At 43.5% G+C, this 89,237-nt stretch carries 72 protein-coding genes, 1 other RNA gene and 2 pseudogenes; 44 read left to right on the top strand and 31 right to left on the bottom strand.

Features of this window, described 5'->3' with window-relative positions; all coding sequences use genetic code 11:
• Positions 1-241 precede the first annotated feature (241 nt).
• Positions 242-733 carry a DUF1097 domain-containing protein gene (locus AAEZ00_RS03260; RefSeq protein WP_124014346.1) on the bottom strand — a complete coding sequence of 164 codons (492 nt, stop codon included), beginning with the start codon at positions 731-733 and terminating at the stop codon, positions 242-244.
• A 718-nt stretch (positions 734-1,451) separates the two neighbouring features.
• Here AAEZ00_RS03260 and AAEZ00_RS03255 point away from each other — a divergent pair.
• On the top strand, positions 1,452-2,153 hold the full coding sequence (locus AAEZ00_RS03255; protein ID WP_124013490.1) for a CPBP family glutamic-type intramembrane protease: 702 nt from the start codon (positions 1,452-1,454) through the stop codon (positions 2,151-2,153).
• Between the two features lie 369 nt (positions 2,154-2,522).
• On the opposite strand, the gene AAEZ00_RS03250 is transcribed toward AAEZ00_RS03255, so the two are convergent.
• The gene (locus tag AAEZ00_RS03250) at positions 2,523-2,774 is read right to left on the bottom strand and encodes a hypothetical protein (protein ID WP_124013491.1); all 252 of its coding nucleotides are present in this window, start codon (positions 2,772-2,774) and stop codon (positions 2,523-2,525) included.
• A 416-nt stretch (positions 2,775-3,190) separates the two neighbouring features.
• Here AAEZ00_RS03250 and AAEZ00_RS03245 point away from each other — a divergent pair, with 416 nt between their 5' ends.
• On the top strand, positions 3,191-3,847 hold the full coding sequence (locus AAEZ00_RS03245; protein ID WP_164839403.1) for a class I SAM-dependent methyltransferase: 657 nt from the start codon (positions 3,191-3,193) through the stop codon (positions 3,845-3,847).
• Here AAEZ00_RS03245 and AAEZ00_RS03240 read toward each other — a convergent pair.
• Positions 3,806-3,913 (bottom strand): annotated as a pseudogene (locus AAEZ00_RS03240) (DUF1924 domain-containing protein); the annotation flags it as partial. The gene AAEZ00_RS03245 and the pseudogene AAEZ00_RS03240 overlap by 42 nt on opposite strands.
• Positions 3,907-4,089: pseudogene (locus tag AAEZ00_RS03235) on the bottom strand (cytochrome b/b6 domain-containing protein); the annotation flags it as partial. The pseudogenes AAEZ00_RS03240 and AAEZ00_RS03235, both read right to left, overlap by 7 nt.
• A 286-nt stretch (positions 4,090-4,375) precedes the next feature.
• On the opposite strand from AAEZ00_RS03235, the gene AAEZ00_RS03230 reads away from it, so the two are divergent.
• A complete protein-coding gene (locus tag AAEZ00_RS03230; RefSeq protein WP_124013493.1) occupies positions 4,376-6,202 on the top strand; it encodes a thiamine pyrophosphate-binding protein in 1,827 nt (608 codons plus the stop codon).
• 60 nt (positions 6,203-6,262) lie between these two features.
• Here the strand turns inward: AAEZ00_RS03230 and AAEZ00_RS03225 are convergent, their stop codons facing one another.
• On the bottom strand, positions 6,263-6,637 hold the full coding sequence (locus tag AAEZ00_RS03225) for a hypothetical protein (protein WP_101034746.1): 375 nt from the start codon (positions 6,635-6,637) through the stop codon (positions 6,263-6,265).
• A gap of 725 nt (positions 6,638-7,362) precedes the next feature.
• On the opposite strand from AAEZ00_RS03225, the gene AAEZ00_RS03220 reads away from it, so the two are divergent.
• From AAEZ00_RS03220 to dbpA, 3 genes are all read left to right on the top strand, one after another.
• Positions 7,363-8,913 carry a methyl-accepting chemotaxis protein gene (locus tag AAEZ00_RS03220; protein ID WP_124013494.1) on the top strand — a complete coding sequence of 517 codons (1,551 nt, stop codon included), beginning with the start codon at positions 7,363-7,365 and terminating at the stop codon, positions 8,911-8,913.
• 611 nt (positions 8,914-9,524) lie between these two features.
• Positions 9,525-10,391 (top strand): pirin family protein, encoded by an 867-nt coding sequence (locus tag AAEZ00_RS03215; protein WP_351076699.1) that lies wholly within the window; start codon positions 9,525-9,527, stop codon positions 10,389-10,391.
• A 325-nt stretch (positions 10,392-10,716) separates the two neighbouring features.
• Positions 10,717-12,120 carry an ATP-dependent RNA helicase DbpA gene (gene dbpA / locus AAEZ00_RS03210; protein ID WP_351076563.1) on the top strand — a complete coding sequence of 468 codons (1,404 nt, stop codon included), beginning with the start codon at positions 10,717-10,719 and terminating at the stop codon, positions 12,118-12,120.
• A gap of 119 nt (positions 12,121-12,239) precedes the next feature.
• Here dbpA and AAEZ00_RS03205 read toward each other — a convergent pair whose 3' ends face one another.
• Positions 12,240-13,691, bottom strand: coding sequence for a DEAD/DEAH box helicase (locus tag AAEZ00_RS03205; RefSeq protein WP_335688353.1), 1,452 nt, complete (start codon positions 13,689-13,691; stop codon positions 12,240-12,242).
• 532 nt (positions 13,692-14,223) lie between these two features.
• Between AAEZ00_RS03205 and AAEZ00_RS03200 the strand changes: the two genes are divergently transcribed.
• From AAEZ00_RS03200 to nqrF, 9 genes are all read left to right on the top strand, one after another.
• Positions 14,224-15,282 carry a DUF3626 domain-containing protein gene (locus tag AAEZ00_RS03200; RefSeq protein ID WP_101032819.1) on the top strand — a complete coding sequence of 353 codons (1,059 nt, stop codon included), beginning with the start codon at positions 14,224-14,226 and terminating at the stop codon, positions 15,280-15,282.
• A 339-nt stretch (positions 15,283-15,621) separates the two neighbouring features.
• Positions 15,622-17,409: a heme ABC transporter permease/ATP-binding protein CydD gene (gene cydD / locus AAEZ00_RS03195; RefSeq protein WP_101032818.1), complete on the top strand. Its 1,788-nt coding sequence runs from the start codon at positions 15,622-15,624 to the stop codon at positions 17,407-17,409.
• A gap of 35 nt (positions 17,410-17,444) precedes the next feature.
• The gene (gene cydC / locus AAEZ00_RS03190) at positions 17,445-19,142 is read left to right on the top strand and encodes a heme ABC transporter ATP-binding protein/permease CydC (protein WP_351076702.1); all 1,698 of its coding nucleotides are present in this window, start codon (positions 17,445-17,447) and stop codon (positions 19,140-19,142) included.
• 337 nt (positions 19,143-19,479) lie between these two features.
• Positions 19,480-20,859, top strand: coding sequence for a Na(+)-translocating NADH-quinone reductase subunit A (locus tag AAEZ00_RS03185; protein ID WP_351088334.1), 1,380 nt, complete (start codon positions 19,480-19,482; stop codon positions 20,857-20,859).
• Positions 20,859-22,073, top strand: coding sequence for an NADH:ubiquinone reductase (Na(+)-transporting) subunit B (locus AAEZ00_RS03180; RefSeq protein WP_335688346.1), 1,215 nt, complete (start codon positions 20,859-20,861; stop codon positions 22,071-22,073). The genes AAEZ00_RS03185 and AAEZ00_RS03180 overlap by 1 nt, the downstream gene beginning before the upstream one ends.
• The gene (locus tag AAEZ00_RS03175; RefSeq protein WP_101032815.1) at positions 22,063-22,833 is read left to right on the top strand and encodes a Na(+)-translocating NADH-quinone reductase subunit C; all 771 of its coding nucleotides are present in this window, start codon (positions 22,063-22,065) and stop codon (positions 22,831-22,833) included. Before AAEZ00_RS03180 ends, AAEZ00_RS03175 begins: the two co-directional genes overlap by 11 nt.
• The gene (locus AAEZ00_RS03170) at positions 22,834-23,454 is read left to right on the top strand and encodes an NADH:ubiquinone reductase (Na(+)-transporting) subunit D (RefSeq protein ID WP_101032814.1); all 621 of its coding nucleotides are present in this window, start codon (positions 22,834-22,836) and stop codon (positions 23,452-23,454) included.
• A gap of 9 nt (positions 23,455-23,463) precedes the next feature.
• Entirely contained in the window at positions 23,464-24,072 is a 609-nt protein-coding gene (gene nqrE, locus AAEZ00_RS03165; protein WP_101032813.1) for an NADH:ubiquinone reductase (Na(+)-transporting) subunit E, read from the top strand.
• A 24-nt stretch (positions 24,073-24,096) separates the two neighbouring features.
• A complete protein-coding gene (gene nqrF, locus AAEZ00_RS03160; protein ID WP_124013497.1) occupies positions 24,097-25,314 on the top strand; it encodes an NADH:ubiquinone reductase (Na(+)-transporting) subunit F in 1,218 nt (405 codons plus the stop codon).
• Between the two features lie 161 nt (positions 25,315-25,475).
• Here the strand turns inward: nqrF and AAEZ00_RS03155 are convergent, their stop codons facing one another.
• Together AAEZ00_RS03155 and AAEZ00_RS03150 are read right to left on the bottom strand one after the other, a co-directional pair.
• Positions 25,476-25,649 carry a helix-turn-helix domain-containing protein gene (locus AAEZ00_RS03155; protein ID WP_101032811.1) on the bottom strand — a complete coding sequence of 58 codons (174 nt, stop codon included), beginning with the start codon at positions 25,647-25,649 and terminating at the stop codon, positions 25,476-25,478.
• 106 nt (positions 25,650-25,755) lie between these two features.
• A complete protein-coding gene (locus AAEZ00_RS03150; RefSeq protein WP_351088333.1) occupies positions 25,756-26,439 on the bottom strand; it encodes a Rossmann-fold NAD(P)-binding domain-containing protein in 684 nt (227 codons plus the stop codon).
• A gap of 237 nt (positions 26,440-26,676) precedes the next feature.
• On the opposite strand from AAEZ00_RS03150, the gene AAEZ00_RS03145 reads away from it, so the two are divergent.
• Positions 26,677-27,348 (top strand): nitroreductase family protein, encoded by a 672-nt coding sequence (locus tag AAEZ00_RS03145; protein ID WP_124013499.1) that lies wholly within the window; start codon positions 26,677-26,679, stop codon positions 27,346-27,348.
• A gap of 305 nt (positions 27,349-27,653) precedes the next feature.
• On the opposite strand, the gene lpxL is transcribed toward AAEZ00_RS03145, so the two are convergent.
• Positions 27,654-28,580, bottom strand: a complete 927-nt coding sequence (gene lpxL, locus AAEZ00_RS03140; protein WP_351088332.1) for an LpxL/LpxP family Kdo(2)-lipid IV(A) lauroyl/palmitoleoyl acyltransferase — start codon at positions 28,578-28,580, stop codon at positions 27,654-27,656.
• A gap of 103 nt (positions 28,581-28,683) precedes the next feature.
• On the opposite strand from lpxL, the gene hldE reads away from it, so the two are divergent.
• The 3 genes from hldE (at position 28,684) to AAEZ00_RS03125 (ending at position 31,819) form a co-directional block, all read left to right on the top strand.
• A complete protein-coding gene (hldE, locus tag AAEZ00_RS03135; protein WP_351088331.1) occupies positions 28,684-30,114 on the top strand; it encodes a bifunctional D-glycero-beta-D-manno-heptose-7-phosphate kinase/D-glycero-beta-D-manno-heptose 1-phosphate adenylyltransferase HldE in 1,431 nt (476 codons plus the stop codon).
• A 3-nt stretch (positions 30,115-30,117) separates the two neighbouring features.
• Positions 30,118-31,095: a hypothetical protein gene (locus tag AAEZ00_RS03130; protein WP_351088330.1), complete on the top strand. Its 978-nt coding sequence runs from the start codon at positions 30,118-30,120 to the stop codon at positions 31,093-31,095.
• A 235-nt stretch (positions 31,096-31,330) separates the two neighbouring features.
• The gene (locus AAEZ00_RS03125; RefSeq protein ID WP_124013502.1) at positions 31,331-31,819 is read left to right on the top strand and encodes a TetR/AcrR family transcriptional regulator; all 489 of its coding nucleotides are present in this window, start codon (positions 31,331-31,333) and stop codon (positions 31,817-31,819) included.
• A gap of 185 nt (positions 31,820-32,004) precedes the next feature.
• Here AAEZ00_RS03125 and AAEZ00_RS03120 read toward each other — a convergent pair whose 3' ends face one another.
• From AAEZ00_RS03120 to AAEZ00_RS03105, 4 genes are all read right to left on the bottom strand, one after another.
• Entirely contained in the window at positions 32,005-32,703 is a 699-nt protein-coding gene (locus AAEZ00_RS03120; RefSeq protein ID WP_101032805.1) for a DUF3581 domain-containing protein, read from the bottom strand.
• Positions 32,704-33,302: 599 nt separating this feature from the next.
• The gene (locus AAEZ00_RS03115; RefSeq protein ID WP_351088336.1) at positions 33,303-34,328 is read right to left on the bottom strand and encodes a diguanylate cyclase domain-containing protein; all 1,026 of its coding nucleotides are present in this window, start codon (positions 34,326-34,328) and stop codon (positions 33,303-33,305) included.
• Positions 34,329-34,433: 105 nt separating this feature from the next.
• The gene (pntB, locus tag AAEZ00_RS03110; RefSeq protein ID WP_124013504.1) at positions 34,434-35,918 is read right to left on the bottom strand and encodes a Re/Si-specific NAD(P)(+) transhydrogenase subunit beta; all 1,485 of its coding nucleotides are present in this window, start codon (positions 35,916-35,918) and stop codon (positions 34,434-34,436) included.
• 11 nt (positions 35,919-35,929) lie between these two features.
• Complete coding sequence (locus tag AAEZ00_RS03105; protein ID WP_351076593.1) at positions 35,930-37,459, bottom strand: Re/Si-specific NAD(P)(+) transhydrogenase subunit alpha; 1,530 nt, start codon at positions 37,457-37,459, stop codon at positions 35,930-35,932.
• 450 nt (positions 37,460-37,909) lie between these two features.
• Here AAEZ00_RS03105 and AAEZ00_RS03100 point away from each other — a divergent pair, with 450 nt between their 5' ends.
• The 4 genes from AAEZ00_RS03100 (at position 37,910) to AAEZ00_RS03085 (ending at position 44,600) form a co-directional block, all read left to right on the top strand.
• Positions 37,910-39,700, top strand: coding sequence for an assimilatory sulfite reductase (NADPH) flavoprotein subunit (locus AAEZ00_RS03100; protein WP_351088329.1), 1,791 nt, complete (start codon positions 37,910-37,912; stop codon positions 39,698-39,700).
• An 83-nt stretch (positions 39,701-39,783) separates the two neighbouring features.
• A complete protein-coding gene (cysI, locus tag AAEZ00_RS03095) occupies positions 39,784-41,475 on the top strand; it encodes an assimilatory sulfite reductase (NADPH) hemoprotein subunit (protein WP_124013506.1) in 1,692 nt (563 codons plus the stop codon).
• Entirely contained in the window at positions 41,468-42,259 is a 792-nt protein-coding gene (locus tag AAEZ00_RS03090; RefSeq protein ID WP_124013507.1) for a phosphoadenylyl-sulfate reductase, read from the top strand. The genes cysI and AAEZ00_RS03090 overlap by 8 nt, the downstream gene beginning before the upstream one ends.
• Before the next feature lie 616 nt (positions 42,260-42,875).
• A complete protein-coding gene (locus tag AAEZ00_RS03085; RefSeq protein WP_351088328.1) occupies positions 42,876-44,600 on the top strand; it encodes a hypothetical protein in 1,725 nt (574 codons plus the stop codon).
• A gap of 164 nt (positions 44,601-44,764) precedes the next feature.
• Here AAEZ00_RS03085 and AAEZ00_RS03080 read toward each other — a convergent pair whose 3' ends face one another.
• On the bottom strand, positions 44,765-45,655 hold the full coding sequence (locus AAEZ00_RS03080) for a phospholipase A (protein WP_124013509.1): 891 nt from the start codon (positions 45,653-45,655) through the stop codon (positions 44,765-44,767).
• 282 nt (positions 45,656-45,937) lie between these two features.
• Here AAEZ00_RS03080 and cobA point away from each other — a divergent pair, with 282 nt between their 5' ends.
• The 7 genes from cobA to AAEZ00_RS03045 all read left to right on the top strand — a co-directional run bounded on the left by cobA (position 45,938) and on the right by AAEZ00_RS03045 (position 53,405).
• Complete coding sequence (cobA, locus tag AAEZ00_RS03075) at positions 45,938-46,756, top strand: uroporphyrinogen-III C-methyltransferase (RefSeq protein WP_124013510.1); 819 nt, start codon at positions 45,938-45,940, stop codon at positions 46,754-46,756.
• Between the two features lie 53 nt (positions 46,757-46,809).
• Positions 46,810-47,718, top strand: coding sequence for a sulfate adenylyltransferase subunit CysD (gene cysD, locus AAEZ00_RS03070; protein WP_101032795.1), 909 nt, complete (start codon positions 46,810-46,812; stop codon positions 47,716-47,718).
• 60 nt (positions 47,719-47,778) lie between these two features.
• On the top strand, positions 47,779-49,221 hold the full coding sequence (gene cysN / locus AAEZ00_RS03065; protein WP_124013511.1) for a sulfate adenylyltransferase subunit CysN: 1,443 nt from the start codon (positions 47,779-47,781) through the stop codon (positions 49,219-49,221).
• A gap of 3 nt (positions 49,222-49,224) precedes the next feature.
• Complete coding sequence (locus tag AAEZ00_RS03060; RefSeq protein WP_101032793.1) at positions 49,225-50,949, top strand: SLC13 family permease; 1,725 nt, start codon at positions 49,225-49,227, stop codon at positions 50,947-50,949.
• A gap of 45 nt (positions 50,950-50,994) precedes the next feature.
• The gene (gene cysC, locus AAEZ00_RS03055; protein ID WP_351088327.1) at positions 50,995-51,618 is read left to right on the top strand and encodes an adenylyl-sulfate kinase; all 624 of its coding nucleotides are present in this window, start codon (positions 50,995-50,997) and stop codon (positions 51,616-51,618) included.
• A gap of 258 nt (positions 51,619-51,876) precedes the next feature.
• Entirely contained in the window at positions 51,877-52,800 is a 924-nt protein-coding gene (locus tag AAEZ00_RS03050; protein WP_351088326.1) for a hypothetical protein, read from the top strand.
• Entirely contained in the window at positions 52,797-53,405 is a 609-nt protein-coding gene (locus AAEZ00_RS03045; protein WP_351088325.1) for a DUF1240 domain-containing protein, read from the top strand. The genes AAEZ00_RS03050 and AAEZ00_RS03045 overlap by 4 nt, the downstream gene beginning before the upstream one ends.
• A 109-nt stretch (positions 53,406-53,514) precedes the next feature.
• Here the strand turns inward: AAEZ00_RS03045 and AAEZ00_RS03040 are convergent, their stop codons facing one another.
• The 6 genes from AAEZ00_RS03040 to yjjX form a co-directional block, all read right to left on the bottom strand.
• Complete coding sequence (locus AAEZ00_RS03040; protein ID WP_351088324.1) at positions 53,515-54,681, bottom strand: membrane dipeptidase; 1,167 nt, start codon at positions 54,679-54,681, stop codon at positions 53,515-53,517.
• 27 nt (positions 54,682-54,708) lie between these two features.
• Positions 54,709-55,164 carry a SufE family protein gene (locus AAEZ00_RS03035; protein ID WP_351076623.1) on the bottom strand — a complete coding sequence of 152 codons (456 nt, stop codon included), beginning with the start codon at positions 55,162-55,164 and terminating at the stop codon, positions 54,709-54,711.
• A gap of 65 nt (positions 55,165-55,229) precedes the next feature.
• Positions 55,230-56,489: an aminotransferase class V-fold PLP-dependent enzyme gene (locus AAEZ00_RS03030; RefSeq protein ID WP_351076626.1), complete on the bottom strand. Its 1,260-nt coding sequence runs from the start codon at positions 56,487-56,489 to the stop codon at positions 55,230-55,232.
• A 114-nt stretch (positions 56,490-56,603) separates the two neighbouring features.
• Positions 56,604-57,644 carry an NADP(H)-dependent aldo-keto reductase gene (locus AAEZ00_RS03025; protein ID WP_101032789.1) on the bottom strand — a complete coding sequence of 347 codons (1,041 nt, stop codon included), beginning with the start codon at positions 57,642-57,644 and terminating at the stop codon, positions 56,604-56,606.
• A 135-nt stretch (positions 57,645-57,779) separates the two neighbouring features.
• Positions 57,780-58,295, bottom strand: a complete 516-nt coding sequence (locus AAEZ00_RS03020; protein ID WP_124013515.1) for a GNAT family N-acetyltransferase — start codon at positions 58,293-58,295, stop codon at positions 57,780-57,782.
• Entirely contained in the window at positions 58,288-58,860 is a 573-nt protein-coding gene (gene yjjX, locus AAEZ00_RS03015) for an inosine/xanthosine triphosphatase (protein ID WP_124013516.1), read from the bottom strand. Before yjjX ends, AAEZ00_RS03020 begins: the two co-directional genes overlap by 8 nt.
• 279 nt (positions 58,861-59,139) lie before the next feature.
• Here yjjX and AAEZ00_RS03010 point away from each other — a divergent pair, with 279 nt between their 5' ends.
• Both AAEZ00_RS03010 and AAEZ00_RS03005 read left to right on the top strand, forming a co-directional pair.
• A complete protein-coding gene (locus tag AAEZ00_RS03010; protein WP_101032786.1) occupies positions 59,140-59,949 on the top strand; it encodes a DUF4097 family beta strand repeat-containing protein in 810 nt (269 codons plus the stop codon).
• 154 nt (positions 59,950-60,103) lie between these two features.
• Positions 60,104-60,895 carry a ribonuclease H family protein gene (locus AAEZ00_RS03005; protein WP_101032785.1) on the top strand — a complete coding sequence of 264 codons (792 nt, stop codon included), beginning with the start codon at positions 60,104-60,106 and terminating at the stop codon, positions 60,893-60,895.
• 98 nt (positions 60,896-60,993) lie between these two features.
• On the opposite strand, the gene AAEZ00_RS03000 is transcribed toward AAEZ00_RS03005, so the two are convergent.
• Entirely contained in the window at positions 60,994-61,449 is a 456-nt protein-coding gene (locus tag AAEZ00_RS03000) for a GNAT family N-acetyltransferase (RefSeq protein WP_101032784.1), read from the bottom strand.
• Positions 61,450-61,992: 543 nt separating this feature from the next.
• On the opposite strand from AAEZ00_RS03000, the gene mdh reads away from it, so the two are divergent.
• Entirely contained in the window at positions 61,993-62,928 is a 936-nt protein-coding gene (mdh, locus tag AAEZ00_RS02995) for a malate dehydrogenase (protein WP_124013518.1), read from the top strand.
• 130 nt (positions 62,929-63,058) lie between these two features.
• Here the strand turns inward: mdh and AAEZ00_RS02990 are convergent, their stop codons facing one another.
• Positions 63,059-63,874: an SDR family NAD(P)-dependent oxidoreductase gene (locus AAEZ00_RS02990; protein WP_351088323.1), complete on the bottom strand. Its 816-nt coding sequence runs from the start codon at positions 63,872-63,874 to the stop codon at positions 63,059-63,061.
• An 11-nt stretch (positions 63,875-63,885) separates the two neighbouring features.
• The gene (locus AAEZ00_RS02985) at positions 63,886-64,275 is read right to left on the bottom strand and encodes a thiol-disulfide oxidoreductase DCC family protein (RefSeq protein ID WP_101032780.1); all 390 of its coding nucleotides are present in this window, start codon (positions 64,273-64,275) and stop codon (positions 63,886-63,888) included.
• Positions 64,276-64,454: 179 nt separating this feature from the next.
• Here AAEZ00_RS02985 and folX point away from each other — a divergent pair, with 179 nt between their 5' ends.
• From folX to AAEZ00_RS02965, 4 genes are all read left to right on the top strand, one after another.
• Positions 64,455-64,817, top strand: a complete 363-nt coding sequence (gene folX / locus AAEZ00_RS02980; RefSeq protein ID WP_101032779.1) for a dihydroneopterin triphosphate 2'-epimerase — start codon at positions 64,455-64,457, stop codon at positions 64,815-64,817.
• Positions 64,818-64,847: 30 nt separating this feature from the next.
• Positions 64,848-65,513, top strand: a complete 666-nt coding sequence (folE, locus tag AAEZ00_RS02975) for a GTP cyclohydrolase I FolE (protein ID WP_418896013.1) — start codon at positions 64,848-64,850, stop codon at positions 65,511-65,513.
• Between the two features lie 220 nt (positions 65,514-65,733).
• Positions 65,734-66,462 carry a dihydromonapterin reductase gene (gene folM / locus AAEZ00_RS02970; protein WP_351088322.1) on the top strand — a complete coding sequence of 243 codons (729 nt, stop codon included), beginning with the start codon at positions 65,734-65,736 and terminating at the stop codon, positions 66,460-66,462.
• Positions 66,463-66,622: 160 nt separating this feature from the next.
• Positions 66,623-67,915, top strand: coding sequence for an O-acetylhomoserine aminocarboxypropyltransferase/cysteine synthase family protein (locus AAEZ00_RS02965; RefSeq protein WP_351088335.1), 1,293 nt, complete (start codon positions 66,623-66,625; stop codon positions 67,913-67,915).
• Positions 67,916-68,094: 179 nt separating this feature from the next.
• Here the strand turns inward: AAEZ00_RS02965 and AAEZ00_RS02960 are convergent, their stop codons facing one another.
• The 6 genes from AAEZ00_RS02960 to AAEZ00_RS02935 all read right to left on the bottom strand — a co-directional run bounded on the left by AAEZ00_RS02960 (position 68,095) and on the right by AAEZ00_RS02935 (position 75,935).
• On the bottom strand, positions 68,095-68,667 hold the full coding sequence (locus AAEZ00_RS02960) for a 5-formyltetrahydrofolate cyclo-ligase (RefSeq protein WP_232772208.1): 573 nt from the start codon (positions 68,665-68,667) through the stop codon (positions 68,095-68,097).
• A 391-nt stretch (positions 68,668-69,058) separates the two neighbouring features.
• Positions 69,059-70,951 (bottom strand): DnaJ-like cysteine-rich domain-containing protein, encoded by a 1,893-nt coding sequence (locus AAEZ00_RS02955; protein ID WP_351088321.1) that lies wholly within the window; start codon positions 70,949-70,951, stop codon positions 69,059-69,061.
• Between the two features lie 51 nt (positions 70,952-71,002).
• Positions 71,003-73,423, bottom strand: coding sequence for a peptidase associated/transthyretin-like domain-containing protein (locus AAEZ00_RS02950; RefSeq protein ID WP_351088320.1), 2,421 nt, complete (start codon positions 73,421-73,423; stop codon positions 71,003-71,005).
• A gap of 67 nt (positions 73,424-73,490) precedes the next feature.
• Positions 73,491-74,897 (bottom strand): glycerophosphodiester phosphodiesterase, encoded by a 1,407-nt coding sequence (locus AAEZ00_RS02945; RefSeq protein ID WP_233768576.1) that lies wholly within the window; start codon positions 74,895-74,897, stop codon positions 73,491-73,493.
• 504 nt (positions 74,898-75,401) lie between these two features.
• Positions 75,402-75,583, bottom strand: a non-coding RNA gene (ssrS, locus tag AAEZ00_RS02940) — 6S RNA.
• A 52-nt stretch (positions 75,584-75,635) separates the two neighbouring features.
• Positions 75,636-75,935: a cell division protein ZapA gene (locus AAEZ00_RS02935; protein ID WP_101032773.1), complete on the bottom strand. Its 300-nt coding sequence runs from the start codon at positions 75,933-75,935 to the stop codon at positions 75,636-75,638.
• A gap of 433 nt (positions 75,936-76,368) precedes the next feature.
• On the opposite strand from AAEZ00_RS02935, the gene AAEZ00_RS02930 reads away from it, so the two are divergent.
• The 7 genes from AAEZ00_RS02930 to AAEZ00_RS02900 all read left to right on the top strand — a co-directional run bounded on the left by AAEZ00_RS02930 (position 76,369) and on the right by AAEZ00_RS02900 (position 87,449).
• On the top strand, positions 76,369-76,944 hold the full coding sequence (locus AAEZ00_RS02930; RefSeq protein ID WP_101032772.1) for a UPF0149 family protein: 576 nt from the start codon (positions 76,369-76,371) through the stop codon (positions 76,942-76,944).
• A 29-nt stretch (positions 76,945-76,973) separates the two neighbouring features.
• Entirely contained in the window at positions 76,974-78,269 is a 1,296-nt protein-coding gene (gene ubiH / locus AAEZ00_RS02925; protein ID WP_351076647.1) for a 2-octaprenyl-6-methoxyphenyl hydroxylase, read from the top strand.
• 23 nt (positions 78,270-78,292) lie between these two features.
• Positions 78,293-79,510 (top strand): FAD-dependent oxidoreductase, encoded by a 1,218-nt coding sequence (locus AAEZ00_RS02920; protein WP_351076650.1) that lies wholly within the window; start codon positions 78,293-78,295, stop codon positions 79,508-79,510.
• Between the two features lie 225 nt (positions 79,511-79,735).
• Positions 79,736-80,830, top strand: a complete 1,095-nt coding sequence (gene gcvT, locus AAEZ00_RS02915; protein ID WP_335687397.1) for a glycine cleavage system aminomethyltransferase GcvT — start codon at positions 79,736-79,738, stop codon at positions 80,828-80,830.
• 71 nt (positions 80,831-80,901) lie between these two features.
• On the top strand, positions 80,902-81,291 hold the full coding sequence (gene gcvH, locus AAEZ00_RS02910) for a glycine cleavage system protein GcvH (protein ID WP_101032768.1): 390 nt from the start codon (positions 80,902-80,904) through the stop codon (positions 81,289-81,291).
• Between the two features lie 215 nt (positions 81,292-81,506).
• Complete coding sequence (gene gcvP / locus AAEZ00_RS02905) at positions 81,507-84,395, top strand: aminomethyl-transferring glycine dehydrogenase (protein WP_351076654.1); 2,889 nt, start codon at positions 81,507-81,509, stop codon at positions 84,393-84,395.
• Positions 84,396-85,418: 1,023 nt separating this feature from the next.
• Complete coding sequence (locus AAEZ00_RS02900) at positions 85,419-87,449, top strand: S9 family peptidase (protein WP_124013530.1); 2,031 nt, start codon at positions 85,419-85,421, stop codon at positions 87,447-87,449.
• A gap of 46 nt (positions 87,450-87,495) precedes the next feature.
• On the opposite strand, the gene AAEZ00_RS02895 is transcribed toward AAEZ00_RS02900, so the two are convergent.
• Entirely contained in the window at positions 87,496-88,188 is a 693-nt protein-coding gene (locus AAEZ00_RS02895) for a transposase (RefSeq protein WP_351076658.1), read from the bottom strand.
• Positions 88,189-88,237: 49 nt separating this feature from the next.
• Entirely contained in the window at positions 88,238-88,930 is a 693-nt protein-coding gene (locus tag AAEZ00_RS02890; protein WP_351076661.1) for a transposase, read from the bottom strand.
• Positions 88,931-89,237 lie beyond the last annotated feature (307 nt).

The raw sequence follows: 89,237 nt of genomic DNA, 5'->3' as shown, positions 1-89,237 counted from the left end.
AATAGTGCTGAAGGCTATCGCAATCAAAGCTAAAAGCAGTTATGTTAATTCATAATAAAATGGGTGGCTATGTTTTGAAAGCAGTTATGTTAATTCATAATAAAATGGGTGGCTATGTTTTGATATGTTTTGATGTTGCTATGTTTTGATGTTTTATAAAATGGGCGGCATGTTTTGTTCTAAGTCTCTAGTGCCTCGTTCAACGTTTGTGTCAGACTCGATTGAGGCATCGAATCTGTGCTTAGATTTCTTTTACGGTTTCATCTTTCAACGATTCAGCTGTTTTAGCCGTTAACGTTATCAATAAGCCGGTTAGTAGGCTCATGCTATAGCCTAGCGCTGCGCCTATAACTAGAGGTGGAATAATTGCTGCGATATCAGCATTTAACGCGAATGTAATACAACAACCAATAAACGTGCCGGGAATAAAAGCGAAGTTTTTATTACTGGCTTGTAAGCACATCATTGCAGTGACAATACCCGTTAATGCATAGCTTATTATTGGCGAACCCAGTACACCACTCCCCGCAATAATTAACCATCCCCAGAATACACCTGAAAGATTGGTCATCATCGCCATCATCATCCCTTTAGCGCCAGATTCAGTTTGAGCAAAAAAAGTACTGCAACCGAGAAAGCCAACCCATGTCACTAGATGAAACACATCAGCAAGACCAGCCCAAATAGCCGCTAATAAACCCGCAGAAATTGCAATTTGCCAACGATGCGCCATTGTTGCTTCTCAATATATAAATTTAGAACTGTGAGTTCTAAATTTAGCACAATAAACGAAAATTATGCAGTGTAGCCTTGTAAAACGCGATCAAGTTCGCAAATAATCGCAACTGCTAATGAAACCAAACGTTATGGAACTCGATAAGTGAGTGGCTTATTTGGCTATTGATTCATCTACTTCGTATGTCGGTTAGCGGTTAAATCGTCGTGCGCTTGCAAGTAAAAGGATGCCAACACATATAGAGGCACTCTTGTTGCGAATTCTTTTAAAATAAATAATGTTGCCTGACGCTTTCTAATCCTTTCGAATATCAGTGGCACCTCGACTCAATGGATTTAGGATATGGAGCGACCCAGAAGGCCAAATTTGAGACATTTATCGGCTATCCCACACATAATTAGAGCATCATCTAGAGACAAATAATGTAGACAGCCACTATTAACACGTCGCAATAGTCACTTTCGTCAACTTAAAACGTTATCGTCAGAAGAATGGGTGGCATTTTTAAGAAGTCGTGGCATTCTTAGGCGTCCATTCGTTAGACGAATATCGTCAGAAGAATGGGTGGCATTTTTAAGAAGTCGTGGCATTCTTAGGCGTCCATTCGTTAGATGAATGGGTGGCATTCAAGGGAGCCCACATAAGATATTGTGGCGTCAATTGCTAAAGCAGCCCTAAAAAATGCTCTAAAAAAGCATAAAAGGAAATAACAAACATGTCACACCAAGACCAGATCCTTAGCGCCAAAATGGCGGCTCCGTTCTGCATATTATTAATAGTAATATTACTGTTACAGGTGGTTGGTGTGTATGTCAGCAATAATTTTTTAGCGTCGGGAGGCTTTAAAGGTTATTGGGTTTTAAGCCGATTAGTCTTTCCTTTTGTTCTGGTTTTTTTGCTGGCGATACCGTTAAAACAACTGTATTTCTCTAAACCTACAATTAATCGTGAAAACCTGCTGCTTATGGCTGTCTTTTTTGGTCTTCTGCTTTGTTTATTTATTTATCTACAATTTTTTGCCGCAGATTATTTCTCTCACTATCGCCATGGACGTTCTTTAGAGGATCTCAGAGAAGCGGGTAAGTTTCAGCGTTTTCTCATTTTTACCGCATCGACCATCATAGGCTGGGAAGTCCTCCACCGAGGATTTTTATTGGGCGGTGGCCAATATTGTTTAACCAAGCATTACAAACTTAATCCAATGGCGGCAGCGATTATAATGACCATTATCGTGTGCATCTTCGAAGTATTATTCCACATAAAAAAACCTATCTACGAAGCCATCGGCATGATCATCGCCTCGCCTTTATTATCCTATTTAACCATTAAGACTCGCAGTTTATGGCCTGCGTTAACGTTTCATTTATTGATTGAGTTAGCATTTGGCTTTTCCGCGTTCTATTACTCGGTCAATTAATCACTGATTAATCACTCCATAAATAAAATAGCCGTAATAAACATGTCATATATGGACGCTGTCGATGAGTCAGGGCAATCGTCTACTCCTCGAAGGCTGTTGGCCTTAGTTTTCTATTCAATTGCTTCACTTTTATCATTGCTTTTGATGCGACTCATGTCCCCCTAAAAAATGGCTGATGGTGATTATTTGCTTGATTGTGGTGGCATAAAGCAGTGTTTGCCATTATCGGGGGTTAGTATACTCACTGGCGCGGGGATGATGAGCCTTTTGCAACAAGGTGGCCGTTTTTACTCATATTCACATTGAGACCCACACTCGCCATGGATAGATCCGCAGTAGTGTCATTGTTACTGATGATGCTAGGAATTATTTAAACGTGACTTTTCCACCCACCATTTTAAAGGCTGGCGCGCCGCGGACTAAAGTCTCTCGGGCAAATACCTGGCCGCATTCAGGGCAAGTGCAGGGGACTTTGGTGTTGTTTTCGACAATACGCTCCTTGAAGCATTTGATTAAGGCGCCTTTACCTCCCTTGCGATACTTAAACAGCTGGGTTTTACACTTAGCGCAGAAGATGTCGACGGTTCGGGAAGGTCCTTTCTTATTCGGTTTTGCCATATTGTAGTTTACTTTAAGCTGTGTAAGTTCTTATGCCCATCGTAATAAAAACAGCGGGATTAGGCTAAAGTTAGCTATCATTTTTTAATGACAAGATCTGCTATTGGTTTGAACTGTGATCGACTGGATCGGATCTCGGTGTTAAATAAACGGTACCAATCCCCTCAGTTAATAAAGTGCGCGGGAGTTATAATTCCGAACCAGAAGGCCACTACACTGGTTACGGTTAAGGCTGGATTCAAGAAATAAGGGCAATATAGGCATATAGATACATATTGAGCCGAGGGGAAATAGCCGATGAGGTTTACATTGCGCGCTAACCATAATATACATTCGCGCCCTATAGCCGCTGAAGCTCGCGCGGTTTATATTGAACGTTCGACATGTAAATCTCAAATTATAGAGAGGTTTTACCTTTGAGTTTTTATGAAAACAATATTCTTCCACACATTATCAATTGCGCTTGTTCTTCAAGTGTCATAATGGAACTTAGGCAAAAAGTCGTTCCTTTAGCTTATGGCAATGTGTTAGAGGTTGGTATGGGGTCTGCTGTTAACATGACTTTATATAATCCTATGAAAGTAAACATGATATGGGGGCTTGAACCTTCTCTTGGAATGCGTAAAAAAGCGCTAAAAAATCTAGCTAAATCCCCTATTCAGGTTGAGTGGCTAAGTCTCCCCGGTGAACAAATTCCGCTTGATGATCATTGTGTTGACTCAGTCGTGTTAACGTACACGCTTTGCACTATTGCTGATTGGCGTGCCGCAATGAAGCAAATACACAGAGTATTAAAGCCCGATGGTAAAATTCTTTTCTGTGAGCATGGTCAAGCTCCTGATGACTCAATTAAAAAATGGCAAAATCGTTTAAATCGTTTATGGGGTAACGCCTTTGGTGGCTGTAATTTAAATAGGCCTATGATTGAAAATATACAAAGCAGCGGGTTCACTATCGATTGGTTTGAAAGTAATTATATAAAGGGAATGCCGAAGTTTGCATCTTATATTAGCTGTGGCGTAGCGACTAAAGTTACGAGTGAACCATTTTTCTATTTTGGCACTGTCGGTTAAGCGATCGATGGTAATGGACTGTGCCATGGGGTCGATTGCTTTGCGGGTCTTTTGATGCATCCCCATAACAGGCGAAAAACTAATAAGATTAAGATGCTGTAACCCGCGTAGCTGTGAATGGTCATCCACTCATCTTCGCCCTCGGTTAAATAGGCTAGAGTAAAAAAACCAACGTGTGACCAATGGAATATGCGGATCAACACATCCCAGACGTTAATGGTGTGCAAGTTATTTAATGGCATGATGTGACGCGCCTAATTGTGGTTTAGGAGTAGGTTACTTAACCCAAACTTAAACCTCGCTTAAATTTTCAATGGGTCACTTGGTTTGAGCTGCGGTGAAATGAGTTGTTCTAGTGGTGTGGCCGATTGGCCATTGGGAGAGGATTAGCAAAATGGGTTGCTTGGTTATGGGGAGGGCGTTGTGACAACCGCATCTGCAGGGCAATTTTATAAAGCTGATCTCGATCAATACATGATCTAGCACTTGCGCTTAGTCTAAGGCCATTAACGACTATAGGAGCGTAATGTGACCTCATCGATTCAACACAATTTTGGCAAGCAGTACCATGACAGCTTGCCACAACTAGGACATAGCCTTGCCCAGTTATTGCAATTTTTTGGGGCGAAGCGGCTCTATGGTGTGGGTGGCGATTTTGTCGCCAACCTTATTAATGCACTTGAGCCGAGCCTTACTGTGCTGCCCTCAAGTAATGAGATGCACGCAGGCTTTAGCGCATGTGCTCAAGCCGAGGTAGCAGGCCTTGGTGTCTGCCTTACAACATACACAGTCGGCAGCTTACCCTGTATTTCTGCCGCGGCCCTAGCCCGCACCGAAGGCTTACCTGTTATTTTTATATCCGGTGCTCCTGGGGAGAATGAAATCGCCCAGCATTCCTTGCACCATACTGTGCATCCTCATACCGCGTGGAATACGGATCTCAATGCTGCCCTCAATGCGTTTAAAGCCCTAGGTATTCGCGCAGAGCGACTGCAAGGACAGCGTCATACTGGTCAGCCTAATATTGCCGCTGAGCAATGCTTAGCATTAATGACTCATGCTTATTTACATCGCCAACCTGTGTATATCGAGATCCCCAGGGATCTGGTGCAGCAACCGACCCAAGCCTTGTCTTTACCCCCAAGTCTGGATTCTCTCCAAGGACAACACCTTAATTTGAGCGGCGCTGAACTTATCGCCGCGAACATACTCGATAAGCTGAGCAAATCTAAGGCTCCCTTACTGTTTCTTGGGGAAAAGTTGCGCCTTAATCCCGATCTATTGGCAAGATTGGTCAAGCTATGTCATCAGTTGCAACTACCCTATGCCGTCACTTGGTTTGCCAAGGGTATGGTCGATGAAAGTGATCCTCTCTGTCTTGGCTGCTATAACGGCGTATTCAGCCACACCCCAGGTAAAATCTACATTGAAACCATCGCCGATTATGTGTTGGAAATAGGCACAGCTATTTTTCCATCCGACACCAACAATGCCTTTGGCAGCCAGACTCATGCCATAGACAAGCACCAGAATAAGACGATGTTAAAGGGCACTGCTCACCGGGAGCAAGACATCATCGCCGTCGTCACCCTGCTAGAGTTGGGGCTGCAGCACAGGCTAGAAGCCACAACAAAACAACCTCAACTATCACCGCAGGCTGCGCCGCAAGATGCTGTTGCCGTTATGGGAGAAAACATTGAAGCCCAGCAGAGCCTAAGCTATGCCAATTTGGCAAAGGTGATCAATGTAGCTCAAGCCACTTTGCCTCAGCCCTATGTATTTATTCCTGAAATAGGCAATGCCTTCTTCGCCAGCTTCGAGCTTAATACCTTAAGCACTGAACTTGGACGCAGTTTTTTGGCCAATCCTTGGTATGCCGCCATGGGCACAAGCCTTCCCTATGCCAGAGCGGTAGCCGATGAACTCGCTTACATTGGCAGTCAAGTGCCTATTTTGGTTATCACAGGTGATGGCGGGTTTAATTTTCAGGCTAATGAGTTGATTAATTTGCAGAAACAGCATGCCAATGTCACGATACTTTACATGCGAAACAATGTGTTTCATTTAGGCAAAGCAGGCAATGCGCCCATATATCACTGCAATGCAGAAGGTTTTGATCCTAAGTTGTTGATCCAAGCTTACGGCGGGCAGGGCCATTATTGTCAGACTCAGGCACAGCTGATACAGACCCTACAACAAACAGCCACAGGCGGGCTGCATTTGATCGAAATCCCCACATCTGTAGAAACTCAATGCCAGAGTGATATCAGCCGTAAACTGAATAGCTATATTGGTTTTAAAAATGGCGACCCTGTTGCTAGCGCCCAATGGCAGGCGCTTTGCGATCAGGCATAGTGGCAGTAAAATAGCGCCAGATGAGTGGGCGGCAGGGTGACTCTGATTAGGTACAAATAATTACTGTGCCTCTGCCGCTTTAATCGTTAATCGCTCTTGATTAGATAAACGGATTTGAATCCCATCAACGGTGGTAATCCGCTTGGCTTCAATATCTTTTTTACGTACTTTGTAGCTTGTGGTCATCGCTTCAATGGGTGATGTAATCGTCACTTCAACCACGGTGTTTTCGTCATACAGACTCCAACCCCAATAGCCAGTTGAGGCTAACATCGACACTGCAATCATAGCGTAAATAATCACCCGACTAAAAAATGGCGAGCTTTGTTCCTCTGCTATTGCAGCACTGCGACTCGCTTTACTGCCCCGGCCACTGCGTAAATATACAATAGCGCCAACGATTACTAATATCGTGACTAGAATTTGTGTCAGCACTTCGTTTCCCACCAATCATTAATTAACCATGATTATACTGTGTTTTGATTATTTTAACGTTATCCAGCACACATCAAGAGTGATCATGGTGCGATAACTAATTGCTAGAGAATCGTCACAGTATAAACGCTTATTTTTGCTTCAACTCCCGTTCCTTTCTCGCTGTTGGCGATGAGAAAAATGGTGGGTATTAAGCGACTATTATGTAAAAGGCAACCACAAAAGAGCAAGCGATCCATACCTGGAATTAACCTCTTTGAATGAATATGACTTTTCATTTTTATATTAAAACACCGTTGAGATAGAGTCAGCTAGATTAAAATAGTCGATCTAAAATAGCGCCATAAATATGTTTTTCAAATGGTCGTTTGCTGATGGGCAACAAATCAAAGTCTGTCTACCAAGATATTTTTCGCTATGTTATTGGTTAAATAGATGATCGGCCTTATAGCTGACGCTTAATGACCTTATCCGCTGCTATCGTCTGAAGAAAAAAGTCACTAACAAGGTGAACAAATATTAACATTATTTACCGATGCCATCCAAATGAGCGGCTAATGCTTGAGACATCACCTCGATCTTAAAAACCATCAATGTGACTTAACTCGTGTATTTTACAAATGTTAAATATTTGGCGATTAAATTAGCTAATCATCACATCAATGTCGTGCTGACTGATTAATAATCGCCTCACTTATTTAATTGACTGCGTTTAATGTATCACCATGACTGTAAAAGAAATTATTGATGAAGAAATCACGTATCCGTCAGATTATAAAATTCTTTCAACAACAGATCTAGACAGTATCATTACCCATGTTAATGATGACTTTGTTACTGTTTGTGGCTACCAAAAAGAAGAATTAATCAACAAGCCACATAATATTGTCCGCCATCCTGATATGCCTAAAGCCGCATTTGCTGACCTCTGGGATACTATTAAGCAAGGACAAAGCTGGATGGGGCTAGTGAAGAACCGTTGCAAAAATGGCAAATACTATTGGGTTAACGCCTATGTCACCCCCATTAAACGCAACGGTACTATTTGTGAATACCAGTCGGTTAGAACTCAACCTGAAGTTGAGCTCACTGAACGTGCTCAAGCCTGTTATGATGCGGTCAATGCTGGCAAAGCAGCCAAGCCAAAGTTTGGCGCCAGTATTATCACTAAACTGCTATTGGGCTGGTTGTTTTCAGTAGGGTTATTCATGTCCTTACCTTACGCCAGTGCTTTCTTCACTATGTTAACCTTTATTATCGCCATTATATGTTTTTGTCGACCGCTTTATGTTCTTAAACAGCGTTTTGATAACATACTTATTTTGAGTAAAAAAATACATGATAATCCACTCAATCAATTTGTTTACACGGGTTATACCGATGAGCTTTCTCACATAGAATTAAGCCTACGGATGCAAAAAGCAGAAATACTTGCCGTGGTCGGACGTATCAAAGACAGTGGTGAAGAACTCCAGCAAGGTTTAGAAGAGCATCAACAACAAAATCAAGCCAATCAGAGCCAGTTGGTTGAGCAATCACAAAATTTAGAACAAGTCGTTACAGCCATTGGGCAAATGAACGCTTCTGTTACTGACATTGCCCAAAACACCAGTAACTCAACGGCAGAAATCCATCAATTAGTGGAACAAATACAGGCAACTAAGGTGGCATTAGTTAACAGTAAAACCGCCACAACTGAAATTAATAGCTTACTCGAAGAGTCGCGTGTTGCTATTTCTACCCTGAATCAACAATGCCAAAGCGTGAATCAAGCCGTCGATGTGATAGAAAGTATTGCGCAGCAAACAAACTTACTGGCGCTTAATGCGGCCATTGAAGCCGCGCGCGCTGGAGAGACGGGCAGAGGATTTGCAGTGGTCGCCGATGAAGTGCGTAACTTGGCAAGCCGCTCAGCAACGTCTGCTCTTGAAATACACGCTATTATCAATACACTCAGTCACACGACTGCAGAGGCTGTAGCGCAAATGGATCAAAGTCATTTGTTAATAGACAAGAGCATTGACTCCAGTAACATGCTTGAGCAAAGCCTGATTTCTGTCAGTGAAGTGATGAACATTATCGAGGGTAATGGAGAGCAAATTTCAGTTGCTGCTGAAGAACAAGCCACTGTCGTTAATCAAATTTATAATAATGCGATGGCATTACAAGCTGGTATCAATCAATTCGAACAAAATTGCCATAATGCTGCAATACATAGCCAAGAAATTAGTGGTCAAGGTGTTCGCCAAACAGAGTTGGTGTCACAGTTTAATTAGACGTTTTGAGCGTCAATATTAATTCGATATAGATTGAGCATAATAATCCTACCTTATACATGGCCAACGCCGTTGGCTCTGCAATATTCCTTATGTCGTTGCATACCGCCGTGTGGCATTACAATTAGCCACCTAGGTTGAGCGATTTGCAATGACTTGGGGAATGTCGACCTACTTGGCATACATCTTTTTCAAGCTATCGCCGTTTGTTTTTATTGTATCTTTGTTGTTGCTTTGCTCGTTTTTTGAGCCGTAAATCTCATTGGGATTAACTCGCTTTATCGCGACACCGTAAGCGCGTGAACATGCTTTTGCAGTCGATTTCATCGTATAAAAATCACACTATCATACAATATTCATTAACTATATTGCCTGCTATGCTCAAGTGATATTGATATAAATAACCTCTGCTCGGGTTATAGAGATAAAATAAATTATCTATTTATCTGTCATATCAAGCTCATAATTTGTTCTGTTAACGAGGTGCAATGACACGTTAATAACGCGTCAATAGCGTGCTACTGCGAGTCAGTAAAATGCAGTGAACGAGAAAATAGCTGGTTGATAACCGTTTATTATCTTGAGTTGAGGTTAAATAAATGGGGTTTATGATGAAAGTATTGAATCGCTACAGTGCACTGCCTGCAATGGACGGTGATGGTGTTAACATCAATCGTATTGCCGATTTCGATAAGCTTCGTTTTGACCCCTATTTAATGATGGATGAAATAAAGTCTGATAACGAGCAATATTTTATTGGTGGTTTTCCGCCTCATCCTCATCGCGGCATAGAAACTTTTACCTATATCCGTACAGGTGGCTTTGAGCATCGCGATCAAATGGGCAATGTTAAGCATATACGTGCCGGTGACGTGCAGTGGATGAGTACTGGCAGTGGTGTGGTGCATTCTGAAATGCCATTAGCAGATACTAAAGAAGGGCTGCATGGGTTTCAAATTTGGCTCAATATGCCAGCAAAACATAAAATGCGTCCACCTATTTATCAAGATACCAGCAAGCAGGCTAATCCGTGTATAGATAACGAACACGGCGCAAATCTTGTTGCCTTGGCGGGAAGCTGGGGCTTTAATCATGACCCTCATGAGATTAGCTCAAGTATTCAAGGTTTAGCCGGTCATGGTGCTATTGCCGATTTAACCTTAGCTGAGTATGGCCATGGCACACTTAATCTTGCAGAATACCAAACGGTGTGTGCTTATGTGTATCAAGGTGAACTTAACTATGTTGATGCACAAGGTCTGCGAGAAACGGCTAGATCAGGGCAGTTGTTGGTATTAGATCCACATGACGTCAGTCATTTTCAAACTAAATCGACAGGTGCAGGATTATTGTTGCTTGCGGGAAAACCTATTAATGAAGAGATTGTTCATATGGGGCCGTTTGTGATGAATAGTCAAGCTGAGATAGAGCAAGCAGTACACGATTATCAGCAAGGTCGTTTTGAGCAAATTTTCTAGGATTGCGCTCAATATAAGCTGAGTTATCGGTAAATATTTGTCAGCGAACGGGCAATAAAATTGCTACAATAGCTGATATCTGGCTTAGGTTTGTTTTAACACCTTTGCTAACACCAATCTTATTTATTATCTGTTCCTTCTGGCAAGATAAATCGTTCGTAAATAGCGGTAAGCATTTTTCATATAACATCATTGTATATGCTAATTTTGTTCTGCTGTTTAATGATAGTTTTGCGCGTTATTGGCTCATTTATGTAATGGTATTGGTATATTTTTTTGCAGCTTTTGCCTGCTTTTTACCTTTCGATATCAGAGGATATTTGCCTTGAGTCAGTCTACAGAACAAGTCGTTAACACGGCTTTTGCATCACTTAAATTAAAACCTGAATTGCTTGAAAACCTCCAAACTATGGGTTTTGAATCGATGACTCAGATCCAAGCCGAAAGCTTACCGCCTATTTTGGCTGGTGAAGATGTCATTGGCCAAGCGATGACAGGTTCTGGTAAAACCGCAGCCTTTGGTTTAGGGCTACTCAATAAGCTGGATGTAAAACGTTTTCGCATTCAAACTATGGTGTTATGTCCAACGCGCGAATTAGCTGACCAAGTGGCGAAAGACATTCGTACCTTGGCCCGTGGTATTCATAACGTTAAAGTATTAACACTTTGTGGCGGCGTACCTATGGGACCGCAAGTTGGTTCATTAGAGCACGGTGCGCATATTATTGTCGGTACACCGGGTCGTATTGTTGATCATTTAGATCGCAACCGTTTAGATTTAAGTAACATGAACATGCTTATTTTAGATGAAGCAGATCGCATGTTAGAAATGGGCTTCCAACAGCACATTGACCAAATCATTGCTGCCGCACCTCGTGAGCGTCAAACGTTACTGTTTAGCGCCACGTTCCCTGATCAGATCCAAGCGATTGCCGATCAAATTCTGTATAAACCGGTAATGGTTAAAGTGGAAGCTAAGCACGATAACCTAACTATCGATCAACATTTTTATCGTATCGAAGATAACCAGGGCCGTCTTGAAGCATTGCGTTTATTGTTATTAGATAAGCAGCCAGAAAGCGCAGTAGTGTTTTGTAATACCAAGCGTGAAACCCAACAAGTAGCTGACTCATTACATGAATTTGGCTTTAGTGTATTAGCATTACATGGCGATTTAGAGCAGCGCGATCGCGATCAAATGTTATTGCAGTTTGCTAACCGTAGTGCGCGTATTTTAGTGGCCACCGACGTTGCGGCGCGTGGATTGGATATTGATGAGTTAGACGCAGTATTTAATTATCATATTGCTTACGATACTGAAGTGCATATTCACCGTATAGGCCGTACTGGCCGAGCTGGCAGTTCAGGGGCCGCATATACTTTGTTTGGTGAAGAAGACGGTTACAAAATGGCGATGATAGAAGAAGCCATGAATAAAGACGTAGTCAGTGAGCCTTTACCCGCAATGAGCGTACTCAACAAGCAGCCATTAGCGGCTGCGATGATCACCATTCAGATTGAGGGGGGTAAAAAGCAAAAAATCCGTCCAGGTGATATTGTTGGGGCATTAACGGGTGGCAATGGTTTAGATTTTAACGATATTGGTAAAATCAAAGTGACTGATTTTCGCGCTTACGTTGCAGTAAAAAGCAATGTGTCTAAACAAGCGATGAATATCATCAGTAAAGGTAAGTTAAAAGGCCGTAATTACCGCGCTTGGTTTATGTGACCAATTAATGTGTTATCGGTCAATTTATAGCCGATTGATGATGCCTGAATAATAAAAAACCGGTGAACAATGTTCACCGGTTTTTTTTATGCTTTATCGCTAGTGAGCTAGTGAGCTAGTTAGCTTTTTACTTTAGCATTGGCATAAGGATTACTGCTTGTCGATGTTACTGGTGCCGTACCACTTCGACGTGGTGGACGTGAACGTTGTGGTGGTTTATTACCATTGGCTCTAGCTTCTGCCTTAGGATCAGCAGGGTTAGCGTTATTGTCGTGGCCACGTGATTGCTGGCGTGAGTCAAACTTACGCGCTGGCTTATCACCTTGAGCACCATCATTAGCATGTTGCTGAGCATGTTTACTGCGGTTCGGGTTTGGCTTTCTCGCTTGAGTGCTTTTTGAGCTGCCACTTGATTTGAGGTTAGGTTCAGGAATTGTGAACGGTGCTTCAAAACCATCAAGCTGCTTACGCTCAATGACGCGGTTAGTTAAGCGCTCAATATCATGCAGTAATTTAACTTCTTCTAAGCCAACTAATGATACCGCTTGACCTGTTGAACCTGCTCGGCCTGTACGGCCAATACGATGTACATAATCTTCAGGTACATTGGGCAAGTCAAAGTTCACAACACATGGCAGTTGATCTATGTCGATACCGCGAGCGGCAATGTCGGTTGCGACCATCACTTGTACTGCGCCAGCTTTAAAATCAGCCAAAGCCTTTGTGCGTGCGGTTTGGCTTTTATTACCATGAATCGCTGCAGCTTTAATGTGGGCGGCATCTAAACTCTTGGCCAAACGGTTGGCGCCATGTTTGGTGCGCGAAAAGACCAATACTTGCTTCCAATCATTGGTTTTAATCAGTTCGATTAGTGCCATTGATTTTCGTGTTTTATCCAATGGGTACACACATTGTGTCACCGAGGCGGCGGTAGCGTTGCGAGGCGTTACTGAAATTTCTACCGGATTGTTAACCAAACCTTTAGCCAGTTCACGAATTTCATTCGAAAAAGTCGCTGAAAACATCAGGTTTTGACGCTTAGCAGGTAACATCGATAATACTTTTTTAATGTCACGAATAAAGCCCATGTCTAGCATGCGGTCTGCTTCATCTAACACGAGAATTTCTAATTTGCTGAAGCTAAGGGCTTTTTGCTGGCATAAGTCGAGTAAACGGCCAGGGGTGGCGACTAAAATGTCGACCCCATTTCTGAGCGCAGCTAATTGTGGCACGATAGACACACCACCAAATACCACGGCTGATTTTAACGGTAAGTTGACGCCATAAGTGGCGACGCTTTCTTGTACTTGTGCTGCAAGTTCACGTGTTGGTGTTAACACGAGCGCACGGACTTGACCACGTTGCGCGCGTTCACCTTTAGACAACAATTCTAAAATTGGCAGGGTAAAACCAGCTGTTTTTCCTGTCCCAGTTTGTGCCGCTGCCATTACATCTTGGCCCGCTAAAACGGCTGGAATTGCTTGTGCTTGAATTGGAGTGGGGGTGTCGTAACCTTGTTTTTCAACCGCTTTTAAAATAGCAGCATTCAGACCAAGTGAGGAAAAACTCATAGAAAAATCTCTTTGGGCAACGCATTGTTGCTTTGAATAAAAGGTAGCCAGTAACGGCGGCCGTGAAGCTTACCTGAAAACCGCTATAAGTGCTATCAAATCCCTTAGTGGGCGATGATGTATCCTCTTGGGTTGCAATCAATAATGGGCGATTTAATCGTTCAAATACAGAGGTTATTATCCCAAATACAGCGGTTGAATGAAATCGTGTTAATCTTAAGACTTGCAACAGTGCTAAACGTCGACTTATTACATACAATAAAACGATAAGCTGTTTTCTAATGCAATATTCAGCGACTTAGCAGGGTTTTACTAAGCTGATCTCGGGTTAATATATGGGGTAAGTAAGCTAAAATCAGAACATTTCAGCTAATTTATCGCTAATTTGCCATGTGTTTTGCTAATAAAGAGGATTGACGCTTCAACAGCGACTCAATTGCAAGTCAATACAACGCAGTTAGCAGGGGAAGGGTTGTTTGATAACCGTTTATTATCCCGAGCTGAGGTTACTTAACTTAGGAGTCTCTTACTGATGAAATTAACGGCACAAACACACATAGAGAAAATGGCGTATGAGCTGCGAGATCATGCTCATGCCGTGATCAAGAATGTGTTGTTAATGTCTAATATTTCAACCTTATCACTCCAACTCGCTATGCGTGAGCTAGCGCAACATAGTCGAGTCGCTTTGCATTTTCATCCCGATCAAATTGATAACCGCGGCCTCACCGTTGTTGATGGGTTATTGCGTGATGGTGTGTATAAAAGTCAGTTTGAAACTCATGTTTCTAATGGGCACTTATCGCCAGAATTAGGCGGGTCTCGCGACCATTGGGAAAACCAATTATTTGGTCACACTTATTCTGGTATTAAGCATCGGCCTAAATATGGTGCGTTAGATTTTGGTTTATGTCCGCTAGGCCCAGCGCCTCGCTTTGGCAGTTGTTATTTTGTCACCCATCCTCAAATATTGTCGCGATGTACCTTTAGTTACCTGGACTCTTATCGATTGCCCAAAGAAAAGGGCACCATAAAGTGTTTTGATGCGATTATAGCGGCATTATTAAGTGAAAGTTTTGAGCGTCAATATGCGTTGGGCATTCCAGGGCTTAAACCGAGTAAGCTAATTGAACATTTTAGTCAGCATTTAACCGATGATATCAGCCGCCGCTTTGACGCTATGCCAAGCGCTAATTTAGATCATTATATTGAAGCCCAAATTCACGGTGATGTGATGCTGGAGGAAGATGTCGCCATATTAGTCGCGGATCCGTCATTTATGGGGAGCGCCATAGGGGATTCATTAATCGCCTTGTGTAACGAATACGAAATTGAATTGCATTGGCATAAAGGGCGTCAAATTAATGTGGCGCAAGTACCGGATGATTTTCGTGGTGCTGCCATGCCTATTTTGGCACAAAGTATTGCTGAAAATGAGTTGATCAATGCAGAAATTATTGGCCGTGCGGCATACCAATTACAAAAACAACCTGCTTCTTGGAGTGAGCGGGGAGCACATTCTAAAAAACGACAAGACTTAAAGTTACTCTGGCACGTGTTGGTTAAATACGGTGAGAGTACCACTCAGTAAAGAGTGTTATCGATGCTAAACTGATATTAGCCTATCGCCTCCCTCTGTGTTCTGTTCATCAATTAGCTTGGTTATACGATTCATCATTATTATGCTGAGCAATGTGATATTGGCTTGGGATAAACTAGGCTATTTTCACAAGAGGTACTTTACTGAATGCGATATGTTTCGAGAAGATATTTAAGGTAATTGATATTGTTACTAAATTTAATTATTAAATCAGGCTTTATTAGCAAAATGTGAATCAGATATCATTTACACCGTTTTAAGTGTTAACTAGATGCCAGTACTGCGATACTGCGTGATAAAAGTGGTCATCAATAACTGCGCCGGAGCTTCATGGACAAGTCGTTAGAAAAGTCATTAGCAAAATGGCTTAAAAACCAACAATCTTCTTGTGGTATTTTCCTTAAATTATCTGTGTTATGTGGGGTGTTAAATGGCATTGCCATTGTGGGACAGGCCTATTTTATTGCCCAGATTTTGCAGGGTGTCATTATTGATAACCTCGTACCTGGCGCATTAAGCAATGAATTCTATGCACTTATTGGCTTGTTATTGATACGAGCCTTGTTAGCCCAAGTGCGTGAACGGCTTAGTTTTGAGGCTGGAAAACGTTTACGCGAAGATATACGTCAAGCTGTGCTTAATAAGTTAGTGGCACTGGGTCCGGTGTTTATTAAAGGTAAACCTGCTGGAGCATGGGCAACCTTAGTGTTTGAGCAGGTTGAAGATTTACATGACTTTTATGCTAAATACTTACCGCAGATGATGTTAGCGGGGTTTATTCCTTTGCTGATCTTAGCGTGTGTGTTTCCGCTTAATTGGGCTGCAGGGATCATTTTGTTGGCCACTGCGCCTTTAATTCCAATGTTTATGATTTTAGTTGGCATGGGTGCGGCAGATGCTAACCGTAAAAATATGCAGGCGTTGTCGCGTTTAAGCGGCCACTTTATGGATCGGCTAAAAGGACTGCAAACGTTAAAGCTGTTTAATCGCGGCGCCGCGGAGTTAGTCAATATTGAACAGGCTTCAGAAGACTTTCGCGCCCGCACTATGTCGGTATTACGTTTAGCCTTTCTCAGTTCAGCGGTATTAGAGTTCTTTGCCGCAGTGTCGATTGCGGTATTGGCGGTGTATTTTGGCTTTAGTTACTTAGGTCATCTCGACTTTGGTCATTATGGCGTGCAGGTGAGTTTGTTTACCGGTATGTTTGTGTTGATTTTAGCGCCAGAATTTTATCAACCGCTTCGCGACTTAGGCACCCATTATCACGCCAAAGCTCAAGCCATTGGCGCAGCAGAAGCGCTAGTTGAGCTGCTTGATTACCAAGTCAGCACAGTGGCTATCGATTCAATACCACAAAATAATACATTCTCTGCCGATAGCATAGGTATCCAAGCCATTGGGACTGAAGTGTTTAGTTTAGATGGTCAGCGTTTAGTTGGGCCTGTTTCATTTACGTTACCCGCAGGTGAACACTGGGCCATTGTGGGTCCAAGTGGCGCGGGAAAAACCAGTTTGCTGAATGCATTATTGGGGTTTTTACCTTATCAGGGATCATTGCTGATTAATGGTCATGAATTATCGCACCTTAATGTGGCGCAATGGCGTCAGCATCTGGCTTGGTTAGGCCAAGATCCGCAATTATTCCATGGCACCGTGAGAGAAAATGTTGCTTTGGCCAACCCGCAATTAAACGATGAGCAGATTATGGCGTTGCTTGAACAGGCCAACATCAGTGAGTTTGTGTTACAGCATCCATTAGGGCTCGATTTAATCATCAGCGATCAAAGCGCGGGTGTGTCGGTAGGCCAAGCTCAGCGTTTTGCTTTGGCTCGTGCGTTGGCACAACCGGCGAAGTTATTTTTATTAGATGAACCAACAGCCAGTTTAGATGCCCAAAGTGAGCAGTCTGTGATGGCCACGTTGCAGCGCGCAATGCAGTCGACAACGGGATTAACCGTGACCCATAAATTAGATGATTTACACACGATGAATTGCGTCTTGGTCATGGACAAAGGAAGGGTCGTACAACAAGGCCATGTTAATGATTTACAACAGGTTGATGGGTTATTGTCGCAAATGCGCAATCAACAACAGAATCAACAACAGGAGGTGTGCTGATGTCACAATCCGTTGACGCGAAACCGCGCAGTATCATCCAGGTATTACGCCCTTTTGTTGCTTTGTTTCGCCGCCAGTGGCTGATGATGTTAGTGGGGCTCTTGCTCACATCGACGACATTACTGACGGGCATTGGCTTATTGTCATTATCGGGCTGGTTTTTATCTGCCAGTGCAGTAGCAGGCTTAGCGGTGGTTACCGCGCAGACGTTTAACTATTTCACCCCCGCCGGAGGTGTGCGATTTTTCTCCATCGCTCGTACTGCAAGCCGTTACGGTGAGCGGTTAGCAACCCATGAAGCGACCTTTAAATTATTGACGCAACTGCGTGTTTGGGCATGGAAGAAGTTACTGCCGTTAAGCGCGGCTAACTTGCAAGGTCTGCGAAGAGGTGACTTACTCAATCGTTTGGTTGCCGATATTGATACCTTAGATCATCTCTATTTACGCTTACTCACGCCAATGGCCGCATCTTTGATGATGATTGGTGTATTGTTGGCGTTTCTCGGTTGGTTTGATAACCATTTAGCCTTGAGTTTATGCACTCTGTTATTAGCCGCTTGGTTTATCTTACCGCTAGTATTTTATTACTTAGGTAAGGCGCCTGGGCAAGTATTAATGCAGGCGCAAAGGCAATATCGAGTTGAGTTACTTGATGTTATTCAGGGGCAGGCCGAGTTAAGTTTATTTGGCGCTAATAAGCGCTATTTGGCTCAACTTGAACAAGCGCAGCACAGTTTATTTAGTCAGCAAACCACCATGGCCAATATTACCGGGCTAAGCCAAGCATTACTGATATTAATCAATGGCAGTGCGGTTGTCTCTATGCTGTATTTAGCGGGTCAAAGTGTCGGTGAGCTCTCGCCGCCAGGGCCGTTAATGGCATTAATGGTGTTCGCCACTATGGCCAGTCTTGAAATGATGATGCCGATAGCCGGTGCATTCCAACATTTATCAAGCACGGTACTTGCTGCGCGGCGGGTGACGGAAATAACCGAGCAAACACCGAGTGTGATATTTAATCCTGATAGTCACTTACAAGCCCATCACGGAGCTTTGCAGATCAGTGGCGTTCACTTTGGTTATCACGCGCACTCTCCGGTGTTACAAGGCCTTGGCTTAACCATTAAAGCCGGTGAAAAGGTGGCTATTTTAGGTCCTACTGGTTGTGGTAAATCAAGCTTATTGGGACTGATCACCCGTGACTGGGCGGCGCAGCAGGGATCCATTACGCTTGATGATCAGCCAATCAGTGACTACAGCGATGCCAATCTTCGTGCTGCGATGACTGTGGTTAGTCAACGTATTTACCTGTTTTCAGGTACTTTACGTGACAATTTAGCGTTAGCGTTGCCGTATCTGCACGGTGAGGCCAAAAAAGAACATGATCACCGTTTTATTGAAGTGTTACAGCAAGTGGGTCTGCAAACCTTGTTGCAAGGCGATAAACCATTAGATTGTTGGATCGGTGAGGGCGGCCGACAATTATCCGGTGGCGAGCAGCGCAGAATTGGCGTGGCTCGGGCATTATTGCGTGATGCTCCTTTGCTGCTGTTAGATGAACCTACTGAAGGACTCGATAAACGTACCGAGCGTGAAATCCTCAACGTCTTACTCGATTTTGCCCAGCACAAAACCCTGCTAATGATCAGCCATCGCTTGACCGCGTTAGAACAAATGGATTCGGTGTACCTTTTTCAGCAAGGACGGTTAATTCAACAATTGGCTGATTAACGTCTCTGGCTAACGATATAGAATATCAGCGGTTCGCCATTTTAATGCGACATCATTAATGGGTGTAAGTTGGTCTTTAATGAAGTGGCTTTCGGCTATTTTTGTTAATAATTATTAGTAAATCGCCGCGGAAATGACGTCGAAATGTAAAAACCTTTTTGACTTTAAAATTACACAAATTGTATCATATTGGTCAATAAATTGATCTGGTTCACACATTTGGTATTCGGTTATGTTGAAAAATTACAGTTCTCACTCGGACTGTGATCTTTGTTGTTATATTAGTAGTTGCAAACATATAATATTAGCTATCGAATATTTTTAGATGGTGAATGTGATGGCTGGTGCTAACAATCCAGTGATAACTATTAAGCGTGGACTTGATATCCCGGTTGCTGGTGAACCACTACAGCAAATAGATGACGCACCTAAAACGACCCAAGTGGCGTTAATTGGTGAAGAATATGTGGGCTTAAAGCCAACAATGTCGGTTGAAGTAGGCGATAGTGTCGTCAAAGGCCAAGTGTTATTTGAAGACAAAAAAACGCCAGGGGTGTTATTTACCGCGCCAGCAAGCGGAGTTGTTGTCGCTATTAATCGCGGAGAGCGTCGGGTACTGCAGTCGGTTGTCATTGATTGTGATGCCAAGCAAGAGCCCTGTTTCATTCTTGAGTCTATGGATATTAATACGCTATCACATCAAGCCGTTAAAGACGGTTTGGTCCGCAGTGGCTTATGGACCGCGTTGCGCACACGTCCTTTTTCTCGAGTGCCCCAGTTAGATGCAAGCCCTGCCGGTATATTTGTCACCGCCATTGACACCAATCCTCTTGCGTCCGATCCACGGGTTATTATTGCGACTCAACCACAGGCTTTTCAAGCCGGATTATTTGCCCTAACGTTTTTGACTAGCGGTCAGGTGTATCTATGCCAAGACGATGGCGCTTCGTTATTGGCCGATGCCAGCATTGAGTACGACTTATCGCAAGTCAATGTTCAGCGTTTTAACGGTGTGCACCCTGCCGGATTAGTTGGCACCCATATTCATTACCTGTTACCTGCCAGTATTGAACGCCAAGTGTGGCATGTGGGTTATCAAGACGTGATTGCCTTTGGCAAACTGTTTTTAACCGGCGAACTGTATACCAATCGTATCGTGTCATTAGCCGGCCCTAATGTGTTAACGCCACGATTAGTGCAAACTCAATTGGGTGCGAAGCTAAGCGATTTGACCCTGGATGAAATCAATCAACAAGATTCCCGTATTGTTTCTGGATCACTATTGTCAGGTCATACTGCTGTCGGCGTTTATGATTACCTTGGCCGCTTTCATAATCAAATTAGTGTGCTCACTGAAAATGGACAACAAGAGATTTTACCTTGGGTTCGCCATGATAGCCGAAAATTCTCAATGACCGGCATCATGATGTCAGGCTTTAGTCGCACCAAAAAACTGTTCGACTTTACGACCCAAGCTGGTGGTTCTCCACGGGCCATGATGGCATTTGGTCAACTTGATCGTGTGATGCCATTAGATATTCTGCCCACGCTTTTAGTGCGCGACTTAGTGGTACGCGATACCGATGAGGCACAGTTATTAGGGGCATTAGAACTAGATGAAGAAGATTTAGCACTATGTACTTTTGTGTGCCCTGGGAAATATGACTTCGGTAAAGAATTACGTGCTTGCCTAGATATTATCGAGAGGGAAGGTTAATGAGTCAGCAACAGAAAAAACCCAGCACCCAAGACAGTTACTACGCCCATGGTAACTCAATGCGGAGTTATCTACGGTCTTTGTGGATAGCCAATGGCCGCAGCACTAAAGGTGATGTGCATATTCGTGATGCTATTGATGTTAAGCGCACCATGCACATTGTCGGCATGTGTTTATTTCCTGCCATGTTATTGGGTATGTACAATATTGGTCTTCAGGCGCAAATGGCCATTATTGCCGGGGCAACCCAGCCTGATGTATGGCAATTAGCCTTGTATAACGCGATGTTTGGCTCGCTGACTGAAAGTGCAGGCTTGATCAGTTTATTCGCTTATGGTGCCAGTTTTTATGTGCCGTTTTACTTAACGGCGCTGATAGTAAACTTGGTATGGGAAGTGGTGTTTGCCAAAGTGCGTCGCCAAGAATTACATGAAGGCTTTTTTATCACGGCCTTATTGTTCTCGTTAATTTTACCCATTTCTACACCATTATGGATTGTGGCCTTAGGCATCAGTTTTGGGGTAGTGGTTGCAAAAGAACTGTTTGGCGGCATGGGCTACAACTTCTTAAATCCTGCGCTAGCGGGTTATGCGTTTATTTACTTTGCTTATCCAACCGAAGTGGTGGCGTTAGGACAGTTTGTTGCGGTTGATGGCTTTTCTGGTGCAACCACATTAACCCTTACCGTGGCTAAAAAATTAAGCTTTGTCGATGTGAGTTGGTTTAGCGTGGTGAGTGATCCGAGCTGGTGGAATGCCTTTTTAGGCTTTACCCCAGGTGCTGTGGGTGAAACCAGTACCTTAGCCATTCTTATCGGTGGCGGTATTTTACTCCTAACTCGCGTAGCTGATTGGCGTGTGGTAGCCGGCGTTATGCTGGGAATGATCATTACCGTCTTGTTGTTCAACTATTTTGGTTCTAGCAGAAATCCCATGTCGGCAATGCCGTGGACATGGCACTTAGTGACCGGTGGTTTTGCATTGGGAATGATGTTTATGGCCACAGACCCGGTGACGGCATCCTATACCCGTAAGGCCAAGTTTGTTTTTGGATTTATGATTGGCTTTATGACCATTATTATTCGTTTACTCAATACCAAAATGCCAGAGGGTATTATGTTGGCTATTTTGTTTACTAATTTATGGGCACCGTTATTCGACTACTTAGTCGCTCGCGCTAATATTAAACGGAGACTAAAACGTCATGGCCTTTAAGAAAGATACCGTCGCTGGAACCATGGTTTTTATTATCATTTTAAGCTTAGTTTGTTCGTTTATGATCACGGGTACTGTCGAGATTTTAAAAGAGCGCAAATTAGCCAAGAAGCGTGAAGAAGTGCAGCAGTATGTGTTAAAGGCTGCTGACATCGACATCAGCCAAGGTGACTTTAGCGAGTTGTTTACTCAGCGAGTTCAACCGAAAATGGTTAACTTGGCGACAGGTAAAGTGACTGAAAAAGCTAACTTACTTGATTTTGACGAACGCATGGCGGCCATTAACCCTGAAACGTCTACTAAACCTAAAAAAGACATCGCCAAGATTAAAACCATGGCGACCGATATTCGCATTTTTGAGGTGTACGACACCAAGGGTCAACTTGCCAGTATTGTTATGCCTATTTACGGCAAAGGTTTGTGGTCGATTATTTACGGTTACATGGCGATAAAACCTGACTTAAACACCATTGAGAACATCGTGTTTTATGAGCATGGCGAAACCCCAGGTATTGCTGACTTTATTACTGACCCACAATGGTTAGCCTTGTGGCAAGGCAAAACGCTATTTGATGCCAAAGGTAACATTGCCATTAAAGTGATTAAGGGCGGTGCAAAAGACGGTGACATTCACGGCATCGATGGTGTCAGTGGCGCGACTCGTTCGGGTGTCGGTATCCAACGTTTAGTCGAGTTTTGGTTTGGCGTAGAGGGATACCAAACTTATCTACACACGTTAGCCGCTGCAGAGGATAAGTAAATGAGTAATACCACTTCAACTCGCGAGATCCTGACATCTCCTATTTTTGCCAATAATCCAGTGGCAATGCAGGTATTAGGTGTGTGTTCGGCCTTAGCGGTCAGTAATTCGATGCAAACCGCATTTGTGATGACACTCGCGGTGACGTTTGTGTTGGTGTTTTCGAACTTGATTATTTCAAGCATTCGCCACTTTATTCCCAACAGTGTGCGCATTATTGCGCAAATGACCGTGATTGCGTCCTTGGTGATTATTGTCGACATGGTGCTACAAGATGTGGCGTATGAGCTATCGAAACAGTTATCTGTGTTTGTGAGTTTGATCATCACTAACTGTATCATTATGGGCCGCGCCGAAGCCTTTGCGATGAAACATCCTCCTCACCTAGCCGTGTTCGATGCCTTAGGCAATGCCTTGGGTTATGGGGTGATTTTAATGGGCGTGGCGTTTATTCGTGAACTACTGGGTCGTGGCAGTTTGTTTGGTCATTCAATCTTAACCACTGTCGAAAATGGCGGCTGGTATTTGGCGAATGAGATGTTCACATTGCCACCCAGTGCCTTTTTTATCATTGGCGTGATGATTTGGGTCATTAAAATCATTCAGCGCAAGCGCGGATAAGGAAACAGCATGGAACACTATATTAATTTATTTATCCAAGCGGCGTTTATCGACAATATGGCGCTGTCATTTTTCTTAGGTATGTGCACCTTTTTAGCCGTATCAAAAAAGGTCTCAACTGCATTTGGCTTAGGGATCGCAGTGATTGTGGTGATGATGCTGGCAGTGCCACTCAATCAAATTATCTACGTCAATATCTTAGCGCCAGGCGCATTAGCGTGGGCGGGGTTTGCTGAACTTAATTTAAGCTATTTACAGTTGATTACCTTTATCGGGGTGATAGCCGCGTTAGTGCAAATTTTAGAAATGTTTTTAGACCGTTATATTCCGACCTTATATCAGTCATTAGGGATCTTCTTACCGCTATTAACGGTCAATTGCGCCATTTTTGCCGGAGTTATCTTTATGGCTAACCGTGACTATAACTTTACTGAGTCAGTGGTCTTTGCTGCGGGTTCTGCTGTGGGTTGGGCGATGGCCATCGTGTTATTAGCAGGATTGCGTGAACGGATGAAGTTTCATGCTATTCCTGATGGATTACAAGGCATTGGGATCACATTTATTACCACCGGCTTAATGGCTCTGGGCTTTATGTCATTTGCGGGCATTACGTTATAACGCATTAAAGAAAAGGGTTATTTAATGGAAATGGCAATAGGTATTGGCATGTTTACCATAGTGGTAAGTTTGCTAGTGGTGGTGATTTTAGTCGCCAAACGAAAATTGGTGAACACCGGTGATGTGACGATTAGCATTAATGGTGATGCCAGTAAAAGCGTGCAAACCCCTGCGGGTGATAAATTATTGGCTGCATTGTCTGGGCAACAGATATTTATTCCATCAGCCTGTGGCGGTGGTGGTACTTGTGGTCAATGCCGCGTAAAAGTGAAAGCCGGTGGCGGTGATATTTTAGCGACTGAGCTGGATCATATCTCGAAAAAAGAAGCCAAAGACGGCTCTCGTTTGGCGTGTCAAGTCGCCGTGCGAACCGACATGGATCTTGAGATTGATGAAGAAATTTTTGGGGTTAAAAAATGGCAATGTGAGGTTATTTCAAATAATAACCAAGCGACCTTTATTAAAGAACTGTTATTAAAAATTCCCGAAGGCGAAGACGTGTTATTTAAGGCTGGAGGTTACATTCAAATTGAAGCGCCTGCCCATCAAGTCCGTTATGCTGATTTTGATATTCCGGACGAATACCGTGATGACTGGGTTAAGTATGGTTTATTTGATTTAGTCTCTACGGTGGATGAAGACGTATTACGTGCTTATTCGATGGCCAATTATCCTGATGAAAAAGGCAGTATACTGCTTAATGTACGTATCGCTACCCCGCCTAAAGCCGGTTTACCACCAGGGAAAATGTCGTCGTATATCTTTAGCTTAAAAGCCGGTGATAAGGTGACTATTTCGGGTCCATTTGGTGAGTTTTTTGTCAAAGAAACCGATGCTGAAATGGTGTTTATTGGTGGTGGTGCTGGCATGGCGCCAATGCGGTCGCATATTTTTAATCAGCTAAAAAGTGTTAACACTAAGCGTAAAATGAGCTTTTGGTATGGGGCTCGTTCAACTCGCGAAGTGTTTTATCAACAAGATTTTGATCAACTTGCCGCTGAAAACGACAATTTTACTTGGAATGTGGCCTTGTCGGATCCATTGCCAGAAGATAATTGGACCGGATACACAGGCTTTATCCATAACGTGCTGTACGAGAATTACCTAAAACAACATAAAGCGCCGGAAGATTGTGAGTATTATATGTGTGGCCCGCCGCTGATGAATTCATCGGTTATTGCTATGCTAGAAAGCTTAGGAGTTGAGTCGGAGAATATTTTACTCGATGACTTTGGTGACTAACGTCTTGCTGTGCAGTAATCACTAAGCCGATAAAAAAATCCCCAATACTGTCAATGACGGTTTGGGGATTTTTTTAGCAGAGAACTTTTAGCAGAGAACTTTTAGCAGAGAACTTTTAGTAAAGAACTTTGAGCAAAGAACGTTAAACGGGTAAAGAGGGATTAACGTTCAGAAAACGCTAAATAACGCATCACTTCGGCTTTATTAAAACTAAGCACATTACCGTGTTGTTCAGTGAACAGTAAATTTTCGCGAGCATAACGCTTAATTGTAGTAGGGCTTTTGTCGAGTATTTCACAGACTTCATTTAAGGTTAAATCGTTAGCATCACTCATCTCGTTCTCCTTACTTAATCGTTACAGTTATACTTTTATGTCGTTAGCATTAAACAACACATTGGTATTAACTTGTCACAAACATGCATTATTGTCGAGCGTACTCTTATGAATAATGACAGTGATGCATCATGGCATTAGTGATAATTTGAGTGGTGGGAGCGACTTGAGGCTTCAGAGCGACTTGGTACATCGACTCCGCGACCATTTGTGCATCAATGGGCTGATATTGACGCAGCGGGCCGATAAACAAAAACGATAACCCCCCCAAAATGGTTTGGCCAATATCTTCCAGAAGACGTCTATTATCTCGAGGTCCTAATAATAAACTGGGTTGAAAAATATTCATTACCGGTAAGGACAACGCCTTAAGCGCTTGTTCAACCTCGCCTTTTATCCGGTTATAAAACACGCTTGATTTAGTATCCGCACCCAGTGAGGTCACTACCATAAATTTAAGCGAAGGATTTGCTTGGGTTTGACACAGTTTAGCAAAGGCCAGTACGGCTAATTTATCAACCTGAATAAAGGCCTCTTCGCTACCAGCTTGCTTGATAGTGGTACCTAAACAGCAAAAGGCATGATCCACTTTGTCTGCCAATGTAAGTTCATGAAGTTCGTCAAGCTGGCTGTCAATAAACTGTACTTTTTCGGCGCCAAATTGATGTTCGACCAAATTAGGTTCCGAACGGCCAATGACCAATACTTTACTATACTGTTCACTTTCAATGATGCGAGCCAGTAAGGTATTACCCACTAACCCCGTCGCACCTATTATTACTGCAATCATATGATCCTTTAGAAAGCTAAACTGACTCGCATAGACTCTAATCTGTCGCTCCAACGGTTTCAATAAGAATATTTTAATAGTCATTATTATCCTGTTTGTTAGCGTAGTATTTTTGCAGAAATATTAGTGTTTTTGCAGAAATATTAGTGTTATTCCAAAAAACTAGCGTTATCGCAACACACATGAGTGTAAGCTCAACATAACAGTAACAAGTAAGCGTAATCATTAGGATCCATTATGACCCAAACGCATTTACCTCTGACCGATTTTATTGAATATTCACCCGATGAAATGCTCAAACGGGCACAAGATAATTACCAGCAGGTTAAACGGCGTCATTCTATTAGGGCGTTTTCTGACCGTGCAGTCCCGCAAGCCATTATTGAACAGTGCATTTTAGCGGCGGGCACGGCACCTAATGGGGCCAACCATCAGCCGTGGCATTTTGTGGCAATTAACAGTCCGCAAATAAAAGCACAAATTCGTCAACAAGCTGAGGCATTAGAGCAAGCGTTTTATGCCGGTCGTGCCGGCGAGGAATGGTTAGCGGCATTGAAACCTTTAGGGACTAACGCCGATAAACCGTATTTAGAACATGCGCCTTGGCTAATTGCTGTGTTCAGTAAAAAACGCACCGAAGCGGCGGGTGAACAAAAGAGTAATTATTATGTCCATGAATCAGTGGGGATTGCGACGGGATTTTTAATCCAAGCATTGCATCACGCAGGCCTTGGTACTTTAACGCACACCCCAAAACCGATGAGCTTTTTAAGTAAAGTGTGTGGGCGCGACAATGATAATGAACGCCCCTATATGCTTATTATTGCTGGGTATCCTGCAGATGATGCGACCATCCCACAACATGCACTGGAAAAGAAGTCGCTCAGTGAAATGTGTGATTTTATATAATGACGATTCCTGCCGGGCTAGTGCGGTGAAGGTTTGGGGGTAAATATGCCTCTTCATGCTAAGTTCACCCCATACTGCTCGGATCATTATGTTCGCAATAAACGCCATCAAAACTGCGTTGATAGTGGCAATGTTTTTGCGCTTTGCGGTGTGGCTTTTCAAATCAACATCGATAATCGTGTCACCACATTGATAAATTGGCATGGTGTTAGGTGTAACAAATCAAACGAGTGGTAAATGATGAGCCAATATAAAAGCGTCTAAAGACGCTTTTATGACCAATACGGCCGCTCGATTAACTAACTTCAGTCATATAACGAGGGTGTATCTTCGGTGGGACGCGTTTTAAAGCGACGATGCAGCCACATATATTGTGGTTTGTTGCGGCTAATCAGTTGTTCAATTATCTGGTTGCCTCGGATGGCGTCATCAGTTTCATTGTCGCCGGGAAAGTTATCTAAAGGCGGCATGATCTCGAGGGTATAGCCGTTATCATCAGCATTACGTTCAACAAAAAAAGGCACAACATTGGCTTTGCCTAATCTCGCCAGAGAGGTTGCACCGGTAATGGTGGCTGCATCCGGTACCCCAAAGAAAGGAATAAACACCGCGCTTGAGCGGCCAAAGTCTTGGTCCGCTGTGTACCAAATCACGTCAGGGCTGCGTAAACTGCGGATCATTTGGCGCACGTCACGCTTAGGCACTAAGCCTTTATTTGAGCGTAAGCGACCTTTTACTTGTAAGTATTCCATTACCGGATTGTTGTGTGGACGATATACCCCAATACCAGGGGCAAATTGACCAAATATACGCGCGCCCATTTCAAGTGGTAGGCAATGCACCGCAAATAAAATCACCCCTTTGCCACTGTCCAAGCTTTGACTAACATGCTCAGTGCCTTTAATCGTCATGTGTTGTTGGACGCGATCGTTTGACCACCACCAGGCGTTAATGGTATCAAATAAGGCTTTGCCGGTTTCTTCAAAGGTCCGCTTAAGCAGTTGTTGTTTGTCAGTATCACTCATATCTGGAAAGCATAAATCGATGTTACGCCTTGCGGTATGGGTTCGACCACTGGCTATTTTCATCACTAATCGGCCAAGTGCACTGCCAATATTCATTTGCCACGGTAAGGGTAATAACAAGGTCAAGCGCATTAACCCGACGCCAAACCACATTAGCCAATGTTTAGGATGATATAAATCAGAAGAAAATTCGGCTTTCTCGACCACAGATAACTCGTCTAGTTCATAAAAATTATTTGTTATTCTACCTCATATTTTGATGAAAATTAGGTACAATCATGGTTAAATTTTACAAGACAGCGAATACACCATGAAGGTTTCTCTCCCCGCTTTTGAAAATGCGCGCGTTTTAGTGATTGGCGATGTGATGTTAGATCGCTATTGGGTAGGCCCTACGGGACGCATTTCACCCGAAGCCCCTGTACCTGTTGTTAAAATTAATCAAATCGAAGATAGACCCGGCGGTGCCGCCAACGTGGCATTAAACATTGCTACATTAGGTGGACATGTCCACCTAGCGGGTATTGTAGGTCAAGATGAAACGGCGCAAGCATTAACCCAAGGGGTGAAAGTGTTTGGCGTTGAGCCACAGTGGTTAACAGTCGCAGACAAGCCAACGATTACTAAATTACGCGTTTTGTCGCGCAATCAGCAATTGATCCGCTTAGATTTTGAAGAACCGTTTGATAAAGCCACTAGCCAAGCGTTATTCGCTCAAAGCGAAGCCATTTTAGATAATGTTGATGTATTGGTATTGTCAGATTATGCCAAAGGCGCCATTGATGAACCTAAGGATTTTATTGCTAAAGCGCGAGCCAAAGGGGTAAAAGTATTAGTTGATCCTAAGGGGCATGATTTTGCCCGTTATCATGGTGCGTCATTAATTACGCCAAATATGAGTGAGTTTGAGGCGGTTGTCGGTACGGTGACCAGCGAAAATGATTTAATCGAAAAAGCCCAAAAACTGATTAAATTGCATAATTTTGATGCCATTTTAGTGACTCGTTCAGAAAAAGGCATGACCTTAGTATCGCAAGATCAACCTGAACTGCACATTCCAACGGTTGCCCGTGAAGTTCACGATGTAACGGGTGCCGGTGATACCGTGATCTCAGCCTTAGCGACATCCATTGCTGCGGGCGCGACGTTAGCGCAAGCTTGTGCGATTGCCAATACCGCTGCAGGCGTGGTTGTGGGTAAACTCGGTACCTCGACGGTCAGCCGCATCGAATTAATTCAGGCATTAGCCCTTAACCATGGCGAGTCTGGCTTTGGGGTGATGACAGAAGATCAATTAGCTTATGCGATGGATCAGGCACGTTTACGCGGTGAACGTATTGTGATGACCAATGGTTGTTTTGATATTCTACACGCGGGTCATGTGAGTTATTTACAGCAAGCCAAAGCGTTAGGTCATCGCCTCATTGTTGCTGTGAATGATGATGACTCGGTTACACGGTTAAAAGGCCCTGGACGTCCAGTCAACACGGTTGATCGTCGTATGGCGGTGTTAGCGGGCCTAGCAGCGGTTGATTGGGTGGTTCCATTCTCTGAAGACACGCCGCAACGGATTATTACGCGCTTATTACCCGATTCTTTAGTTAAAGGTGGTGATTATAAGGTGGAAGATATTGCCGGTGGTGCTGAAGTGATAGCCGCGGGCGGTAAGGTCGAAGTGCTTGGATTTGAAGATGGTGTGTCAACCACGGCCATTATTCAAAATATTATGTCACAAAAATAATCGATGCTTAGATACTGGCAGCGATCATTACTGACGTTATTAAGCTATAGCCTCGCTTGCGCAGCGTTATTAGCAAGTCAGCTTGTCAATGCCAACCCGTTTATGAGTCAATCAGTGGCCATCGTTCCGGTCATAGCGACTCAGGCTATTGTTGAAGATAATGTGGCGAATGATGATATTCGCCACGCTTATTACACCCCTATTGCAACTAAACAAGCACTGGTGTGCCCAGTGTCTACTCTGGTGCGATGTGTTGCGTTACTTCCTACCTCATTACAACATCAAGCGGCTTTTTCTGTTGCTAATATTCGTCGTGCAATTGGGCGTAAAAGTGCCATGGTGTTGGTTGCTAAAGATGACATCATTGCTGGGATGATTATTATTAATCCCGCTAAAGAGGTGACAGAACAGAGTGGCGCTATTGGGTTAACAACTTATCAGTTGCCGTTAGTCGAACAAACACAGTTAACCTTGTGGCACGAGATAGGCCATTTATATAACATTGCACTGCAAGACAGCATTTTACCTTCCTCTTTGACTAAATATCAGCATGAATGGCTAGCCGATTTGTATTTATTATGGCGTATTGCGCAACATTATCACCAGCTCGATCTGGCGTGGCAACAGTTCCATCGGCGTAATCTTGCGCTCATTAACGACAGTGGTAATTTGTCCCATTGGAGTTCTCCCCAGTTACAGGTTGTACTCAGTCATTATGATGCCCAACAATTACAGCATTTTACTCGGTATGAGGATTTTTTAACCGCGGTTTATCCATTAATGCCGACGTGGTCGACGCGTGACATGGGAGAGTTTTCTAGCTTAGTCCAGCGTACTTTTGGTGCAGTTCAGTCTTTGCCTGAGTACATGTTTTGGCGTCAACCTAAGTTAATTGAAGTGTTGTCGCCGACCTTAGAACAGTTGATGGGCGAGGCTGAAACGCAGCAGTGGCTGAAAAAGCAATTTTCAACAATAAAATAAGCGATAAACTTTTATTCGCGATTGTTTTTACCGTATGAAGGTCATTTAGCCGTGTTCTGTTATTACCTTTGATTTTAAAGGGGTAAATAAATCGTTATCGCGATAATATTCTGTTTTATCCTGTAGATCTGTACATTGTACGGTTAAATATGTTGCCATTTTGCTAAATCACAGCAGAATTTTCTAGTTCGGTCTGGTAAGCTCTTGCATCAAAATAATTAGAGAGATCAAGTTTATGGCCAAGCGTTCTAGAGTTGAAACTGAGTTAACCGTTAACCAAATTTTAGATGAAGCCTTTAAACAAATCCTCACAATTGGTTTTGAGGCGATGTCGTACACAACATTATCTGCAGCCACTGGTGTTAGCCGCACGGGGATCAGTCATCACTTTCCGCGAAAAACAGAATTTCTAGTGCGTTTAGATCAACGTATTGGGGCGTTTTTTATTGAAGGATTAGACTTTACTTCGATAACAGCATTAGAGCGATCATGGCGCGAGGTGATGCGCCACCCTGAACGTAAAGCAGTATTACAACTGTTTTTCTGTTTATGTGCCAGTACTGACGAAAACATGAAAACCTTCAAGTCGCTTGATATTGTCAGAGAGGCTGCTGTTAGCCATTTTGCTGAGGTTGGATGCCAATGTGTTGAACAACTTATCGGCAATAGTGCATTGGTACTATTGCAAGATGGGCAACTACACCAAGAGCAAGTAACGCACTAAATCGTACGCATCAGTTAAGTGTTACCCTGTTAGTCACAAATCGGTGTTCAAATTGGCATTATGATCAATAGGATATCGAAGATACCATTCCGTGTCGGTATTTGAGCATTCAACATGCTGGATCGAGCTGATATCGTTACGGAATGATATTTCGTGAGCGACAAAAAATCGCCCATAATGTATGGTTACGCCCGCTTTCTGCTTTCGTATCGGTCGCACATTTGCTGCGCTTTTTCTTCATCAAATTCGCGCAAACCGCTTAATACTAATGTTTTGACTCCGCTACCTATCACTTTTCCTTGGCTTTGAAGTTCAAAGGTGAGGGTGACATCACCACGCTTACCATCAATAGCTAGGTCTTGTTTAATAAGGTGTAAACTGATGGTGCTGAAATCAAAATGGTCCAAATGAAATGACATGCTTTCATAAATCACTAATGGACGATCAGGATTAATCATCATCTTGTATTGCTTCATCATAGGCACAAGTACGTGAATAAAATTCAATCCTGAAAAAGCGACATAGCTTTTAATGAATGCCGCCGTTTGCACATCACATTGGCACTCGTCACCCTGTCGTTCAATATGCAGATATTCTTTGCCTTTGGTGTCGCAAAGGCTGAATTTATCGGCCACGTTTTTATCCACGTTTAACTCCACGCGATCACCGACCATACCAGCAAACTTAAACTGCATATTTTGGCTTAAACCGTATTCGGTCAACACTAGAGCAAACAATAAATCGCCAGGAACACAGAAGCGTTTAGCTCCTACATCATGAATGGGGTTGAAGTCTTCGGCGACTTTTTTAGCAAAATCACTAGCCTGTTGAGCCGAAATAAACACACTTTGATCTAGCTTGGTAAAATAAGGTGATAAAAACATAAAAAATAATTCTTATTGGTCAGTAGTAAGTTGTATCACAAGGCATTGTTGTTAATCATGGTCAATAACAATTTAGGCTTATGCGAGACAAGGTTAGTAATAAAATCCATTAATGAGCGAGAGTTTACGGTATAACGCGAAATAAACCCACCTGATAACGATAAACAGCAAATGCTGAAGATAAATACAAGGCGTCTTTAGGGTACTGATTGTCTGTCGCCGGTGTCACCACAGGCCACATAGGTCGAACATACTCTCTGTATTACAAGGGTATATCGAGATTACTCGGTCCATTTAATTGAGGTTTTGTTATGAAGGACTGTTTAATTTAGTGGCAGCATATCCTGAAAATGAATTTAAAGTGATATAAATTGTATTTTTATTGATATTCACAGCAGGTTTTTAGTGTCATTAACCTCGCCCTCACGGACGCAAACCTAACCTGATCGGTAAATCGTTATACACAATAGGGTTCATTATTTCGCTCATCTTCCTGCCAATAGCCCCTTTTTGTTACAAAACTTTGCTAGCGTCTGAGTGTTATTTTAAGGGTTATTTTAGGTATGGCTTGGGGGATCGTTTTAGGCATTTCAATCTTATTACCAAAATAAGAAGTTATGTTTACCGTGTTTTTTAATACTGTACATGGCTTTATCGGCTTGTTCGCAAACATTAGTAAACTCATCTAACTCATCAAACAAGCTGATCCCAATGCTGAGTCCTACTTTAATGGTTTCACCCTCTAAATCGATAGGCTCTTGATAGTGTGATAGCAGGGTTCTGGCCAATACAGTTAATCGTTCCACGTTACTATAATAGGCTAAAATAACAAATTCATCGCCACCAAAACGTGCCACGTGATGACGGGGAGCTTGATGATTGTGTGTGGTGTCTGCCGCGCTAAGGAGTTGATCGCATACTTGGCAAATATCATTAGCAATATGGATTAATAGCGTATCGCCATATCGATGTCCTAAGTGATCATTAATAATCTTAAAGCCGTCAAGATCGATAAAATACAGGGCACCATGATGTGTACTATGGGTGTTTTTTTCCTGTTCAAATGCATCAATGAGTGCATTTCGATTGAGTAAATTGGTGAGCGGATCGCGAAGAGCCAGTCTAGCTAAGTCTTGTTCGTAACGCTTCTCTTGGGTGACATCAATATGAGTGCCCATAATTCGAAGCGGTTCACCATTAATATCATATTCAATAATGCGGCCACGGTCTGACACCCATGCAACAGTGCCATCTTTGTGCACCATGCGGTGTACGGCTTGATAGATTTCAGCTTGACCCGCTACATGGCTTTCAAAGGCTTGTATAACCCAGTCTTTGTCTTCAGGGTGAAGATTGTTTTTCCAGCTGTTGATATGGGCGGGTAATTCTTCGCGGGTAAAACCAAGCAGGTGGCCCCACTGTTGATTAAAGATAGTCAAATTGCCTGTGGGAATATGTTGCTCCCACAAGCATAGGCCAGTGCCATCAAGTGCAGCATCAAGCTGCTCGTTTACCCGTTTATTTAATAGGGTAAGCCGACTGTTTTCATACTCTAGTTGCTTTAAGCGCTGCTGGTGTTGCTTCAGCTCAAACTGCAATTGAGAAATGATGTCCTGCTGTGTCATTGACAACCGATAATCCTGTAGAGTCCAATAGGCCTAGTTTAGCGGGTTATTAAACAAAAAAATACCAGCATTATCTGCTGGTATTTCGAACGCCATAAAGTCGATTTATAAGGCTTTAAGGATGGCTTCTACACTGTCCTTGGCATCGCCAAACAGCATTTGAGTATTGTCTTTAAAGAACAATGGATTTTGTACACCGGCATAACCTGTGTTCATTGAACGTTTAAAGCCAATCACATTTTGAGCTTTCCATACTTCTAACACTGGCATGCCCGCGATAGGGCTGCTTGGATCTTCCATTGCTGCAGGGTTAACCGTATCGTTAGCACCAATGACGAGCACAGTATCAGTATTGCTAAAGTCTTCGTTGATTTCGTCCATTTCGAGCACGATATCGTAAGGTACTTTAGCTTCTGCTAATAGTACGTTCATGTGGCCAGGTAAACGCCCCGCAACAGGGTGAATACCAAAGCGGACTTTTATACCCAGAGCCCGCAGCTTTTTGGTTATTTCAGCGACAGGATATTGAGCTTGCGCTACCGCCATGCCATAACCTGGGGTGATGACAACGGAGTCTGATGCTTTTAGCATGTCAGCTACGTCTTCAGCCGTTGTTTCACGGTATTCACCGACGGTGTCATCGCCACTGGCCGCCACACTATCATTGCCAAAACCACCGGCAATAACAGAAATAAACGAGCGGTTCATTGCTTTACACATAATGTAAGACAGGATCGCACCCGACGAGCCCACAAGCGCACCAACGACAATCAGTAAGTCATTCGATAACATGAAACCTGCCGCTGCCGCTGCCCAGCCTGAATATGAGTTCAGCATGGACACGACCACTGGCATATCGGCACCACCAATCGATGCCACTAAATGCCAGCCAAATGCTAATGCAATTAAGGTCATCAGGATCAGTGGTGTCACTGCTCCGCCGGCTTGTACGAACATCAGCATTAATATAAACGAGGCCACAACGGCCAATAAGTTTAATTTATGGCGATGCGGTAGCATAAGTGCTTTCGATGAAACCAATCCACGTAGCTTAGCAAATGCCACAATCGAACCCGTAAAAGTGACAGCACCAATAAAGACGCCTAAAAACACTTCGACTAAATGAATGTTAAGCATTGCACCAGTCAAGTGTTCAGTTTGTTGGGCTTTACTTGCTTCTGCAAAGGCCGCTTTTGCCGTTTCTAGCGTGGTGTTGAGGTCTTGCCCCATTACCACGACAAATTCAGACACTTGGTGTGGTTGAATATCAATAAAGCTATTAAAGCCCACTAATACTGCAGCTAAACCCACAAAGCTGTGCAAAATAGCTACCAGCTCAGGCATTTCCGTCATTTCGACTTTCAATGCTAAGCGAATACCAATTGATCCACCGATAACCATGGCGAGAATAATCCATTCTACGCCGTTTGTAGCAGGATTGAGGATGGTGGCAATGAGTGCAATCGCCATCCCGATAATGCCAAATAAATTACCATTTTTAGCCGTTTCTTGTTTTGATAACCCAGCTAAGCTGAGAATAAAAAACACGGCAGCAATGATATAAGATGCTGTAACCAGTCCTTGAGCCACGATATTACCCCTTAATCTTTACGGAACATCTTCAGCATGCGCTGAGTGACGGTAAACCCGCCAAAGATGTTGATACTGGCGATAAGCACCGCGAAAAATGCAAGCGCAGTGACTAATGCTGAACCTTGACCTATTTGCAATAATGCACCAACCACAATAATGCCTGAAATCGCATTAGTGACCGACATTAACGGCGTATGCAACGAGTGCGACACATTCCACACCACGTAATAACCCACCACACAGGCTAGGATAAAGACGGTGAAGTGCGACAGAAACTCAGCCGGTGCAACCGAGGCGACGGCGGCAAAGCCGGCAATACCTAAAGCACCTAAAATATACTTAAGTTTTGAAGGTGCCTTTTCAACTTTGGCCGCTTTGGGTTCAGTGCTGGCCGCCGGTTTCTGTGGCGCAGCAGATACTGAGATTGCCGGTGGTGGGAAGGTGATTTCGCCGCCACGAGTGACGGTCATATTGCGCATAACAACATCATCAAAATCGAGCACGGCATTACCGTCTTTTTCTTTACACATTAACTTCATCAAGTTGACTAAGTTAGTGCCATAAAGTTGTGACGATTGCGCCGGTAAACGACCCGGTAAGTCGGTATAACCTAATACCTTAACGCCGTTGTCGGTAATAAAACGCTCACCCTTTACTGTGTATTCACAGTTGCCGCCTGTAGCGGCGGCTAAATCGACAATCACTGAGCCCGGTTTCATGGTATCTACCATGTCTTTGGTGATCAGTTTTGGCGCAGGGCGTCCTGGAATTAATGCGGTGGTGATGATGATGTCGACTTCTTTGGCTTGCTCGGCAAATAGCGCCATTTCAGCCGCAATAAATTCTTCTGACATGGTTTTAGCGTAGCCGTCAGATGAGCCACCTTCTTTATTTTCAAACTCAAGCTTTAAGAAGCTACCGCCCATTGACTCAATTTGCTCTGCCACTTCAAGACGGGTGTCAAATGCGCGGACTATGGCTCCTAGAGAGCCTGCAGTACCAATAGCGGCAAGCCCTGCTACACCAGCACCAATAATCAGTACTTTGGCTGGTGGTACTTTGCCTGCTGCGGTTATTTGCCCGGTAAAGAAACGACCAAATTCATGTGCGGCTTCAATGACCGCGCGATAACCACCAATGTTTGCCATAGATGACAGTGCATCGAGTGATTGGGCGCGTGAAATACGCGGCACCATGTCCATGGCCATCACAGTAATATTGTTAGTTGATAGTTTTTCAACGAGTTCAGGGTTTTGTGCTGGCCAAATAAAACTGACCAGGGTTGTGCCTGGCTTCATTTGTGCGATTTCATCATCGGACGGTGCATTTACTTTAAAAATAAAGTCAGCTTGATACACGCTGTCAACAATATCTGCCCCTGCTGCTTCAAATGCTGCATTATCGAAGCTAGATTTCACACCTGCTTGTGCTTCAATTGCCACACTAAAGCCGAGCTTTTTAAGCTGTATCACGGTTGCTGGAGTCGCCGCGACTCGAGTCTCACCTTCGATACTTTCTCTCGGTATTCCAATCTGCATGACTGTTTCCTGATGGTTAATAAAAAGACCGTCTATTGCGGTTCCCCATCAATAGACCATTCCGTTTGAGTATTACTTCCTCATATGGGCTCTTTGCCAATAGAAAAAGTGCACCATATGACCATAGAAGTCGGGTAAACTCATTAGTCGATAGTATTACGCTGACATAGTTACATTGTATTTGCACGTCGTTTTACTCAGAAAACAATCAAGCTGATAATTATTCATCACTTAATTGGCCTTCTAGCTTGCGACATTAGGCATGTTTTGTGACTAATTACTTGGTTTTAAATTGAGGTAATTTAAAACCTTTTAACGCCACCCCACTTTTGTAACGTAAAAAAAGCCCTTTGCATATTCCTAAATGGAATAAAAAATCATCTTTTATTCTTTTTTTGTTTTGGTACTCAGTAGTAAGCTAACCACATTATACTGTTATAAGGCCGTCTTATGTTGTTAAAAGAACTTTCCGCTTTAGCATCACCTTTGTCTCAAGGACAAGTCGATAAGCTAAAACAACTCACATCAGAATTATCTTCTGTTCAACTCGCCTGGGTCAGTGGTTACTTAGCAGCGAGTGCTAACCAAGGTCAAAGCGGTGTCGAGACCACAACAGAGACAAGCGCCGCCCCAACAGTTACCATTTTATATGGTAGCCAAACTGGCAATGGTCGTGGCGTAGCCAAAGAACTCGCAGCCAAAGCGCAGGCGCAAGGTTATGCGGTTAATTTAGCTTCTATGGGCGAATATAATGTCCGCCAACTCAAACAAGAAACAATCTTGTTATTGCTCGTCAGTACCCATGGTGAAGGCGAAGCACCTGATGATGCGATTGAACTGCACAAGTTTTTAACCTCAAAGCGGGCACCAAAATTGGATAATCTACATTATTCTGTTTTAGCGTTAGGAGATTCAAGCTATGAGTTTTTTTGCCAAACCGGTAAAGACTTTGATGCGCGTCTAAGTGCATTAGGGGCAACATCATTATTACCCTTAGTTGAATGTGATGTTGACTATGAAGATATTTCACAACAATGGCAAGACAGTGTTGTTGAGGCCGTTAAGCCTTATATTCAAGCGTCAAGCGCGAGTGTGGTGTCAATTGGTACCGCATCTGTTGCTGGTGAAAGTGAATATACCAAGCAAAACCCCTATACAGCAGAAGTACTGGTAAGCCAAAAAATTACCGGTCGAGATTCTGATCGTGATGTACGCCATGTTGAAATTGATTTAGGCGAGTCAGGATTAACTTATCAAGTGGGTGATGCATTAGGGGTGTGGTTTAGCAATAACCAAGCGCTGGTCGATGAAGTGATCGCCGCGCTTGGTTTAGCACCAGACGACAATGTGACTGTGGCGAAAGAGTCACTATCATTAAAAGCGGCGTTAACCGACAAGAAAGAACTCACTCAGTTATACCCAGGCCTAGTGAAAACATGGGCTGAGTTGAGCGGCAATGCAGAACTTGCGGCTATTGGTGAAGATAAAGAGCAAACCAGACAATTTATTCTACAGCACCAATTAGCCGATTTAGTGGCTGTATATCCAGCGAAAGTCAGCGCGACGCAGTTAGTTGGTATGTTACGTCCGCTAACACCACGGCTATACTCCATTGCCTCTAGCCAAGCAGAAGTTGAAGCTGAAGTGCACTTAACCGTGGCGTTGGTTGAAGATGAACGTCAAGGCCAGGCTCGTTTTGGCGGCGCATCGCATTTCTTAGCGTCAGCACAAGAAGGTCAACAGATTAACGTGTACGTTGAGCAGAATAACCATTTTCGTTTACCAGAAAATCCACAAACGCCTGTCATCATGGTGGGTCCTGGTACCGGTGTTGCGCCATTCCGCGCCTTTATGCAGCAACGCGCGGCAGACGGTGTGTCGGGTGACAGCTGGCTATTCTTTGGTAACCCGCATTTTGAACAAGATTTCTTATACCAAGTTGAGTGGCAGCAATATCTTAAAAATGGCGGTTTGTCGCGTTTAGATGTGGCTTTCTCACGGGATCAAGCTGATAAAGTGTATGTTCAGCACCGCATTGCAGAACAAGCTGAAGCGTTATGGCAGTGGTTACAAAAAGGCGCCCATATGTATATCTGTGGTGATGCCGAGCGTATGGCAAAAGACGTCCATCAAGCATTAGTAAACATCGCGGTTGAACAAGGTGGCTTAAGCTTTGATGACGCAGAAGCTTACTTTGAAACACTGCGTAGCGAAAAACGTTACCAAAAAGATGTGTATTAACTCAGCCCACTGTTAGTAAATTATAAATATTTAGCAGTCTATTAGCGCGAGTGAATTGAACAGAATTAAGAGAGGCCAAGGCCATGAGTGAGCAAAAGTTAGCAGTAAACGAATACTTAAAAGACGACAGTGATTATTTGCGCGGTGACATCCAAGAAGGGTTAGATACCCAAGTCACTGGATCGTTTAGCGAGGGCGATCAACAGCTGATTAAATTCCACGGTTTTTATCAGCAAGATGACCGTGATTTACGTAACGAGCGTAAAGAGCAAAAATTAGAACCTCTGCATAGCTTTATGTTACGTGCACGCGTGCCGGGTGGTATTTGTACCCCAGAGCAGTGGTTAGCCGTGGATAAAATATCATCGACACTCACCACCTCAAACAGTATTCGGTTAACCACGCGCCAAACGTTTCAGTATCACGGCATTCCCAAGCGTAATCTAAAAACCTTGATCCAAGGACTTGATCGCGCCGCATTAGATTCTATTGCTGCCTGTGGTGACGTAAACCGCAATGTGATGTGTAATCCAAATCCGGTTGAGTCTAGGTTACATGCGCAAGCCTATGCCGTCGCTAAGCACTTATCTGATCATTTATTACCACACACTCGCGCGTATGCTGAGATTTGGTTAGATGAAGAAAAGCTATTAGGCACAGAAACCGTAGAGCCTGTTTATGGCAAAACCTATTTGCCGCGTAAATTTAAAATGGCTGTTGCCGTTCCGCCCCATAACGACGTAGACGTGTATACCAATGACCTTGGTTTTATCGCGGTAGCACAAGCCGGTGAGTTAGTGGGCTTTAACTTGGTGGCGGGTGGCGGTATGGGCTCTACCCACGGTGAAGTTGAAACTTTCCCACGTTTAGCCGATGATTTGGGCTTTATTAACACGGACGACGTCACCAAGTTTGCCGAAGCGGTAATGACCGTTCAACGAGACTGGGGTAACCGTGAAGTACGTAAACGTGCCCGTTTAAAGTACACCATTGTTGACCATGGTCTTGACGCATTTAAAGCTGAAGTTGAAAAACGTGCTGGAGTGAAATTTGAACCAAAGCGTGATGTGACCATTGGTGATCGCGGCGATCGTTATGGTTGGGTTGAAGGTATCGACAACAAATGGCACTTAACGCTATTTATTGAAAGTGGCCGTATTAAAGATTTACCCGGTCAAACCTTACAAACAGGTTTACGTGAAATTGCCAACATCCATAAAGGCGATTTCCGCATGACCTCAAATCAGAACATGATTATTGCCGGTGTTGCAGCAGAAGATAAAGCCGACATTGAAGGCCTAGCCCGTAAGCATGGTTTATTAGGCCAAGTGTTAAGTGGCACTCGCGGCCATTCAATTGCCTGTGTGGCGTTACCCACGTGCCCATTAGCAATGGCTGAAGCTGAGCGTTATTTCCCTGAGTTTATCGATCACATCGATGCGCTACAGGCTAAACACGGTATTAGCGAGCAATCAATAGTAGTGCGAATGACAGGTTGTCCCAACGGGTGTGCGCGTCCATTTGCCGCCGAAATTGGTTTAGTGGGTAAAGCACCGGGTCGTTACAATTTGTATTTAGGCGCTAGCTTTGAAGGTACGCGTTTAAATAAAATGCATAAAGAAAACATTCAAGAAGCCGAAATTTTAGCGGAATTGGATACCTTGTTTGGCCGCTACGCCACCGAACGTGATGCTGGCGAAACCTTTGGTAACTTCACCGTGCGTATCGGCGTGGTGAAGGCGGTTATTGACGCCGCTAAGGATTTTCATGGGTAATGAAGTGGTAACGACTGCATCAACTGATGCCGGCGTCGATCATGGTGTCACTCCCGCTCAATTGCAGGCGTTGTTATTAGCGCCTCTTGCAGAGCAAACCGCTGCGCTGGAAACGATTAATCAGTTTTTAGCCGGGTTAACGGCGCAGCAACGAGTGGCTTGGGGTCTAGCATATTTACCAGGCGAGCATGCATTGTCGTCTAGCTTTGGTATTCAAGGCGCGGTGATGTTACACATGGTGACTCAAGCGCAAAGCGATATTCCGGTGATTTTAACCGACACGGGTTATTTGTTCCCCGAGACCTATCAATTTATTGATCAGTTAACCGAGCGTTTAAACCTGAATCTTAAAGTGTATCAAGCGGGTCAAACCCAAGCGTGGCAAGAAGCGCGTTTTGGTAAGCTGTGGGAGCAGGGCATAGATGGGTTGGATGAATATAATCGCATCAATAAAGTTGAGCCTATGCAGCGTGCATTAGCTGAATTGAATATTGGTACTTGGTTTGCTGGCTTACGTCGCAGTCAGTCTAGTACCCGTGAAGCTTTGCCTATTTTAGCCATTAGCGGCAAACGTTTTAAATTGTTACCCATCATTGAGTGGAGCAACAAAGACGTGCACATGTACTTAACTGAACATGACTTGCCATATCACCCATTATGGGAACAAGGTTATGTGTCGGTAGGTGATACTCACTCAAGCAAACCACTTGAGTTAGGTATGTCTGAAGAAGAAACCCGTTTTAATGGCTTACAACGAGAATGCGGTTTGCACTTCGATATCTAAGATGAGTGATAGCGTCATTGAGTCTTGTGTTTGTATGAGTCATCCGTAAGGTTGATTTATTCAAACGATTGATGGACTGGTTTGAGCGAAAACGGACTATATTTTATGTAAACTTTTATGCAATTGCGGCGATAATAGTCTACGTTTAATGATTCCTGTAGATGGTTTTTTGTAGACGTTTTGGGATTGTTTTTGCAGTCCACGTACCTTCAAAAGCTTCGCTCGCGTCCTCGAGCACATTGATTGACTTGTTAGCGTATAAGTAATCGATTCGGTTGTTCCCGATAACTCAGCGGTTTGAGTTATCGGGAAATCAGATGTTTGAATTATTGCCTGCTTAATGCTTGTTGATTTTCACTTTTATCTCGTCAAATTCCCTCTCAAAACTCGTTAGATAATAAGCTGTCTTTTTGGCGTATTGGTTTTTTACAGGTGCGGTTTTCAGGATAAATATCCCCCAAAAGGTAACATCTAATGCGCTTATTAACATTTAATGCTAAATTAATCCGCAGTTTATCGATGTAATCGATAATGCTTATCCCAAAAAGATAATAAATGTTTAAACGCTAACTCATTTCAAGGAAGAGTTAACAATAATATAAATTGGAGTTTATAGATGAATAAAATGGCAATTGCTGCTGTGGTATTGGCTGTTGGTGCTGGTGGATATTTTCTGTCGCAACAAGGGACGTCAGTGGTTAAAAACGACCCAATGTTGGACTATATCCCTGCTGATACATTAGCGTTTTCTGGGCAGTTAGTGCCATTTCCATTAAAAGATTATTTGTATAGCATTGCTGGCAATTATCAAGCTTATGATAAGGATAAAATGTTGTCGCTCGATGATAGCTCATCAGCTCAAGAGCGCTTTTTTGTCAGTTTATATAAGCAATACATGACTGTGTTGCCTAACCCTGAGACCTTGCTATCAACATACGGTTTAGCGGATTCAATTAAGAGTTATTTTTATACTTTAGGCGCATTGCCGGTAATGAAAATTGAGATCAGCAATCCTGCAGCATTCTGGGCGGAATTAGATCGCGCCGAGCAGGAAAGCGGCTTAACTCACACCATGGGCAAGTCGGGTAATGTTGAATATCGTGGTTATGCATTAACCGATGTTGATGAAAAAGAACACGCTGAGGTTGTATTTTCCGTTAAAGATGGCTGGTTAACGGTGACCTTGAATACGTCATTAAACACCCCTCAATTACTTGAAACCGCGTTGGGTGAGAAGAAAGTTGAGCACCCTATTAGCGAAACTACCCTGTTGCAAGACATTGCCAATACTCATGGTTTTATGCAAAACAGTATTAGCTTTATTAACCATGTTGAATTGGTCAAAGGGTTAACGTCGACAGACGGCAATATGCTGGCCAAGCAAATGACCAAAATGATTGAAATACAGGGCGAAGATCCATTTGCGGAGTTAAAGACGCCAACTTGCCAGAGTGAGTTTTCGGCGATTGCGGCCAATTGGCCACGCAGTGTGATGGGACTCAACTCATACTCAATTACCCGCGAAGAAAGCACTATCGATGCGGCCGTGGTGATTGAAAGTAACAATCAAGTGATTTTGTCTGCCTTAAATAAAATGCGTGGTTTTGTACCATCATTTGCCAGCAACGGTCATGACAATATCTTATCAGTTGCGTTTGGGCTTGATGTGAAGCAATTAGCTCCAGCATTGAATGAAGTATGGAAAGATTTACAAACACCGCAATATCAATGTACTGCACTGGCTCAAATGCAATCAGAGTTAAGTGAGCTCAATCCAGCGATGCTTGGCATGATGGCTGGTATGGCGAATGGTGTTAAAGGCATCAGTGTGACGCTAGCAGATTACCAGTTGACCGAGAAAAATGGCCAGCCTAGCTTTGAAAAGCTAGATGCATTGATAAGCGTTTCGGCTGAAAAGCCGATGATGTTAGTGGATATGATGAGGCCATTTTATCCACCGCTGGCAAATGTGGACTTAAAAGATAATGGTGATCCGGTCGACATTACCCCCATGTTAATGTTACCGCCTGAATTAGGTGTTAGCGCTAAATTAGCCATCAAAGGTAATCATTTAGTGGCTTATACTGGCGATAGAGGTACAGAGTTAGCTGATTTGATGTTTAAGCAAACTCTTGAGTCTAATGGGTTTGTTAACTTATCTGTTGATTATCAGAAAATGTTTGCCCCATTAGTCGATATGGTAGAAATGAGTGGCGAACCGATGCCAGAAGAGTTGCTGATGTTAAAAGACTACAATATGCGTTTACAGATGTCGGTAGACTTTACCGATAAAGGCTTAGTGATTGGCTCTATAGTAAACAGCAAAGCCAGTGCTAAGTAGCTTCTGTTAACCGCTTTTATTAAGGCTGTTTCGCTAAAGCGACGTAAACCACAAGATGGTTAACGAAACTAAAAAGGTGACCCAATGGTCACCTTTTTTTATGTGGCACACATGCCACTTTAGTGTTGATCACTTGCGGATTTAATCGACGTTAATCGCGTATGTTATAGAATGTCATTTAACGCAATACCAATACCAACACGCTGATTATGATGATTATAGTCAATTAAGCTTTCACCATAACCATTAAAGTACTGAGTATAAATACGTAATGTACCAATAATCGGATAACTCCAAGTCAATTCAACAGCGCCGCGATTGGTATCGCGTAAGTTGTTACGCAGTAGCATGGTAAAACGATGCTCATTTAAGCCGTAAACTCCGGTTAATTCAAAGTTGCCCATATAGCGGTTGATATCAGGGTTATCATCACCTTTAGCAACATTAATGTTTTCTTTTTCATCTTCTGGTAGACGCCACCACACTCTAAGCCCCAGTGCGAATGGACCACGGTCAAATACCGCACTGCCATAAATTCGGTTCCAGCTGCGTGACAATTGATTGGTCTGGCCATTAGACTGGTGTACCGCGCCAATGCCTAAAAATGAGTTAGTAAAACCGCCAATTTTCCAATCATTATTAAATAACATAAACACTTCAGGTTCGTGGTTAGTTTCACGAAAGGGAGACGACGCATCTTCGTTATAAACCTGCCAATAAGATTGATTGGTGTAGGCAAAGAACAAATGGCCATTATCACCAAAAACGTTATACATAATTGGAAATTTAAAACTGATTTGAAACTTTGCTTCTAAGTTATCAATGGTGAAGTCTTCATCTGGATATTTACTCTCAAATGGCAATGCGTTAGTGCGGGTTTGGTAAGTCACTGGTAGAAGGTAATTGGCCTTGTGCGGGGTGATCACAAATGGCTTTTCAGATGTGGCGAGTTCTCCTTTTACGCGCTCGTCGACTAATGAAACTTCTGCAATGGCGATCGTACTATAGCCAAGTAACAACAGCGAGAGTCCAACATATTGAGTGATTTTTATCATTGCAGTATCCATAAGCATAATTATTGGTTTAATTTTAATATCATTCTTAGAAACAGTATTTTTCGAGAGTCATTGTTATCAATTGTCAGAGATTTGTCGAATTAAGTTAACATTTTTTCATTCTAGCCCTTAATTCAGCCCGTATTAGCCTGTCAAATGGAGTAAACGACCAACAAACGGCTTTATATGCTATTTAGTTATAAAAACTAACTATAAACTATTGTATATGGAATATGGAAAACGCTATATTTGTATATGGTCAAATATCTTAAGGTTAATGTGATGGAATTAGTATCGATGCCGGGGCAACAAGCCAAAGGCAAAGTGTGGTTAGTCGGCGCAGGTCCTGGCGACGTTGAGCTGCTAACACTAAAAGCCTATCGCATCCTAAAGAATGCCGATGCAGTGTTATATGACGCATTAGTCAGCCAAGATATTTTAGATTTAATCCCCAGTCATGCTGAAAAAATTGCCGTGGGTAAGCGCGCAGGTAAACACAGCGCAGCCCAAGATGAAATTAATCAGTTGTTGGTGACCAAAGCATTCACCCGTAGAAATGTAGTGCGCTTAAAAGGTGGCGATCCGTTTATTTTTGGCAGGGGCGGCGAAGAGTTACAAATCTTAGTCGCAGCGGGTATTGCTTTTGAAGTAGTTCCTGGCATTACCGCCGCCAGCGGTACGTCGGCTTATGCTGGTATTCCGCTAACGCATCGTGATTATGCTCAAGGTGTCACCTTTATTACAGGTCACTGCCAGTTAGCGAGTCGCCCTATGGATTGGCACGGTTATGCTAATTCCAACAATACCTTAGTGGTCTATATGGGCATATTAAACGCCAATATTATCAGTGAGGGTTTGATCAATGCTGGTCGTAGTGCTGAGACGCCCGTGGCAATCGTGTCTAACGCAACCACCTCATCACAACAGCGGTTTATGGGTAAGTTAGGTGAACTGGCTCAATTAGCCGCAGATCCTGCTTTGCAGATGCCTGCGCTGATGATTATCGGTGAAGTTGTTGAATTAGCGGAGAGCTTGAATTGGTTTGATCCCGTCACTGCGCAACAAAAAACAGATTTAGACACAGTCGCTAAAGCGCTGTAGTCGATTAATTTAACCCGCTGCGATGCAGCAATATTAGCTAATGGAGAATCATCATGGCAGGCCGTTCGTTAAGCCATTTACAACAACTGGAAGCAGAGAGCATCCAGATCATCCGTGAAGTTGCAGCTGAGTTTGGTAACCCTGTGATGCTTTATTCTATTGGTAAAGACTCATCTGTTATGCTGCATCTTGCGCGCAAAGCATTTTACCCCGGCAAAATTCCATTCCCATTATTGCATGTCAATACGGGGTGGAAATTCAAAGAGATGATCGCTTTTCGTGATGCGCAAGCTAAAGCATTTGGTTTTGAACTACTGACTCACACTAACCAAGAAGGCGTTGAACAAGGTGTTGGTCCATTTACCCATGGTAGTGCTAAACATACCGACATCATGAAAACCCAAGCGCTAAAGCAAGCCTTAAATCAATATGGATTTGATGCCGCTTTTGGTGGCGCACGTCGAGATGAAGAAAAATCCCGTGCCAAAGAGCGGGTGTATTCGTTCCGTGATAAGCACCACCGCTGGGATCCTAAAAACCAACGTCCAGAATTATGGCGCACCTATAACGGCGCGGTAAATAAAGGCGAAAGCATTCGGGTGTTCCCATTATCTAACTGGACTGAGCTTGATATTTGGCAGTATATCTACCAAGAGAATATCGAAATCGTACCGTTATATTTTGCAGCCCCTCGCACCGTGGTGAACAAAGGCGGCCAGCTGATCTTAAAAGATGATGATCGTATGCCAATCGAATCCGGCGATGTTGAATCGGTTGAGCGGGTTCGTTTTAGAACCTTAGGTTGTTATCCACTAACGGCGGCGATGCCATCAGAAGCCGATAGCTTAGAAAAAATTATTGAAGAGATGCTGTTAACTCGCTCAAGTGAACGTCAAGGTCGCTTAATTGATTCAGACCAAAGTGCTTCAATGGAGGAGAAAAAGCGTCAAGGCTATTTCTAAGCAATTGAATATGGTTGTTTTATCGACCCAGCATGCGAACGAATTTGAGTGAGAAAGATTATGGACCAAGCAACAAAGAATACCGACCGTATGGCCGCAGAGATCCAGCTGCACGGTGTAAAAGAATATTTGGCATTACAACAAAATAAAGGCTTATTGCGTTTTTTAACCTGTGGCAGTGTCGATGATGGTAAAAGTACCCTTATTGGGCGTTTATTGCATGACAGCGCGCAAATTTATGAAGATCAGCTCGCAAGCTTAAAAAGTGATAGCGCTAAAATGGGCACCACTGGCGAAGCCATTGACCTTGCGCTATTGGTAGATGGTTTACAAGCTGAGCGTGAGCAGGGCATTACTATCGATGTGGCTTATCGTTATTTTTCCAGTGAAAAACGTAAGTTTATTATTGCTGATACCCCTGGCCATGAACAATACACGCGTAACATGGCAACGGGTGCGTCAAACTGTGATTTAGCGGTCATTTTGGTTGATGCGCGTTATGGGGTGCAAACCCAAACTAAACGCCATGCGTTTATTGCCTCATTATTAGGTTTACGTCACTTTGTCGTAGCCGTGAATAAGATGGACTTGGTTGGCTTTGATCAAACGGTGTTTGACCAAATCCAAGCTGATTTTACTGATTTTGTGAAAGACTTTGGTGATTTAGATATTCACTATGTGCCCTTGTCGGCCTTAAATGGTGATAACGTGGTCAACCCTAGTACTCAATGTGATTGGTATCAAGGTGGCACATTACTTGAGCTGCTTGAAACTATCGATACACAGCGTGAACTGAGCGAGCTACCGGTACGTTTTCCGGTGCAGTACGTATTACGACCTAACTTAGATTTTCGTGGTTTCTCTGGCACGTTAGCGTCAGGCATCATTAAAGTGGGTGACGAATTAGTCGCATTGCCATCGGGCAAGCGCAGTAAAATTGAACGTATTGTCACCTTTGACGGTGATTTACCCGAAGCCGTAGCAGGTCAAGCAATCACCATTACCCTTGAAGATGAGATTGATATTTCACGTGGTGATTTATTGGCTCACCCGGCGACCGCGCCAGAAATGGCTAACCACATAGTAGCGGACCTAGTGTGGATGGATGAAAAGCCATTACAAATCGGTCAGTTATATGATGTGAAAGTGGCGGGTAAGAAAACCCAAGCGGTGGTAAGCGCAATTGAATACATTACCGATGTCAATACGCTTGAGCGCAGCGCAGCAAGCACATTAAGCCTAAATACCATCGCTCGGGTTAAGTTAGATTTAACCGAATCGGTTGTGTTAGATGCCTATAGCTTAGTACGTGATACCGGTGGAATGATTTTAATTGATCGTTTGTCCAATGCCACTGTTGCTGCCGCTATGGTCGTCAGTGGTCATCAGGGTGACAAGCAAACCAACACTGAGTTTAGTGCATTTGAAGTCGAATTTAATGCGTTAGTGCGTAAGCATTATCCGCATTGGAATGCGCGCGATATCAGCGTACTTGGAAAATAATTAATGAGCGAAATATGGTTGTTAGCGATTATCTTGTTAGCGCTGGTCGGTGGGCTTCTTGCTGGGCTTGCAAAACCGGCCGCCATGTTTTTTTTCGCTTCGTTAATTTGTTATATCCTTGGGCTAGTTGACTTAAATGTAGCACTTGGCAGCTTTACTAATAACGGACTGATCACTTTAGTGCTGTTAGTACTGGCGGCCACAGCACTTGAGAAAACCTCATTACTGGGCAAATTAAGCCAAGTCATTGGCAAAGGCTCGTTATTTTCCACATTAGCGAAGTTAGGTATATCGACAGCCTTATTGTCATCGTTTACCAATAATACTGCGGTCGTCGCCTCGTTAATCGGTGTGGTGCGCCGTAATCAAGCACATGCGCCTTCTAAGTTGTTATTGCCATTAAACTACGCGGCAATTTTGGGCGGCACATTAACCCTAATTGGCACCTCTACGAGTCTAATTGTTAACTCTTTTGTTGAAAATGCGGGCCTTGAGCCTTTAGGTTTTTTTGAGTTTTCACAAGTCGGCGCATTAGTGGTCATAAGTGGTTTAGTTGTGTTAACCATCATGGCTAACTTTTTACCCGATAGACGTGAAGAATCCGAAGATGAGTCTTTACCTTATCTATTGGAAGCTCATGTGGCCAAAACCTCTACCCTGGTGGGTAAGAGCGTGATAGATAACCGTTTGCGGGCACTTAAAAAACTGTATTTAGTTGAGTTAGAGCGCAGTGGGATCCGTATCTGTCCAGTGCCGCCGCAAATGGTGCTGCAAGCCGATGACGTTTTACGTTTTAGCGGTGCGGTTGAGTCGGTTGAGCTGTTACATCAGTTTGACGGTTTAGAATGGTTTGGTAAGCAGCACGCAAAAGGTCAAAATCTGGTTGAAGCCGTGCTAGCGCCATCATCAAGTTTAGTGGGCACAAGCTTAAAAGATTCGCGCTTTCGTGAAGTCTTTGATGCTGCCGTGATGGCTATTCGTCGAGGTCATCTACCGTTAAAAGGTGGACTAGGCGATGTGGTGTTACAACCCGGTGACGTATTACTGCTCACCCCAGGCGACCGTTTTTCTAAATGTCCTAATTTAACCACCGACTTTGCGGCTATCAGTGGCTTAGAGTTAAGTGTCCGTTTAGATGAAAAACGCGGTAGCTGGGTGCTTGTTGGGTTTGCATTAACCATTTTGGCGAGCATTTTCGATGTATTACCATTAGCCAAAGGCTTAGTTTTATTGTTACTCAGCTATGTGGCGATTGGCGCGATAACCTTAAGTGAGCTTAAACGTCGCTTTCCGTTAGAACTGGTGGTTATCGTAGGAAGTGCCTTAGGCTTAGCTAACTTAATGGTCACAACCGGCCTAGCAGACATCATGGCGCAAGCGTTGTTAAGTCTTTTTAATGGTTATGGTGTGTTTGCCGCCTTTGTTGGGATTTATCTCATTACCTTAATTGTTACCGAGTTAATTACCAACAACGCCGCCGCCGCACTTGCATTTCCGGTAGCTTACGCGGTTGCCACCAGCTTTGGCGCGGATCCTCGTCCGTTTATTATGGCGGTGGTATTTGGGGCAAGTGCGAGCTTTATATCGCCTTACGGCTATCAAACTAACCTAATGGTATTTAATGCCGGTAATTATAAATTAAGCGACTTTGTTCGCTTAGGTTTACCGTTATCAATAGTGTATTCCTTAGTGGTTATTTTTTCGATCCCGTATTTTTTCCCGTTTTAACAAAGAATTTTAGTGTGGTGTAATAACCACTCTATAGGAGTAGTGATGAGCAATATTGTTTGGCATCAACATGCCATTGACCAAGCTGCCCGTGGCGCCCAAAAAGGCCAAAGTCCGGTATTATTATGGTTTACCGGGCTATCAGGCTCAGGTAAATCAACCCTTGCAGGTGCATTAGAGCGGGCGTTATTTGAATACGGTTTTCATACTTATTTACTTGATGGTGATAATGTTCGTCATGGTCTGTGTAAAGATTTAGGCTTTAGCCTTGAAGATCGCGATGAAAATTTACGTCGTGTCGGTGAAGTGGCTAAATTAATGGTTGATTCAGGCTTAGTGGTGTTGTCGGCGTTTATTTCACCGACCCGCGAAGAACGTGATCGCGTCAGGGCGTTATTCCCACAAGGACAATTTGTTGAAGTACATGTGTCTACGCCATTGAGCGTGTGCGAATCGCGCGACACCAAAGGCTTGTATGCCAAAGCTCGAAAGGGAGAAATTAGCAACTTTACTGGCATTTCATCACCTTACGAAGTGCCAGAATCTGCAGAGTTAACCATAGATACCAGTAAAGGTGATCTCGATACTCAGGTGAATGGTTTACTGGCTTACTTAAAAGCGATTGAGGTGCTTAACCCACCGAGAGAAATCGCTGGTGCAGGAATTTAAACGGCACTAAATCGACAATTAAATCGAGAATAATAAAAGGGCTGATGTGCTATATAACATCAGCCCTTTTAGTTTTATGTCATCGCAACTATAACCGTTATGAAGTTACTGAGTGATAGACTTTCATTTAGAGAAATTTCTCAGCACATTATATAAGGTGTATTGGTTAGTTTAACTAGCTATTTGGGGTAGATTAAACTTTACCTAATCTAAGATACAATATCGTTCTAAAGGAGTTAATTAAAATAAGGATATTACATGTCTGCTTATGCCAATCGTGCGATCAATGATTATCAAAGAAAGAAAAAGCTTGCTAAAGCACTTTCTGAAAATGAATACCAACTGGTACAAATGAACTCGGCTGAGTTTATCGAACTTTATATTAGTCATAAACAAAAACAAGGTATGACTAGGGCTGATGCTATTGAGGATCTGGGTATAGTTATTTCCCAGTCCTCGCTTATTGGTAAGCAATTTTGGGATAAGCATAATGCTAAAATAAAAACTGGTAGTGGATTGATCCCCTTGATGACAGATATAGTCGCCCTGAGTGCACTGGCTATTGAGATGAAACGAGGTGGGAGTGCCTTTAGTGCTTTTAAGACTGTGACCTATTCAGGTCAACCTTACGTTGTTTTTCAAGGGTATGCTCGTTTAAGGAGAGATTTAACCGGCAGTCGTTATTTGGCTAACAATCCCAAAGTTATTTCATTGGGGATTGGTAAATTGGGTGCTTTAAAATCTATTACTCAGGGTAGTATTCTTACCATACTGATTTCAGGTGCATTTTACTCTTTAGAGCAAATGATGAATGATACCAAAACTTGGCGTCATTTTGTTGGTGGAATGGCCGTTGATATTGCAATTGTCTCTGCTAGTTCATTGATTACTTGGGCTGCGATAGGTATAGCCGGTACAGCAGCTTCATTAACTATTGGTTCAATGGTAGTAATTGTCATCGTAGGTGTGGTTCTGGCTTTCGTGACTAATTTATTTATAGACACTGAGTATTGGTCAGATAAAATAAGTCAATCATTGTTATTGGCTGAAAAAAATCTTATTAATAATGGGGAAAGGTTGAGCGCTGAGACTAATCGTTTAATCGATGATTATAATCATGACCCTATACGTTTTTTACATAAATTATTTGGGATCCCTTATTTTCATGGAAGCCTAAAATGAGTGATAAGTCAGATATTATTCACGATGAATATAGTGATAAAAAAAGGCATAAAGTCTTAGCTGTATTTTTTGTTATCTTATGTTTTTTTGGTGTTTATGGTACTTTTTTAGGATTTATAGAAGAATATAGTGTTTTAGAAAAGATTAATGAAAAGGCTATTTATATCGGGCATAGAAGCTTTGCTATTGGTGCGTTTTGGGTAGTGCCATTTCTTATTGTTTTTTCTTATTTAATGTACCTAAGATTAGTGAATAAACTGACTATTCAAGCGCAAATTTGGCTTGTTAAAGCAGCTGGATTTGGATTAGTTGCTTGGATTTTGACTTGTAGTGTTTATGGTTTTTGGCTTGATTCACACCTCAGAATAAATGGTTATACGCATTGTTATTGGTATGATTCTCCAGCTCGAGGCAGTCCAACGATTTGGGTAGAGTCGGAGCGTTTTTGCCAGAAGAGAGCTTCAAATACTCGGATTGAATTATTTAACTATTTTGACCAGCAAGATGCATTAAATCGTAAACCAACAGATAAAGAGTTAAATGCAGAGATAAAAAATATTGTTGAAAATAGTATTTTTTATAAATATCAGAATGATCTGCTTTAGTATTGTATATAAATGGTAATCTAAATTTGATGTAGTGGTTATCAATTTTAGAATCAATCACTTAAAAGCTGAGCTTAATGTTCAGCTTTTAAGTAACTTAATATTAGATTTATACCAATACCTGCTTGAGCACTCGCTGCCAGTTTTCACCCATAAAACGATCGCGATCGGTCGATTTGAAACGAGCTTTTTTCAAGGCGTCGTCAATACGGCTCATGCGGTCGATGCTGTTGAATTCAGGAATAACTACATGCTTGGGCTCAACGTCAAAACCTAACACATTCTGTTCTTCTAATCGGTGCCACCATGGAAGGTATTCTTTTATGCCTTCGCTGTTATTGTTATCTAACGCTAATAGATTTTCTTGACCACGAAGTGGAAAGTCATTGGCTATCGCAACGCTATTGACACCGCCCACTTTGGCAATATAACCGAGTTGCCTGATGTAGTCTTCAATTGTGGGTGTCGGCTGGTTAGTCAGCCAAAAGCTCATCATAAATACCCCAAACACGCCGCCGCTATCGCCAATAGCGCGGATCACTTCATCGGGTGAGCAACGGGCATTGTTTACAATAGCGCGCGCAGCACCATGGCTTTGCACAATAGGAGACCGACTGGCTTTTGCTGTATCAAGGGCTGTTTGGGCGCTGGAGTGACTCACATCGATCAGGATATTTTTACGATTTAACTCGTCTATTAGTGATTGCCCTGCGGTGGTTAACGGGGGATTTAAACTCTTTAAGCCGTTATTATCTAATGCGCCACCCGCATAGCGATTACCATAATGGTGGGTTAGCTGCAGCACGCGTAAACCCTGCTGATGCAAACTGTCTAACAGTGGCCACTCATTGTTTGCTCCGTCATCTTCCACACAGTCGGCGCCTTGAATTTGAAAAAACACCGCGGTTTGTTGCTGTGCTCTTGCCTTGTTAATGTCTGCCCCCGTCAGCCCTTGCAGATACACGTCTGGATTGGCAATGACCGAGTTAGCCGCTTGCTTAATGCTATTGATGCAGGCTTGATAAGTGCGTTTATAATTTATGGTGCCATCCGCTTGCTCAATCTTATCAATCCCTGAAATATCGGCAATAAAGGCATCGAGCTTTGAGGCTTTAACATCATTGATGTCGGTGGGTAAAAACGATAAACCATCGATGTACAAACGACGTGATTCAACTGCCCATGCTGGAAGCGAGCTTAAAGGGCTTAATAATGTGGCTGCTCCAAGGCCTTTTAAGATATGACGGCGAGCTTGGTTACAGACTTTTTGAGTCATTATTATTCCTTAGTGTTGGACAGTGTTTCAGGTACTAACATCATGTGTATAGGCAACGATGGCTTGCGCTAACGCAGTTAAACCATTGGTACGAGATGGACTTAGTTGGCCACTTAATCCAAGGCGGTCAAAATACTGTTTCACATCAAATTGGTGTATTTGCTCAGTGGTTTTACCTTGGCAGTTGGCCAGTAATAATCCAATTAAGCCTTTTACAATACGAGCATCACTATCGGCTAGATAAAAATGTTGCCCATTTAAGCGGTGATGATAGAGCCATGCTTGGCTTTCGCAGCCTTTTACTTGTGCATCCGCGTGCTTAAATTCTGCAGCCAATGGCGGTATTAACTTACCGAGTAGCATAATCTGGCGATACTTATCTTGCCAGTTATTGGCTTGTTCAATGAGGTTAACCGCTTCAATTAACTCATCCGATAAAGGCAAAAATAACAGCGGTGAAGGTGTGGCGCTTGGGTTTAACATGGTAATTCAATTAACCTCAGCGGTAGATAAAAAATGCATTTGGATCATCGTGTTGTGCTTTGGAACTATAACAATAACTCTTTTACGGCATTAAGTGCATGAATAAATTGATCAACATCTTGCTTATTAGTATAGATGCCAATCGATGCACGGCAACACCCGCCTAAATTAAGGCTAGCCATTAATGGCATGGCACAGTGATGACCACAGCGTACAGCAATCGCTTGTTGATCCAGTAAAATTCCCACATCTTGGTGGTGTTCACCCTTAATATTAAAGGCCACCGCAGCAATATTGGTCGCGTTTTTGTCGTTGGCAATGCCATACAATTCAATATCGCCAAGCTGTTGCAACTGCTGTTGTAAATACTGGATCAATTGTTGTTCGTGGACCCATAATTGCTCGCGGGGCAATTGTTGTAAAAAACGGATAGCAGCCCCGAGACCAATAACTTCTGCGATAGCGGGGGTGCCAGCTTCAAGGCGATTAGGTAATGGCCCATATTCAGTATACGCAAAACTGACGGTTTTGATCATCTCGCCGCCAGTGAGCATTGGCGTTAGTTGGTCTAATTGTTGATATCGACCATATAAAATTCCCACGCCTGTTGGCCCGTACATTTTATGGCCCGAAAACACATAAAAGTCACAATCAATTTTTTGCACATCAACGGATAAATGGGCTATGGCCTGGGCACCGTCCACTAAGGTTAACGCGCCAACGGCTTTGGCTTTTGCAACCAGTTCTTCGACGCAATTGACTGTCCCTAATGCATTTGACACATGACATATGGCAACCATTTTAGGCTTAAGCGTTAATAATCGGTCAAAAGCCGCCATATCCAGTTGCGCGTCTGCTGTCAGTGGGATGGGGGTTATCACCGCGCCAGTACGTTTTGCCAGTTCTTGCCAAGGCACAATATTGGCGTGGTGAGCCGCGGTATCAACTAGGATGACATCATTGGGTTTGAGTTGCGAGGTGAGTCCATAGGCCACCATATTGATCGATTCAGTGGTGCCATGGGTAAAAATAATCTCGTCTTGACGTTGGGCATTTATAAATTCAGCCACTTGTTGACGAACCGCTTCATATTGCTGAGTCGCCCGGGCTGACAGTTGATGGGCCGCTCGGTGCACATTGGCATTATTGAGTTGGTAGTACTCGGTCATTGCGTCAATCACAGCTTGTGGCTTTTGGCTGGTCGCTGCGGTGTCTAAGTAGCACAAAGGATAATCGCCAATGGTCTGTTTTAGCGCTGGAAATTGATCGCGTATCGCTTGATGATCAAATAAAACGGCAGACGGTGTTGACGATGCAGGCTTCATAAAATAAGGGTTTCTATACTGAAAAGAAAAGGCATCAAGATCTTCATTGATCTTGATGCCCATTGCAAGGGTTTGTGGCAATTAGCGTATTTGTTAAGCGGTTATGTCATTTGCCTAGGGACAAGGAAAACGATATAGCGCCGACAATTGATTAATTCTTAGCATCAGCTCGGCAGATAAACTGACTTTGTGGCTGTCGATATTTTGTTTTAGCTGATGTAAATCAGTGGCGCCAATAATGTTAGAGGCGACGAATTTGCGGCTATTAACAAACGCTAAGGCCATTTCGGTCGGAGATAAACTAAACTCACGGGCTAAATCGATATAAGCCTGAGTTGCTTCAAGGGCCATTGGCGTACTGTTATAGCGGGCAAAGCGTTTAAATACGGTTAAGCGTGCGCCTTCTGGCCACTGATTATTTTCATATTTACCGGTTAACGCGCCAAAGGCTAACGGCGAATAAGCTAATAACGGCACATCTTCACGATAGCTGATTTCAGACATGGCGATTTCGTAGCTGCGATTAAGCAAGTTGTACGGATTTTGCACGCTAATAATGCGCGGCAAATCGTGCTGTTCGGCTAATTTTAGGTATTTCATAAATCCCCAAGGGGTTTCATTAGAAATACCGATATAACGCACTTTACCTTGTTTAATAATTTCGGCTAAGGCTTCAAGGGTGTCTAAAATAGGGGTGTAATGTTCTTCGTCGTCATGCTCATACATCATTTCGCCGAAAAAGTTGGTGTTTCTATCGGGCCAATGCACTTGATACAAATCGATAGTGTCGATTTGTAAGCGTGATAATGAGTCGTCAACGGCTTGATGGATATTACGCCAATCGAGCGCCATATCGCTGCGTATGTAATCACCTTTACCACCAGGCGCGGCGATTTTAGTCGCAATAACTAAATTATCGCGGTTGCCTTGGGCTTTGAGGTAGTTACCTAAAATTCGTTCGGTGTCGCCCTGAGTTTCAGCTTTGGGTGGCACAGGGTACATTTCAGCGGTATCAATAAAGTTAACGCCTTGACCAATAGCATAATCGAGTTGAGCAAAAGCTTCGGCTTGGGAATTTTGTTCACCCCAAGTCATGGTGCCGAGGCAAATTTTACTGACCTCAAGGCTAGAATGCGCGATACGTTGGTATTCCATTATCATCCTCCTATGGAATGTGCTTGATCTGAGGCTAGCAAGCTTTTGCATCCTTGCAAAGCGCTATAAGACAGTACAAAGAAAGAGTGAGCAAAAAACGTGCAAATACGTTTGTTTAATGCCTATTTAGCGTTATTACAGTGTTTTTGTCATGGCGATTTCACAGGCGTCGTGACCTGTTTCACCTAAATGCTGGCATCGAACGAAACCTAATTTTTCATATAAGGCCAGTGCTTCAACTAATATAGCGGTGGTTTCGAGGTACATCGACTGGTAGCCTTGCTGTTTGGCATACTCAACACATAGTGCCGATAATCTTTTCGCCAAACCTTGGCCACGTATTGTGTTAGCAAAATACATTTTCTGTAATTCACACACACCATCATTGGCTGGTAATGGGGCAACACCTGCGCCGCCAACGACTTTGCCTTGGTATTCTATTACCCAGTATTGTGAGCCTTGCGCTTGATATACCTCACTTAAACAGTCAAGCGTCTTATCGGCAACGCTAAACCCTCTATCCGCAGTTAAGCCATATTCTGCTGACACTTCACGGATCATCGTCGCCAATGCAGCATTGTCTTGAGCTTGTAGTGGGCGGATTATTGCCCCGTTGTCTAAGGTGAATGGCATTGTGGTTGGTCTAGTCATTAAATAATTCCGCATTGATAAAAGGAGCCATTGCCAGCACTAATGCTTGGGTATAAATGCTTTCACGGCTGGCTAAACCTTGGGTGAGCAAACCAATCGCGCCACCTTTTTGTTTAATGTTGTTGGTGTTAAAGACTCTGTCCATCACTTTGCCCAGTTCTTCACCTGCTTGTAAAGCGTTAAAAATGGTTTGCGGTAGCGGTAAGTTGGCGCTGCGACCGACAGATAATGTGTCGTTATGGATAATGGCCATATAAGCAAAAGTGGCGGGGCCGTGCTCAAAAGGATCTACACCGCCTTCCATCGCCACATAAAAGTCAGCCTGTTGATTTGCCGTTTTTGCATTGGCTTGGCAAAACTTGGCGCGGTTAATGGCCCCCAGTTTAGTTTCTGCTTCGCTCATGGGTTGCTCTGCCACTAATGATGGCGCATGCATGCCGCGACAATGGATTTGAACATCAGGGAAATATTGTCCAATGGCGTGTTGTGCTGCACTTATTTTAACCGGGTTGGTTGAACCCACAATGATAGTTAACGTTTGCGATATCGCTGGAGATGTTGGCATAGGGCTATTTTTCTTTTTTGTTTGAGTTAACCGTGACAATCACAGTGGTAAAGTTAACCACATTGTATGATATTTTAGTTCTTTTTGGTTTAATGAACCACTTTTTTTAATGACGATTAAGTTTAAGTTACTGTAAATAAAGACTTTGTAGAGTTGGTATAAAACCTGCTAAATCATTGTTAATTGCCGCTAACGCTTACCAACAAGCGTTAACTCATGTTAATAACATTGGTGTAGTGAGCTAAGCTTATTTATATCTTCATAAAGGGAATTACTCATATGTCTATTCGTATCGCAACCATTAGTGTCACCGTCGGGCTTATTTTAGGGGCGACGCTGTTCGGTGCGTCACAAGGCGAAGCTGAGTCGGTGTTTTCGTCATCACAAACCTCTGCGCAAACTCAGACAGATCTTAACTTGGTACAGCAGCAATTGAATCTTGATGCTGGATCATTAACGCAGTTAGTTGCCAATACGGGTGCAGGTAAGTTAACGATTATCGGCGTACAAGGCTTAACTGAAGTGGTGATACATGCTGACATCTATACCCAGTCATTAGATCAAGATGACATTAACATTAAACTCAGTTTGACCCGTAAAGGTGATAAAGCCTATTTGTTATCAGAAATACACACTGAGCATTTATTAGGTGAGTCCCCCTTTATCGATCTATTGGTCAAAGTACCGTCAACCTTAGCCCTAGACATTAACGACGGTTCAGGCTCTATCCAAGTTGATGACGTCAGTGCAGATATCGAGTTAACCGACGGTTCGGGCAGTATTGTGATGAACCACATTGGCAAATTGGTATTAGTTGATGGTTCAGGATCTGTTGATATTGATCAAGCGTCAGGGGCGATCGATGTGCAAGATGGTTCGGGATCTATTCGCATTAACCATGTTATTGGCGATGTCAGTATTGAAGATGGGTCAGGCTCTATCAAGGTTAACCAAGTGCAGGGTATCGTTGCGATTAAAGATGGCTCCGGCGGCATTGAGGTTGCTAACACCAATGGGTTAACCATAGTCAATTCTGGCTCAGGCAGTGTCAATTATCATGATATTAATGGCCCACTGACCCTTAACTAACGCAAGCCCCAATAGGCTTTTATTTTATCAAGCAGCTCAAGTTAACTGCAACTGTAATGATCTAGATGGTTTTTTGTTTTAAAGCCAGGTTTAATCATGGCATGATGCAATCACGTTATTCGTGACGCTAGCATTGTTGAAGTAAGAATTAATCATGGCAAAGAAGTTTTATGTAGTATGGGCAGGACGAGAAACCGGCATTTTTACCAGCTGGGATGTCACTAAGCGCTCAGTTGATAAATATCCGCAAGCCAAATACAAATCCTTTGCCACAGAAGCGGAAGCTAAAGCGGCATTTGCTCAATCTCCTGCAAGCAGTATCGGCAAAAGTACCTCAGCCAAGACGACAAGCCGTTCATCAACCGTAAAGCCTGCTGGGGCTAGCACATCAACCAAAAGCCTTGGCGCTAATCAAGCAGTATTAAGCCAATTTGATGTGGTGATTTATACCGACGGCGGTTGTGAACCTAATCCTGGTAAAGCCGGGTCGGGGATGGCGATATACCGTAAAGGCGAGTTAAGCGAGTTATGGTTTGGATTGTTTAATCCTAATGGCACCAATAACACCGCCGAGCTCAACGCGCTGCATCAGGCATTATTGGTGGCTAAAAAAGTCCTAGACGCGGGCGAAACCGTGCAAATCATGAGCGACTCCCAGTACTCGATTAAATGTGTCTGTGAGTGGGCATACGGTTGGAAAGCTAAAAACTGGACTCGAAAAAGCGGTGAAATAGCCAACCTTGAGATCATCAAACCGGCTCATGCGCTATATGAAGCAATGAAAGCGGATTTGGTGCTGCAACATGTCGCTGCCCATATTGGGATTGAAGGTAATGAATTGGCAGACAGAATGTCGATCCATGCGATTGATCAACAGCACAAAGGGTTCAGCCAATTTAGCGCGCCACTGGATATCAGTAAAATTCTTGCGTTGCGCACAGGCTAGTTATTGTCGCAACTCTCCCTTGAACGCCTTAGATTCCTTGAAAAATAACCACAAAAAAGCCGGATTGTTCCGGCTTTTTGTATACCACTTATGATCACTTACGATTGCTTGGTATTTTCTTCGTACATTAAATAATGGCTCTGTTCCATGCCTAAGGATTCATAGGTTTGTTGGGCTATTTTATTATCATGCTCAACATATAAACGGAAGCTCGCAGTACCGCCATTGTCTGCGGCTAAGTCTTTTACGGCTTGATAAAGTTTGCCATAAATCCCTTGGCGACGATTGTGTGGGCGTATATACACACTTTGGATCCAGTAATAGTTATTTGCGCGCCAATCACTCCACTCGTAGGTCACCATGAGTGAGCCGGCAATTTCACCGTCAACTTCAGCGACTAAATATACCCCACGTTCAGGGTGGGTCAGCAACCCTTCAACACCGCGGGTTAACTGCTTGGCATCTAATTCAAGGTTCTCTGTTTCCATTGCCATGGCTTGATTAAATTGAACTAACGCTTGCTGGTCGGCCTGTTGGCCTATTCTTATTATCATCGAATTCTCACATTAAAAGGGCAATTACAACTGCATCGTATCAGTTAGTGATGGCAGCGTAGGTGAATAAGTTAATGCTGCCAGTGGCAGCCTAAGTGTACGCTAATTATCTTATTTTATGGTATATAGCGCCTGCGTTCATGGTAGCGCTAATGTCATTAAACCAGTACAAATGAGCGGTTTGCTCATAACGTTAAAACAGTAAAACAAACAACACAAGAGGTTCATATGCAGTTATAGCCGCTATTTGAGCGAGGTAATCGAACATGTTTCTGTTGTAGCTAGTCGATATTGAACATCATTAGATTGACAAGATGTGCCTGAAAATGATCAATAATAATCCTTCTTTGGAGCGGTTTTATGATATTTTTAGGTATAAATTGCAGCAAGATGTCCGTTTCCCCCAATTAAACTGTGGATTAGCGCTTACTTATTTATGACTGTCCACTAACGTATAATTGAAATTACTGTGACGATGCAGTAATGTGACGCCACGACAATGTAGATCAATGTCACAAACTGCATAAATTGATGGAGATAATTATGAAAGTTGCTGTATTGGGTGCTGCTGGTGGTATCGGCCAGGCTCTAGCTTTACTGTTAAAAACTCAACTGCCTGCGGGCTCAAAGTTGTCTCTGTATGACATCGCTCCGGTTACTCCTGGTGTTGCGGTTGACTTAAGTCACATCCCAACCGACGTAGAAGTAAAAGGTTTTGCTGGTGAAGATCCAACACCTGCATTATTGGATGCTGACGTAGTCTTAATGTCTGCGGGTATTGCGCGTAAGCCTGGTATGGATCGTTCAGATCTATTCAATATCAACGCTGGGATCGTGCGTAACCTAATGGAAAAAGTGGCGCTAACTTGTCCTAAAGCCTTAGTGGGTATTATTACTAACCCAGTTAACACAACGGTTGCGATTGCTGCTGAAGTATTGAAAAATGCCGGTGTTTACGACAAAAACCGTTTATTTGGTATCACGACTCTTGACGTTATCCGCAGTGAAACCTTCATCGCAGAGCTTAAAGGCTTAAACGTTGCTGACGTTAAAGTGAACGTTATTGGCGGACACAGCGGCGTGACTATTCTGCCTTTACTTTCTCAAGTTGAAGGCGTGACGTTCACTGACAAAGAAGTGGCAGCAATGACCACTCGCATTCAAAACGCGGGTACTGAAGTGGTTGAAGCTAAAGCCGGTGGTGGTAGCGCAACATTATCAATGGGCCAAGCAGCTTGTCGTTTTGGTTTATCATTGGTACGCGGTCTTCAAGGCGAAGCCAACATCGTTGAATGTGCCTATATTGACGGCGGCAGTGAGCACGCTACATTCTTCGCCCAGCCAATCCTTCTTGGCAAAAACGGCGTAGAAAAAGTATTACCTTACGGTGAAATTAGTGCATTTGAAGCTAACGCTCGTGATGCAATGTTAGACACCCTTAAAGGTGATATCAAATTAGGCGTTGAATTTGTTAAATAATTAACTGAATCGATGTACTAAAAACGCGAAGCCAATGCTTCGCGTTTTTTTGTTTATAATGCCTAGCATCTAGCATCTAGCATCTAGCATCTAGCATCTAGCATCTAGCATCTAGCATCTTCATTCATCATCACCAATTTATTTCTTTACCTTGCCAATCAAGATAACTGGCTTCGCCGTCGGGCTCAATATCAGCCATGATCGCCGTTAACTGGCTGGCGACAAATTCTGGGGTGAATAACTTGCCTGCTGGCACATTGGCCTGAAACGGTTTAGATAATGGCGTGTCAGTGGTGCCGGGATGAAACGCGATGAGCTTGACTCGTTTCAGTCGCCTTGCATATTCTACGGCAGTGGTTTTGATCAACATGTTTAATGCCGCTTTCGAGGCGCGATAGCCATACCAACCGCCTAAACGATTATCTGAAATGCTGCCAACTCGGGCGCTTAAAATACTGATCACGCACTTTTTGTCAGCGGCTACGTTATGGTTTGCTTGCGACAATAACGCTGTCAGTGCGCTTAGCCACAGCATGGGCACAATACTGTTGGCATAAAACAATTGCTGCAATGCATCACTGTTAATGTCTTCAATGCGTTTTTCGGGCATCAGGTTTGAGTTTTTGGGTTGTTCAGTTGGCGATAGCGGCGTTTTGGAATGCAAAATACCATTGCACATCACCACTCGAGTGACTTTACCGGCAACTAAACTGATGTTGTTAACACACTCAATAATAGAAGCTTGTTGGTAATCACAACAAAAATGCTGCTGAGTAATGTTGGCGCTGTGCTGTGGTAAAGCCAAAGCCGACTGACGGCTAATCGAAATGATACTTAACGGTACCTCTTGGCCTTGATCCACTACAGCTTGGTTGATAAACGCTCGGGCAATGGCCGATGAGGCACCAATAACAATTAAGGTTTCTGCTGAAGTTGGATCGCTCATGCCGCTTGCCCTTATTTGATGTTACAAGTGCCGTTACTACAACGCTTTTGACCCGTGAGTAGGTAAGATACCCGGTAGCGATTACGAGCAAAGGCCAAATAAGCCACATCGGCTATGGGTTTGATAACAGGCATGCGCAACAGTTTTATCCAACGGTGCTTACCCATCATCCCCCATGCTTTGGCGGTAACATCTAAGCCATAAAGCCAGCTGCCATCCGCTTGAAGTCCATGTAAAACAGTATTAGCGCGCACCACATCTAAATCAGGGAAGCGCAGCTTAATATCATCGGCATTAATATCTTCAAGGCCAATGCGGTTTAAACTGTCGTAGCGCTTTAATTGCTGCATTTCATTGAGGCAAAGCGGGCAAGTGCCGTCATAAAAAATAGTCAGTTCCATTATTAACCTCATTATTCAAAATGTGTATATTGAGTATTGTACGCACCACAAGCCTAGCCAGTTTACATTTACAGCAATCGAAATTTTATCCAGATAGGGCTGCTGATCGAAACGACTGTTTATGATCTTTTTATTCAACCTTGGCGTATCTAATCAAAACACACCACAAGGGCTCAATAATGCCATTAAGCCAAGCCATTATTAAGGTCACCAATTTACGCTTACGTACTTTTATTGGTTTTAACCAAGACGAGCGCGAAAAGCAGCAAGATGTGGTGATTAATATTGAGATCCATTATCCAGCCGATCGATCGTTTCAAACCGATAACGTTGCCGATGCGCTAAACTATAAGGTCATCACCAAAAAAGTGATTCAGCATGTTGAAGAGGGTAGGTTTTTATTACTGGAAAAACTGGTTGCCGACGTATTAGAAATTTGTCGTGAACACCCAGCCGTTACCATAGCCAGAGTCACCATTGATAAACCTCATGCATTGCGATTCGCCGATTCAGTGTCGTTGTCTTTAGAGTATCACAGCTAACTTAACCCATTATTTAAGGATGTTATTATTATGATGATTAATGACATAACCCGCGCAGAGTTGTCTGCTGAAGCATTGAAAGTTCAACAAGCTCTAGTCACACATGGACTTGAAACACCACTGGCACCAAGCCAGATGACCAGTGAGCAAAAGTATGAACGCATTAAAGGCTTAATGACTGAAGTGGTGTCGACGTTAGGGCTCGATCTTAGCGACGACAGCTTGGCTGAAACGCCGCACCGCATTGCTAAAATGTATGTTAACGAGATTTTTTCTGGTCTCGATTACGCTAATTTTCCTAAAATCACCCAAATTAAGAATAAAATGGGTGTCGAAGAAATGGTTAAGATCCGCGATATCAGTGTGGTCAGCACGTGCGAACATCACTTTATTACCATTGATGGGCTCGCCAAAGTCGCCTACATACCAAAAGACAATATTATTGGATTATCGAAAATTAACCGTATCGTGCGATTTTTTGCTCAAAGACCACAAGTGCAAGAACGCCTAACCCAGCAAATTTTAGTGGCGCTGCAAACCTTACTGGAAACCGACGATGTCGCAGTGAGCATTAATGCCACCCATTACTGCGTAAAATCACGCGGCATAATGGACACCTCATCAAGCACCCAAACCACAGCGCTTGGCGGCTGCTTTAAAGCCAACCCAGCGACAAGAGCTGAGTTTTTAGCTTAGGAATGACCTCCGTTTAGGATATAAACCGTTATCAATAATGGCTAATGACTTCAATTACCTCAAGTAACTGAAGTCATTTTTTTTATGACCAAGCTATAACTTGTCACCATTAGGCATTAAGATGACTTTTAGTCATCAATTGATCATTTTCTTTGAGATAACCATCTAATTTGCTTATGATAAAAGTTCAATGTATCAGAGCTAAAATAAAGAGAGCATTATGGAACGTACAATACTGATCACTGGCGTAGGTAAACGCATTGGCTATGCCCTGGCTAAATATTATTTGGCCCAAGGTCATCAGGTCATTGGTACCTATCGCACCCACTACGACAGTATTGAACAGCTGGGAAAGTTGGGGGCGAGTTTACATTCATGCGACTTAACTAATCCTGTGGCAATCGATGCATTGATTGAGCATATCAATGAGCATCATGATCGCCTCGATACCATTATTCATAATGCGTCAGACTGGTTGCCCGACAACAATGGCTTAAGCCCGAGCGAGACTATGATGCGGATGATGCAAATTCATGTATCTGCGCCGTATCAAATCAACCTAGCGTTAGCACCATTGCTGATCAGTGCCGCCAAAACCAATGACGATAACATTGGTGCCAGTAACATTATTCATCTTACCGACTTTGTAGCCGAAAAAGGCAGTAAAAAGCATATTGCCTACGCCGCCAGCAAAGCCGCACTTCACAACATGAGTCTGTCGTTTGCGAGCTTGTTAGCCCCGCACGTTAAAGTTAACTCCATTGCGCCTGCTATGATTTTATTTAACCAAGATGACGATGATGCCTACAAAGTCAAAGCACTGGCTAAAGCGATGTTGCCTAAAGAAGCCGGTAATGATGAAATCATTTCTTTGGTCGACTACCTACTGGGCAGCCATTATGTTACTGGTCGCAGTTATGCGGTAGATGGCGGCAGACAGTTAAAATAGTCATGTCGTGAGGTATTGTTGCAACTAAGTAATAGACTTCTAGATGGCTAATTGCTAGTGTAGAGAACCGCTGCTATTATCAACAACTGCGGAGCCCCTTTTGGGTCATTAATCCATTCGAATATACACAGTTAAGGAAGGCGCTATGTCTGCAGCAAACATGAAACTGGAATCACTGGCATTACATTATGGCTACGAGTCTGAAGCAACCACCAAAGCAGCAGCAGTGCCCATTTACCAAACGACATCGTACACCTTTGATGATACTCAACACGGTGCCGACCTGTTCGACTTAAAAGTTGCCGGTAACATTTACACCCGCATTATGAACCCGACAACCAGCGTACTTGAACAACGCTTGGCTGCGATAGAAGGTGGCATTGGTGCGCTGGCAGTTGCATCAGGCATGGCGGCAATTACCTATGCCATTCAAGCGTTAACCCAAGTGGGCGACAACATTGTCAGCACCAGCCAGTTATACGGTGGCACGTATAATTTATTTGCCCATACATTGCCCCGCCAAGGTGTTGAAGTCCGTATGGCGGCGTTTGATGATTTCGATGGCCTCGATGGATTAATTGACCACAAGACTAAAGCGTTATTTTGTGAATCGATTGGTAATCCTGCCGGTAATATTGTCGACTTACAGCGTTTGGCCGATATTGCCCACAAACATGGGGTGCCGTTAATTGTTGATAATACTGTGGCAACGCCAGTGTTATGTCGTGCATTTGATCATGGTGCAGATATCGTTATTCATTCATTAACCAAATACATTGGCGGCCACGGCACTACTATTGGTGGGGTGATTATTGATTCAGGAAAATTTGATTGGGTAGAGAACAAGCAACGCTTTGCGATACTCAATGAGCCCGATCCGTCTTATCACGGCGTGGTCTATACCGACGCGTTTGGCCCCGCGGCCTTTATTGGTCGCTGCCGCGTTGTGCCATTGCGCAATACTGGCGCAGCATTATCGCCACACAGTTCCTTTTTATTACTCCAAGGTTTAGAAACCTTAAGCCTGCGCATGGAGCGTCATTGCAGCAATGCCCTCACGTTAGCTGAATATTTACAACAGCATCCAAGCATTAGCTGGGTTAATTACGCCGCATTACCGGATAGTCCGCATCATGGTACATGCCAAAAAATCACTGGCGGTAAAGCCTCTGGTATCATCAGTTTTGGCATTAAAGCCGATAATGCTGAAGCCGGTAAAGTCGCCGGTGGTAAGTTTATTGATGCACTGCAAATGGTGCTGCGTTTAGTCAATATCGGCGATGCTAAATCACTGGCGTGCCATCCAGCCAGTACCACTCACCGCCAACTCAGCGGCGCAGAGTTGGCCAAAGCCGGCGTGTCAGAAGACCTCGTCCGCATTTCGGTGGGAATAGAGCACATCGATGACATCATTGCCGATGTTAGCCAAGCATTAGAGAAAGCAATTGTGTAACTAACATAAATAAAATAACTAAAAGCCCTGTCAATACTGTGTATTGATAGGGCTTTTTATTATGCTAAGAGGATCAACACTTTGCCGGAGCGGCTGGGGAGATCCAAGAGGGGAAAGCCGTTTTCCCTGCTTGAACGGGTGTGAGCGAAGCGCCAGGACCTTAATAAAATTAAGCTATTTTAAATAGCTAACCGTTTCGTTGGAGTAATTATCACCGGCAACGGCACATCCCAATATTCAATCGGTAAAACGCTCACTTGCTGACAGTCATGGGCATACCCGACGGCTAACGGCTTGTTATCAATCACTTGTGCCAAGGTGCGGTCGTAATAACCGCCGCCCATACCCATGCGATTACCATTATTATCAAATGCGACCAAGGGTGTCACAATCATATCCAGCTGCTCAACAGTGGCAATGTTGCCGACATCAAGCTTGGGTTCGGCAATGTTAAAGCGATTGTTTATCATCACAGTATCAGCGGTATAGCGAATAAACAGCAAATGCCCTTTAGCAAAAGGGTGCAAGCGAGGTAGATACACTTCAATATCTAATTTCCATAAAGCTTTTATCAACTTATTGGTTGCTAGTTCACCGTCAAAAGCTAAATATAGCGCCACTCGTTTAGCTGAAATACGCTGAATTTCTGACAATAAATGTCGACTAGCAATCAAGGCTAGCTGGTTTTGTTCCGCTTGAGAAAGGGCATTACGCTCTTGCCTGATATGGCGACGAATACTGTCACGGCTCATATTATAACTGTCGAATAACGGTGCTGGGATTGAAGGATCTGTAAATGAATCTTTATTGATAATGGCTTGATCCGTCATAAGTTTATCTGATGCAGTGCTGCCAGAAGAAAAATAAGTAATCAGGGTTTGAACCGCTGTAGAATCTGACTGATATGGTTCTGAATTAGTCATAAAACGCGTCATGCTCATATGTAGGGAATACTCCAACACTTACAAATGAATTTAAAAAAACGATAATCAACAACTGGAACTCAAAGTAGGTTATCGCGTTCTGTAATGAGATGAAATCACAGATTGATAGTCAGCTAATGCTGAATCACTTTGCATCAAACTTCCCCCCAGCGTAAGGCTTAGCATTACGCTGGGTTGTTTTTAGCAACACAATACGGGACTATTTATCCATGTTCATCGATTTTAGTAGCACCGGACTCTCGTAATCAGCCACCATCGTCTTTGCTTTTAACCAAAATTTTCTACGTGTTAAGAAGTAAGTAAAGCCAACTGATAACAAAGCCCACTCAATTAAATTATTCCCCATAAAACGTAAACCAGATGATAATAACGCAGCCACATCACCAGAATAATTAGCATTATTTTCGATAAAACCATAAGTTGGGTTTATTAAGAACAAACCGTATTGTAGGGCACAATAAAAACTGACTCCAGCAATCAATCCAAAAATTTTGCTATACCATTTTTGTGGCCACTTTACACCAATGACGAGTAAGTAAAGCCCGACCAATAATGAGCCACTCACGAGAGTGCTAGCCATGGCGGGTGAATGGCCAAGCAGTTCAACCGTGTTGTAATAAAGCGTTAACGCCATATGTGGCAATAATAGTGTAATGCTGATAGCCAATACCCAGATTTTAGCGTTACTGATATTTTTCCAATACAATTTTTTCACACCTTGGTAGCTTAACCACAATAACCCAAGTACAAAGGCATAATTAGCCACAGCGGGAAGCCCGAATAGGCCAAATTGCATCGTCAATAACGCCATCATCCATTCAGGTATTTGAGTCACGCTCATGCGATAACCGGAATCGACTGCAAATTTTGGGAATAACAGCGCGATTAACATCCCTAAAGTAAAGAATAAATAAGTGTATTTAATCAAGCCTGCGAACATGTTAGGTGTAATACCTTTAACGCTTTGCTTTTTTAATTGTGTCACTAAGTTTTGGTAGTTAGATAATACCGCGTCTTTAATATCAGTCGATACCCAGTTTTCATCTAATAATGCAATTTGCGTGTGGGTTGTATTGGCTTCGATAATGTTTTTTACAGCAGGGGTGGCTAATGCCACTTTGTCGGCGGATTGACTGCCCCCAGCCATTTTCTGTGCCACACTCCATACCGCAGGATCGTAAACCCCACCGGCATTATGGGTGGTGTTTTTTTTACCGGCAAAGCACATCTTGGTATCGACTTTATCAATTGTCGCGGTAAATTGCAGGGTTGGAAGTTTAGCGGTAAAAGCATACATAAAGGTACAGCCATCAAGGGTGCCCTCAACATCAACTTCAGTTATCTCAGTTAAATTATAGACTAAGTTTAAGCCGCTATTTTTGACAAATTCAGAGGTCCATTTGTGGTAATCACTGCTGTTATAAGCCCAGTTAGTGCTGCGTTTTGCTTCACCATCAATGGTGTAACTGTGATAGAGGTAACCGCCGCCACTACAAGTGCCGCACGTCACAGAGCCCGAGCCGTTGCAGGTATAACAGGTTTTTTTACCACTGCCCCAACATGATGAACAAGACTCTGTGGTATAAACCGTGCGATTATTATAGCTATCATGACGCGAAACACTGACGCGGCCACTACCATGACAACCACTACAAGAGTTACTACCAGAGCCATAACAGCTAGAACAACTTTGACTACCAGAACCATGGCAACGGTAGCAAACTTTGCTGCCCACATAGGTTTCAGGGGCTGATTTTAAGCCTCTATTTCTTATTAGGAAATTTTCCGCAATATCAGGCCCAAGTATTGTTAAGAAGCGATCGTTAAACAACGAATTCTGTCCACTGACATACTCTTTGGCTTTGTCATGGGCGAGATCTCGGGCATTGGATGCACTGCCTGACTTAATTCCAGATGGGCAATAGCCGTCGTGTTCATGTGCACTCACGCCAACTTCAATCGTCCAACCAAAGGTAAATTTAAGCTGTGGAAGCTTTGCTTGTTCGTTGCTTAATATTACTGGTACATCGACACCAGTGAGATCTTTACCGTTGCTACGGATAAAACTTTGGAATTGTTCTAATTTACTCACGTAATACTTCCTATAAATCAATGCGTGATGAATTTTTTCACTGTTTTTTTATCATTGACTGGTCACGTCTGCTGCTGACAAATTGATATTAAAATCAGTTTCGTCGGCTTTCAAATACATCCATTTTCTAACGGTAATATGTCCAGGGGCGCTGACTTTTATGTCATAACTGCCCGCGGGTAACATCATGCCTGCTTGATATGTTGGTTTAATATTCATCACTGCCACCTTGGCATTGGCGATATTGTTGTTGATAGTCAGAGGTAATAAGGCGGCTTTCTTAGGCGAGTATTTAGCAAGGTTAGTTGAATCATGTTCAGGCATTATCGCCAAATCAAAGCGGTTAATGGGCTCACTGATCGCATTAAATCCTTTGGTGATAAATAAGCCTTGGTCAATGGATGAACCAATAGGTTGCACCATAGGTTGAGTCACTAATAACCATTTAAGCGCGAATGAAATCATGGCTGAATCATTCTTCTCCATTTGTTCAAAAAAGTAATGCAGCGCCGATTCTTTCATGGTGTATTGGTTAACGGCCATGGATAAAGGCACCACAAAAATTGACGCTAATAACAGGATTGATATTGCAGGTTTTATATATCGGTTAGGCTTAGATTTTGCTGCTGCTCGAGTCCTTTTTACTTGCACGAGTTCTACGGCTTTCATCGGTAACTTTAATAGGGTTAATAGCACCAAGGCTAAGCTAATCGACATGGATATTGGCGGAATAATCGTTGATCTTAAAGCCGACTTACCCGTCGATTCAAAAGCGCCGCCGTCGGCAAACTCAACTTGTTGGGCTTCGAGCACATTAAGATACTCGGTGGTTTTCCGTCGTATATTGGGCTCAATAATTTTCTGTTTAAACTCACGGTTATTCCAATCGGCCAGCGTTGGTTTTACGTAAAGCTCTTTCATCTCATCCTCAATGCGCTGCTGGATATTTCTTTGTTGCTGAAATTGCTGCCAGCTTAAATTAGGCGGCATGTCATTGCCTTTAGCCTTCATTTTTGATCGCCACTCACTATCAGCTTGCTGACGGACTCTTTTAGCAACAGCAATATCAAAACTATTACGATCGGTCAGTGACCAAGAAGGGGATAAGGTTAAGCCTTTTTGTTTCAGCTTTTTATTCACTTTTATGCTGGTAAGTTCATTTACTCTAAACTCATGGATTGAGCTAATGCCTAACGGGTAGCCACCCGACTCTTTAATAAAATCAGGCTCCATTTTTAGCATCAACACGTTTTTATAATGATTCACATCGTTGGTATACACCATACGATGATCTTTAAATCCAGCGTCGCCACCCGTTACGGCATCAGCAGCTTGCATTGCAGTGTAAAGGCCAAATGTCAAAATCCCTGAAATAATGGAATTACCGACGTTTTCAGACGTCGAAATTTCTTCACGAACCAACCAATCATTAGGTGGAATATAAGGCATGCTGTATTTGGCTATTTCTTTGTCATAACCGTTCTGCAGTCGCTCGAAACAACGGTCTTTATTACTGCCACTTTTCTTTTCTGCACATTTATTACGCCGTTCAAAATAATCGTATAATTTAGGGGCTATTTTTTGTGCCCGGGATTCGACCCTGGCTTCATAAGCCTTGGTGCCTTGTTGGTATTGCTCCCAACCTTGCTTTACCTGGTTTTGGGTATCGAGCCAGTAAGCGTCAGATCGTGTTTGTACGCTAGCTAAGGCCTGATTATATTGATTAGAACCTGCAGCATACTCAGTGTATTTTCCCCGTAGGGTCTGGCGGAAATTATCATAGTTGGCGTAATGTTGATCAAATTGAGACATAGCACGATCACGAACAAATTTTTCCATGATCAAGCGCTTTTTCTGTTTTAAATCGTCCACTAATTTATCATCAGCGTATACGAGTCCACCAAACACGGATAAAAACGTTTTTTCGATTGCACTGTGTTTTTTACCTGGGTCGTAATCAATGCCTTCAAATTTGATTGAATTTTCAATCAATGCGCTACGAAGTACTTGCGACAAATAAGCTTGTTGGCGCTCTTCTGGGGTCGATGCATCAATAATAAAATGATCCACTAACCACTTTTGACCAAAAAATACCGTTGGCCAAATAATCACTGCAATTAGGGTGAAATAACCTAAAGCCCGAGTGGCTTTAGCCACTTGTTTACCTTTTAGTAATAAGTCAGCTAAAAGCAGGGTAACGCCAATACCACTGATGGTACGACCAAATAATTCTACCGCCCGTAAGTCTTCCACGCTGGAATTGCGCCCGCCAGCAACATCGGTTAACGCCGCATTAAACACCGCCTCAGGGAATAAATACACTATCGAACAAATGAACATCAACAGCATCCACCAGAAGGGTTTACCCGTGTTAACCATTTGGGCTTCAACAGCTTGTTGTTTTTTAGCTTTGACAGCCGTTGATTGTTGATTTTTCTGTACTTTCTTCAGCTCTTTTTCAGCTGATTCCATCTTCTTTTGCGTCGGGGCAGTGTTAAGCAAATTTGTTGCAAATGGACTTTTGTTATTATCAGTCATATTAATTTTTATTAGCCTGACGACCTGGTAACCTTAAAATAATGGTGTCACCGGTGTCGTTATCAATTATTTCATCAGTAATAGTGGGGAAACCATGTTCCAACAAAGGCGTGGGTATGTTGTTAGGTGTCTTGTTAACCGCAGTGCTATGGATGGCTTTAAGGCCAGAGGTTAATGACAAATAATAACCTTCTGTTTGATAACCAAGCATTTCGTCAAAGCGATCAAAGTCAGCATCTTGGGGTAAAGCGGTAATATAACGACCGACATTACTCAATGCTTGATAACGCTTTTTAGGTACGGCTCTGTTGAATAAACGCTGGCAAATCTTGTAAGGCGTGGCATCCACAATTGCGCCATCGGGTAGCTTATTAGTGGTTAACTTAAGTAATTGTGATTGATGATAATCACTGCCATTAAGCGAATAGGTATAGACCTTCATTCCGAGTTGGTGAGCACGATACTTGACGCTGAGATGCTGCATAAAACTGCGAATGTCTAAGTGTAAACCAGAGTTGCTACCCAGCTTTTTTTGCAATTGGGTTAATGATGATGTTGCGGTGTAGTCTTTATAACGTGAGCGGTAACGTTTAGTGCCGTAGCGACCAGCAAGCTCAAGATTATGTTGATTATCTAAGTAATAGGCATCATTTTTTACACCTTTACGTAAATCTGCGGCTAACTTTTCAACACTGGTAGGGTGTCCACCTTGAATAAAGCCTAAGTAAACCGATGGGTTAATGCCACGTAGCTTGTATAGGACATCTCGTTCTGCCGCAGAATAATAAAATCCACCTAAGCCAATATATTTTCTGAGCATATTATCGAGCTCTACCAGCTTTTGGCCATTGGTATCAGATTTTATTTCTACATTGAGTCGTTGATTTTGGGTGCGATAAGCGCCAAATACTCTAAAGGCTTCTGCAGCCGTTATTGGGCGTTCGTTGAGTAAATTGTTACTGTGTTTATCCCGCAGTTTCAGATTAGCGAACTGCTGAACACTCATGCGATTTAGTTTAAAGCGTTCACCGGTGTAATACACGGTAGCGCGACCTGTTTGACTATCGTGATGATTAACCCAAGTGCCATCTTTGAGTAGCATTACGTCAATTTCGACACTGTTAAAGTTATCGTTCAAGGCCGAAGCAATAGCATTAGCGCTACTTTCTGGTTGACGAAAATCTCCACGGTGCGCCGAAATATCTAACTGGCATTGTGCGGTCGAGACCATTTTGATATTGCCATTGCTAGCCAGATATAAATTGCGATCGCCTAAGCTCAATTGAACATCAATGATATCCAAACCTAGGTTTGCTGCATCAGCAGGCAAATGAGATAACGCAGCAGGAATGATATGACTCGGTTTAACAGGGTCGGGTGTGGATTTACAAGCAGATAAGCTGAACATGAATACAATTAAAATGGTGCAGTAAACCTTGAGATGAGTGGAGCAGCTTGTCATAATCCATATTTACAAGTTATTAATATTAAACACTTTATACAGTAATATACGTTGTAAAACAATCTTAACAATAAAGTAACCTAGTGTCTCCGTCTGAAAGTGTGAAAGCGGGACTGTTTTGTATAAAAAACGGTCGTATTTTATTGGCTATTTGAGCTGAAGGATCAGCGTCACCAAGTTATGTTGTCGATTTATGCACAGCTGGAGGATAAAAGAGATCTTGAGGAGAAAAGAGAGCTTGGATATGAAACAGAGCTGGATATGAAAGAGTGCTTGGATATGAAACAGAGCTGGATATGAAAGTGAGCTGGATATGAAAGAGCTTGGATATGAAACAGTGCTTGGATATAAAAGCGTGCTTGAGGATGAAATAAAGGCACTATCTAAAAAGTGTAACCGAGGTGATCTTCAAAAAATGAGCCTTAAAAAAAGGCTAAATCTGAAATTAGAATGCTCCCCAAAATACCGCTGCTGGCGCAGCCCTTGAACCGTAGGTTCAAGGCGGGTAAATGTTCATTTCCTAAGGCTTCTCGGTATAATCCGAGCATGCACAGTGTCAACGAAAGCATTCACCCTGGGTTTGTAATTATCGGCACAGGGACTTAACCAACTGGCGAATATCTCAGGGAGCAAAACAGGGTAGAATCAAGTTATTCTTAATTCTGAAATCTTAGTTTAGCCTTCCTAGCTGCTTCGTTCAACCAAGGATGTTTCCAACGTTGACTGTAATAACGAAATTCGCTCATCCATTTGCGCCATGTACTGCTTATTCTTTTGCTTTTCTTCGTACAATTCATTACCAATATTGAGTGCGGCCATAATGGCAAGCTCTTCACGGCTTAAGTTGTTGGTCCGAGACTTTAACGTCGTCAGCTGGTTTTCAACTTCTCTGGCTACCGTGCGCAATGCTTCTTCGCGTCCTTTAGGACATCCGATGGAGTAGGTGCGCCCTAATAGGGTAATATCAACAGCACTGTTACTCATAATGTCGCCGCAGATCCTCAGTTAACCTCACTCGGGTTAAAGAGATGGGGTAAACAAGTAAAAATCATAAAATTTGACATATTTCATATCAAACTTGTCATTTGTTTTGCTAACCAGGCGTCTTGTGCAATTAATCGCTGCGCCAATAACAGGTCTATTATAAGTCAGTGTAGCGCAGTTAGCGGGACAAAAGACTGTTTGATAACCGTTTATTATTCCGAGCTGATGTTAGTAAAGTTCAGCATGTGAGCGAACTATATAGGGCTGAATTTAAAAGCGCAAGGCAACAGTATCCCTTTTTAACTATTTGCTGTTTGTGTGAACAAATCTGCTTCAGTCCCTGTATAATTGGGGCACAATACACGCTCGCATTTGGAGCATCATACTATCTCTGCTAGCATTGAAGCAGATATAGCGCTATTAGGAATTAACCATGGCAATCCCACCTTCATTATGTATTGAAAAACTAAAACAGGCATTAGATTACGCTGAAGTAGGCCAACATCCAGTAGAAGTGCACGGTGCACTTGTTGGGCTAATTTGTGGTGGCGTAAAACAAGAGAATTTTGCGTGGTTAACGCCGTTAGTTGAGTTAATGAACGACGGTCAGCCGCTAGAAGCGAACTTACAAAAGTTGATCAGTGAGTTGTATCAAGACACGGTGACACGATTAGTCGATTTTGAATTTGGCTTTACCTTGTTACTGCCAGAAGAAGAAGTGCCGCTGAGCGAGCGCGTTGAAGCGTTAGCTTTGTGGACCCAAAGCTTCTTAACCGGCATTGCCATTATTCAACCGCAGCTAGCAAAAGCATCATCTGATGTGCGTGAAGTGATTAAAGACCTTGCTGATATTGCCCAAGTAGAATTTGATGTTGGTGATGACGAAGAATCCGAAGTCGCCTACGTTGAACTGCAAGAATTTGTCAGAATGTCGGCTATTTTATGCTATTCAGAGTTCGGTTTAGACATGCCTTTACATGACACCGACGAGCATTCAAATTTTCACTAATATTTTTGGTATAGGCAGTAACGCAGCGTATGACCTCAGCACACACCTCCACACAACCACTTGCCGTTGATATTGCCATTGTGGGTGGCGCCATGGCAGGAGCCACGTTAGCCTTAGGGTTAGCTAAGTTATCTGCCACCTTGTCGCGTCCGCTGCGCATTGCCTTAATCGAAGCCCACGTTGCCAACAATAATCACCCAGGCTTTGATGCTCGCTCCATTGCCGTTGCTCACGGTTCTGTTTTTGAACTCACTCGTTTAGGCATTTGGCCCAAGTTGCAGCATCTTGGCACTGCAATTGAAAATATTCATGTTTCCGATCGCGGTCACTTTGGCATGACCGAGCTCAATGCTAAACCGCTTGGGTTAGATGCATTAGGCCAGGTGGTTGAATTAGCCCAAGTCGGTAAGGTGCTATTTGAGGAGCTGGCTAAATCATCTGTCAGTTTGTTTTGTCCTGCTAAAGTCACCTATATACAAGCCCAACAAGACGGCCACCTATTAACCTTAGATGACGGCACTCAATTGCATTGCCAGTTATTGGTGGCAGCAGATGGTGCCAATTCGGTCGTGCGCCAACATCTGGGCCAACCCACAGAAAAAATCGATTTTGATCAAACGGCTATAGTCGCTAATATCACCACAGATCAAGCCCATCAGCATTGGGCTTACGAACGCTTCACTCAAACCGGCCCGCTGGCACTTTTACCTATGTCATCAGCGTCTAATTCATTCAAGTCTAAGTCATTCGCGTCTAAGTCTTCAGCAACGCCGACCCAATCACGTTTTTCAGTCGTGTGGGCATTACCGCCCGCACAAGCCCATGAATTAGTCAACGGCGACAAAACTGAATTTTTAGCCGCCTTACAACAAGCGTTTGGTCACCGAGCGGGTCGTTTCGTCGACGTCGGTCAGCGGGTGAGTTATCCACTAACGTTATCGTATATGCCAAGGCCTGTTTACCATCGTTGTATCTTTGTCGGTAACGCCGCGCAAACCCTACATCCTATTGCCGGACAAGGCTTTAACTTAGGTTTACGTGATGTAGTGGGGTTACTCAATGTACTTGAACAGGCCTTTAGTGCGCATCAATTAACCAATAGCTCAACCCAGGTCGATGTCGGCAGCAGCGCCATCGTGCATCAATATTTAGTCGATCGCCAAGCCGATCGCGACTGCACACTTCGCAATATCGAATTTTTAGTGCGTGGTTTTTCCAATCAATATTGGCCGCTGGTGGCGGGGCGCAATGTCTGTTTGCGTTTATTGTCTTGGTTACCCCCACTCAAACGTCCCGTTGCTCAAACCGCAATGGGTTGGCGTTAACTCTTTTAAGGTAAGGATTGACCATGTATTCAACTCAAACATATGATGTTGCCATCGTCGGAGGTGGCATGGTCGGGCTCGCTACCGCAATCGGTTTAGCCAACGCCGACCTTAATGTCGTGGTCATCGATGCTGGCACAATTCAAGCGGTCAGTGGCGAGCCTAAATTGCGTGTCAGTGCCATTAACAAAGCCAGCCAGCAATTGCTACAAAACCTCAGTGCGTGGCAATATCTCGATGACAATCGTGTCAGCCCTTACCAAAAAATGTCGGTGTGGGACAAAGACGGCCTAGGCAAAATTGAATTTGACGCCCACAGCATCAGCGAAACGCATTTAGGCTCGATTATCGAAAACGATGCCATCAGCTATGCCCTTGCCAAACGTGCGAGTGAGATCAGTAATTTAACCCATTTAGAAGGCCAACGCCTTGAACGTATAGCCTTTGGCGAACGCGAAGCTTGGCTTACCTTAGCCAGTGGCGACAACATTAGCGCCGCCGTGGTGGTGGCTGCCGATGGTGCCAACTCATGGGTGCGCCAGCAATGCAGTATTCCGCTGACATTCTGGGACTACGGTCACCATGCCATTGTCGCCACAGTGCGCACCGAACTCGCCCATGACGCCACCGCCAGACAAGCCTTTTTACCCGGCGGCCCATTAGCTATGTTGCCCTTGTATGACGACCATTTATGTTCAATTGTGTGGTCGGTGTCGCCCGATCAAGCCAAGCAATTATTAGCGCTTGATGAGGTTGAGTTTTCAAAAGCATTAACCGCCGCGCTTGATGGTCGTTTAGGCTTGTGCCAAGTGATCAGCGAGCGTCAATCATTTCCACTGCGGATGCGTTATGCGCGCCATTTTGCGCGCCACCGTTTAGTGCTGGCCGGTGACGCCGCCCATACCATTCATCCGTTAGCCGGCCAAGGGGTTAACTTAGGCTTTTTAGACGCTGCCAGTATCATCGACACCTTTACCCAATTGCATGAGCAAGGCAAAGACTTAGGCGAATATAGCCATTTACGCGCCCTTGAACGTTGGCGTAAAGCTGAAGCCATGGAAATGATCGCCACCATGGAAGTCTTTAAAAGACTGTTTGCCGGCAGCAATCCGCTTAAAAAAGCCATGCGCGACATCGGCCTAACCCTAGTTGATAATGTCGCTGGACTGAAAACAGTGTTCATCAAACAGGCTATGGGTAACAAAATGACATTACCTAAACTTTGTCGTGAGCCAATTTAATCATAGCTAATGTAGAAACTTGTTTAATATCAGGTAGCACAGTTAAATCAGTTATTTTATTGTAAATAATTATGTAAAAAAATTATGCCAATAGATTAGCTAAACTAATGCGACTGGACTCGGATTAGAAAATTCTTTTGTATACAAATTGGGTCTGCGGAGTATAATTTTGTTCGCATTTTATCAAATACCTACATAAGAAAGGCCTCAAAAAAAGGGATAATAATGGCTAGCAAAACAGTACTTTTTAACAAGCATTTACAATCAAACGCCAAAATGGTCGATTTCCATGGTTGGGAAATGCCGATTAACTACGGCTCTCAAATCGAAGAGCACCACGCAGTACGTCAAGACGCAGGCATGTTTGACGTGTCTCACATGACCGTAGTTGACGTTACCGGCAGCGATGCTTGTGCCTTCTTACGTAAGTTACTTGCTAACGATGTCGCCAAACTTACCGTACCGGGTAAAGCCCTTTATGGCGGAATGCTAGACGAAAACGCTGGTATCATCGACGACCTTATTACCTACTACTTAACCGACACCCATTACCGCGTAGTGGTTAACTCCGCTACTCGCGACAAAGACCTCGCCTGGATCAACAAACAAGCCGCCGCGTTTGATGTTGTGGTTAGCGAACGTCCAGAATTGTCGATGATTGCCGTACAAGGCCCTAACGCGAAAGCGAAAGCCGCTAGCGTATTCACCGCCGATCAAAATGCTGCTATTGCAGGCATGAAGCCATTCTTTGGTGTGCAGTCAGGCAGTTTATTTATTGCCACCACAGGTTACACCGGTGAAGTTGGCTACGAAATCATTGTCCCAGAAGCTGAAGCTGAAGCCCTATGGCAAGCACTCTTAGAGGCAGGCGTTAAGCCGTGTGGTCTTGGTGCCCGCGACACATTACGCTTAGAAGCGGGCATGAATCTATACGGCCAAGACATGGACGAGTCAATCAATCCACTGGCTGCTAATATGGGCTGGACCGTTGCGTGGGAGCCAAGCGATCGTGACTTTATCGGCCGCGAAGCGTTAACCGCGATTAAAGCGGCAGGCACGACAAAGTTAGTTGGTTTGGTCATGGAAGAAAAGGGCGTGTTACGCCATGATATGGCGGTATTTTTTACCGATGCAGACGGTGTTGAACACCAAGGTGTGATCACCAGTGGTTCGTTTTCGCCAACGTTAGGCTATTCTATCGCCATGGCCCGTGTACCCAATGGTATTGGTGCCACAGCTAAAGTTGAAATGCGTAAAAAACGCGTGACCGTAAAAGTCATCGCCCCAAGTTTTGTGCGCAATGGTAAACAAGCCTTCTAATGATAGTGGCGTGTTACCGACACCGAATTTATTGATTAAGTCTTTGAACATCAGATTAAGGAACAGCAACAATGAGCACTATTCCGGCAGAATTGAAATATGCATCTTCACACGAATGGATCCGTAAAGAATCAGACGGTAGCTACACGGTAGGTATCACTGAGCATGCTCAAGAGCTTCTTGGTGACATGGTATTCGTAGAATTACCAGAAGTAGGCGATACCGTTACCGCCGGTGAAGATTGTGCAGTAGCAGAATCAGTCAAAGCGGCTTCAGACATCTACGCACCGATTTCTGGTGAAGTGATTGCCGTAAACGAATCCTTAGAAGATTCACCAGAACTGGTTAACAGTGACGCTTTTGGTGAAGGTTGGTTCTTCCGTGTTATGCCTTCTCTTGAAGCCGAAGTTGATGCATTGCTTGATGCCGACGGTTATCAAGAAGTCATTGACCAAGAATAATCACCCATAACACTAGAAGCTCCCTAGGGAGCTTCTTTGTTATATGAAGCTAAAAATGTTGCGCCGATAATCTCTAACCCGTGGCAGTTAAAAAGCCAATGACGAAGCCGCAACATAATAAACCGTAAACAGGTTATTCACGTATTACCCATTTTCACCCTAATCCAGTTATGTGCCCTACCGCCTCAACTGGTCGATTTGGAACAAGGTTTAATATGACCAAGCAAACCCTGACACAACTAGAACAGCACGAACTTTTCCTGACGCGCCACATCGGCCCAAATGCAGAACAACAACAAGACATGTTGAACTTCATTGGCGCAGAGTCGCTAGACGATCTGACCGCCCAAACGGTCCCAGGCAAAATTCGCTTACCCCAAGAGCTCACCATAGGTGATTCCTGTGGCGAAGCCGAAGGTATTGCCTATATCCGTAACATAGCAGATAAAAATACAGTCTTTAAAAGCTATATCGGTATGGGTTACTACGGCGTGCAAGTGCCTAATGTCATTTTGCGTAATGTGTTTGAAAACCCAGGTTGGTACACGGCTTACACGCCGTACCAGCCAGAAATCGCCCAAGGCCGTTTAGAAGCCACGTTAAACTTCCAGCAAGTGTCAATGGACCTTACCGGTCTTGATCTTGCCTCTGCATCATTATTAGATGAAGCAACCGCAGCAGCAGAAGCCATGGCATTAGCCAAGCGCGTCTCTAAAGCCAAAAAAGCCAACATCTTCTTTGTTGCCGACGACGTATTCCCGCAAACCCTCGACGTAGTCAAAACTCGCGCCGAATGCTTTGGTTTTGACGTGGTCGTTGGCCCAGCAAAAGAGGCAGTAAATTACGAATTATTTGGTGCCTTGTTCCAGTACACCAACCGTATTGGTCAAATCACCGACTACACTGAGTTATTTACTCAGTTACGTGACAAAAAAGTGGTGGTTACCGTTGCCGCCGACATTATGTCGTTATTACTGCTTAAATCACCGGGCGTCATGGGCGCAGATGTGGTGTTTGGTAGCGCGCAACGTTTTGGGGTACCCATGGGATACGGCGGACCTCACGCGGCCTTTTTCGTGGCCCGTGATGAGCACAAACGTTCAATGCCAGGTCGCATTATTGGTGTGTCAAAAGACCGCCGCGGCAACAGCGCATTACGCATGGCCATGCAAACCCGCGAGCAACATATTCGCCGCGAAAAAGCTAACTCAAACATTTGTACGGCGCAAACCTTATTAGCCAACATGGTGTCGTTTTATGCGGTATTCCACGGCCCACATGGCTTAAAAACCATCGCATCACGCATTCACCGTTTTGCCGACATTTTAGCCGCAGGCTTAAGCGCTAAAGGCTTAACCTTAGCGAACACTTCATGGTTCGACACCATCAGTGTTAAAGGTGCCGACGTTGCAGCGATTAACGCCCGTGCATTAGCGGCCAAGTTAAACTTACGCATCGACGCCGACGGCGCATTTGGGGTGAGTTTTGACGAAACCACTACTCGCCAGGATCTGGTGGTATTATTTGATGTGATTTTAGGTGCTGGCCATGGCATAGATGTCGCCACATTAGATGGCGCCATTGTGACCAATGGCAGTCAGTCAATCCCACAAGCATTAGTACGTCAAGACGCGGTATTAACTCATCCAACGTTTAATCGCTACCAAAGCGAAACCGAGATGATGCGTTATATCAAGCGTCTGGAAAACAAAGATTTAGCCCTAAACCACTCCATGATCTCGTTAGGTTCATGCACCATGAAGCTCAACGCCGCAGTGGAAATGCTACCGGTAAGCTGGCCAGAATTTGCTAACATGCACCCATTTTGCCCACTTGACCAAGCACAAGGTTACACTCAGTTAATTAATGAGTTGTCTGAGTTTTTAGTCAACATCACCGGTTACGATGCCGTGTGTATTCAACCTAACTCAGGTGCACAAGGCGAATACGCCGGTCTATTAGCGATTAAGAAATACCACGAGTCTCGCGGCGACGCGCACCGTAACATTTGCTTAATCCCGCAATCGGCCCACGGCACCAACCCAGCATCGGCACAACTTGCTGGTATGAAGGTGGTTGTTACTGCGTGCGACAAGCAAGGTAACGTTGATTTAGATGATTTACGCACTAAAGCGGTCGAGCTTGCCGACAACTTATCGTGCATTATGATCACATACCCATCGACCCACGGCGTGTACGAAGAATCAATCCGCGAAGTGTGCGACATCGTCCATCAATATGGCGGTCAAGTGTATTTGGACGGCGCCAACATGAACGCCCAGGTTGGCTTAACCTCACCTGGCTTTATCGGCGCAGACGTATCGCATTTAAACCTACACAAAACCTTTGCTATCCCGCACGGCGGCGGGGGGCCTGGTATGGGCCCAATCGGGGTTAAAGCGCACCTTGCGCCATTTGTAGCAGGCCACGTAGTGGTTAAGCCTGGCCGCGAAAGCGACCACAACGGCGCAGTATCTGCTGCACCTTATGGCAGCGCTAGCATCCTGCCAATCAGCTGGATGTACATTAAACTGTTAGGCACTAAGGGCGTTAAGCAATCAACCCAAACGGCGCTATTAAACGCTAACTACATCATGAAAAAGCTGTCAGCACATTACCCTGTGTTGTTCACCGGCCGTAACGAGCGGGTTGCCCACGAATGTATTATCGACTTACGTCCATTGAAAGAAATCTCTGGCGTAACCGAAATGGATATCGCTAAGCGTCTTAACGATTATGGTTTCCACTCACCCACCATGAGTTTCCCTGTGGCGGGCACCTTGATGATTGAACCAACTGAATCTGAGTCTAAGGTTGAGTTAGACCGTTTCGTTGAAGCGATGATTTCTATTCGCGGCGAAATCGCCAAAGTAGCAGCGGGCGAGTGGCCAGTAGACAACAACCCACTGCACAATGCACCTCACACCCTAGCAGATATTATGGACATCGAATTTGATTCACGTCCATACAGCCGCGAAGTAGCCGTGTTCCCAACGGCTGCGGTTAAGGCGAATAAGTTTTGGCCAACGGTTAATCGTATTGATGATGTTTATGGGGATCGCAACCTCATGTGCTCGTGTGTCCCAATTTCAGACTACGAATAAATGATAATGACTACTTGGCCTCGATAATACGGCGTCAGCCGACACTTTTCTCTTCTCATTGACACCAGTCAACTCCGAGGAGAAAAGCATCGGCTTCCTTGTCTTCTCATCGGCAGTAACGCCATTATCGTGGTAGTAGACTTCATTTAGCATTTTGAGTAAAAACATTAAAAAAGCGAACCGATTGGTTCGCTTTTTTGTTAGCTCCTTGGTCTCGATAATACGGCGTTAACCGAGAGTTTTCGCATAGCTCGAAATAAGGAGTTTGACACCAGTCAACTCCGCGGCGAAAACCTCAAACTTCATTGCCTTATCATCGCCAGCGACGCAATTATGGTGGTAGTGGGCTTCATTGAAATCTTCTGAGTAAGAGCATTAAAAAAGCGAACCTTTGGGTTCGTTTTTTATTGGTTGTTTAGTCTAGCTATTACGGAATTGAACCTCGGCTCCAGAAAGCTCATCACAAAGAGTTTGACACCAGTCAACTCCGCGCTAGAGCCTTCGGTTCGCCAGCGACGCAATTATGGTGGTAGTGGGCTTCATTTGAAGTTTTAGAATTTAAAAGCGACCGAAAGGTCGCTTTTTTGTCTTCGATACTCAGGAATGTTTATATTGACGTCATTCCGGCAATGCTTTTGAGCCGGAATCCAAGTGTTTGCTTATGCTTTTTTGCACCTATGGCCTGCAGCACTAAAAGCGTGGCCAATTTTACCTGACCACTACAGTTTGCATGTTTGGGATCCCTCACGCTCTGTCTCCCACTTATTAACTCCACTTATTTACCCCATTTATTACTTATTCGCGTCTTTATTACCGGTTTTATTATTCAAAACAATTAATTTGTAAACAGCTGCTACAGTCCGTTGTTATTCGTATCTTTTAACGGGCTTTGCTCGCTATACTGGGGCGGCAGTATGTGCTGGTTTTTGAATGGGAACGAACGGTTGTTACCCAGCCAAACGCTGTTGCATATCAACTCATAAAAATGACTACGAACTCATTCTGAATGAAGGAGAAGCTCTCGTGAAAAAAGTAGGGATTCTAATACTGTGTTTGTTGATGCCAATGACATCAGCTTTTGCAGAGCAAACCAAAACATTATCGGCAGAGGTGCTTTGGCAACTCAAGCGTATCGGTAGTCCGATTGTTTCACCCCAAGGTGATCATATTATTGCTGCCGTCACTGAGTACGACATACCAGAAGATAAAGGCACGACTCAGCTATGGTCGTTTGCAAAAGATGGCTCAGGCCAGCGTGCACTTACTGCAAAAGGCTTACGCGCTAGTGAGCCTGTGTTTTCTCCAGACGGAAAAACCTTAGCTTTTGTTAGTAAACGCGACAAAGATGAAGCAGGGCAAATCTACTTACTACCAATGAATGGACCGGGCGAAGCGCAACGCTTAACTGAGGTTCCCGGTGGCGTGCATGGTATTAAGTGGGTTGGTGAGCACATTTACTTCATTAGCCGTATTTTTCCAGGCAAAGACTGGGAACAAATGACCGAGCAGCTCAAAGCTGATAAAGACGATAAGGTCTCCGCCCACCAGTGGAACGCACTGCCTTATTCACATTTTGACCATTGGATTGATGAAGAAAGAGAGGCACATGTTTTTCGTATTTCAGCCAAAGGTGGAGACGTTGAAGCCGTCACCCAACCACTGAAAAAGCAATTGCCACGTTCTTCACAAAACGCTGGCAGCTACGATATCGACCCAAGCGAACGTTGGATTGCTTTTAACTCAAACGGCTCCGCTAACCAAGTTGACCCTAAAATTGATGTATTTCTTGCTAAAATCGGTAGCGGAAAATATGAAAATTTAACTCCGAACAATCAAGCACCTGATAGTGAACCTAAATTTAGTCCCGATGGTAAAACACTTGCATTCACCCGCCAATTAATTCATGGCTTCTACGGTGACACTTCGAGCTTGGTGTTGTTCGATATGGACAAACGTAGCGAACGTGTAGTGACCAAAGATTGGGACCGATCTGTTTCTAAATATCTCTGGACGCCAGATAGTAAGGGGTTTTATGCATCAATAGCCGATGCAGCCACAAACCGCATTTACTACATCAATGCTAAAAATGGCCAAGTTAGACAAGTCACCAATAATACCGATTTTGGCAAACCCTCTATCGCCAAAGACGGTACTTTGGTTGCCGCCAATCAAAGTTTTTTACATCCCGCACGCGTGGTGAAGATTGACTCCAGCAATGGAAAAATAACGCGTTTAGATAGCTTTAACGATGATGTATTGGCCAATGTGGACATGGGTACTTATGAGTCGGTGACTTATAAAGGTTATAACGGAGATGATATCCAGATGTGGGTGCACTACCCGCCGGGGTTTGATAAAACCAAAAAATACCCACTGATGATGTTGATCCACGGTGGTCCTCACGGTGCGATTTCAGACAGCTTCCATTACCGTTGGAATGCGCAAACGTTCTCTTCTTGGGGTTACGTGACCGCTTGGCCTAATTTCCACGGCTCAGGCAGCTTCGGCCAGAAATTTACTGACAGTATTAACCCTGACTGGAAGAACAAGTCGCTCGAGGATATCTACAAAGCAACAGATTGGTTTAAGAGCAAAGACTGGATTGATAGCGAACGTTTAGTCGCTGGTGGTGGTAGTTATGGGGGTTACTTAAGCTCAATTATTTTGGGGCAAAAAGATAACCCGTTCAATGCACTGTTTATCCACGCAGCGGTGTATAACATGTACTCACAAATGGCGGGGGATTTCGCGGTACACAGTACGCGTTTTGGTAGTTTTTGGGAAAAACCTGAAATTTATAAATCTATATCACCTCACTATGGCGCAGCCAATTTTGATACGCCAACCTTGGTTATCCACGGTCAGTTAGACCAACGAGTGCCCGTAGGACAAGGGTTTGAGTTATTCCGTACATTGCAAACCAAAGGTATTGAGTCGCGAATGATTTACTTCCCTGATGAGAATCACTGGGTGCTGAAGCCAAATAACTCGATTTATTGGTACGGCCAAGTGAAGGACTGGATGACTCGTTTTGCAGAGCCCGGTGGTAAGTAAAACCGTTCGCACTTAACATCGCGGATAAGTGGGGTCAGAGTAAACTTTATTCTATCACCTTAAAAGGGCGTCCCATTTTCTTTGGATGCATGCTTTTCCCCGTTAGTTTTTCTATTTGGTCTTTAAATGTGTCGCTGCCGATTACCATGCCTTTATTGGTTGCTTGACGAATATCGTTAATCATTTTTGCATCTAATTGATGTTGAAATAGGGCTCGGTAAGATGATTGCCTTGCTTGAGAGTCGTTGCTTATTGAAAGGTAAACTTGATGTGGAGTACAAAGCTGAGAGGCCTTACCTAGGGCGTTGATTTGATAGCTTGACCAGACATATTCGGCAGGGTCATTAACCATATTCGCTCTTACTGGGTTGAGTTCAATATAACGATATAGTTGGATTAAGTATTCTTCGGTTTGCACTAAACAAGATTTGAAACGACCTTCCCAAAGTGTTCCGGTACGTTTGTATGTGTAATTAAAATATCTGACATATTGTCTACCAAGTGATTGCATCATAAGGCTAACAGCATTGGCTTTTTGAGGAGTACAAAGCAAATGAACATGATTTGTCATAAATACCCACGCGTGAATTTCAACATGAAATTTACGTGAATACTCTTTTAGCCATCCAGCATAGGTTTTAAAGTCTTGTTCAGACGTGAAGCAAACGTGGCGATTATTACCTCGTTGAATAACGTGTTGAGGAATACCGATGGGGCAAATTCTTGGGGATCTCGGCATGGATAAGTGTGGATAAGTGGGGTCTGGATAAGTGGGGTCAGAGTAAACTTTATTCTATCACCTTAAAAGGGCGTCCCATTTTCTTTGGATGCATGCTTTTCCCCGTTAGTTTTTCTATTTGGTCTTTAAATGTGTCGCTGCCGATTACCATGCCTTTATTGGTTGCTTGACGAATATCGTTAATCATTTTTGCATCTAATTGATGTTGAAATAGGGCTCGGTAAGATGATTGCCTTGCTTGAGAGTCGTTGCTTATTGAAAGGTAAACCTGATGTGGAGTACAAAGCTGAGAGGTTTTACCTAGGGCGTTAATTTGATAGCTCGACCATATATATTCGGCAGGGTCATTAACCATATTCGCTCTTACAGGGTTGAGTTCAATATAACGATATAGTTGGATTAAGTACTCTTCAGTTTGCACTAAGCAAGACTTGAAACGACCTTCCCAAAGTGTCCCGGTACGTTTGTATGTGTAATTAAAATACCTCACATATTGTCTACCAAGTGATTGCATCATAAGGCTAACAGCATTCGCTTTTTGAGGAGTACAAAGCAAATGAACATGATTTGTCATAAATACCCACGCGTGAATATCGACATGAAATTTACGTGAGTATTCTTTTAGCCAGCCTGCATAGGCTCTGAAATCTTGTTCAGACGTGAAGCAAACATGGCGATTATTACCTCGCTGAATAACGTGTTGAGGAATACCTATGGGGCAGACTCTAGGTTTTCTAGGCATGTGCAAGATCCATTTGCAAAGTGACTTGAGTTAAAGAGTATAGCTGACAATTTTAAGTTTACTCTGACCCCATTTATACCATTTATAAAACTGTGCCAGCGCCTACTGCTAACGCAAAAGTAACCATTTTCTTAGTCTTTATGGTATTCAGATGAAGTGGGCATTAATAACTCCAACCAGAATTTTTTCCCTCTGACGGCCTGCAAATATAAATCAATGTAAAACAAAAAAGCGACCTGAAGGTCGCTTTTTTGTTAGCTGATAGATAATTAAGTAAAGCTAAACACCAGTTTCGACATTTGCTACT

The organism is Shewanella sp. S1-49-MNA-CIBAN-0167 (genome assembly GCF_040310145.1).
Classification (GTDB): domain Bacteria; phylum Pseudomonadota; class Gammaproteobacteria; order Enterobacterales; family Shewanellaceae; genus Shewanella; species Shewanella psychromarinicola.
Note: the sequence above shows the minus strand (reverse complement) of the source record. Positions and strands in the feature narration are given on the sequence as shown.

Coding starts and splice junctions, on each gene's coding strand:
- AAEZ00_RS03260 (WP_124014346.1), bottom strand. CDS start 733: ATGGCGCATCGTTGGCAAATTGCAATTTCTGCGGGTTTATTAGCGGCT.
- AAEZ00_RS03255 (WP_124013490.1), top strand. CDS start 1,452: ATGTCACACCAAGACCAGATCCTTAGCGCCAAAATGGCGGCTCCGTTC.
- AAEZ00_RS03250 (WP_124013491.1), bottom strand. CDS start 2,774: ATGGCAAAACCGAATAAGAAAGGACCTTCCCGAACCGTCGACATCTTC.
- AAEZ00_RS03220 (WP_124013494.1), top strand. CDS start 7,363: ATGACTGTAAAAGAAATTATTGATGAAGAAATCACGTATCCGTCAGAT.
- AAEZ00_RS03215 (WP_351076699.1), top strand. CDS start 9,525: ATGAAAGTATTGAATCGCTACAGTGCACTGCCTGCAATGGACGGTGAT.
- AAEZ00_RS03205 (WP_335688353.1), bottom strand. CDS start 13,691: ATGAGTTTTTCCTCACTTGGTCTGAATGCTGCTATTTTAAAAGCGGTT.
- AAEZ00_RS03200 (WP_101032819.1), top strand. CDS start 14,224: ATGAAATTAACGGCACAAACACACATAGAGAAAATGGCGTATGAGCTG.
- cydD (WP_101032818.1), top strand. CDS start 15,622: ATGGACAAGTCGTTAGAAAAGTCATTAGCAAAATGGCTTAAAAACCAA.
- AAEZ00_RS03185 (WP_351088334.1), top strand. CDS start 19,480: ATGGCTGGTGCTAACAATCCAGTGATAACTATTAAGCGTGGACTTGAT.
- AAEZ00_RS03180 (WP_335688346.1), top strand. CDS start 20,859: ATGAGTCAGCAACAGAAAAAACCCAGCACCCAAGACAGTTACTACGCC.
- AAEZ00_RS03175 (WP_101032815.1), top strand. CDS start 22,063: ATGGCCTTTAAGAAAGATACCGTCGCTGGAACCATGGTTTTTATTATC.
- AAEZ00_RS03170 (WP_101032814.1), top strand. CDS start 22,834: ATGAGTAATACCACTTCAACTCGCGAGATCCTGACATCTCCTATTTTT.
- nqrE (WP_101032813.1), top strand. CDS start 23,464: ATGGAACACTATATTAATTTATTTATCCAAGCGGCGTTTATCGACAAT.
- nqrF (WP_124013497.1), top strand. CDS start 24,097: ATGGAAATGGCAATAGGTATTGGCATGTTTACCATAGTGGTAAGTTTG.
- AAEZ00_RS03155 (WP_101032811.1), bottom strand. CDS start 25,649: ATGAGTGATGCTAACGATTTAACCTTAAATGAAGTCTGTGAAATACTC.
- AAEZ00_RS03150 (WP_351088333.1), bottom strand. CDS start 26,439: ATGATTGCAGTAATAATAGGTGCGACGGGGTTAGTGGGTAATACCTTA.
- AAEZ00_RS03145 (WP_124013499.1), top strand. CDS start 26,677: ATGACCCAAACGCATTTACCTCTGACCGATTTTATTGAATATTCACCC.
- hldE (WP_351088331.1), top strand. CDS start 28,684: ATGAAGGTTTCTCTCCCCGCTTTTGAAAATGCGCGCGTTTTAGTGATT.
- AAEZ00_RS03130 (WP_351088330.1), top strand. CDS start 30,118: ATGCTTAGATACTGGCAGCGATCATTACTGACGTTATTAAGCTATAGC.
- AAEZ00_RS03125 (WP_124013502.1), top strand. CDS start 31,331: ATGGCCAAGCGTTCTAGAGTTGAAACTGAGTTAACCGTTAACCAAATT.
- AAEZ00_RS03120 (WP_101032805.1), bottom strand. CDS start 32,703: ATGTTTTTATCACCTTATTTTACCAAGCTAGATCAAAGTGTGTTTATT.
- AAEZ00_RS03115 (WP_351088336.1), bottom strand. CDS start 34,328: ATGACACAGCAGGACATCATTTCTCAATTGCAGTTTGAGCTGAAGCAA.
- AAEZ00_RS03105 (WP_351076593.1), bottom strand. CDS start 37,459: ATGCAGATTGGAATACCGAGAGAAAGTATCGAAGGTGAGACTCGAGTC.
- AAEZ00_RS03100 (WP_351088329.1), top strand. CDS start 37,910: ATGTTGTTAAAAGAACTTTCCGCTTTAGCATCACCTTTGTCTCAAGGA.
- cysI (WP_124013506.1), top strand. CDS start 39,784: ATGAGTGAGCAAAAGTTAGCAGTAAACGAATACTTAAAAGACGACAGT.
- AAEZ00_RS03090 (WP_124013507.1), top strand. CDS start 41,468: ATGGGTAATGAAGTGGTAACGACTGCATCAACTGATGCCGGCGTCGAT.
- AAEZ00_RS03085 (WP_351088328.1), top strand. CDS start 42,876: ATGAATAAAATGGCAATTGCTGCTGTGGTATTGGCTGTTGGTGCTGGT.
- AAEZ00_RS03080 (WP_124013509.1), bottom strand. CDS start 45,655: ATGATAAAAATCACTCAATATGTTGGACTCTCGCTGTTGTTACTTGGC.
- cobA (WP_124013510.1), top strand. CDS start 45,938: ATGGAATTAGTATCGATGCCGGGGCAACAAGCCAAAGGCAAAGTGTGG.
- cysD (WP_101032795.1), top strand. CDS start 46,810: ATGGCAGGCCGTTCGTTAAGCCATTTACAACAACTGGAAGCAGAGAGC.
- cysN (WP_124013511.1), top strand. CDS start 47,779: ATGGACCAAGCAACAAAGAATACCGACCGTATGGCCGCAGAGATCCAG.
- AAEZ00_RS03060 (WP_101032793.1), top strand. CDS start 49,225: ATGAGCGAAATATGGTTGTTAGCGATTATCTTGTTAGCGCTGGTCGGT.
- cysC (WP_351088327.1), top strand. CDS start 50,995: ATGAGCAATATTGTTTGGCATCAACATGCCATTGACCAAGCTGCCCGT.
- AAEZ00_RS03050 (WP_351088326.1), top strand. CDS start 51,877: ATGTCTGCTTATGCCAATCGTGCGATCAATGATTATCAAAGAAAGAAA.
- AAEZ00_RS03045 (WP_351088325.1), top strand. CDS start 52,797: ATGAGTGATAAGTCAGATATTATTCACGATGAATATAGTGATAAAAAA.
- AAEZ00_RS03040 (WP_351088324.1), bottom strand. CDS start 54,681: ATGACTCAAAAAGTCTGTAACCAAGCTCGCCGTCATATCTTAAAAGGC.
- AAEZ00_RS03035 (WP_351076623.1), bottom strand. CDS start 55,164: ATGTTAAACCCAAGCGCCACACCTTCACCGCTGTTATTTTTGCCTTTA.
- AAEZ00_RS03030 (WP_351076626.1), bottom strand. CDS start 56,489: ATGAAGCCTGCATCGTCAACACCGTCTGCCGTTTTATTTGATCATCAA.
- AAEZ00_RS03025 (WP_101032789.1), bottom strand. CDS start 57,644: ATGGAATACCAACGTATCGCGCATTCTAGCCTTGAGGTCAGTAAAATT.
- AAEZ00_RS03020 (WP_124013515.1), bottom strand. CDS start 58,295: ATGACTAGACCAACCACAATGCCATTCACCTTAGACAACGGGGCAATA.
- yjjX (WP_124013516.1), bottom strand. CDS start 58,860: ATGCCAACATCTCCAGCGATATCGCAAACGTTAACTATCATTGTGGGT.
- AAEZ00_RS03010 (WP_101032786.1), top strand. CDS start 59,140: ATGTCTATTCGTATCGCAACCATTAGTGTCACCGTCGGGCTTATTTTA.
- AAEZ00_RS03005 (WP_101032785.1), top strand. CDS start 60,104: ATGGCAAAGAAGTTTTATGTAGTATGGGCAGGACGAGAAACCGGCATT.
- AAEZ00_RS03000 (WP_101032784.1), bottom strand. CDS start 61,449: ATGATAATAAGAATAGGCCAACAGGCCGACCAGCAAGCGTTAGTTCAA.
- mdh (WP_124013518.1), top strand. CDS start 61,993: ATGAAAGTTGCTGTATTGGGTGCTGCTGGTGGTATCGGCCAGGCTCTA.
- AAEZ00_RS02990 (WP_351088323.1), bottom strand. CDS start 63,874: ATGAGCGATCCAACTTCAGCAGAAACCTTAATTGTTATTGGTGCCTCA.
- AAEZ00_RS02985 (WP_101032780.1), bottom strand. CDS start 64,275: ATGGAACTGACTATTTTTTATGACGGCACTTGCCCGCTTTGCCTCAAT.
- folX (WP_101032779.1), top strand. CDS start 64,455: ATGCCATTAAGCCAAGCCATTATTAAGGTCACCAATTTACGCTTACGT.
- folE (WP_418896013.1), top strand. CDS start 64,848: ATGATGATTAATGACATAACCCGCGCAGAGTTGTCTGCTGAAGCATTG.
- folM (WP_351088322.1), top strand. CDS start 65,734: ATGGAACGTACAATACTGATCACTGGCGTAGGTAAACGCATTGGCTAT.
- AAEZ00_RS02965 (WP_351088335.1), top strand. CDS start 66,623: ATGAAACTGGAATCACTGGCATTACATTATGGCTACGAGTCTGAAGCA.
- AAEZ00_RS02960 (WP_232772208.1), bottom strand. CDS start 68,667: ATGAGCCGTGACAGTATTCGTCGCCATATCAGGCAAGAGCGTAATGCC.
- AAEZ00_RS02950 (WP_351088320.1), bottom strand. CDS start 73,423: ATGGAATCAGCTGAAAAAGAGCTGAAGAAAGTACAGAAAAATCAACAA.
- AAEZ00_RS02945 (WP_233768576.1), bottom strand. CDS start 74,897: ATGTTCAGCTTATCTGCTTGTAAATCCACACCCGACCCTGTTAAACCG.
- AAEZ00_RS02935 (WP_101032773.1), bottom strand. CDS start 75,935: ATGAGTAACAGTGCTGTTGATATTACCCTATTAGGGCGCACCTACTCC.
- AAEZ00_RS02930 (WP_101032772.1), top strand. CDS start 76,369: ATGGCAATCCCACCTTCATTATGTATTGAAAAACTAAAACAGGCATTA.
- ubiH (WP_351076647.1), top strand. CDS start 76,974: ATGACCTCAGCACACACCTCCACACAACCACTTGCCGTTGATATTGCC.
- AAEZ00_RS02920 (WP_351076650.1), top strand. CDS start 78,293: ATGTATTCAACTCAAACATATGATGTTGCCATCGTCGGAGGTGGCATG.
- gcvT (WP_335687397.1), top strand. CDS start 79,736: ATGGCTAGCAAAACAGTACTTTTTAACAAGCATTTACAATCAAACGCC.
- gcvH (WP_101032768.1), top strand. CDS start 80,902: ATGAGCACTATTCCGGCAGAATTGAAATATGCATCTTCACACGAATGG.
- gcvP (WP_351076654.1), top strand. CDS start 81,507: ATGACCAAGCAAACCCTGACACAACTAGAACAGCACGAACTTTTCCTG.
- AAEZ00_RS02895 (WP_351076658.1), bottom strand. CDS start 88,188: ATGCCGAGATCCCCAAGAATTTGCCCCATCGGTATTCCTCAACACGTT.
- AAEZ00_RS02890 (WP_351076661.1), bottom strand. CDS start 88,930: ATGCCTAGAAAACCTAGAGTCTGCCCCATAGGTATTCCTCAACACGTT.